The organism is Mesorhizobium sp. M8A.F.Ca.ET.208.01.1.1 (assembly GCF_004791315.1).
Lineage (GTDB): Bacteria > Pseudomonadota > Alphaproteobacteria > Rhizobiales > Rhizobiaceae > Mesorhizobium.
Genome location: NZ_SRUT01000002.1, coordinates 395,308 through 508,885, shown reverse-complemented (window position 1 = coordinate 508,885; position 113,578 = coordinate 395,308). Strand labels below are relative to the sequence as shown.

Below are 113,578 nucleotides of genomic sequence, written 5' to 3'. Positions count from 1 at the left end.
CTTGCCAGACAGACATTATGGAAAATTGCGGGGGATCGTTCGAATTTTAGCGGATCGGGGTTTTTGCCCCGGCGAAGACCGATTTGCCGCCCGATGTGGCAATTCCGTCCGGCCTGCGATCCCTCAGTCCGGTCACATGTCGACGACGACGCGACCGCGGATTTTGCCATCGACGATGTCGTGTGCCGCACCGATGATGCCGTCGAAGCCGATGGTCGTGGACAGGCTGGCGAGCTTGTCCACATCGAGATCGGAGCCGATGCGCCGCCAGGCTTCGAGGCGCACGGCCTTCGGCGCCATCACTGAATCGATGCCGAGCAGGGAGACGCCGCGCAGGATGAAGGGCGCCACGCTCGATGGCAGATCCATGCCACCGGCGAGGCCGCAGGCCGCGACCGCCCCGCCATAGGAGGTCATTGACAGCACGTTGGCCAATGTGTGGCTGCCGACCGAATCGATACCACCGGCCCAGCGCTCCTTGGCCAGCGGCTTGGCGGGCTGGTTGAGCTCGTCGCGCGATATCACTTCGGCCGCGCCAAGATTGATCAGGTAAGGGCTTTCGGCATTGCGGCCGGTCGAGGCGACGACATGGTAGCCGAGGCTGGACAGGATGGAGACCGCGACCGAACCGACGCCGCCGGCAGCGCCCGTCACCACGACAGGGCCGCGATCAGGCAGGATGCCGTGCCGTTCCAATGCCATGACGCAGAGCATGGCCGTGTAGCCGGCGGTGCCGACAGCCATGGCATCATGCGCGCTCATGCCCTCCGGCAACGGCACCAGCCAGTCACCCTTCACGCGGGCGCGCCCGGCATAGGCGCCGAAATGGGTTTCGCCAACGCCCCAGCCGTTCAGGATGACCTTGTCACCCTTGCGCCAGTCGGGATTGGAAGAGGAGATGACAGTGCCGGCAAGGTCGATGCCCGGCACCAGCGGCCATCGGCGGATCACCGGCGCCTTGCCCGATATGGCCAGTCCATCCTTGTAGTTCACCGTCGTCGCCTCGACCGCGATGGTGACGTCGCCCTCCATCAGATCGGCGTCGGTGAGATCAGTCACGGCGACCGACTGTTTTTTCTCGGCGTCGCGCGAAACGAGGATGGCTTTGAACGTTTCGGTCATCTTTCTCTCCGCGAACTTGCTTGGCGTCTGACTGTGCGGCGATGGCCGCGCGGGGTCAATCTTTGGAAGGCTTGGCGTTCGAAGGTTTGGGTTCACGCCGCCAGCCGATGAGTTCGTCGAACACGACCAGTGCCGCACCCACGGAAATGAAGGCGTCCGCAAGGTTGAAGACGGCGAAGGACCAGACCGGCGTGTGGAACAGGATGTAATCGATGACGTGGCCGTAGACGGCACGGTCGATCAGATTGCCCAGCGCGCCACCGATGATCAGGGCAAAGCCGGTACGGGCGATGACATGGCCCGATGGCGTGCGCGTGGCGAGGTAAAGCACGAAAGCGACGACCAGCACGGCGATGACCACAAGGCCGGTGTCGCCGAAGGAGGAGAACATCGAGAAGGCGATGCCGGTGTTGTAGGTGCGAAACAACGCCAGGAAGGGCAGCAGGTCGAGCTTCTCCTGGAAGGGCAGGCCGGCCTCGACCAGTGTCTTTATCCATTGGTCGAGCGCGATGGCCACGATGACGAGCAGCGCGTAGGGAGACCATGATTTCACGATTGGACAACCTTCATTGCTGGTCCGGGATTGGTTCGAGTTTCAGCGCGCCGCGCCTGATCTCGAACAGCATGATGCCGGTGGCGACCGCGAGATTGAGCGAATCGGCACGGCCTGCCTGCGGAATCCTGAGCAGCCTGTCGCAGCTCGCCGCCAGGCTTTCGGGCAGGCCCTGCTGCTCGTTGCCCATCATCAGCAACACCGGCCCGCGGGAAAAATCGACCGAGCGGTAGTCGACCGCGCCTTTCAGATGGGTGCCCGCGACGAGACCTGAAAAGCCGCCGCGCCAGGCAAGGAATGCCTCGGTCGTTGCCTTCGCCACTGGCACGGCGAAAATGGAACCCATGGTGGCGCGCACCGTTTCCACCGAAAACGGATCGGTTGTGTCGCCGACCAGAATGACGCCCTTGGCGCCGACGGCATCGACGGTGCGGATGACGGTGCCGAGATTGCCGGGATCGCGCACCCGGTCGAGCGCGACCCAGACATCGCCATTGTCGGCACTGATGTCCTTCAGGGCCAGGAATTTCTGCGAGAAGACGCCTACCACCATTTGCGGATTGTCACGGCGGGTGATGGCGACAAGCACTTTTTCCGATACTTCGAGCACGGTGCCGCCGGCGGCAACCGTGCGCGCCGCGACCTTTTCCACGGCCGCGTTGCCGCGTCCGGCCTTGGCGAAAACAAGCGTCCTGATCTGCCAGCCCAGATCGAGCGCATCGATGACCAGCTTCAGCCCTTCGGCCATGAAGGCGTTCTGCTGGTCGCGGAATTTCTTCAAGGCGAGTGCCTTGATGTCCTTGACCAGCGGATTGGCAAGACTGGTGACTTCCTTCACCTGGCCGGGTGCGCCGGCGTGCCGTTCGTTCATGTCAGGCCACCCAGCGCGAAAACAGTGAAGTCGAAAGCGCCCGGCCGGCGGACTTTTCACGGATGATCAACTCGCCCGATTCAACCTTGCCGCCCATGCCGGCGAAGGTGTCGCGCATCAGGGCGTGGATGGCGAAGAAGGAGGCACGGATCGAATAGGCGGTCAGCACCACGGCGAGCGGTTTTGGGGTCAGGATCGAGCGACAGAGGTCCGTCAAATCAGGCAGGTCCTCGAACAATTGCCAGACCTCGCCCTTGGGGCCGCGGCCATAGGCCGGCGGATCGAACAGGATGATGTCGTAGCGGCTGCCGCGACGCTCCTCGCGCTCGGCGAACTTCACCGCGTCATCGACGATCCAGCGGATCGGCTTGCCGCCAAGGCCGGCCATCTCCTGGTTTTCGCGCGCCCAGCCGATCGCCTTCTTCGAGGCGTCGACATGGGTGACCTCGGCGCCCGCGCGCGCCGCCACCAGCGAGGCAAGGCCGGTATAACCGAACAGGTTGAGCACCTTGACGGGGCGCCTGGCCGCAGCGATCAGCCCTGCCATATGATCCCAGTGCGAAGCCTGCTCGGGAAAGACGCCGACATGGCGAAACGAGGTGAAACGGCCGAGATAGTCGATGCCGTCATGCTTCATCGGCCAGGTTTCGCCGAGCGGCGTCTTGGGGAAGCGCCAGCGGCCGATGCCTTCCTCGTCGGTGTCGCCGGTGAAGATGGCGTCGGCGCGCTCCCAGTCCCTTGCCGGCAGGGCCTTCTGCCAGATCGCCTGGCCCTCGGGCCGGACGATGCGGTAGGGACCGTATTGTTCGAGTTTTTGTCCCGCGCCGCTGTCGAGCAACGCATAATCGGCATTCGGCGCCACTTCGAGAACCAACGGCAAATGTTCTGCGGGCAGGGCGCCTTCGCGACGGGCGAGGTTGCGCGGCGCGGATTTCGGCGCGGGCTGGCTGTCCGCTTTCACATTGTGCTGTTCGCGCGGCCTGGCATCTGGCTTGACCGCGGAACGATTCTCGGGCGGGCGCGGCTGTCCGGCCCCGCTCTTCGCTGGGTGTGGGCGGCCGTCGCGGCGTTTGTCGCGAAAAGACTTCAAGAGGCAGCTTCTCCGGCGGTTCGGCCCGCTTCTGCCACAGCTATGCCCTCCGGCGCAACAAACCCGCGCGACATTGCGATTGCCGATGGCTCAGCCGCGCCCGATCGAAAGCAGGGCGACAACCAACGAAACGAAGCCGGCAGCCTTGGCGGCCGTGACAGCCATGTGGCCGGTCTCCCAGCGCAGCCGCATGGCTTCGAAATCGTCCGGAATCGGGCCTGGCATCCAGGTGGCGAGAACATTGTTGGCCGGTTTGACGAGAACGAACCAAAGCACCAGGGATAGCGCATAGAGCAAGGTGGCGGCGAGTGCGAACCAGAACGCCGGCCGATCCTCGCGCAACAGCCATGCCAGCAGTCCCGGGCAGGCGACCGCGGCGACATCCAGCGGCGCGCCAATGATTGCGAAGAGCAGGAACTGGCCGTTGAAAACGGTGGCCTCGCGCCAAAGCGCCGGGGACCATCGGATGAGCCGGGGCACCGATTCCAGGACATGAGCGAAGGACGGTCCGAGGCTGAGCGCAGCGATCGTGGCGGTCAAGACAGACCAGAATAGCAGGAGGCCGTATATTCGCATGACGCAACAACGGTTCCGAACCGAAGCCGTTCCGAACAGGCGCGCCACTTGCCGTTGCCGCAGCCTTGACCCTATCGTCTACCACTCCCGGATAATCATCCATGTCCCGCTCCGAATGCCTGCTCGACCTCATCCAGTTGCTGCGCCGGCTCCACCGGCCGGTCAGAGGGCAAGCATTGGCCGATGGAGAACAGGCCAATGGGGAACAGAAATGAGCGCGTATTGGATCGCGGTGGCGTCGGCGCAGCATGTCCGGCGCGGCCGGCAGGGCGGCTTCATGCAGGTTAACCACGGCAAGGCTGCACCTCTGCGCCGCGTCAGGCCCGGCGACGGCATCGTCTATTACTCGCCAACCACCGTTTCGGGGGAGAAAGACGGTCTGCAGGCGTTCACGGCGATCGGCACGGTGCGGGAAGGAGAACCTTATCAAGGCGAGATGGGCGGCGGCTTCACGCCGTTCCGCCGTGATGTCGGCTGGGCGCAGGCCGGGGAAACGCCGATCAAGCCATTGCTTGAGAGGCTGGAATTCACCGCAGGCAAATCGAACTGGGGTTACCAGCTGCGCTTTGGCCTGTTTCCGATCAGCGCGGCCGATTTCGCCCTGATCGCACGGGCAATGGGCGCCAAACTGGCTTCGACTAGCCCCTGAGTGCCTTGTAGACGGCAATGCCGGCGGCAAGATCCTCGAGTGCTGCGCCAACCGATTTGAAAAGCGTAATCTCGTCGGGGCTGCCGCGGCCTTGCTTCTGGCCGCGCGCCAGTTCGTGCAGGTCGGCGACGATGGCTTCCGGCTTCAGCACGCCGGAGGCCAGTGGCTGGACGATGTCGCCGGCCTCCTTGGTGGCGCCGGCGCGGGTGTCGACATAGACGCGGGCGCGCATGATCGCGTCGTCATCGCTTTCGCGCATCGTCGGGGTGAAGCCGCCAACCAGATCGACATGGGTTCCCGGCCGCAGCAGCGTACCCTTGACCAGCGGCTTGGTGGTGATTGTCGCCGAGGAGACGATGTCGGCCTGGCCAAGCTCGGCATCGAGATCGGTCGCGGCGCTGGCCGCGAAGCCCTCGGCGCACAGATCGGCCGCGACTTTCTCGGCGTTGGCCGGGGTACGGTTCCAGATGCGGATTGTCTTGATTGGCCGCACGGCGCTGTGCGCCTTGGCGAGGAAGGGTGAGAGCGCGCCGGCGCCGACCACCAGCAGCCGCGAGGCGTCGTCGCGGGCGAGATAGGACGCCGCGAGCGCCGAGGCGCAGGCCGTTCGCCACTGCGTCAGCCGCTGGCCGTCGATCAGGGCTTCCGGTTCGCCGGTGCCGCCATCGAGCAGGAGATAGAGCCCCATCACGGCTGGCTTGCCGATGGCGTTGTTGTCGGGCGAGACGGTGACGATCTTGACGCCGATATGGCCGCCGGCCGAACCGCCGGCGGCGTGAAAATCGGTCCAGGCCGGCATCAGAAGCAGGGTCGACGCCGCGCCATCAGGCCTCTCGACCGCGTGATGATGCCTGACCGGCTGCACCGCGCCCTCGCGAAAAGCAGTGCGCAGCGTCTCGACCAGTCCAGGAAAGGTCAGCGCACGATCGACCTCCGCAGCCGAAATGGTCAGCATGAAAAGCTCCGTGAAAAGAAATGCGCCGGCCTGCGGTTCAAGTGGTCGGCTTCGGCAATGCCGGTCCTTGGGCCGGTCCTTGGGCCGGTCCTTGGGCCGACCCTTGGACCGACCCTTGGACTGGCCCCTGGGGCACTGAGGGCGCGCGGCTGACCGCCTGGCGCAGGTTTTCCGCCTCGGCGCCGCGCTGGCGCGCCAGCTTGCGGTAGCGGCCTTGCTTTACCCAGGTCGCCAGGCTGCCGACGATCATGCCGATGGCGAGCGCCAGGAACAGGAAGATGAACAGCGGCAAGGTCAGCGTCAGCTTGGGATTGCCGGGATTGAATGGATCCAGCGTGAAGGCGACGAGTTCGCGGTTTGCAACGGCCAAGGCGATCAAGATGATCGCCAGGGGCACGAAGACCACGATGAGCATGAAGCGATTGAGCATGATGTTTTCCGTTGCAAGCGGCCGGACAAGGCAGTCCGGCTACTTGCCGCCGTTCAGCCTTTCACGCAGTTCCTTGCCGGTCTTGAAGAACGGCACCCATTTCTCCTCGACCTCGACGGACTCGCCGGTGCGCGGGTTGCGGCCGGTGCGGGCGGGTCGATTCTTCACCGAAAAAGCGCCGAAGCCGCGCAATTCGACCCGGTTGCCCTCGGCAAGCGCGTCGGTGATTTCATCGAAGATCGCGCCGACGATGTTTTCGACGTCGCGCAGGAAAAGATGCGGATTGCGCGTGGCAATAATCTGCACAAGCTCGGACTTGATCATCAGACGGGTCCCCGTGAAAGCAGTTCGGCCAAAATTATCAGGATGATTTTATTTGCTTTTTCAGCTGTCCCAACGCGTCTCAAGGGTGCCAGACGGAAACGAGACCGTCAAGAAACAAGCGGTTGGCGCCAAGTTCATGGATGACGTCGCCGCCGGAATCCGGCAAGCCGAGCGCGCCGGCGATCGTGCGTGCCATCGCCTTCGAGAACAGGAAGCCGCCGCGCCGTTCCGTGTCCTTCCATTCGACCACCTTGAGCTTGGCATCGACACCCTTGGTCGCCAGCCAGTCGATGGCCACGGACTCGCCGCCGACGGCGTCGATCAACCCGTTGGCAACACCTTGGCGGCCGGTGAAGATCGAACCGTCGGCGAGCGCCAGTGCTTGTTCGTGCGTCATCTTGCGGCGTTCCGCGACGATGCCGACGAACCAGTCGTAGCTGTCGAGGATGAGCTTGCGGACCATGGCGCGTTCGTCGTCATTGGTCGGCTTGAAGGGCGAGGGCGAGGCTTTCAGAGGCGAGGATTTCACCTCCTCCAGCTTGACGCCGAGCTTGTCCATCAGGCCGCTGACGTCAGGATACTGGATCAGCACGCCGATGGAGCCGACGATCGAGGTCTTGCGGGCGACAATATGGTCGGCGGCGCTTGCGATCATGTAGCCCGCCGACGCGGCGAGCGTGCCGACCTCGGCCACGACCGGCTTGTCGGCGGCGAGCTTGCGCACCTCCTCGTAGATCGATTCCCCGCCGACGGTGGTGCCGCCGGGAGAATCGATCACCAGGATCACGCCTTTTACTTTCGACGACTGGCGGATGGTCTCCAGCCGCTTGATCAGTTCGTCGTCCTCGGTGATGGTGCCTTCGATCCTGACCTTGGCGATGTGGTCGACGGTGGAGCCGCCGAAATCGTCGCCATAGAACCAGGCCGACAGCGCAATCACCCCGAGCGCCACGATGCCAAAGGCCGCGACACGCCAGAAAGTCAGCTTGCGCCGCAAGCGGCGGCGGTCGATCAGGTCGTCGGCTCTCAATGCCATCGTCAGCCTCACAGTCAGCGGGAAGAGACGCTTTTAGACCATGATGTCTCCATCGGGAAGCAGTTCCATCCCGCACATGGCGCGGCAATCCGCGCGCGACGGTCCTTATGCTGTCTGTTTTGTGACTGGTCTGTGCGGGGGACGCAAGGTAAGTGGGAAGAACTTCGGTGATGAAAAAAGACGCAAGGGCGACTATTTCTGCTATGAAGCACTGGCTATTGCGCTGACCCGGGTTTCGTTTGTGCAATGGCAGCTGTCACATTTTTGCGGTTTTCGTCGGCTTGTGCTTGCGTGAGGACGCTGGCGTCCCACCTATAGGCGGTGCTCCCCGGGGGCGGGTTTTAGAAGAAAGCAGTCATGTTAGCGCGACCGAATGAACCGGCCAGCCCGGAGACGGAGTTGGCTCCCCCGGAGGATGGCTGGACGCGGGACGAGGCTTTCGACCGCGCTCAGCGTCACTCGCGCCGCGTGCGCGTGCTCAAATTCGCCGTGCCCTTGGCCGCGGCGCTGATCGCCGTCGCCTTCCCGATCTATTCGTATCTCGCCGCCCCCGTTTCCGTCGCGGTGCAGGCGGAAGGCACCGCCTTCTCCAACGGCAAGCTGGTGATGGCCAATCCCAAACTCAATGGCTTCACCAAGCAGAAGCAGCCCTACTCGATGACGGCGCTGCGGGCGATACAGGATGTGAGCACGCAAGGCATCATCGAGCTCGAGGGCATCGACGCCAAGGTGCCGATCGCTCCCGACAATGTCGCGGCGGTAAAAGCCTCGCGTGGCACCTATGATCGCGACGGCAATACGATGAAACTGGACAGCGACGTCACCATCACCACGACCGACGGCATGCAGGCCAAGTTCAAATCGGTCTTCCTCGACATGGGCAAAGGCACTATGAAGACGGATGATCCCGTCGATGTCAGCCGTGGCGGGTCGCAGATCACAGCGAATTCCCTGTCGGTCCAGGACAATGGCAAGATCCTGGTGTTCGAGAATAGGGTGCGCGTCAACATTGATGCCGCCAGTCTGAAGGCGGCTGAGGCAAAGGGCGAAGAAGCGAATGTGGCTCAATAGTTCGACACGGCTTGCGGCCGCAACTTCGGCGCTGCTCCTGCTCAGCCTGGCGCCGTCGCTGGCGCAGTCGTCTGCCGCCAGTCAGGTGTCAGGCCTCAAACTGGCCGGTGACAAGCCGATCCAGATCGAAAGCGACAAGCTGGAAGTGCGTCAAGCCGAGAATGTCGCCATCTTCACGGGCAATGTCACCGTCGTCCAGGGGCCGACGCTGATGAAGGCCGGCAAGATGATGGTCTATTACATCAAGGATGCCAATGCCGCGGCCAAGGGCACGGAAGCCGCGGGCGCTGCGATGACCGGCTCGGCCAACATCGACCATCTCGAAATCTCCGACAAGGTGTACATCAAGTCGGATCAGCAGGTCGCTACCGGCGATCAGGGCAGTTTCGACATGAAGAGCCAGGTGCTGGTGCTTTCGGGCAAAAAGGTCGTCCTGTCGCAAAACGACAATGTCCTGGTCGGCTGCAAGCTTACCGTGCAGATGAAAAGCGGACTGGCCCAGGTCGATCCATGCGCTGGGCAGCGCGTGCAGATGTCGATCACGCCGCCGCCGAAATCGGATGCGTCGAAATCGGGAGCGACGAACCCCTGATGGCCAGCCTGTCGTCGCTGACGGCGCGTCTTCCGGGACGGGCCGCAGGCAAGCTTTCGGCTCCGGCCACGGTCACCGCCGACAAGGCGAAGTTCAAGGGAACCTTGATCGCCAAGGGCCTGACCAAGAGCTACAAGGGCCGCAAGGTCGTCAGCGGCGTCACGCTGGGCGTACGCGCCGGCGAGGCCGTCGGGCTGCTCGGCCCCAACGGCGCCGGCAAGACGACCTGCTTCTACATGGTTACCGGCCTGGTGCCGGTGGATGAAGGCACGATCGAGATCGACGGCTTCGACGTCACCTCGATGCCGATGTATCGCCGCGCGCGCCTCGGCATCGGCTATCTGCCCCAGGAGGCCTCGATCTTCCGCGGCCTCAATGTCGAACAGAACATCCGCGCCGTGCTCGAAGTGGTGGAAAAAGACCGCAAGGTCCGCGAGCGCAACCTCGACGAACTGCTCGAGGAATTCCACATCAGCCATCTGCGCAAGGCGCCGTCCATGTCGCTCTCGGGCGGCGAAAGGCGGCGCCTGGAAATCGCGCGCGCGCTGGCGACGCGTCCGGCCTACATGTTGCTCGACGAACCCTTCGCCGGCATCGATCCGATCGCGGTCGCCGACATCCAGCAGTTGGTGCGTCACCTGACGGCGCGCGGCATCGGTGTCCTCATCACCGACCACAATGTGCGTGAGACGCTCGGCCTGATCGACCGTGCCTATATCATCCACGCCGGCCAGGTGCTGACCCATGGCCGCGCCGACGAAGTGGTGGCAAATCCCGACGTGCGGCGGCTTTATCTCGGCGAGGGTTTTACCCTCTGAGCAATTCCTTGTCCTACACGCCGCTTCGCTGCGTCTGTTTTTACGAAGTTCCGGCCAGGAAGCTGTTTTTTCCCCGGCTCTTGGAATTGCTCTGAGCGTGAAATTTGTTTCCTGACACGATTTTTTGGGCGGTGCGGCCTGTTTTTTCGCGGTTTTGCCGCAGGATAACGCTCCGGTAATCGGGTTTCGCTAGGCTTTGCCTTGACAAGCAAAAGCCGGGCCAGTTTCTATGCCCGCCGTGAAATTCATTCCGGAAGTCCGGACGCGTTCAGGAGGCGTTTGAAACCGAGCCATGGCGTTGGCGGCGAAACTACAGCTCCGACAGTCGCAGTCGCTGGTGATGACGCCGCAGCTGATGCAGTCGATTCGGCTGCTGCAGTTCACCCATGCCGAGCTCGAGCATTTCATCGACGAGGAGATCGAGCGCAATCCGCTCCTGGAGCGCGCCGAGCCGCAGGATGATGCCGCGAGCGATCAGGCGCAGAAGCTCGAGGCCGAGCCGCAGGCCGCCCCCGACGGCGACTGGTTCGAGAACGAGACGGCATGGAGCGCCGAGGCGATCTCGGAAAAGCTCGATACGTCCCTGGAAAACCTGTTTCCCGATGATCCCGGCACCAGCGAACGGCTCGGGCCCGACCTGACGGCGCAATGGAAATCGGCTTCGGGCAGCGGCGGCGGCTCCTCGTCCGAGGGGCTCGATGCCGGCGACATGGCGGCGAGCGCGATCACGCTGCGCGACCATGTCGGCGAGCAGATCGCACTTGCCTTCACCGATCCCGTAGCGCGGCTGATCGCCGGAGAACTTTCCGATGGGCTCGACGAGACCGGCTATGTCAGGCCCGATCTGGCGGAGATCGCCGCGCGGCTCGGCATCGACAGCCTGGCGGTGGGCAAGGTGCTGGCGGTATGCCAGACCTTCGAGCCGGCCGGCCTGTTCGCCCGCGATCTCGCGGAATGCCTTTCCCTGCAGCTTGCCGTGCGTGACCGGCTCGATCCGGCGATGAAGGCCCTGGTCGCCAATCTCGAACTGCTGGCACGGCGCGATTTCCAGACGCTGAAGCGGCTCTGCGGCGTCGACGAGGAGGATTTGCTGGACATGCTGGCCGAAATCCGGGCGCTCGACCCGCGGCCCGGCATGGCTTTTTCGGGCGGCGCCAGCGACGCCATCGTCGCCGATGTCGAGGTGCGGGCGGCCAATGACGGCAGCTGGACCGTCGAACTCAATGCCGAAACGCTGCCGCGCGTGCTGGTCGACCATATTTATTTCGCCCAGGTGTCGCCGCACGCGAAGAACCAGGCGGAGAAGGACTTCCTGGCCGAGTGCCTGCAGAACGCCAATTGGCTGACGCGCAGCCTCGACCAGCGGGCAAAGACGATCCTCAAAGTGGCCTCGGAAATCGTGCGCCAGCAGGACGCCTTCCTCGTCCATGGCGTACGCCATCTGAAGCCGCTCAACCTGCGCACGGTGGCCGACGCCATCGGCATGCACGAATCGACGGTCAGCCGGGTCACAGCGAACAAATACATGCTGACCCCGCGCGGCGTGTTCGAGCTGCGCTATTTCTTCACCGCCTCGATCGCGGCATCGGGCGGTGGCGAAGCGCATTCCTCCGAAGCGGTGCGTGATCGCATCAAGCAAATGATCGACGAGGAGAAGCCCGTCGATGTGCTGTCGGACGATGCTATCGTCGACATGCTCAGGGAAAGCGGCGTCGATATCGCCCGGCGCACGGTCGCCAAATACCGGGAAGGCATGAATATTCCCTCGTCGGTGCAGCGCCGGCGCGAGAAACGGGCGCTCGCCAGCGCCGGCCGCTAGAGCAAGTCCAGGAAAATTGTAAAGCGGTTTCCCGGGAAAAGCGCATAGCGCTTCCCTTGGCAATGCGCCAAGGCAAAGAGATGGAGCGGCGTTTCCGTGAAATGATGGACAGCTCCATGCGCTCACGATTTCCACAGTTTTCGAGTTTCATTGACAAGCCACGGTGAAGTGGCTAGAAGCCCGCCCGCATGAGACGGGCCTGATGCCCGCTAGCGGATGGTCCGTCACGACATGACCCCGGGACGGTCAAGAAGGCGGCTTGTGATCAACCGGAAAGTTCGGATTTAAATCGGCGCGAGTGACGCCGCAAAGCTTGTGCGCACGGATCACGAGTATAAACTCGGGCCAGTTTGAAGCCTGAGCAAGGAAGGTCAGTTTTCAGATGAATCTGCGCATATCGGGAAAGCACATGGATATCGGCGATGCGTTCCGCACACGCATCAACGATCGGGTCGGTGAAGCGATCGGCAAATATTTCGATCGCGGCTTCGCGGGACACGTCACCGTCATCAAATCGGGTTCGCGCTATTCGGCGGATTGCATGATCCGGCTGGATTCAGGCGCCTCGCTGCAAGCCACCGGCGATGCCCAGGATCCGACGCTGGCCTTCGAGGCCGCAGCCGATCGGCTGGAGACCCGGCTTCGGCGCTACAAGCGCCGTCTGAAATCGCACAATTCGGGCAATGGCAATGGCGAATTGACCGACATTGCCTATACCGTGATGGCACCGCTTGCCGATGACGATGAGGAAATCCCGGAGGATTTCGCACCGGCCATCGTCGCCGAATCAACCATGACGCTGAAGACCATGTCGGTGGCCTCGGCCGTCATCGAGCTCGATACCAAGGACAGTCCGGTGGTTGTTTTCCGCAATGCCGGAACCGACCATCTCAACATCGTCTATCGCCGGCCCGACGGAAACATCGGCTGGATCGATCCGTCCACGACCAAAGTCGCACAGGGATAAAAGCCAGCCGCACGAGGGGTGGGGACTGGCGCGGCAGGCGAACAAGGATTTTCAAGTATGGATCTGAGCGATCTTATCAGCGTTCCGGCGATTTTGCCGGCGTTGAAGGCGAACTCCAAGAAGCAGCTTCTGCAATTGCTGTCCGAGCGGGCGGCGGCGATTTCGGGCATTCCGGAACGGGAGGTGTTCGACACCATCCTGCAGCGTGAGCGCCTGGGTTCGACCGGCGTCGGCAACGGCATCGCCATCCCGCACGGCAAGCTTGCCGGCGTGAAGCGCATCGCCGGCGTTTTCGCCCGGCTGGAAACGCCCGTCGATTTCGAATCGCTGGATGACCAACCGGTCGATCTGGTGTTTCTGCTGCTGGCGCCTGAAGGGGCGGGTGCCGATCACCTCAAGGCGCTGTCGCGCATCGCGCGCGTGCTGCGCGATGCCGACACGGTGGCCAAGATCAGGGGAACGCGTGACGCCACGGCGATCCATGCGCTTTTGTCGGACACGCAGGCCTCGCACGCGGCCTGAAGTCATCTTCTTTAAGATATCACCCCAAGGGCCGCCGTGAGCGGCCCTTTCGTTTCCGTCCCGCCTTAATGAATGGCGACGGTGGTCAAATCGTTTTCCATGGCACCGGCCAGAGCACGGTCACGCGCATCGGAAAGCAGGATCGGCTGGCCGTTGGCGCCAAACAGGGCCCACAGCTCCATGCCGGGCGCGATTTCACCGATGTTGGGGAAGCGGCCGAGCAGTTCATCGCTCGAGACCTTGCGCAGATAGGCGACCGAGCCTTCGCCGAGATGGGCGAACTCGCCGCTGGTCATGGTGATGATTTCGTCAGTTCTGGTCATTTCAAGCCTCCTTGGCGCGAGGACGCCGCTCAAGGCCATCCCGCATGAGAGCCATCAGTGAAGATCAGTCTTTCACCGATATATTTATTTTCCGTACCAGCCGTTCGGACTCCGGCCGATCGAGGTCGATCGACAAAAGGCCGTTCTTCAGTTCCGCCGCGATCACCCGCATGCCGTCGGCCAGCACGAAACAGCGCTGGAACTGGCGCGCGGCAATGCCGCGATGAAGGAATTCGCGCTCGGTGTCGTCGGTTTGACGGCCGCGCACGACCAGCTGGTTTTCCTCCGTTGTCACATCGAGATCGCTTTCGGCGAAACCGGCGACGGCGAGTGTAATGCGCAGCCTTTCGGCCTTGCCGTCGGCACCGCTGAGGCGCTCGATATTGTAGGGAGGGTAGCTGTCGCCGGACTTCGCCAGGCGCTCCAGCGTCTTTTCCATGGCGTCGAAACCCAGGAGAAGCGGGCTGGAGAAAGGCGTCATTCGGCTCATGTTACACTGTCCTCTCAAGAGCGACATAAACTGGAAAAACCCGGATGGCATTTTTCCCGATTGTCTTGATATGGTCCGCCCCGCGGCCAAGTTCAAGCCACCAAAAGACCCGCCCAAAAAGAGCAGGTCGTGGACTCACAGGAATAATCGCCATGGCGCTTGAAACGACGCGCGGATGCAACGAGAAGCGCGCAGGCCGGGACCGTTCCCCGTCAAGCGGCTCGGCAGCTTGCAGCCGGTTGGCGTCTTTCGGGCGCACGATCGGCCCGGTGAGCTGATGGCCAGCTAAACAAGGAATTCAAATGCCCCAACCACGCAAGATCATCATCGACACCGATCCCGGCCAGGATGATGCCGTCGCCATTCTGCTGGCGCTCGGCAGTAGCGAACTGGACATCGTCGGCGTCACCGCCGTTGCCGGCAACGTCCCGCTGAAACTGACCGAAAAGAACGCCCGCAAGATCTGCGAACTGGCCGGTCGGCCGGACGTCAAGGTCTATGCCGGCGCCATCCGTCCGTTGGCGCGCGAACTGGTCACCGCCGAGGAAGTGCATGGCAAGACCGGCCTCAACGGGCCGCAGCTGCCCGAACCGACGATGCAACTGCAGGCGCAGTATGCCGTCGATTTCATCGTCGAGACGCTGATGCGGGAAGAGAGCGGCACCATCACGCTCTGCCCGCTCGGGCCGCTCACCAACATAGCGCTGGCATTGATCCGCGAACCGCGCATCGCACCGCGCATCAAGGAAATCGTGCTGATGGGCGGCGGCTTCTTCGAGGGCGGCAACGTTACGCCCGCGGCCGAATTCAACATCTATGTCGATCCGCAGGCCGCCGACCTGGTGTTCAAGTCCGGCATCCCGATCGTGATGATGCCGCTCGACGTCACCCACAAGGCGCTGACCACCACCAAGCGCATACAGGCTTTTCGCGCACTGGGCACCAAGGTCGGCACCGCGACCGCCGAGATGCTGGAGTTCTTCGAACGCTACGACGAGGGCAAATACGGCACTGACGGCGGGCCGCTGCACGACCCCTGCGTCATCGCCTATCTCTTGAAGCCGGAGCTGTTCAAGGGCCGCCACTGCAACGTCAGCGTGGAGACCGCCTCGGAACTGACCATGGGCATGACCGTGATCGACTGGTGGGGTGTCACCAAGCGGGAAAAGAACGCCATGGTCATGCGCGACATCGACCATGATGGGTTTTTCGCGCTGCTGGTGGAGAGGTTGGGGCGGCTTTAGGGCCCCATTTCTCGGCGATTGAGCAGTCTGACCTGATAGTTCATGGCGTGTCGGCACACGACGAACAGCCCCTCAATCGGCAAACCGGTAGAAGACGGAGCCATTGTCGCGGGTAACGCGCTCAATTTTGACACGGGAGCCAATCAGGCGGGGGCGATCGTCGTCAACGAAAACCAGAGCGTTGTTCTCCAGGAACAATCCATATTGAGACGTGCTGGTCCAGTGCCAGTAAACGCCTTCGATCGTCGCGTTGATCGGGTCAATTGATCGAATCGGCGTTGCGTCATTCTCCCACTTACTCTGGGCTAATATGAACATTATCGCAAAAAAACCGGAGAAGAAGACCACGCTGGGCGCGTTCCTCTTCAAACCCTCATAAGTCGACGGTGAAAACATGAATCCCTCAATGTCGATTCATGTGGTAGCTGGAAAGTAGACTTTCAATCAGCCGCCGACGCAGCTTTAACGCGGCGCCGGCCTCGGCTGCCGTTACTTCGACCTTGAAAACGCCAGCCACAGGCCGCCGCCGACCATGAAGCTGCCGCTGATCCTCGACAGGAGCTTGATGCGGCTGGCCGAGAGCATGCGCCCGGCGCGGCCGGCGGCCAGCGCATAGGTCGAATCCGACATGGCGGCGAAGATCATGGCGGTGAGGCCCATGATGACGATCTGCAGCGGGTAGTTGCCGGCGGGAGAGATGAACTGCGGAAAGAAGGCGCCGAAGAAGACCAGCGTCTTTGGATTGCTGAGCGCCACAGCCAAGCCCTGCAGGAAGAAGCCACCGCGGGGTTTCCGAGCGGTTCCGTCGGCGTTCAGCGTGCCCTTTGAGCGGAACATCTGCACGCCCATCCAGATCAGATAGGCCGCACCGATCAGCCTGACCCATTCGAACCAGTGGCCCATGCCCGCGATCAGCGTGTTGAGCCCAATGCCGACGATGGCGATCATGACGGCAAGGCCGGCCTGCGTGCCGGCGACGTTGGCGAGGCCGGCACGGGAACCATGGCGGATGCTGTTGGCGATGATCAGCGTGACCGTCGGCCCAGGCACCAGGATGATGACGATGCAAGCAAGAACATAGGCGGCGTAGAGTTCAAGCGACATGATTTTTCCTCGCAATGCCGCTGTCGCGGCCTGTTAGGCGACAATCAATGCATGACGGCGAGGGCGAAGCAAGCCGGCGCGCGTCGTACGTGGCTCAGGCGCCGGCCGGCCAGGGCAGGGTCGTCTCATAGGCGACCGCGGCCTTCAGCACGGCGAGGTCGCCGCGTGGCCGGCCGATCAGCTGCATGCCCATGGGCCGGCCCCTGTCGTCGAAGCCGACCGGGACATTGACCGCCGGGCAACCGCCCAAGGTGGCGAAGGCTGAAACCTGCATCCAGCGATGGTAGCTGTCCATTGCCCGCCCGGCGACCTCGCGCGGCCAATGGGTGCCGACATCGAAGGGAAAGACCTGCGCGGTCGGCAGCGCGATGAGGTCGAAGCGTTCGAAGATCGATAGTAGCATCCGGTGCCAGGACGTGCGCATGACCGAGGCCGCGCGAATCTGCGGCGCCGTCAGCCGCATGGCGTTTTCCACCTCCCAGACGGCTTCCGGCTTCAGCAGCCTGCGCCTGGCGGGATCGTCATAGTGCACTTTCAGCGCGCAGCCGCTGCTGGCCTGGCGCAGCGTCACGAAGGCCTGCCAGAGTGCCTCGAAATCGAAATCCGGACGCAAGGGCTCGGTCCGGAAGGATGCATCCGTGAACCGTGCCAGCGCTGCCTCGCACAGGTCGAGGATGCCGGGCTCGACCGGCAGATGGCCGCCGAGATCGCCGAGCCAGGCGACGCGGCCGCCGGTCGCCGGTGGCGCGAGCCCTTCGAGGAAGGATCCCGGCTTTTCATAGGAGAGAGGCGCTTGCGGATGGTAACCGGCCTGCACGTCGAGCAACAGCGCCATGTCGGCGACGTTGCGGCCCATCGGCCCCTCGACGCCCATCTGCGCGTGAAAAACCTCGAAGTCGGGACCGCCGGGCACGAGCCCCTGCGATGGCCGAAAGCCGTAGACATTGTTCCAGGCAGCCGGGTTGCGCAGCGAACCGCCGAAATCGCTGCCATCGGCGACCGGCACCATGTCCAGCGCCAGCGCCACCGCCGCGCCGCCGCTCGAGCCGCCGGCGGTCAGCGCCGGATCGAAGGCGTTCAGCGTTGGCCCGAAGACGTTGTTGTAGGTGTTGGAGCCGAGCCCGAATTCGGGAACATTGGTCTTGCCGATGATGATGGCGCCAGCGTCGCGGATGCGTTCGACGAAGAAATCGTCTTCTTGCGGCACGAAATCGGCGAAGATCGGCGAGCCGAACGAGGTTCTGAGGCCCGTTGTGGAGGCAAGGTCCTTGATGGCGATGGGAAGGCCAAAGAGCGCGCCGGTTCCATCCGTCCGCCTGACATCGGCGGCGTCGGCCTCGCGCAGGATATCGGCGCGGTCTCGCAGCGAGACGATGGCGTTGACCTGCGGGTTGACCGCATCGATGCGGTCCAGGAAAGCCGTCACCACCTCGCGCACGGAGAGTTTCTTTCGGCGGATCGCGTCGACGAGTTCGACAGCCGACAGGCGACAGATGTCGCTGGCCGCGGGTACGGCATGCTTCGTGCGGGGGCGCATCATCTCAACGGGCCTCTTGCAAGGCCTGCTCGACGTCTTTCGCCAGCGGGATCGCCGGCTGGGCGCCGGGCTTGAGGCAAGCGAGCGAGCCGGCGGCGCCGGCACGCGCAAGTGCCTGTTCGAGCGTGAGGCCCGACGACAGGCCGGCGGCGAAATAGCCGCAGAACGTGTCGCCGGCCCCAACCGTGTCGACCGGCGTGATCTTCAGCGCGGGAACAGTCAGGAAATCGCTCGGTGTCGCCGCCATCACGCCATCGCCGCCGAGGGTGACGACGATGGTGCGTCCGGTTTTCCCGGCAAAATCGCGCATGCGTGCAGCACGATCGCGACCCTTCAAGGCCAGCGCTTCACCATAGAGGTCGAACTCGGTCTCATTGGCGACCGCGTAGTCGGCCTTGCCGAGGAAGGCGGCTGCCTCGCCATGAAAAGGAGCGGTGTTGAGGACAGTGACCGCGCCGGCCGTCCTTGCCTGGTCGAGTGCCGCATCGATCGTCGCGAGCGGAATCTCATGCTGCAGCAGCACGACGTCGCCCTTCTTCAGAAAAGCCTTGGAGAGGTCGCCGGGCACCACGGAAGCATTGGCGCCGGGCACCACGGCGATGATGTTCTCGCCGTCGTCGCCGACCATGATCAGCGCCGTGCCGGTCGAGGCAAAGGTCTCTCCCACGCCAGACAGGTCGACCTTGGCCTCGCGCAGCAACGCCAGTGCTTCGGGTGCGAAATTGTCCTTGCCAACGGCGCCGACCATGCGCACCTGAGCGCCGGCACGCGCGGCGGCCAATGCCTGGTTGGCCCCTTTGCCGCCAGGCGCCGTCGAGAAACTGGAACCGCTTACCGTCTCACCGGGGCTCGGCAAGCGGTCGACGTTGGCGATAAGGTCGAGGTTGATCGAGCCGACAACGACTATCAAGAAAGTGCCTCCTGCTGAACGTACGGGAAGCTACCCTGCCAGGCCGTTCGATGCCAGACCACGCGAATGGTCCAGCGCGATTTGCTGCCTCACTCGCATCGCACGGTGACGATGCCCTGATAGTTGCCGGCGGGGAAGATACCGCTCGATTTGGTGGCGGTGAGGTCGATCTGCATGGCGTGGGTGCCGTTGACGACCCTTTGCGGCACGCCCCCATTGTTGTCGACCCCCGAGCCATCGAGGCGGTAGACCGAGGCGAAGGTCACGTTGGTGCCGCCGCCGCTCGGCGCCGACGAGAACGCGGCAGGCGCGGGCGCTGAAACAGAATAACAGTCAAGCAGGTTAAGTATCGAGCACAGCAGGGAGCTAGCCACCACGGTGGCATTGGCGCTCGATCCGCCTGCCTGCTTGGAGCCCAGTATGCCGATGGCCGGATTTGCGGTCATCGTGCCCGATGCCCCGACCATGATGGTGCAGGTGCCGATGATCGCCGCCTGCGCCGGAAGGCAGAAACCGGCGAGTGCGGCCATCGCAAGCAGCGCCCGGTTATTTCTTCTTCTTTTTCTTGCCATCGCTGTTTCCGGTCCTGATGCTCCAGCCTTCGTTGGCCCATCCAGGTGATGCGGCAGCGGTGGCGGGAGCGCTTGCGGCCACGCTCGCGGTCGTGCCGCCGTCGACATTGACGCCCATCTTCAACAGCTTTAGCTCCATCTGAAGGCGCTGCACCTCGAGTTCATAGAGCCGGCTGCAGTCGAGACGCTTCGGCGTCCGGCCGATCGGGATCACCACCCGGCCATAGGTGGCGACGCCATTGTTCGTCTGGCTGTTGCCTCTGATAACGCCGAGATCGACATAGGCACCGGAACCGGAAACGGCGGAACGGCAAGTGGTGCCATCCGCGGCGTGAACCTCGTCCTGGCCCTGGGGCAGAGTGACACCGGGCAAGTTGAAGCCGTTCTCGTTCTGGTTGAGATTGTAAATCTGTTCCTGGGCCTGGGTTGGAGCGGTGCTGGTCACAGCAACCGCGAGCGCCAGCGTCAGGACTTGCGGTGCCCAAAAAACTTTCCGCATATCTGTGCCCTTATCTGCGTCTGTTGATTGGGAAAGGGGATGCTCTCGGTACAGATACGCACTTTACGCTCGGCAGCGCCGCCGAAGGGCACGACCACAAGGACAGGGCGGGAAGCCTGCGAGCCCAATTGGAAGACACTTGGAGAGATCTTGGCGTCCACCGGCTGAAAATCCTGATCGTAGACGTGGATTTCGACCTTGATCTTCCGGTCGTAGGGATTGGCGGGGAACACGCGGACCGCGAAGGCGTCGGTGAAACTGTTGACCTCACCCCGCATCGGCGACATCGACTGGGCGCCCGCGGCAATGGGCATCAATCCGGCGGCCAATGCCGCCGCCAGGTTCAGAGCATGTTTCAAGGATCCCTCCTTCGCGACGGCCTATTCGCAGCGCAGTGTTACGGTTGCCTGATAGTTGCCGTTCGCGAAGCGGTTGCTGCCACCCTTGGTGCCGGCGAGATGGACCGAGACAAGGTCGGCGCCGGGGGCGGTCAGGGCGGTGGAGGAACCCGTTTCCGCGATCGTGTGGGCGCCGCTGGACAAATAGGTCGGTGTCCAGGTGGTGGCCGTGCTGTCGGCGGCCGGCACGGTGGTGAGGGTCACCGGATCGACGCTCAGCGAAACACCTCCGGTGGTGGTGAGCGTGACTGTTCCAGCCGAACCGCCGCTGTTGTGCGAGCTCAGCGACTGGAGGTCGGGGCTCACCGTCATCGTGCCGTTGGAGCCGACAACGAGCGTGCAGGTCGCGGTTACCGTGCCGTTGAAAATGACATTCTGAGTTGTGGCCATCGCGGCGTGGTCCAGGCACGCGACAAGCAAGGCTGCACCGACGGTGGTGCGAAACAACGGCATCGAGACCCTCCTATTAAGTCGGACCGCCCGAATTAATATGGGTCATCATCGCTTTTGCATGGTTAATTTAGCGTAAACTAAAATAAAGCGTCGAAACAACAGCCATGAGGAAACCGATGGTTGTCACCGGTTGTACCCAGAAATTCCGAAAAGAATTCGCACTAATACTTTAAAATCCGAATATTCATATATTCCTTGGATCTGGAATTAAAAATCGACATTTCAGGATGAGATCTGCCCTGCCTCCCAGCCCAGGATGGCGCGCTTGCGGGTCAGGCCCCAGTGATAGCCGGTAAGATCGCCTGATTTGCCGATGGCGCGGTGGCAAGGCACCACGAAAGAGAGCGGGTTGGCGCCGTTGGCGGCGCCGACCGCGCGGCTGGCGCTCGGCGCGCCGATGCTGGCGGCGATCGAGGAATAGGTGCGGGCCTTGCCCATCGGGATCCGCAGCAAGGCTTCCCAGACGCGGACCTGGAAGTCGGTGCCGATCATGACGACGTGCAGCGGCTGGTCGGCGCGCCACAGCGTCGGCTCGAAGATGCGCGCGGCATAAGGGCCTGTCGCTTCCCTGTCCTCGACATAGAAGGCGTTGGGCCAGCGCCCCGACATGTCGGCGAAGGCGGTGCGCTCCTCGCCGGCGTCGCAGAAGGCGAGGCCGGCAAGCCCGCGGTCCGTGGCCATGATCAAGGCGGTGCCGAATGGGGAGGGGTGATAGCCGTAGCGGATGGTGAGGCCGGCGCCGCGCGTCTTGTAGTCGCCAGGCGACATCGCCTCATGGGTGACGAACAGGTCGTGCAGCCGGCCGGGACCGGACATGCCCAGTTCAAAAGAGGTTTCGAGCAGCGGCATGCCGGAATCGAGCAGCTTGCGCGCATGGTCCAGCGTCACCGCCTGCAGAAAGGCCTTGGGCGACAGGCCGGCCCAGCGGGTGAAGAGTTTTTGCAAGCCGGTCGGCGTCTCGCCGACCTCCTCCGCAAGCTCCTCGAGCGAAGGCTGGTCGCGATAGTCCAAGCTGATCTTCTCGATGGCGCGGCGCACGATTTCGTAGTCGCTGCCCTCGGGCGTGATGTCCCTCTTGAGGACTGCCGTGTGTGTGCTCATGGACCTGTCTCCTTGGGCGGGAATATCGCCCCTTGGGGCGCCGATCGCCACCCGAAACTTGCCTTCTTGCAGCACCTGCCCAGATAGACTGGGGATTCGAGCCCGGGAGCCGCTCATGGTTGGCGAAAAAGTACATTTGACGGGAGCAAAAGAGACCTTGCTCATGACCCTGTACGGCAAGGCGCTGGAGAGCAGGATGCCCCAGTCGCTGCTCGGGGACCATTTCGCCGACGCGGCGCTGCGCAAGATCGACTATGATTTCGCCAGGCTCAAGGTCGACGAGAATCTCGGCATCGGCCTGGCGATCCGAGCCAAGACATTGGACGTCCGCGTCGAGGATTTTCTGGCCAGAAATCCTGGCGCCATCGTGCTGCATCTGGGTTGCGGGCTTGATACCCGCATCTTCCGGGTCGATCCTCCACCGTGGGTGGACTGGTTCGATATCGACTATCCCGAAGTGATCGAACTCAGGCGCAAGCTCTACCCGTCCCGCGACCATTACCACCTCATCGCTTCGTCGGTGACCGAGCCCGGCTGGTTGGCCGACGTGCCTCGCAACCGCCTGGCCATCGTGGTGGCGGAGGGATTGACGCCCTATCTCCCCGCCGACGAAGGGCTGCGCCTGCTTTCACGGCTTGTCTCGCATCTTGCCGGCGGCGAACTGATCTTCGACGCCTACAGCCGTTTCGGCCTGACGCTGCTTCGCCTCAATCCGACGATCAAGGCGACGGGCGCCGAGGTCCACTGGGCGATCGACGACCCGCACGAGCTGGAACTAGCGGTTCCGAAGCTGCGGTTCATCGAGGATATTTCGGCCTACAAGCCCGAGCACGCTGCCCGCATGGGCTGGTCCGCCAAGCTGTTCGTCCGCCTTTGGAAACACATTCCGGCGCTGCGCAAGGTCGGCAGGCTGCTGCGGTATCGCTTCTGAAGCACATTGTTTGCCGCAATTGCGGACGGAAAACCGCTTCACACTTTTCTGGGAATTGCTTAGCGCGCCTTGGCGGTCGCCAGAGCGCGCGCGAAGGCGGTGGCGAAGCTCTCGCGGGAATCGGGATCGAGGAAGCCGCCGATCGGCACGTTCTGGCCCTGTGCTTCCACGGTCATTCTGGTGATGCCGATCTCGGCGTGCCGGGCGATCGAAAACCGAGCCCAAAACGGATTGAAGCGGTGCGCTTCCGACTTTCCCGAGGGGGCCGTCTTGCGGATATCGAGGCTGGTTCGCGAGACCGACACTTCCTCGCGGGCGCGGGCGGCCCGATAGTTGACGCGGAAGGCGATGTAAACGGCGATCACGTCGAGGCCGAAGAAGCCGAACACCGGCCAGGCGCCGCGGGACAGGAAGAACGCGCCCGTCACCAGCCAGCCGAACGTCAGGGCGCCCATCAGGATCAGGAAGCCCGTCCTGCCCAGCGACCGGTGTGGGGTCAGCAATGCATGAAAGAAGGGCTCATCAGCCTGAAACGAGGCGTTTGTGTCGCTCATGACAGACTATTATAGGAGGGAAATGGCGCGCCCCAAGTCCAAAGATTCGTCCCTGCCCAAAAGTGAACTGTTGCCCGGACGGCGCGACGGCGCGAACGCCAAACTGCGCCTCAGGCCCGCGCGGTCCAGATCGATTTATAGCCCGACGGAAGTGCGCGAGATATTCAGGCGCTTTTCAGTGCAGCGGCCTGAGCCCAAGGGCGAGCTCGAACATGTCAATGCCTTCACGCTGCTGGTGGCCGTGGTGCTTTCGGCGCAAGCGACCGATGCGGGCGTCAACAAGGCGACGCGTGCCTTGTTCAAGGTTGCCGATACGCCACAAAAGATGCTGGCGCTCGGTGAAGCCAGGGTCGGCGACTTTATCAGGACCATCGGTCTCTGGCGCAACAAGGCCAAGAACGTCATCGCCCTGTCGGAGGCGCTGATCCGCGACCATGGCGGCGAGGTGCCTGACGACCGCGATGAGCTGGTCAAGCTGCCCGGTGTCGGGCGCAAGACCGCCAATGTCGTGCTCAACATGGCCTTCGGCCAACATACGATGGCGGTCGACACGCACATCCTGCGCATCGGCAACCGGCTTGGCCTGGCGCCCGGCAAGACCCCGGAACAGGTCGAACAGGGATTGTTGAGGATCATCCCGGACGAATATATGCGCCACGCCCATCACTGGCTGATCCTGCATGGCCGCTATGTCTGCAAGGCGCGCAAGCCGGATTGTCCGGCCTGCGTCATCGCCGATATCTGCAAGGCGGAGGTGAAGACGACCAGCATTCCGGCACCCCTGGTGCCGATCGCTCCACTTGAAACGGTTTCCGCCGACGATCAGTAGCCGTAGCCACGCGCCATCGCCGCCGCGAAGACCGGGATCAGCAGGAAGACGAACGCCTCGGCGCGGATATAGGTCTTCACCGAGGCCAGTTCGCCGACAGGCACGGCGAAGGAAGGATTGGTACTCGCCTGCCGGCTCCAGGAAATGAAACGCACGGTCGGGACGATCGACAGCAGGCCGACGATGCCGAACGCCGCCATCTTGGCCCAGAACACCCAATTGTGGACGTAGAACTCCCAGCCCTTGAGCCCCCAGACGACACGGCCGATGCCGACGATGATGATGAGCGCGGCGATGATGCCGTAGTGGCGGTCGATGCCGGCGAGCCGCTTGAGCGTCGCGGCGGGCAGGTCGCCACGGATCAGCACGAATTCGGCGCCGATGATCCCCGCCAGCGAGAACACCAGCAGATGGTGGATGATGGCGAGCACGAGGTCGGTGGTGTCCATGCTCGTTTCCCTCGGATCGGCGGCACTGGGCGCCTCAAAATTTGGGCTGCTGAATCAGCCCGCGTCGAAAATAACACCGCCGCGCAAAAATCCCAAAGCGCTGCCCGGATGTCGTGAAGGCAGCCGGACGTCGCGCTTTCGTCCTGGATGACGGTCCCTGGGTTCCCTGGCTCTTGCACGGCGCCGTCGATTTGCTAACCCGCAGGCCGTAACGCGAGGCAAATCCAATGAATCCGACGCAAGCGACTGTCGCCCCCGTCATCGAGACGCCACGAACCATCCTGCGGCCACACCAGCTCGGCGACTTCGATGCCTATGCCACGATGTGGGCCGATCCGGTCGTCACCCGTTTCATCGGCGGCAAGCCGCGTACGCGTGAGGAAAGCTGGATGCGCTTCCTGCGTCACGCCGGCCTGTGGTCGCTGTTGGGCTATGGGTTCTGGGCCATCGAGGAGAAAGCGACTGGCCGCTTCGTCGGGGAGGCCGGGTTCCACGATCTGAAGCGCGACATGGAGCCGTCGATCGAAGGCATCCCCGAGGCGGGGTGGGCGCTCGCTCCGGCCGCGCATGGCGCTGGCCTTGCCACGGAGATCGTCAGCCGTGTGCATGGCTGGGGCGACCAGACGTTCGGACGTGCCAGAACCGTCTGCATCATCGATCCCGAAAATACGGCCTCGTTGAACGTCGCCAGGAAGTGCGGCTATACCGAGCTGACGCAGACCCTCTATCACGATGCGCCGACCATCCTGCTGGAGCGGCTGCCCTGAGTGGCGTCATCGACTGGACATACCCGCTCTGCTAGCATCGATCATCAAGCGAGGGGATCGATCGATGCATGCATTAAAGTCGACAATCATGAGGTTTTTCTGGGCGGGGCTTGTTCTCGCGCTGACAGTGCGGCTCGCGGCAGCCGACGCGACGGTGCCGACCGCCGATATCGGGGGCGCCGCCGACAATCAACTGGCCAAGCGCTACGAAGGCTCTTTCATCGTGTCCTACGCAAAGCTTGCCTTTACCGACTTCAGCGTACCGCTGTCGCCCCTGAAGCCAAGCGCAGATCCGGACGCGCGCGACGCCATGAACAATCGCGTTTTCGCGCCGGACAAGAAGGCCGAGGTGGAGGGTGCCCTGACCCGTATCGCCTATGTGCTGCCGGCCGAGCGCTCGCCGCTCGAGGTGCTGCGCAATTATCAGGATGTGATCAAGGCAGCAGGCGGCGAAGTCCTGTTCGAATGCAAGAAGGAGGAATGTGGCGGCGCTGCCGACCGCTCGTCGAGCGGCGGCGGCGGCGACATGAGCCTGACGATGTATTCCTTCCACGAAAGCGATCTCAAGGACGCGGCATTCTCCAATGGCGCTTGCGCGTTGGCTTCCGGCATCAACGACCAGCGCTATTTCTCGGCCAAGGTGCCACAGGACGGCGGCGACGCCTATATCACGGTACAGACCTATTCGTTGACCGACGATCTCTACTGCAAGGAACTCAACGGCCGCACCGTTGCCGTTGTGCAGGTGCTGGAACCCAAGGCGCGCGACAAGAAAATGGTGGTCGTCGAGGCGGCCAAGATGGCGGATTCGATTTCCGCCACCGGCAGCATTTCACTCTACGGCATCTTCTTCGACACCGGCAAGGCGGTCATCAAGCCGGAATCGGAACCAACGCTTAAGGAGATTTCGACGCTGCTGGCAAACGAACCCGATATGGCGGTCATCGTCGTCGGTCACACCGACAATCAGGGCGCCTTCGACTATAATATCGATCTGTCGTCGCGGCGTGCGCAAGCGGTCAAGAAGGTGCTGGTGTCGAAATATGGCATCGACGGCAAGCGGCTGACCGCGGCCGGCGCCGGCATGATTGCGCCCGTCGCCAGCAATGATGACGAGGCGGGCCGTGCCAAGAACCGCCGGGTGGTTCTGGTGAAACTGAACTGATCGTTTAGCCGGCCTTGCGACCCAGTTTCCGAGCAAGGTCGGCCCATGGATCGGCGCTCGGCGCGGCCGGCGTGACGCTCCGGCCCAGCAGCACCGTCGAGGCATCGAACGGCGTCGGCCTGGCGATCCCGTAGCCCTGGGCATAGTCGACGCCGATGGTCTTCAGAGCGGCGGCGATGTCGTCGCTTTCGACGAATTCGGCGATGGTGCGCTTGCCCATGACCTTGCCGATATGGTGGATCATCTCGACCATGGCGCGGTCGATGCGGTCATCCAGCATGTCCTTGACGAAGCTGCCGTCGATCTTGAGGTAGTCGACCGGCAGGTGCTTCAGATAGGCGAAGGACGACATGCCGGAGCCGAAATCGTCGAGCGCGAAACGGCAGCCCAACCCGCGCAGGTCGGCCATGAAGCGCATGGCACTGGTAAGATTGGCGATGGCGCTGGTTTCGGTGATCTCCAGGCAGATCATGGCCGGCGAAATGCCATGGACGAGGAACTGCTCGCGCAGGAAGCCGAGAAACGTCTCGTCGCCGAACGTCGCTCCGGAAAGATTGATGGCGCATGTGGCAATCGGCGGCATGCGCTGATCGGCTTGCCGCGCCGCCAGGATGCGGAATGTATTGCGCACCACCCAACGGTCGATCGACGGCATCAGGCCGTAGCGCTCGGCGGCGGGAATGAAGCTCTGCGGGGTAACGAAGCCGCCGTCTTCATCGGTCAGCCGCAAGAGAATCTCGATATGCGCTCCAGCCTCGGCGACGTCGTCGTTGAGCGGCCAGATTTCCTGGGCATGAAGCCTGAAGCGATCTTCTTCGAGCGCGGCGTGCAGGCGCTGCACCCAGGCCATCTCGCCGAAGCGCTCGCGCAAGGCGACGTCGCCGTCGCTATGGATCTGGACGCGGTTGCGGCCTTTCTCCTTGGCCATGTAACAGGCGACGTCGGCGGCACGCAGTGCCTCCTCGATCGTCACATGCGTATTGGCGATCTGCACCATGCCGACACTGACGCTGGTGTTGAAAGGCCGGCCATCCCAGGCGAAATGCAGCTCCTGCACGGCGGCGCGCAGCCGTTCGGCGATGTCGGCCGCATTGTCCGCCTCGCAATCGATCAGCAGCACGCCGAATTCATCCCCGCCCAACCGGGCCAGCACGTCGCCCGGCCCCAGCTCGTTGATCAGCAGCGAGGAGATCTGGCGCAGCAACTGGTCGCCAGCGGCATGGCCGCACGTATCGTTGACCAGCTTGAACTGGTCGAGATCGAGATACATCAGCGCATGCTGGCGGGCCCCGTCCTGCAATTCGACGATCGTCCGTTCCAGCCGGCTTTCGAAATCACGCCGGTTGGCGAGCCCGGTCAGCGCGTCATGCGAAGCCTGCCAGGAAAGCCGCTCGATATAATCCTCTTCCCGGGTCATGTCGTGGAAGGCCAGCACGGCGCCGACGATCCCACCGGAAACGAGCAGCGGCGCGCCGGTCAGCGCGACCGGAACAACGGAGCCGTCCGGCCGCTGCAGCAATTGCGGACGGGCGCTGGAGCGGCGTGGCTCGCCGGCCAGCAGGCGTTCGATCAATTGAGGCTCTTCGACGCTGGTGTCCTTGTCCACCAGCCGAAACAGCGACGCCAACGGCTTGCCTCTGGCGGAGCCGAACGGGCATGCCAGCAATTTCTCGGCAACCGCGTTCATGTAGTCCAGCCGCCCATCGGGGCCGGTGCTGATGACGGCCTGGCCGATCGAAGCCAGCGTGACCTGGGCGCGCTCGCGCTCGGCGTTGAGCGCCAGCTGGAAGGCCTGGCGCTGCGCCAGAAGTTTGCGGGTGCGCCAGACGGCGAGCAGTATCAGCAAGGCGGCGGTGACGAGATTGGCAAAGGTGAGCAGCATCTTGATGAAGCGCGATCCTTCGCCGAGGCTGTCCGAGAAGGCCTTGGAGAGCGGGCTGATCTCTCGATCGAGTTGATGGATTTGCGTCTTCCAGGCGCTGATCTGGGCCAGGGATGCCGGGGCCTTGCTCAGTTTGTCGTGCATCTCGTCGCCGAGCTGCCGGATGGCGAGGATCATGACATCGGCCGCCGTCCAGTGCCGCACGGCGGCGTCGAGATAGCTGAAGCTACGGAAATTCTGGAACAGCCAGATCATCCCCGCAACGTCGTCCGGGTGGTTCCTGGCGTGCAGAAAGCCCGCGCGTGCAGCCTGGGTGTCGGGCTCGGACTGCTCGAGGGCCAGACGGGCCGAGCGATCGGCCAGTGGAACGGCGATCGCGGCACGATACTCGCTGAAGAATTCCTCATTGCCGGTATCGGCGTAGAGGCTGAGGAAATAGATGGCGTGCTTTTGCCCCTTGGACCACTGGCTTTCGCCGCCGACATAGGCGCGAACCGCCGAAAGCGTATAGAGGCTCAGGCTGGCGACCAGCGCCTGAATGAGAACGACGGCGACGAACGGCCACACAAGCCCGAGAAGGCGGGGGCTTGCGTCCATCGATGACAGCTTCATCGAATTCATGGACGTGCCATGATCCTGTCAGCGCGTCCGTCCGGCTGTTTCATCCGCCGGTTGAGACGATGTTGCTCCCTCATGTCGCTCAGATGGCGACACCAATCCGGGTATCATGAGGGGCTTAACAGCAAATAAATAGTTTCCGGCTGCCGGGAATGACCGAATATTACGCTGCGTCAAGTAACAGCTTCAAGTTGAATCAGTTTGTATTCGAAACCTGGCGGCCCTCTTCCGGCCGTAGCCGCGCGGCTACGGCAGAGCGTCCGCCGCTAGGCTCGCCTGCTCCAGCATGGAGGCATCCTCGCCGAAGGCACGGGTGGCACGGGCCGCCGCCTCGAGCAGCGGGCGCTTCATGCGCTGCAGGAAGGCTGCGTCGACGCGCGTGCTTGGACCAGCCAGCGTCAACGCGCCAAGCAGCACATGTCCCGGCCCGAAAACCGGCGCCGACACGCCAGCAGTCTCGGGGTCGCGATCGCCCACGGCGAGACAGTTGCAGGTTTTGCGGATGGTTTCGTAGGGTTCGCCCTGCTGGCCGGAAAACGCTGCCAGCACGCGGCCGCCGGAGCCGGCCAGCAGAGGCAATACGTCGCCTTCGCGTATCGTGTAGCGGATCGGATGCTTGGATTCGACCCGATAGAGACAGGTGCGCACGTCTCCCGAGCGGACGTAGAAGGCAACGCTCTCCCAGCTTCGTTCTGAGAGCTCGCGCATGATCGGCAACAGTATGTCGACCGCCACGACCGAGCGCTGGTAAAGCGCGCCCAGCCGAAAGGCGGCGGGTCCGACACGGTAGCGCCCATCGTCGAGGCGCTCGAGCAGTTGGCCGCGCAACAGCGAATTGGCGAGCCGCAGGATCGTGCTTTTGTAGAGGCCGGTGCGCGCCGCGATTTCAGCCAGGCTGAGCGAGCGGTCGGCCGCGGTGAAAGCATCGAGGATGGCGATCGCCCGGTCGAGTGCGGCAACACCGTCGGCGGACGCTCGCCGGATTTCCGCATCGCCTGAGTTGGCTGGTAAGTCCATTGCGGTTCCCAAATCGGAGAAGCCCGAGCGGAACCACTCTGTCGCGCCGCTGGGACGTTCTGTCCAGCAGAATTTCGTTCCTGTTGACGGAACGAGGTAAAATCTGCTTGAACTCGATCACGGGTCTGTGAACAGGCGCGTTTTGGCAGGCACCGGAGGAGGTGTCGTGATCTGGAGGAATCCCATGCTGAACAGACGCAGATTTTTGATGAGTACGGCGGCGGCAGGCGCGGCCGGGCTGGTGGCATCGCATTTCTCACCCGCCTTCGCAGAAGGTGCACCGCAGATCCAGGTCTTCGTGCCGGCGGCACCCGGCGGCGGCTGGGACCAGACGGCGCGCACGATGGACCAGGTGCTGCGCAGCGAGAAGCTCATCTCCGGCTCGCAGATCACCAATGTCGGCGGCGCCGGCGGCACGGTCGGGCTGCCGCAGTTCATCAATCAGTGGAGCGGCAAGGGCAATTCGCTGATGGTCGCGGGCATGGTCATGGTGGGCGCCATCATCGCCAACAAGGCAGCCAACAACCTGACCCAAGTCACCCCCATCGCCCGTCTCACCGGTGAGTTCGAGGCGCTGGTGGTGCCGGCGGACTCGCCGTTCAAGACGGCCGCCGATTTCGTCGCGGCACTCAAGGCCGATCCGACGAAGGTTCCAGTCGCGGGCGGTTCCGCCGGAGGCTCAGACCACATCCTGTTCGGCCTGATCGCCAAGACGGTCGGCGTTCCGGCCCCCAGCCTTTCCTACGTGCCGTTCGCGGGCGGTGGCGAGGCCTTGTCGGCGTTGCTCGGTAACCAGGTCGCGGCCGGCATTTCCGGCTTCGGCGAGTTCTCCGAGCAGGTCAAGGCGGGCGCGCTCAGGCTGCTCGCCATTTCGGCCGACAAGCGCCAGGACGGCATCGACGCGCCGACGCTGAAGGAAGCCGGCATTGATGTGGAACTGTTCAACTGGCGCGGCGTCTTCGCGCCACCCGGCGTTTCCGATGCCGACAAGGCGGCGATGATCACGCTGGTCGAGACCATGGCCAAGAGCGATGCATGGGCGAGCGAATGCAAGAACCGCAACTGGACGTCCATCCTGCTCACCGGCGACGATTATGCGAAATTCGTCGCCGAGGATTCGGCTCGCATCGAGGCCATCCTCAAGGATCTCGGTCTCGCCTGATTTTTCCCCAAGGGGCGGCTCGCTCCGCCCCTCATTTTTCAATCGCAGCCGACCGTAGGGAGGCGATCGGTCTAAAGGTGAAGGTACGGTGCAGGCTGGCTGCGGGCTGCCGCCGGTCTCGGCCATAACGGGGAGGACGTTCATGAGCACCATCAACCAGCCGGCGGCGCCCCCACGCCTTGCCGTACCGGAATTGTCGATCGGCATCGGCCTTCTGGCCTGCGCCGGGGCTGTCGCCTGGCAGACGCTGGCGATCCCGGTGTCGCCGCTCTATTCCAAGGTCGGTCCGACTGTCTTTCCCTATCTCACCATGGTCGGCCTCGTGGTGCTCTCCCTGCTGCTCATCCTCGCCGCACTTCGCGGCGGCTGGCAGCCGGAGGAGGAAAAGGAAACTTCGACCGACTGGAAGGCGATGGGCTTCGTCGTCATCGGTCTTCTGGCCAATCTGCTGCTCATCCAGCCGCTTGGCTTCACCGCCGCATCGGTCATCATGTTCGTTCTGGTCTGTTACGGCTTCGGCAGCAGGCACACGCTGCGCGATGTGCTTACCGGGCTGGTGCTGGCGCTGGCGGCTTATTTCGGCTTCGCCAAGGCGCTCGGCGTCAACATCGGCGCCGGCTTCATCGAGAACCAGTTGAATACGGTGATCGACGCCTTCACCAGCACGCCGGGAGGCTGAGACCGTGGAAACGCTCGGCCATCTCGCACACGGTTTTGCGGTCGCATTCTCGCCGACCAATCTTTTGTGGTGCCTGCTCGGCACCACGCTCGGCACGGCCATCGGCGTGTTGCCCGGCCTCGGGCCGGCACTGACCATCGCGCTCCTCTTGCCGATCACCTACCAGGTGGCGCCGGAGGCGTCCTTCATCCTGTTCGCCGGCATCTATTACGGCGCCATGTATGGCGGCTCGACGACGTCGATCCTGCTCAACACGCCAGGCGAGAGCGCAACCATCGTCACAGCGCTGGAGGGCAACAAGATGGCCCGCTCGGGCCGCGGGGGCGCCGCGCTCGCCACCTCGGCGATCGGCTCCTTCGTCGCCGGCACGCTCGGCACGCTGGGCGTCGCCTTCCTGGCGCCTGTCGTGGTCAAGTTCGCGCTGGCCTTCGGCCCGGCCGAATATTTCTCGCTGATGGTGCTGGCCTTCATCACCGTTTCGGCGGTGCTTGGTTCATCGTCGGTGCGGGGTCTGACCAGCCTGTTTGCCGGATTCGTAATCGGCATGATCGGCGTCGATCTGCAGACGGGCCAGCCGCGCTTCACCTTCGGCACGACCGAACTGCTCGACGGCGTCGACGTCATCATCGCCGCCGTCGGCCTGTTCGCGGTTGGCGAGACACTTTACATGGCCTCGCGCCGCTATGCCGGCAAGGACGAGATCGTGCCGCTGAAAGGCTCGCTCTACATGACGGCGGCCGAATGGGGGCGTTCGTGGAAAGCCTGGCTGCGCGGCGCCGCGATCGGCTTTCCGATCGGCGCCATGCCGGCCGGCGGCGCCGAGATCCCGACCTTCCTGTCCTATGCGATCGAAAAGAAACTGTCGAAGCACAAGGCGGAATTCGGAACGGTCGGCGCCATCGAAGGCGTTGCCGGTCCCGAGGCCGCCAACAACGCGTCCGCCGCCGGCGTGCTGGTGCCGATGCTGACACTTGGGCTGCCGACCTCGGCGACGGCGGCGATCATGCTGTCGGCCTTCCAGAGCTACGGCATCAATCCCGGGCCGCTGCTCCTGACGACACAGGCCGACCTTGTCTGGGGCCTGATCGCCAGCCTGTTCATCGCCAACGTCATCCTGGTCATCCTCAATTTGCCGCTGATCGGGCTGTGGGTGCGGCTGCTGAAAATCCCGGCACCGCAGCTTTATGCGGGGATTCTGGTGTTCGCCACTGTCGGCACCTATGGCATCTCGCAGTCGCCGATCGATCTCGTCATCCTCTATCTCCTGGGGGCCGCGGGCTTCCTGATGCGGCGCTTCGATTTCCCGACCGCGCCCGTCATCATCGGCATGATCCTGGGGCCGCTCGCCGAAACCCAGTTCCGCCGGGCGATGACCATATCGAACGGCGACTGGTCGGTGTTCTACAAGCATCCGCTGTCGCTGACCTTGCTGACGCTCGCCTTCATCGGCCTTGTCGGGCCGCATGTCTGGGCCTTCATCGAGGACCGGCGTCGTCGCGGGCCCGAACATGTGCCGGGCGATGCCTGAGCGATTTGCAAAGACATGACAGACCTGCTTTCCGGTATCCGCGTCCTCGACCTGACCAATGTGCTCGCCGGGCCTTACTGCGCCTATCAGCTGGCCTTGCTGGGAGCCGACGTGATCAAGGTCGAAGGGCCGCAAGGTGGTGACCTGGCGCGCCAGCTCGGCGGCTCGCCAAAGCTCAACAATGCCGGCATGGGCGCATCGTTCCTGGCGCAGAACGCCGGCAAACGGTCCGTCATGCTCGACCTCAAGCAAGAGGCGGATCGCGAGCGCTTCCTCGACCTGGTCGCCAGCGCCGACGCGCTGGTCGAGAATTTTCGCCCCGGCGTGATGAAGCGCCTCGGCCTCGGCTACGATGTGTTGAAGGCTGTGCGGCCCGGCCTCGTCTATTGCGCGATATCGGGTTTCGGACAGAGCGGGCCGATGCGCGACAACCCCGCCTATGACCAGATCGTCCAGGGCCTTTCCGGGATCATGAGCATAACCGGCACGCCGGAGACCGCGCCGCTGCGCGTCGGTTATCCCGTTGCCGACACGCTGGGAGGCTTGGTCGGGGCGTTCTCCATCGCCGCCGCACTGGTCCGGCAGAAGACATCGGGCGAGGGTGCGTTCCTCGACGTGTCGATGCTCGAATGCACGCTTTCCGCACTTGGCTGGCCTGTCTCCAACTATCTGACGGCAGGGGTCGATCCCAAGCCGATGGGCAACGAGAATATGACCGCGGCTCCCTCCGGCGCCTTCCGCACCAGCGACGGGCTCGTCAACATCGCCGCCAACAAGCAGGAACAGTTCGTGACGCTGTGCCGGCTGATCGGACGTCCGGACCTGGCGTCGAACCCGCGCTTTGCCGAGCGCGAGACGCGCAAGAAGAACCGCGCGGCGCTCAAGGCCGAGATCGAGGACGCTCTGGCAAGTGCGCCGGCGGCGGTTTGGGAAGAGGCGCTCAATCGAGCCGGCGTGCCGGCGGGCAGGGTCCTGACGATCCCGCAAGTGCTGACCGAACCACAAGTGCTCGAGCGCCAGATGACGGCTCGTTTCGAGGATGTGGCCGGCATGGACGGGCCGCTCACCGTCCTGCGCGGCGGGTTCATGGTCGACGGCACGGCACCGTTGCCGACACGGCCGCCGCCGGTGCTGGGCGAGCACATGGACGAGGTGTTCGCCGGCCTGCCGCCGCGCGCCAAGGCAAAGGCCAGGGCATGAGCGGCGTGGAGAAGAAAACGGGCCGCGAGCGCGGTGAGGAATGGTGGCGGACCGGCATCATCGAGATGAGCCCCGGCATGATCCGGCTGCGCGGCTACGAGATCCAGGACCTGATCGGCCGTGTCAGCTTCCCCGCCATGATCTGGCTGATGCTGCGTGGCGAACTGCCCAGCGAGGACCAGGCGGCACTGCTCGGCATCGCTTTGGGGGCGGCCGTCGACCACGGGCCGCAGGCGCCGTCGATCGCCATCGCCCGCATGGCGGCAACCTGCGGCGTCGGCATCAACAGCGCCATGGCCTCTGCCATCAATGTGCTTGGCGACGTGCATGGCGGAGCCGGCGAGCAGGCGCTTTCCATCTATGGCGATATTGCCGTGGCGCTCGAGGGCGGCATTGCCCTCAATAAGGCGGTCTCGGCACGCCTCGACCGGTTCTTCGCGGAGGAAGAGGGCTACGTGCCGGGGCTTGGCCATCGCTTCCATCCTGTCGATCCACGCGCGCCGCGCCTGCTGGAACTGGTCAGAGATTTTGCCGCGCATGGCGTCGTCAATGGACGGTACGCCGACATCGCCGAGGCGGTCGAGGCCGATGTCGCGCGGCGCAAGGGCAAAAAAATCCCGCTCAACATCGATGGCGCCACCGCCGTCATCTACGGCGAACTCGGCTTTCCGCCGCCGCTGACGCGTGGCCTCTTCGTGCTGTCGCGGTCTGTCGGCATCCTGGCGCATGCCTGGGAGCAATCGCAGCAGGCCGAGCGGAACAAGGGGCCGCTGCCGCGCGAATGGCTGTGGGCCTATAGTGGCCCGCCGGCGCGGCCGGTTCCTGGGGACGAGGGCATCGAGAATTGAGGCTTATGGCCGCACGAGCGTCGTGGGCTCGGGCAGCGTCAAGGTGCTCACCAGCGTCGAGAGATCGGGCTCGTCGATGAGCATCGCGGCGTCGGCCGGCGCCAGCCATGCCCGCTGCCGCCGTTTGGCTTCCTGCCAGTCGGCGAGCTCTTCCGTCACTTCCAGCAGAAACACGATGACGTCGACGCGGACAAAGCGGTTGGCCAGGCGTTTCCAGTAGGAATAGGTGCCCGCCGGCCGCTTCAGCGTCTTGCCACGCACGCCGGCTTCCTCCAGCGCCTCGATAGTGGCTGCCTTGCGCCCGCTCTTGCCTTTCATCGGCCACCCCTTGGGCACGATGAAGCGTCTCGTCGTTCTCGACGTGACCAGCATCACCTCGATGTCTCCGCGCGCGTTCAGCCGAAAGGGAATCGCCGCCACCTGGCGGATCCTTTCGCCTTTCTTGGCCTGGCGTACGGCCTTTTTCTTGGTGGCTGCCATCTTAACAATCCAGTCGCTGCAATGCCCCTTAGCGTGATGCGATGCCTTTGCAAAATCCAAACGACCGCGGGGGCACCCAAAGTGCCCTATCATGTAAGTCGGCTAAATAAAAGAAGGTGCCGTCTGTCAGCGGCAGGTGCTGACGGCGGTGTTGCCGATTATCTGCGTCTGGCAGCTCGGCCTGACCTGCGGAACGACAGGCGGCGGCTGCTGGACGATGACGCGATCCTGGGCACGATACTGCTGTTGCTGCTGCTGAAATTGCTGCCGCTGAACCTGGTTCTGCAAGGCCTGCAGATCATTCTGCTGGATGATCACATTGTTTCTGGCCGCTGGATTGATCACCTGCGCGGAAGCGGGCGATGCAAAGCCAGCGGAAGCTGCCCCAGCCAGCACCGCCAATGCGAAAATCATCGATGAACGACGCATGCACACCCGCCCATTCCTGCAAAAAATCTCATCACGCCGGATATATAGGGTGTTTGTCCGGCGATGCCATGGCGAGAATGGTGATCGCCCTCACACCAACCGCACCCGAGTACTGACTGCCGCCTAGTCCCGGGACGCAGATTGCCGTCATATGACGACTATGAAAAGCAGATGGCTTTGGTCAGTGTCCCCTACGTAAGTTTTCGGTTCCTTCTGGCGCAAGTTTATGTATTCTAATTGAGCCAGTACTTCACAAGCGGGACTGCGGACTGCTGGCCTCAATGCATTGAACCTTATTGCAAAGTGCCGGCATTTTATTGCGTGGACTGACCGTGGCGGGGGCGCCTAACTCAAGGAGGGATTGGGAGCGCCTGCTCTAAGGGGGCTAAGTGCATGGCGTTGTTCTCAAGGCGCTCTTTTGAGTGCGCGGACTTTGAGTGCGCGGATTTTGACGGCGAAGCGGTCGGACGCCGTTCCTTTATGCCGATCCTGGCGGGAAGCCGACTTCCCCTGGTTGCAGAATCTCCGGTGGCCGGAAACCCTCGTCTGGCAGTCATGGCAGCGCGGCTGACCCTGTTGCTTGGCGCCACGGCTCTGAGCGGTTTTGCCCTTCTCCACACAAGCCCGGTCCATGCGCAGGTCGTGATCAATCACGACGGTGCGCCCGGAGACAACGGCGCAAATGTGATCGGCGATGCCGATGCGGACGACGGCCATCCACCCACCGGACCGGTCAACTACACAAATAATGATCCGCAATCGAGCGTCGGCAGCGCCTTTGTCGGCAGCGCCGTTGGCGGCAGGGGCGGCGATGGGGGCTCGACCGTCGAGCCAACCATTGTCCCTCCCTTCTTCGAGGTCGATGGCGGCAATGGCGGCAACGGCGCCAAGGGTGGCGTCGTCGATATCACGAATACGGCCCAATTGCAGACCAGTGGCACCTCCGCGAGCGGCATCAGTGCAAATGCAAGCGGCGGCGATGGCGGCGATGGCGGATTTGCCTTCCATCTGCTGCTGATCAACGGTGGAACCGGTGGCAGGGGCGGCGACGGCGGCACCGCGACCGTGACGACCACATCGACCAGCAACATCACAACGACAGCGGACCTGGCGAACGGTATCACCGTCAACGCCAGTGGCGGCAATGGCGGCAATGGCGGCACCGCCGTCGGCGGCATCGGATCCGGCAAAGGTGGAGATGGCGGTTCCGGCGGCAATGGTGGCTCGGCGTCGGCGGACAATGCAGGCGACATTCACACGCAAGGTGCCTTTGCAAAGGGAATCCTGGTTCGTTCGGCCGGTGGCTCCGGCGGCGACGGAGCGCAGGGAACCGGAATTATCAACGGTGGCGGTGGCAATGGCGGCGTACCGACCATCGGCGGCTCGGCGGATGGCAAGAATTCCGGAAACATCACCACGATGGGCGACTTCGCCAGCGGTATGGTCATCCAGTCCGTCGGCGGCGGTGGCGGAGATGGCGGCGGAGCCTTCGGCTTCTTCGGCGGCGGCGGCTCGGGCCAAGACGGAAACAATGGCGGCACAGCGACCGGCACCAACACGGGTTCCATCACCACCAACGGCGTCGGCGCCATCGGCATGCTGGTTGAATCGGTCGGCGGTGGTGGCGGCGACGGCGGCGGCGCGATCGGATCGATCGCACTCGGCGGATCCGGCGGCGGCGGCGGCAAGGGCGGCAGTGTCTTCGGCAATCTCGGGGGCTCGATCAAGACCGGCGCCGACGGCAGCGGCGACGGCGCGATCGGCATCGTCATCCAGTCGATCGGCGGTGGTGGCGGCAATGGCGGTTTCGCCATCGCCGGCGGCCCGGTGGTCGCGGTCGGCGTCGGCGGTTCCGGCGGTGCGGCCAGCAATGGCGGCGACGTCAACGTCCAGCAGGCCGCCGGCGGTCCAACGGTCGAGACGAGCGGAATCTCTGCCATCGGCATACTGACGCAATCGGTGGGCGGCGGCGGCGGCAATGGGGGCGGCAGCTATGCGGTCAGCGGAGCGGTTTCGGCCTCGATCGGCGGCAAGGGTGGCGCGGGCGGCGCCGGCGGTAACGTCATCTACAATGTCGGCACCTCGCATGTGACGACGCATGGCACCGACTCGACCGGCATCCTGACCCAGTCGGTGGGTGGCGGCGGCGGCAATGGCGGGTTTGCGTTGTCGATCTCCGCGCTTATCTCGGTCGGCGTCGGAGGCGAAGGCGGCCCGGGCGGCAAGGGCGGCACGGTCAACATGACGACCGGCGGCAGCGTCGAAACATTCCAGGATCGCTCCGCCGGCATCATCGCGCAGTCGATCGGCGGCGGTGGCGGCAATGGCGGCGGCAGCGTCGCAGGCAGCGCCGGCGTCAGTGTCGGCATCGGCAGGAAAGGCGCCGGCGGCGGCACCGGCGATGCGGTCACCTTCAACGGCACCCAGTCCGATGTGACGACGCATGGCGCGGATTCGGCCGGCATCATCGTGCAGTCGGTTGGCGGCGGCGGCGGCAATGGCGGCTTTTCGATCGCCGTCTCGGCCATCGTTTCCGTGGGCGTTGGCGGCAGTGGCGGCGCCGCCGGCGATGGCGGCGTTGTCGATGCGCGTTCCAATGGCAGCGTGACAACGTCCAACGATCGGTCGGCCGGCATCATCGTGCAGTCCATTGGCGGCGGCGGCGGCAATGCCGGCGCGGTGATCAGCGGCAGCCTGGGCGTGAATGTCGGCGTGGGCGGCAGCGGCGCGGGCGGCGGCAAAGGCATGGCCGCCAGCTTCTTTACGGACAATTCCGTCGTCAAAACCGCGGGTGCCGATTCGATCGGTATCCTTGTCCAGTCGATCGGCGGCGGTGGCGGCAATGGCAGCTTCGTCGGTGGCCTCGGCTTGGCCGCGTCTGTCGGCATCGGCGGCAGCGGCGGCGTTGCGGGCGACGCCAGTGCGGTCAAGATCACCGACAATGGCGGCTCCGTCACCACGACACGCGAGCGGTCTTCGGCCATGGTGGCACAGTCGATCGGTGGTGGCGGCGGCAATGGTGGCGGCGTCGTCGCGCTCGGTGCCGGCGTCAACATCGGCATCGGCGGAAAGGGCGCAGGCGGCGGCGTTTCCAGCACGGTCGACGTCATCAACGCGGCCGCGCTCAGCACCGGGGGCTACCAGTCGCACGGTATCCTGGCACAATCGATCGGCGGCGGTGGGGGGTCTGGCGGCTTCAGCGTCACCTTGGGCGGCCCGTCCTTCTCGCTGGGCGGTACCGGCGCCTCGGCGGGCACGAGCGAAAAGGTGTTTGTCAACAACTCCGGCAAGATCGATACGGGTGGCGACCTGTCCAACGGCATCTTCGCGCAGTCGGTCGGTGGGTCCGGCGGCGACGGCGGCTTTGCCGTGGCCGGCGGGCTTTTCGCCGCCGTCGGCATCGGCGGCGCGGGCGGCGGTGGCGGCGCGGGTGGCGTCGTCGAGGTTATCAACAACGCCAACATCACAACCAAGGGCGCGCTCTCGAATGGCATACTGGCGCAGTCGGTCGGCGGCGGCGGCGGCAATGGCGGCAGCACCGGGGCCGTTGCCGTTGGCGCGTTCGGCGCGGCCGGCGTGGCGCTTGGCGGCGGTGGCGGCGACGCGAATCTAAGCAAGGAGGTCACGGTCACCCACAAGGGCGACATTCACGTGGCGGGAGCCGGCTCCAAGGGCATTCTTGCTCAGTCAGTCGGCGGTAGCGGCGGCAATGGCGGCAATGCCTATTCCGGCGCCTTCAGCGGCGGTCTTTATTTCTCCGCCGCCGTGGGTGTGTCGATTGGCGGCACCGGCGGCGACGGCGGCCCTGGCGGCAAGGTTACGGTCAAGGCGGACGGCAACATCATTGCCGATACCGATGCGGTCGGGTCGGGCGGCATCGTCGCGCAGTCGATCGGCGGCGGCGGCGGCAATGGCGGGCGGGCGACCACAATCACCGGTGCTGTCAGCACCGACGCCAGTGTCAGCCTGGGTGTTACGGTTGGCGGCTGGGGCGGCGATGGCGGCAGAAGCGACCTGGTGACGGTCGACACCGGCCTGAACGGTGGCGGCAGCATCGTCACCAGTGGCTATCAGGCGGTCGGCATTCTTGCCCAGTCGGTCGCCGGCAGCGGCGGCAATGGCGGCGATTCCTGGGGGGCGGCCGGCGGTTACGGCAACGATGTCGCCATCAATGCGACGGTCAGCATCGGCGGCGGTGGCGGCGACGGCAATGTCAGCGATGACGTGCTCGTCCACAACGCCTTGACGGTGCAAACCGCCGGCGACATGAGCGCGGCCATCATGGCTCAGTCGATCGGCGGCGGCGGCGGCAATGGCGGCTCGACCAATGGCGCGACCGCCGATCTCGGCGGCGGCGAGGGGGTCAACGTCGCGGTCAATGTCGGTGTCGGCGGCGGCGGCGGCACAGGCAATACTTCCGGCGCGGTCGACGTGATCAACAGCGGCAACCTGACGACCACGGGCGATTTCTCCTCGGGCATCGTCGCGGAGTCGCTGGGCGGCGGCGGCGGCATGGGCGGCGCGAGCAACGCCAAGGCATTCCATCTGGGCGGCACCAGCGAGACGAGCGTCACCGTCAATGTCGGCATCGGCGGCAAAGGCGGGTCCGGAAACGATGCGGCGATGTTCCGCCTTGATGGCGGCGGCAATGTCATCGGCGCCGGCGTGCATGTCGACAATTCCGGCGTGATCCGGACCCAGGGTTTCAATTCGATAGGCATACTAGCCATGTCGGTCGGCGGCGGCGGCGGCGGCGGCGGAGCGGCCTCGACCGACGAGGAGATCGTCGGCGGCGGCAGCGAGGGCGAGACATCCGTGGGCATCGGCGCGGCCATCGGCCTTGCTGCCGGCGGCGCCGGCAATGGCGGCACCGTGTCGGTCACCAACCGGAGCCTGATCGTCACAGACGGCGCCGATTCCTACGGCATCTCAGCCAACTCCATCGGCGGCGGTGGTGGCGTCGGCGGTTCGGCGACATCGGGCGTTCTCGGCAAATATGCCATCGGCGGCGCGCTCGGCGGGGCGGGCGGCGGCGGCGGCAGTGGCTTCGAGGTCGACGTTTTCAATCTTGGGACGGCCGAAATCTGGACCAAGCAGGAGCGCTCGATCGGCATCTTCGCGCAGTCCGTGGGTGGCGGCGGTGGCGCCGGCGGTGCCGGCGAGAGCACCGGAAAGACCGATGACTCGGAAGTCAGCGTCAATCTCTCGCTCGGCGGATCGGGCAAGGTCGGCGGCGACGGCGGCAGGATCGTCGTCGAGAACAGCGGCTACATCCACACCGAGGCGGCCTATTCGCACGGCATCATGGCGCAGTCGATCGGCGGCAGCGGCGGCGTCGGCGGCGCTTCCGGCACTTCGGCCAAGGACTCCAATGTGGCCATTACGCTCAGCCTCGGCGGAGCCGGTAGCGACGGCGGCAAGAGCGATTTCGTTCATGTCACGAACTTCGACACGGGCGAGATTCTGACCAAGGGCGACAATTCCTATGGCATCTTCGCGCAGTCGATTGGCGGCGGCGGCGGTGCCGCCGGTGCCGGTTCGACCGAGACGGGCAGCGCCGAGACGTCTGTGTCCCTGGCAATCGGCGGCCTGGGTGGAGTAGGCAGCCGCGGGGGTGACGTGACGGTCGACAACCACGGCAAGATCACCACCCTGGGCTACCTCTCGCACGGTATTTTTGCGCAGTCGGTCGGTGGCGGTGGCGGCGCATCGGGTGCCGCGGCCAACACCTCGAAGGCCGACATGACGATCGGCGGCGCGGCCTCGTTGCCAAGCGGCGACGGCTCCAATGGCGGCCATGTCATCGTCAACAATGACGGCGCCATCGAGACCTGGAAGGACGGCGCGCTCGGCATCTTCGCCCAGTCCATCGGCGGCGGCGGCGGTTATGGCGGCGTGGTGTCGGCAGACACGGCGGGGGATGAATCGGTCGCGCTGCAGCTTGGCGGCTTCGGCGGCAATGGCGGCAATGGCGGGCAAGTGGATGTCACCGTTTCCGGCACCATCATCACCCATGGCGAACGCGCGCATGGCGTGGTCGCGCAATCGGTCGGCGGCGGTGGCGGCTATGGCGGTGACGCCAAGGGCAAGAGTTCGAACGCGTTGGCCATTGGTGGTGTCGGCGGCAAAGGCGGCGATGGCGGCGACGTCACCGTCATCCGCACCGGCACGATCACCACCACCGGCAAGGATTCGATCGGCATCATCGCACAATCAGTGGGCGGCGGCGGCGGCATCGGTGGTGCGGGCTTCGGCCGCTTTGGCGCCGACGACGATGGCGGCGGGCCAAATGCCATCGGCTTCAACACGCCCGGCGGCACCAAGGGCACCGGCGGCAAGGTGACCATCATCCAGTCGGGCGCGATCGAGACCGATGGCGACCGTGGCCACGGCATCGTCGCCCAGGCGGTTGGTGGCGGCGGTGGCGCCGGCGGCACCGATTCGCTCGGCATGGGCCAGTCGGCCGCGGGCTCGCAAGGTGGTGTCGGCGACGCCGCGGCGGCATCCACCAGCACCGACAGCCGGGTCTGGGTGAAGGGCGCGAGTGCCTATGCCATGTTCGGGCAGAGCGCGACAGGCAATGGCGACGCCCATGCGGTCGACCTGACGGCGGGTGACAGCCTGTTCGCACAAGGCGCGGATTCGGTGGCCGTCTATGGCGAGAGCACGGCCAAGGGCGCCAAGGGCAACATCACCATCAACCTCAATGGCCAATATACGATCGGTGGGGCCGGAACCGGTGTCGCGGCGATGCTCGTCGGCGGCGCCGACAACACGCTGACCAACCACAGCCTGCTCTACGCGATGGGGGCGACGCCGACTTTCGAGATCCAGGCAGCGCAGTTCCAGGCGTTTCAGGCTTTCCTGCTGGCGCCCGGCCCGGTGGTGCCGACAAACGCGATCCTGGAATCGCTGCTGGACGATTTCAGTCCGCTCGCCATCACCGGCACATCGGGCGATGACCATGTCGACAATTCCAAGGCGGCCGACACGTTGGGACGCGTCATCGGCAACATCGATCTCGGCGGCGGCAACAACAGCTTCCACAATTTCGCCGATTCCTCGATGGTCGGCCTCAAGACCATCGATCTCGGCGGCGGGCTGTTCACCAATGATGGGCTCTATACCAACCAAGGCATCGGCGTAGTTGCGAAAGTGGATGTCGGCGGCGGCTTCAAGCAGGTTCTCTCCGGCGACTTCGTCACCGACGTGGACCTCAACAACCAGATCACCGATGCGCTGGCGCTGACAGGCGCGGGCGACTTCAACGGCGAGGCTCCGTTGAACTTCCTCACGATCGACAAGCTGTTCACCGAATATGTGGTGGCCAAAGGCTCGGCGATGACCGATTCCGGCATCGACGCGAAAACCCTGCATCCGGCGGTGGGCTTCAACTTCCAGTTCAAGGTGGATAACGGCACCGATCTCGTTCTCTACGCCGACAATCCGACCTTCCTCGAACTGGCGCAGGATCCCGGTTCCGGAACCACCGATCCGGGCGTGTTCCAATTGGCGCAGTATCTCGACGACGTCGAAGCGGCCTCGACCCCGGACAACCCGATGGCCCGGTTGATCAACATGCTGCGCTTCCTGCCCAACGAGCAGGAACTGGGTGCCGCGCTGACGCGACTGACGCCGCACTATGCGGTGCATGCCTTCGACATGATCAACCGCGAGGCCGACATCATGTTGGAAACGGCGCGCGAATGCACCGGCGTGCCGTTCTACAAGAACCTCGACGGCCCCTGCATCTGGGCGACGATCAGTCCGCAGGCCGAATACAGTCGCGACGCGGGTGCCGGGACCACCAGCCGCGACGACGTCCTGAAGACCATGTCGCTTGGCGGCATCGGCGAGGTCGGCCAGAACTGGTCGCTGGGCGCCACCATCGGCCGTACGGAATTCGACTCCAAGATCGACGCCAACGGCGAACTGCTGTCACAAACCACCGGTCAGGCCTGGCAGGCCTATGCGCTGGCGAAGTACGCCGACAAGAATTACTTCATCGACTTCGCGCTCGGCGGCGGCACCGGTTCCTTCAAGGGCGAGCGCGATACCCATATCGATCCGGCGTTCTTCATTCCCGGCGAAACGCTGATCGGCGATTATCTGGACGAGGAAATGCTGCCCGGGATCGGCAACAGCGTCACCTACACGCAGAAGACCGCTCAGTTCGGTGGCTCGGCACGGCTTGGCTTCACGCAACAGATGGGCGCGTTCTACCTGCAGCCGACCTTGCAGTTCGACGCGCGCTGGCTGCGTGTTTCGGGAAAGGAAGAGGGGTCGGCTGCCGGTTTCAACTTCGACGGATCGGCGGACACCTTCTATGCGGCGACGCCGGCGCTCGAAATTGGAACCGACATCGCACTCAGCGACATTGCCAGCCTTCGCCTCTATGGAAAGGCTGGGGTGGAGTTTTCAACCAAGGAGTGGGAGATCGAAGGACGCTTCGCGGCTGCGGAGAATCTGCCCGGCAACCCGGCATTGCACTTGACGGAGGCGATCGATTCGCCGCTCTATCGGGTCGGCGCCGGCCTCGAGTTGAATGGGGTCAATGGCGTCGGCATGTCCGTCAGGTATAGTGGCGCCTTCGGGGAAACGGTCAAACAGAATGCAGTCAGCGCGTCTCTCAAGGTCAGTTTCTAGGCTGGCTCGAGGCGGAGCCCGGCGGGAGAGATCTTGATGAGGAAATACGCGTATTTCGCAGCCGTGCTGGGTGCTGCCTGTATCGCAGGCCTGCCGGCCATGGCGGCGCAAACCAAGAGCGACAAGGTGACGGCAACGCCGCCCGCCGCGGCTGACGCGCCGCAGCTGCCCGGCGGCGCTTCGGCCTTGTCCGAAACCCATGGCGACTGGACGGTCAATTGCCAGATATCGGGCACCAACAAGGTCTGTAGCCTGTCGCACCAGCAGTTCAACAAGCAAAGCAACCAGCGGCTGCTGGCGATCGAGCTGTCGAGCAAGACCGGCGAGGATGCGACCGGAACCCTTGCGCTGCCGTTCGGCCTGGCGCTTGCCAAGGGCGTTACGCTGACCATCGACGACCAGAAGCTCGACGGCAGCCTGCCGTTCAACACCTGCCAGGTGGTCGGCTGCCTGGTGCCGGTGGCGTTCGATGCAAATGTCACGCCGCTGCTCAAGAACGGCACCACGCTCAAGATCGATGCGTTCGCGGCGGATACGGGGCAAGTCGTAAGCTTTTCCATTCCGCTCAACGGCTTCGGTGGGGCGCTTGCCCGCACCGCGGAGCTTTTGGCCAATTGACGGCTTGGACCGTCACCGCAAGCGACAGGGGTTGGCGGTAAATGCTTGCGCCGACACTTGTCAGACGACGATCGTTTTCAACCGCTCGGCGATGAGCGCGGCGAGCCGCGCCGCCACCTCGTCCTTGGTCATTTCAGGCCATTCCTCGACGCCGGCCTTCGACACGATCCGCACCCGGTTGCGATCGCCGCCCATCACGCCTGAAGGACCGATACCGCTGGCCTGCGACACATCGTTGGCGACGATGAGATCGGCGCCTTTCTTCCTGAGCTTGGCCTCGGCGTTGCGCAAGAGATCCTGCGTCTCGGCGGCAAAGCCGACGACCAGACCTGGTCGCTGCTTGTGGTGGCCGATGCCCGCCAAGATGTCGGGGTTCTCGACCATGCGCAGCACCGGCGGGCCTTCGCCCGCGACCTTCTTGATCTTCTCGCCGGCCGAATTCTCGGTGCGCCAGTCGGCAACTGCGGCGACGAACACCGCGGCGTCGGCGGGCAGAAGCTGTTCCACCGCGTCGCGCATCTCCTGCGCCCGTTCGACATGGACGGTCTTCACCTCGGCCGGATCGGCGATGCCTACGGGACCGGAGACGAGGCGCACGTCGGCGCCGAGCCTCGCCAATGCCGCGGCGATGGCGTGGCCCTGCTTGCCGGACGACCGGTTGGCGATATAGCGCACGGGATCGATCGGCTCGTGTGTCGGGCCTGACGTGACGATGATCTTGCGCCCCGCCAGCGGCTTGGGGCCGGCATCGAGCAGCGCCTCGACCGCGGCGACGATCTCCAGCGGTTCGGCCATGCGGCCTTCGCCGGCCTCGTTGCTCTCGGCCATCTCACCCTTGGCGGGGCCGACGAAGGCGATGCCGTCCTTGCCCAATGTCGCGCGGTTGCGGCGGGTGGCAGGATGCGACCACATCTTCGGGTTCATCGCCGGGGCCATCAGCACCGGCTTGTCGGTGGCGATGAGCACGGTCGAGGCCAGATCGTTGGCGTGGCCATTGGCGAGCTTGGCCATCAGGTCGGCGGTGGCGGGCGCCACCACCAGGAGGTCCGCTTCGCGCGACAGCCTGATGTGGCCGACATCGTGTTCATCGTTGCGGTCGAACAGGTCGGTGAAGACATGGTCGGCGGAGAGCGCACCGACCGACAGCGTCGTCACGAATTCCTGCGCCGCCGACGTCATGACCACCCGCACCGCCGCACCACGCTCGCGCAGCCTGCGGATCAGGTCGAGCGCCTTGTAGGCGGCGATGCCGCCGCCGATGATCAGCAGGATGCGTTTGTTGGAAAGCGTGCCTCGCGGCAAGCTCTTGCCTGCCAAGGCTGACGCCGGGGTGCCTTGCGAATTGGCCAGTTCGTGGAGGGCTTTCTCGATCTGGTCGAGACGGCCTACCGGGCCGATCTGGCCGTCGACAGCGGCCCGGATCATCACCCGCGCCTGTTCTTCCATGGAGCGATCGTTTTCCGCCGCCAGCCGGCGCAGCAGCTCCTTGACCTCATCGTCAAGGTTGCGGATGGTGATGCTGGCCATATGATTGCACTCTACTCATCTTGCCTGATAGCGATGATAGCAATGCAATCAAACTGCCGCAAGCCGCCGGCCCCCCCTCGGAGGCCTAAAGCAGCTTCCAGGCAATATAGACCAGCGTCAGCGCGATCACCCACAGCGCCACGCGCCCGGATCGGCTGTAGCGCGCCTCGGCCTTGCCGATGGCGCGGGCGGTGGTCTCGTCGAAGCGCAGCCCGTGCTCCGCCATCAGGTCGATTTCGCGTGACAGCCGGTCAGTGCGCGCCGCAAGCTCCGGTGCCTGGCGCACCAGCGCCAGCAGCGCCTTGGTTCCGTCGCGGGCATCCACCATAAGACCGCGCGGCCCGAGGTTACCGGCGATCCAGCCGCCGACAACCGGTTCGGCGGTCTTCCACATGTTGAAGGCCGGGTCGAGCGTGCGCGCCACGCCCTCGACCACCACCATGGTCTTCTGTAGCAGGATCAATTCAGGCCGCGTCGCCATGTCGAAGAGTTCGGTCACCTCGAACAGCAGCGTCAAAAGCTTGGCCATCGAAATCGTTTCGGCGGGCTGGCCGTGGATCGGCTCGCCGATCGCACGGATCGCCTGCGCGAAGGCAGAGACATTGTGCTGGCGCGGCACATAGCCGGCCTCGAAATGCACCTCGGCGACGCGCAGATAATCGCGTGTGATGAAGCCGTAGAGGATTTCGGCGAGGAAGCGGCGCTCCTTCTTCCCGAGGCGCCCGGCAATGCCGAGATCGACGGCGACGATGGTGCCGTTTGCCTCGACGAACAAATTGCCCGGATGCATGTCGGCGTGGAAGAAGCCGTCGCGCAGCGTATGGCGCAGGAAGGACTGGATGAGGTTGGCGGCGATCGCCTTCAGGTCGTGGCCGGCGGCTTCGAGGCCGGCGATGTTGTTCATCTTGATGCCGTCGACCCATTCCATGGTCAGCACGTCGCGGCCGGTGCGCTCCCAGTCGACGGTTGGGACACGGAAGCCGGGGTCATCCCTGGTGTTCTCGCCGAGTTCGGAGAGTGCCGCCGCCTCGAGGCGCAGGTCCATCTCGATCCTGGTGGTCTGGGCCAGCGTCTCGGTCACTTCGACCGGCCGCAGCCGGCGCGAGGAAGGGATGTATTTTTCCTGCAGGCGAGCAGCGAGAAAATAGCTTTCGAGATCGTGGAAGAAGCGGCGGCGAACGCCCGGCCGGATCACCTTCACCGCCACCTGGGTGGCCACGCCGTCATGCATGGTGTCGGCGGTATGCACCTGGGCGATGGATGCGGCCGCAACGGGATCGCCGAACCGCGCATAGAGATCGCCCACCTTGCGCCCGAGCGAGGCCTCGATGGCCGCGATCGCTTCGGCCTTCGGGAAGGTGTGCATTTTGTCCTGCAGCATGGCGAGATCGAGCGCCATGTCGTTGCCGACGACATCGGGCCGCGTCGCCAGGAACTGGCCAAGTTTGACGTAGGAAGGGCCGAGCCGGACCACCGCCTTCGCCAGCCGATCGCTGCGCTCATAGGCGAGCGCGCGGCGGCGGGTGAACAGCCGCGCCAGCCGCCAGCCGAATTTGGGCAGGCCGGACAGTTCCTCGCCGGGCAGAGCAGCGACGACGCCCTCGCGCACCAGCACCCAACCGGCCCGTATGAGCCGGAATCCCGCGCTGACGGTGCTCATGGCCGCGTCCGCCCCACCGGTTCATCGAACTGGAGCAAGGCGCGTCGCGTGCAGGAGATGGGCGACGGCTTCAAAGCTTCCAGCCCGAATGCAGGGCCGCTATGCCGCCGGAATAGTTGCGGAAGGAGACGCGCTCGAAGCCGGCGCGGGAAATCATCGCCGCGAAGTTTTGCTGATTGGGGAATTTCGCGATCGATTCGACCAGATAGGAATAGGGCTCGCCGTCGCCGGTGACCATCTTGCCGATCTTGGGAATGGCATTGAACGACCAGGCTTCGTAGACCTTGTCGAGCAGCGGCATCTCGATCTCGGAAAACTCCAGGCACAGGAGGCGGCCGCCGGGCTTCAGCACACGGAACGCCTCACCCAGGGCCACGTCGATATGCGGGACGTTGCGAATGCCGAACGCGATGGTGTAGGCGTCGAAACTGGCGTCAGGGAACGGCAGTTCCTCGGCGTTGGCCTCGACGAAGTCGGTGTTGCCGGACAATCTCTTCTTTTCAGCCCTGTCGCGGCCGACGGCGAGCATCGAGCCGTTGATGTCGAGCACGGTGGCATGCGCATGGCCATGGCTGGCATCGACGATGCGGAAGGCGATGTCTCCGGTGCCGCCGGCAACATCGAGCACGCGCCAGCCGGCGCGCTTGGGCGGATTGAGCCAGGCGACCATGGCGTCCTTCCACAGCCGGTGCAGGCCGCCTGACATCAGGTCGTTCATAAGGTCGTAGCGGTTGGCGACCTTGTGGAAAACATCGTTGACCAGGGACTGCTTCTCGCCTTCCCCTACACGCTTGAAACCATAGGAGGTTTCCATGCCGCCGGCGGCCGTGGTTCTCTCAACTGGCATTTTTTTGATCCGTCATAAAACCGGCGGGACCATAGCCGATCGATGATGCGGGCGCTATTGTTTAAGGCGCGGTGTTCAGCCGCGCTTCCAGGTGGTGGGTTTTCAAGACCTGGACTGACCGACGGGATGTTTGAATGCCTTTGAAAGCGGAACTGCACTGCCACATTGAAGGGGCAGCGGCGCCCGAGCTCGTCATCCGGCAGGCGCAGAAATACGGCAAGGATACCTCGCCTTATATCCAGAACGGTTCCTTCGTCTGGCACGATTTCACCTCCTTTCTGGCGGCCTACGACTTTTCCGCCGACCTGTTCCGGACCGAGGAGGATTATGCGCGGCTGGCCGACCATTATCTGACCAGCCTGGCCCGCGACGGGGCAATCTACTCCGAGGTGTTCACCTCGCCGGACCACGCGACGAAAGCCGGGCTGTCACCCAAGGCCTACACCGACGCGCTCGGCGAAGGCATGCTGCGCGCCAAGGCCAAGACCGGCATAGAGGGCCGCATGATCGTCACCGGCGTGCGCCATGTCGGCGTTGAATCGATAGAGCGGGCGGCACGCTTCGCGGCGCGCTGCGGCCATCCGCTGGTCACCGGCTTCGGCGTCGCCGGCGACGAGCGCATGGGCGACATGGAAGACTATGTCAGGGCGTTCGAGATCGCCCGCGAGGCGGGGCTCGGCATCACCATCCATGCCGGCGAACTGACGGGCTGGGAGACCGTCCAGGCGGCACTCGACCATATCCGCCCATCGCGCGTCGGCCATGGCGTGCGCGCCATCGAAAACCCCGACCTTGTCCGGCGCATCGCCGACGAGGGCGTCGTGCTGGAGTGCTGCCCCGGTTCCAACATCGCGCTCAAGGTGTTCGACAGTTTCGCCGATCATCCGTTTCCGGCCCTGCAGGCGGCCGGCTGCAAGGTGACGCTCAACTCCGACGACCCGCCCTATTTCTGGACCTCGCTGAAGCGCGAATACGACATCGCCGCCGAGCATTTCGCGATGAATGAGAAAGCGCTCGCCGCGGTCACCAGGACGGCTATCGAGGCGGCTTTCGTCGACCGCAAGACCAAAGCAGCGCTTCTTGGCCGGCTGAACAGCGCCGCTCGCTGATTTCTTCCGACAAAGCTGTGGTCGATGCGGGCCAAGCGGTTCCTTGGCCGGTCCAATACCGCTAGGGTTCGCCCAAGCAGCTTGAAGCGCGACAGGTCCGAAAGGGTCCATGCGCGCGGTTTCGGGCGACACCGCATCAGGAGAACATCATGAAGGGCGTCACCGTCGTCGACCATCCGCTTGTCCAGCACAAGCTGACCATCATGCGCAAGAAGGAGACATCGACCGCCGGCTTCCGGCGATTGCTGCGCGAGATTTCGCTGCTGCTCGGCTATGAGGTGACCCGCAACCTCGAACTGACCACCACCACCATCGAGACCCCGATCGAGGAGATGGAAGCGCCGACGCTGGAAGGCAAGAAGCTGGTGTTCGCTTCCGTGCTGCGCGCCGGCAACGGCCTGCTCGAAGGTCTGCTCGATCTGGTGCCGGCGGCCCGCGTCGCCCATATCGGCCTCTACCGCGATCACGAAACACTGGAGGCGGTGGAATATTTCTTCAAGGCGCCGAGCGATCTCGCCGACCGACTGGTGATCGTCGTGGACCCAATGCTGGCGACCGCCAATTCGGCGATCGCGGCGATCGATAAGCTGAAGGGGCGCGGCGCCACCAACATCCGCTTCCTGTGCCTGCTGGCGGCGCCCGAAGGCATCGAGCGCTTTACCAAGGCACATCCGGATGTCCCGGTCTTCACCGCGTCCATCGATCGCCAGCTCAACGAGAAGGGCTACATCATGCCTGGTCTCGGCGACGCCGGCGATCGCATGTACGGGACGAAGTAATACCAAGCAAAGTGCTTGGTATGATTTACCAAATGTTTACGCAAAGACGCGGTTTCGGCGAGCGTTAAAGCGGCAAACACCATCCAGCGCTAATGAATCGGCTCTCACTACAGCGCCGTGTCTCCATTCGGACGCACAAAAGGACGCTGTAGCACTTTGTTTTTGCGCATGAGCCTTTCCGAAAATCGATCTCGATTTTCGGGGTCATGCGGCGAGGCCGATCCATGCTGCGCAAGCTCCTTATCCTCAGCGTCTTTGCCGGTGCGTCGGCATCGATCCCGGTTGTCTACCAGTCGAATCCGCGAATATTCGAAAACCTGCTGAGATCGACGGTAACGGCCAAGCCTGGGGCCGAGACGCAACCCGAGGTCAGCCTGGCGTCCGTTCCCGACAAGCCGGTGGCGCCGCTGCCAACCGGCCGCAAGGTCGTGGTTGCGGCGGACGGGCGCGGACACTTTTCGTCCACCTTCAGGCTCAACGGCCGTCAGGTCGACGGCATGATCGACACCGGTGCGACGCTGGTGGCGGTCAATATGTCGACGGCACGCCGGATCGGGCTGTCGCTCAATCCCTCCGATTTCAGCCACGAGGTCAACACCGCCAACGGCACCATCAAGGCAGCCGTGGTGATGATCGACCGCCTGCAGATCGGCAGCATCAGCGTCGACGGAGTGCAGGCGATCGTGCTCGACGACAAGGCACTGGGCACCAACCTGATCGGTATGAGTTTTCTCAATCGGCTCGGCAAATACCAGGCCGAGAACGGCACGCTGCTGTTGGTTCAGTAGGGTGCAGTCAGCCGCGCGGCAGAATCCGCCGGATGACCGACTTGTCGGCGGACGGCTTCGAAGCACCGATCGCATAGGCTGAAAGCACCGCCGCGGCTGCCGCTTCGGCATCGGACGGTGAGCGGGCATGGATCAGCGCTAGCGCGTCTCCGGCTTTTACTTCCGCGCCTATGGGCAGCAGCCTGGTGATGCCGACGGCGGGATCTATCTTGTCGTCGGGCCGGGTGCGCCCGCCGCCCAGCCCGACCACGGCGAGGCCGATGTCGCGGGTGGCTATATTCGTGACGAAACCCTCTGTCGTCGCCTTGACGGCGAATTCCGTTGCCGCCTCGGGCAGGTATTTTTCCGGCTTCTCGATGAAATCGGCCGGACCGCCAAGCACGGTCACCATGCGCGCGAAGGTGGCGGCGGCACGGCCGCTGGCCAGCGTCTCGGTGGCGCGACGCATGCCGTCCTGGTTGGACGATACCAGCCCCGCCGACTGCAGCATTTCAGCGGCAAGCGCCAGCGTCACATCCTCCAGCCGCCGGTCACGCAAGCGGCCGGTCAGAAAATCGACGGCATTGCGCACCTCGACCGCATTGCCGGCGGCCGAGGCCAGCGGTTCGTTCATGCCGGTGATCAGCGCCGAGACCTTCAGCGCAGCCCCGCCGGCGACCTCGACCAGGCTGTTGGCGAGCGCGGTCGCATCACGGGATTTCTCCATGAAGGCGCCGTTGCCGACCTTGACGTCGAGCACCAGCGATTGCAGGCCCGCCGCGAGCTTCTTCGACAGGATCGATGCCGTGATCAGCGGCACCGATTCCACGGTTCCGGTCACGTCGCGGATGGCGTAGAGCCGGCGATCGGCGGGTGCCAGATCAGCGGTCTGGCCGATGATGGCGCAGCCCGTTTCCAGCACCGCCTTGCGGAACAGCGCGATGTCGGGCTGGCTGGTGTAGCCGGGAATGGCATCCATCTTGTCCAGCGTGCCGCCGGTATGGCCGAGGCCTCGGCCCGAGATCATCGGCACATAGGCGCCGCAGGCGGCGACGATCGGCGCCAGCATCAGCGAGACATTGTCGCCGACGCCGCCCGTCGAATGCTTGTCGGTGACGGGGCCTGGCAAATCCGACCAGTCGAGCACGTCGCCGGAATCGCGCATGGCAAGCGTCATCGCCACGGCCTCGTCGCGGTTCATGCCGTTGAAGAACACCGCCATGGCGAAGGCCGCGACCTGGCCGTCGGTTACGGTGCCCGACGTCACGCCGTCGATGAAGGCGGCGATCTCGTGAGGCGCCAGCCTGTGGCCGTCGCGTTTGTGACGGATGATTTCCTGTGGAAGCATCAGCTCTCCAGCAGCCCGTCACGGAACACGCGCTGCAGCACCGTTGCCAGCCGCGATCCGCCAACCGGCGCCATGTCCTTGGTTTCCTGGTGCGAAAGCTCGGCTCCGGTCATGCCGGCGGCCAAATTGGTGATGACCGAGCAGGCGGCGACGCGCAGACCGAGGAACCGGGCGAGAATGACTTCCGGCACGGTCGACATGCCGACGGCGTTGGCGCCCATGATGCGCGCCATGCGGATTTCGGCCGGCGTCTCGAAGCAGGGGCCTGAGAACCACATATAGACGCCCTTGTGCAGCGCTGTGCCCGTCGCCTTGGCCGCGCGTTCGATCGCGTCACGGATGCCGGCATCGTAGGCTTCGGTCAGGCCGACGAAGCGGCGGTCGCTCGGCTCGCCGATCAGCGGATTGGTGCCGGAGAAGTTGATGTGATCGGTGAGCAGCATCACCGAGCCCGGCGGCATGTCCGGATCGACCGAGCCGGCTGAGTTGGTGAGGATCAGTTTCGTGATGCCGATGCCGGCAAGCACTTCCAGCACCGGACGCATCGCCGCGGCGTTGCCATGCTCATAGTAGTGGGCGCGGCCGGACAACATCAGCACCGGAACGCCGGCAAACAGCCCGGCGACCACTTCGCCGGCATGGCCGCTGACACCGCTCCTGGGAAAGCCAGGCAGGTCGGCATAGGAGACGCGGATGGGATTCTCGATCCGGTCGACAAGGCCGCCCAGCCCCGAACCCAGCACCAGCGCGGTCGACGGCGCCAGGCCGTCCAGCCTTTCGATAAGATGGTCCAGCGCTTTTTCCGTCATCTCGGCCTACGCTTCATTTGAGCCAGCTTTGCATGTGAGCCAACGCGTCATTTGAGGATATCGCCGCGAAAGCCATAGGGCAGCATGTCGCCCATGGTCACGGTCTCGGCCACGCCGGTGTTGTCGCAGAGGTAGAGTTTCGTTTCCGGGCGGCAGAATTCGGCCAGCCGCTGACGGCAGCCGCCACACGGCGAGCATTTGGCCATGCGTTCGGCAAGGACGGCGATTTCCACGATCTTGCCGCCGCCGCCCATGATGTAGTGGCCAAGCGCGGTGGTCTCGGCGCACCAGCCCTCGGGATAAGAGGCGACCTCGATGTTGGCGCCGGTGAAGACGCGCCCGTCCTCGGTGCGCAAGGCGGCACCCACCGGGAATTTCGAATAGGGCGCATAGGCCTTGGCCATGGCGGCCTTGGCCGCTTCGAACAGATCATGCGACATTCAGGTGTTCTCTCCGATGATCGTGTCCAAAACCCGGCGTGGGGAGTCTTGTCCTAGCGTTCCTTGACGTAAGGCACGCCGCCAGCGCGCGGCGGGATGGCCTTGCCGATGAAGCCGGCGAGCAGGATGACGGTCAGCACATAAGGCAGCGCCTGCATGAACTGCACCGACACCTTGCCAACAATGGGCAGCGGTGTCCCCTGCAGGCGGATCGACGCCGCGTCGAGGAAGCCGAACAGCAGGCAGGCGAACATGGCGTTGACCGGCTTCCATTTGGCGAAGATCAGCGCGGCCAGCGCGATGTAGCCCTTGCCCGCCGTCATGTCCTTCACGAAGCCGCCATTCTGCACCATCGAAAGATAGGCGCCGGCGAACCCGGTCAGGATGCCGGTGCAGATCAGCGCCCGATAGCGCAGCCAGGCGACCGAGATGCCAGCCGTGTCGACCGCGGCCGGATTTTCGCCGACCGCGCGCAGCCTGAGGCCGAAGCGCGTGCGAAACAGCACCCACCAGGTGAACGGCACCATCGCAAAGGCGAAATAGACGAGGATCGAATGGCCGGAGATCAGTTCGGCGTAGATCGGACCGATGATCGGCACGTCCCTGGCCGCGTCGGCGCCAGGCCAGATGATCGCCTCGAACCGCTCGCCGGGTTGCAGCGCCGGCGTGCGGCCACCCTGCTGGAACCAGGCCTGGCCGAGGATGATGGTCGATCCGGCGGCGACGAAGTTGATCGCCACGCCCGAAACGATCTGGTTGCCGCGATGGGTGATCGAGGCAAAGCCGTGCACCAGCGCGAAAGCGACAGAGATCAGGACCGCCATGCCGAGACCGATAAGCGCCGAGTGGAACACGGAAGCCGCAGCAGCCCCCGCGAAGGCGCCGACCAGCATCTTGCCTTCGAGGCCGATGTCGAAAATGCCGGCCCGCTCCGAATAGAGGCCGGCGAGGCAGGCAAGCAGCAGCGGCACCGACAGGCGGATGGTCGAGTCCAGCACCTGGATGATTGCGTTGAAGATGTCCATCTCAGGCGCCCTTCCCGTTGACAGCCTGCATGCCCACCGATTTCGGGCTGAACGAGGCGAACAGAGCCTGGATATAGGGCCTGAACATGTGCTCCAGCGCGCCGGCGAAAAGGATGACCAGGCCTTGAATGATGACGATCATGTCGCGGCTGATCGCCGGCATCTCGAAGGCGAGTTCGGCGCCGCCCTGGTAGAGCATGCCGAACAGGATCGCCGCCAGCACGATGCCGACCGGATGCAGGCGGCCCATCAGCGCCACCGCGATGCCGACGAAGCCGGCGCCCGAGACGAAGTCGATCGCAACATTGTGCTGGTCGCCCATCACCGGGTTGAGCGCCATCATGCCGGCCAGCGCGCCCGAGATCATCATGGCGGTGATGATGATGCGCGTTTCCGAAATGCCGGCATAGCGGGCCGCCTTCGGGCTGTGGCCATAGGTGCGCATCTCGTAGCCGAGCCTCGTGCGCCAGATCAGCAGCCAGACCAGGAAGGCCATCGCCAGCGCCAGCAGGAAGCAGATGTTGAGCGGGGCCGAGCGGATCTTGGCGCCGAACAGTTCGATGATCCAGTTGAGCTTCGGCAGTTCGGCGCCGGCGAGGAAGTTGCGCGTCTGCGGCGCCTGCGACCCTGCCGGTTTCAGCGGACCGACCAGCAGGTAGACCATGATCGAGGCGGCGATGAAGTTGAACATGATCGTGGTGATGACGATGTGCGAGCCGCGCTTGGCCTGCAGGTAGGCGGGGATCAACGCCCACAACGCGCCCACGAGCGCCGAGGCCACGATGGCCAGCGGAAAAGTCAGCCACCAGGGCAGTGTACTGTCGAAGGAAAGACAGACGATGGCGATGCCGAGGCCGGCGATGTAGGCTTGGCCCTCGGTGCCGATGTTGAACAGGCCGCAATGTGCCGCCACCGCCACCGAAAGCCCGGTGAATATGAAGGTCGTGGCATAGAAGAGGGTGAAGGCGATGCCCGTTCCCTTGCCGAAGGCGCCTTCGACCAGGATGACGGCGGCGCGGAACGGGTTTTCGCCGACCAGCATGACGACGAAGCCGGCGACGATGAAGGCGACCGACAGGTTGATCAGCGGGATCAGCCCGTAGTCGGCCCAGGCCGGCAATTTGGCGTAAGGCGTGCTCATTGCGCGGCCTCCTGATGCTCGACACCGGCCATCAGCAGGCCAAGCTCGCCTTCGGTCGCCTCGGGGCCGCGCTCGCCGACGATGCGGCCGGCAAACATCACCAGGATGCGATCGGAGAGCGAACGGATCTCGTCGAGTTCGACCGAGACCACCAGCACCGCCTTGCCCTGGTCGCGCATGGCGATCAGGCGCTTGTGGATGAATTCGATGGCGCCGACATCGACGCCGCGCGTCGGCTGGCCGACGATCAGCACGCCGGGGTCCTGTTCGATTTCGCGCGCGAGCACGATCTTCTGCTGGTTGCCGCCGGAAAAATTGGCCGTCTTCAGGCGCGGGTTGCCGGGACGAATGTCGTATTTCTCGATCTTGTCCTTGGCATCGGCCATGATGGCGTCGATGTTGAGGAACGGTCCCCTGAGGTAGCGGGGATCGTCGTGGTAGCCGAGGATGGAATTCTCGTTTTCCTCGAAGGCCAGCACCAGACCGACATGGTGGCGGTCCTCCGGCACGTGGGCGAGCCCGCGGTCGCGCAATTCGCCGGGATCGGCCTTGCCGGTGAGATCGATCGGCTTGCCCTCGAGCATTACGGAACCGGAAACGGCGTGCCTGATGCCGGAAATCGCCTCGAGCAATTCGGATTGGCCGTTGCCGGCGACGCCGGCGATGCCGACGATCTCGCCGGCGCGCAAGTCGAAGGAGACGTCGTCGACCATGGTGACGCCGCGGGAATCCCTGACCGTCAGGTTCTTGACCGCGAGCTTGACGGCACCGGCCTCGGCGTCGCCCTTTTCGACCCGGAGCAAGACGCGCCGCCCGACCATCAGCTCGGCCAGCTCCTCGACGGTGGTTTTCCTGGTCTCCCGGGTCGCCACCATCGTGCCCTGACGCATGACCGACACGGTGTCGGTGATGGCCATGATCTCGCGCAGCTTGTGGGTGATCAATACCACCGTCTTTCCCTGTTCCTTCAACTGTCTGAGGATGCGGAACAGGTGGTCGGCCTCGGCCGGGGTCAAGACGCCCGTCGGCTCGTCGAGGATCAGGATTTCGGCGCCGCGATAAAGCGCCTTCAGGATTTCGACGCGCTGCTGCAGGCCGACCGGCAGTTCCTCGATGATCGCATCGGGATCGACTTCCAGCCCGTATTCGCGTTCCAGCCGGTCAAGCTCGGAGCGCGCCTTGGCGATGCTGCTCTTCAGAAGCGCATCGGTTTCGGCGCCGAGGATGATGTTCTCCAGCACCGAGAAATTGTCGACCAGCATGAAATGCTGGTGCACCATGCCGATGCCGAGCGCGATCGCGTCGTTGGGGGTCTTGATCGACGCCGGCTTGCCGCCGACACGGATCTCGCCGCTGTCGGCCTGGTAGAAACCGTAGAGGATCGACATCAGCGTCGACTTGCCGGCTCCGTTCTCGCCGACGATGCCGTGAATAGTGCCGCGCGCGATCTCCAGATTGATGTCGCGGTTGGCGCGCACCGCGCCAAAACTTTTGTTGATGCCTGTCAGTTCGATTGCGGCTTGCGCCATGCAGCCTGTCCCACTCTTATTTTTTTATCGCTTGGTCAAAATGCCTAGCATGACGCTCCGCCCATGCCAATTGTCCGGAGCAGCGTCCACTCTCGACAAATCCGCGCGCGCTTGTCAATTTCGAACGTGGCCGAAGCTCTCGCATTCGCTAATATGGCGAGGTCGATTTGACGTTGCGGCGCAAGGTGTCGCGGCACGAACTGGGGACTTTGCATGATCATGCCCGCCGACCGGCTGACGACGCTGGAAATCCGCGCCGCCGAGCAGGAGAAGACCATCGAGGAACTGTCGGGCCAGATTGCCGAGCAGTGGAAGGTGATCGAACGCATGCAGCGCAAGCTCGATGCGTTGACCGACCGCTTCCTGGCCCTTGAAGAGCAGGCGGCACCGGATGTGCCGGTGACCAAACCGCCACACTGGTGAGGAGAAGGGGAGGGTCCTGGCCATGGCCGGTGAAAGCGACCGCATCGCAAGGGCCGGCGATTATGTGCTGGGCCTGATGAACGATGCCGAGCGCGAGCGGGCCGAGCGCGATCTCGAGATCGACCCTGCCTTCCGCGACGCGGTGGTGCAACTCGCCGAACGCATGCATGTTTTCGACCGTGCCGAAAAACCAGCTGGCGCCAATCATTGGGCGCTGGTCACGCAACGCCTCGCCGAATTGCCGCAAATGCGCAGCGTTGGCCTGGGCGGCAACGATGCCAAACCGCCGACAGTGATCCGAAGCCTGTCCCGACAGCCGTACGGCGTTGGCGTGCACGCGCTGGGCGGCAAGCGTGGGTACGTGGTCGCTATGGCACTGATCGCGGCCTTCGCGCTGGGTTATCTCGCCGGCAAGCTGTAGGCCGACACAAAACCGCCGGGCGTTGCCCGGCGGTTCCAGTCATTGCCGTATGGTGCCGCCGATCAATAGGGGCAGGCGTTGTCGGCTGTGTAGTCGTGCACCTGGATCTTGCCGGCGATGATGTCGGCCTTGGCCTTTTCGACCGCCGCCTTCATTTCGTCGGTCACCAGCGCCTTGTTGTTGTCGTCCATGGCGTAGTCGACGCCGCCTTCCTTGAGGCCGAGATTTTGCACGCCACCTTTGAAGGTGCCGTTCTTGCCGTCCATGAAGGCATTGTAGACGGCGACGTCCACACGCTTCATCATCGAGGTCAGCACCTTGCCGGGCTGCAGGCCGTTCTGGTTGGAATCGACGCCGATGCCGAGCTTGCCGGCATCAGCCGCCGCCTGCAGCACGCCGACGCCGGTGCCGCCGGCCGCGGCGTAGACCACGTCGGAGCCCTGGTCGATCTGCGTCTTGGCGATCTCGCCGCCCTTGGCCGGGTCGTTCCAGGCAGCCGGCGTGTCGCCGGTCATGTTCTGGATGACATCGGTCGCGCCTGCCGCCTTGGCGCCGCCGACATAGCCGCATTCGAATTTGCGGATCAGCGGGATGTCCATGCCGCCGATGAAGGAGACCTTCTTGGATTTCGAGGCCATCCCCGCCAGGATGCCGACGAGATAGGAGCCTTCATTCTCCTTGAACACCAGCGAACGGACGTTGGGCAGGTCGACGGCATCGTCGATGATGGCGAAGTTCAGGTCGGGATAATCTTTTGCGACCGCTTTGAGGGCGTCCTCCCAGGCAAAGCCGGCCATGACGATCGGGTTGCGGCCGTCCTCGGCGAAGCGGCGCAGCGCCTGCTCGCGCTGCGAGGCGTTCGACACTTCGAACTCCACATATGCAACGCCGGTCTCGGTCTTGAATTTCTCGGCGCCGTGGTAGGCCGCCTCGTTGAAGGATTTGTCGAACTTGCCGCCCAGATCATAGAGGATGGCCGGCTGGACATCCGCGGCGAAAGCCGGAAGAACCATTGCGGTTGCGGCCAGGAGGCCGAGAACGATACGTTTCATGTGATCCACACCCTGTCGGTTATTTTTTCCGTTACGCACCGCCTGTCTGCCCGGTTCTCCGGCAGGCAAACGACGTTAGCCAGGAGTGTATTCCCCTCCCGCTCCCGGGCAATCTGGCACGGCCCGAAACAAAATTCACGCGGAATTTTGACCTTTTGGAAAAGCATGCCATGGGCACGCCGCGCCGCGATCCGATCCTTGCTCGCAAGCCGTCGGGAGGTGGCCGGAATGGCGCGGGCGATGCCGGTGGGTCAGTTCGCGGCGAACTGTCCCGTGCGCCGCTGCCGCCGGTAGCCGATGGCGTAAAGCAAGAAGGCCAGCACCGCGAACACGGCAAAGCCCGGCTGGTTGAGCACCCAGGCGATGGCGCCGTCCCACAGCAGCGGACTGGCCTTGGCGCGGACATAGGTTTCGAAGGCTGCCCGCGTGTCCGGCGAGACAGCCAGCCAGCTGGCGTTGAGCGGGGTCAGCACAAGGGCCGAAGCCGCCACCGTGCGCGTCGTGTCGAGCACCGCCATGATGACGGAAACCGATAGCGCGACCATGGCCGCAAGACGAAAGACGAAGCGAAACATCAAGGCTCTCCCCCGGTTCATCCTGGAGCTGACCAGGAGCCTCCGGCACATGTCCCGAACCAGAAATAGAATGCGTGCGGTTTGTCCGCAATCGCGATACGCGAATTTGAAGGCTGGCGCTTGCTGAACCCTATGCGACTGGCTTGCGTCCGCGGCGGTGAACGAGCCAGACGGCAAGAATGCCGCCGGCAATGGCGCCGACCACCAGCCCGGCCAAGCCGATGAAGGCGGCGAAGTAGCCGCAGCCGCCCTCGAAGCAACTGACCTCGGCGACATCGGCAATCACCGAGCCAGCCAGGAAGCCGCCAACGGCGCCGATGACCGCGCCCAGGATGATGCCGAGCAAGGCAGCGACGATGGAAACGAAGACCGACGGCGCTTCGGTCGGCGGCCTGGCATAGACGCCTTCGGCGCCGGAGCCGCGGCGCAGCAGATAGATGCAGAGCAGGCCGATGGCGATTTCGGAGCCGCCGATGAACTGGCTCCTGGCGGAGAAGACGAAATCGGGCACGGCAAGCACATAGGCCTGCCTCGCCAGCACCCAGACGATGGTCGCCGCCTGCCAGATGATGAACTGGCGCGGGAAGCGCGCCGAGCGGCCAAAGGCAAGGCCGAGCAGGTAAAGCCCCCACAGGATGGTGATGATGTCGACGGCAAGCCCGCCAAGGAGGAAATAGAAGATCCTGTCCGGCAGGCCGGAGTCGCCGGTCAGCCACCAGGCCGAGGCCAGGCCGTAGACCGACCACGCCATGACGAAGATGAGCCAACCCACCGGGACATAAGACAGGTCGTTGCCTGGCCGCCCGACTGGCGCCTGCCCGCTACCCGGTTGTTCACTGCTTGATGTCATGTCCGGACGATGCCCCCGCAAAGCCTCAGCGTCACTCGACAGGTGGCCGGCGGCGAAGTCAAGCGCGGCCGGTCTTGCGGCCTCGCCTATGCACATCATTCGGGACGTCGGTACCCTCGAAAAAGAATGCGGCGGCGGCCTCACGAAGCACTGTGTGGCCGGCAAAGCGAATAGACTGCCGTTATGGCTTGGCATTCGGCGCGGGATCGACTAGATGAGCCCCGCGCCTGTTGCTTTGACGGCTCAGGGGCGAAGGGAAGGTGTTTGCTGGTTGGCGGCACCCACGGCGCGGAAATAGCGTGCTGGCTCCCTGAAGGGACTGCATTGTCCCCAACCCGCGCGGCGAAACCGGCCGTCGCGAAAAATGCAAGGACGGAGAGGTGGCCGAGTGGTTGAAGGCGCACGCCTGGAAAGTGTGTTTACGGGAGACCGTAACGCGGGTTCGAATCCCGCTCTCTCCGCCATACAATCAACAAAAACAACAGCTTATAGTGAAATTCAGAATTTACCCGCCAAAGAGCCCATCATGCAGAATGCTATTGATTTAGGCAGCTGCGACGGCATGAGACATCCGGCCGGGGCGCCATTCCCATCATAAAACGATATCTTGGACTCATCGAGATCATGATGCGGAAGCGGCGCCCGTCGTGGGCTGGTCCGATACGAAGTCAGCGCTCGTCGGCACTCAGCGGCACCAGCAATCGGCGCTCTAGTCCCGATCGCCCGTTTGCGGCCGCCGCGGTGGCGCCTTGGGTAATGCGGGCACCTTCTTTCCGACACGAACTTTGTTCCAGTATCCTGCGGCGGGGACGCGATTCCGCATCGCTTCAGCAGCTTCTTTAGGCCGACATCTGGCCTACTGATTCAGTTTCGACAATCGAGATATAGCACTTCAAGGGGCGTACCCGCTTCGAGACGGAGACGGCACGCCAATACGGATTAGTCTTGAATAGTCTGGCGAAAGGCCTGACTTCCGCGCGCGGTCGTCGATGTGGGCTATCGCCCTTAAGTCTGACAATGGCATGCGGGTATCGAGTGCACCCCGTGCATAGGCATAATCGGGAAGATAGCCGTTGACGATGAGGCGCCAGTCGAGAGGGACCACGTCACCGACCGCTCGCATCATCTTGACGATCGTCGTCGTGCAGTTCGTCGTGATGGAATTGTAGAATTCTGGCGTCGCGGACAGCGCATTTGCGTCAGAGAGGTATTCCAGAAGGAGCGTCCGAGCCGCGTCCGGCGACGCCTTTAGTCGATAGATTTGGACGTCCTCTCCCCGGAAATTCGACCTGACGCCGATCACGTCTCGCTCGTCGGCCGCGATAATGACTAGGGGATTGCTTTTGAACAGGTCTGCTATGGGCGAAAACTCGCCACCGCGACGCCGCCGCACCTCGATGGACCAGGCAAGATAGTCACCTCCTGCAAAGCCGAAGCTCATGATGACATGGGCGATTTTGGTCCCAGACCAATAAGACATGAAGAGGTCGACGGTCTGGATGCTGGAGAGATCGTACGTCCGCGTTGTCCAGCGTTCGGTAAAATCGGTGTCGCTGCGCCATTCGAAGGCGCGCACGTCTTTTAACGTCAACCGATTTCCGTCGTAGGTGCCGGTTACCTGACGGGCGACATCGGGCGCCCAGTCGGCGTGGGCCAAAGGCTTGATGGTGCTCCACCAAACCAGAACCGCAGCAAACGCAGCCACAAACACTGCGAGCGCCCGGAAGCGGATCCGGCTGAAGAGCGCGATGATGATGGTGAAGCCGAACAAGATGAACAGGATGCAGGCCACTGCCCGTCCGGGCTCTGGGAAAGGCAGGCGATACCACATGGCAAATCCGGCCCAGGCGGTCAAGATTGTAACGACTAGTGAAAGGATGATGGCAATTGAGATTCGCGCGACGCCACGCATTCATTCCCCCTTTCAGCCGGATGGGATGCAGCACCGTTCCTGCGGATGCGCATGGTCTGCCTTCATCGGCTTCAGTACTGCACTTGGCTTCGACGAATGGTTATTTCCTGCAATCTTTCATAGTCGGAGAGGAGACACCGCAATTCTTGCCAGCCTTCGCTTTCTGGCTGTTCTGGGAACCTGCGAGAGCGTTGACCTGACGGCCGTAGTTCTCCCTGGTGTTCTGATCGATCACTGCCACGGGTGCCGCGATCACCAGCCCCGCCGCGCTGCCCGCCGCTGCTGCCGCTCCGGTCGTTGCCTGAATGATCGTGTCGCCCAGGCCAACCCTACTGTCGGTGAGATTCTGGCCGCCGGCAATTCGAGCCCCAATCAGTTGGACGGTCTGGGGTGACTCGGCGAACTTGCCATGGTTCAACTTGTCTCCGGATTTGACTTTGGTCAGGTCGATGACCACTACATTGTTTTTCGCGAATTCCTCTTTGTATGGGCTCTGCTCCGGGTTGATTGAACCGAGCCGCGGGATATCGCCCCAGACCCGTTTTGAAATCGCCAGCGCGCGGTCATCCTGCGAAACAAAAAGGGTGAACTGGGGGTGCTGTTTGCCCATGTCGGCAATTTGCGTGCGAAACACGTCGACATCGACGTCAGGGGCAGCCAGCATGACGTTCTTGAATTTCGCCGGCAGGCCGCCGTTGCGGATGGCCATCTGGCGCAAAGATTCCAACGCAAGCCAGTTGCCCATTGAATGGGCGAGGATCGAGACTTCCTTTATGTCAGGATCGCGCGCGAGAAACTGGAACAACAGTTCGAGGCCATCACGGGTGTAGTTGGTGCTTTCGCGGTCGTAGCCGTAAGCAAGTGCACTCCCACGGGAAGGCCAGGTGACCAGAATCGGAACGCTGTCCGTTCCCGTATCCTTGGCGATCTGCGCAAAACGATAAACCGAATCTTCGAATCGGTTATTGAAACCATGGATAAAGACCAAAACACTATGGTCCCGGCTTTTCCTGACAGATGCGTGGAGCCATCCCTTCGCTGTCTGGACGGTCAAATCGTCGGTCTGAACGACCGCGAAATCGGTTGCCGGGTTTGATGGAAGTTTCTTGGGCCACGCGACCTCGCCGACCTTGCGAACCGATGCCGGAGGGATCGACACTGTAATTTCCGCGAACGAGGGGGCCAATCCGCGCTCCCCAGTAAACATCTCAGCCGGATTGGAGGAACGACTGCGGGTCGTCGCCACCAACATCTCCACCTTGCTCGCCGAAGGGGACGTTTCGGCCACTGGCAACAGCACATTCGTCGGACGGGACGCGCACCCCCACAACAGGGCAGCCAAAGCCGACGCCAACAAAACGCTGCTGACATGCCTGACTTTGGATAGGCTCACAAAACAATTTCCCAAACTCCCCTCCCGTTTCGAAGTTGTCCCCAAGCGAATGCACGGCTCGAAAGCAGCCCCGCTTTGATACTTGATGCAAATGCATGGCGCTCGTAGCATCTGGTATTCTCTGCTGGTTGGCTTCGGACTTATTTCTTTGCGAGTAGGAGTGTAACGACGGTGCGGAAACTGAATCTGTCAGGGCTCGCTCCCGAGCGCTCAGCCCAATAGAGCACCACTCCCGGGCACAGGCTGATTGGCTTGACGCTCGCGCTCATAGCGACGCGCCGGCTCGGCCGGTACCAGGTCTTTCAGCCGTAACAGTCCGGCGTGTGCCAGCACTCGCCCCACCGTCGCTTCGGACACGCCGGTTTGCATAGCAATGTGCTTGCCGGTCAGGCGCTGCCCGCGCAGCGCACAATCGCATCTGCCACCGCGGCTACGGCTCGCCTTGGACTTGTCTTGGGCCGCGAGGAATGGTCGAGCATGCCGGCGCTTCCCCCGATCTGGAAGCGCTCCACCCAGCGCGCCACCACCTTCGCCGTCACCCCGTATGTCTGCGCCGCATCGGCTTTGGAAAGACGGCATTCAACAACGTCGCGGCCATCTCCTCTCGACGCAGCGGCGTCAGACGGGCATTCTTGTGGATGTTCATTCGTCCTTCGAGAATCACTGAAGCTTCGACAATCTCCGCTTTCTCGGTCGGGGCCGAATGAGCAACCTCCTGAAAGCTCACACCTAGCTAAAATGAAACTTCATCGCGAGGGAGTTTGTGGTGATCTTGCGCCCCGCATAGACGAGGAGCTTCCTTCCCACCGACCAGAACATTGCGTTCTCGGGTCGAGAAGGCCGCCCCTGCTACCGGGAGCGAAAACGATCAGCACGGAACCGCCATAGCGAACTTCGCGATGCTCTTGCTTCCTTACCTCAAATACGCGATCGCGATCTATTTGACCTGCCATCACCGATCCGATCAGAACCGAAATTTGGCGCCGATGATTGGTCCCTGCATTGCCACGTCAAATACAAATCCGTCGTTGTCGTAGTCTACGGCAAGGTAGCGATAGCCCGCTTCCAGCGTGACCGAATCGCTATACCGGTATTGAAGCGTGCCCAGCACCTGCCAATCGATGTCGGCGCCGACACCGAAGCCACCGACATCCGCCTCGCCATGGAGGCCGAATCCGTTGCCGAGAGCAACATTGCCGGCCACACCAATCAGAGGGTCGACCCAAGTCTTGCTACCGCTGGCCTCCCTCGTGGCGAGAGGGCCGGTAACGGTCAAATCCGTATCCAGGTACCAGAGCCGTCCGCCGGCCAGAACGTCCAAGGTCGCGGTGCCATTGTCGACGACCCGATAGGAGCCGCCGAAGGTCCACAGCACCATGTTCATCTTCGCTTCGGCCGAAAGAGCAGCCAACGGGCCGGGCGATGTGCCATCGGCCTCGAGTCCCAGGTATATGAAGTCGGTGAATAGAGCGTAGCGGCCATTGCGCGCCTCACCGGCAAGCATGACCGGCGGGGGAGACCAATCGATGTGGTTGAAAATCTGGCTGAAATCGACATTGACATCCGCCGGCGACAGGCCCCTGACGCCGACCCTGCCGTTCATGCCTGCCATCCAGAAATAGGGCTCTGCCGTGAAGGTCCAGACCGGCGCGGGTGCAGGTGTGGGTTCGGGAGGTGCAAGGTCCGCCGCGATCGCCGGCGCCGCAACCAGCACTGCCGCTATCCCCGCCAAAGCCGGCACGAGAGCTCGGATGATTCCCATATCGAAGTCCCCTCTAAAATCCGTCTTTTACTTCTTGTCCGATGCGAACGTCTTGCGCCGCAGTGACAACATATACGTATTCGCGCGGCTCAGCTAATGGATATCGGCTTCCGGTCGTTCTTCATTCGTAGCGGTCCATTGCTCGTGGCTGTCACGGACAGTGTTGAGCCTACTTCGGGAACAGCAGGGTAATTCCCGTGCGGAAGCCGAAGCCGTCGGGTCCGCTGTCGGGACTTTTAGCCCAGTAGGCAATCGGCGCAAGGGGATAAGCGGTAGCGTACGGCATGGCCGGTTCATACCGCGGGATATAGATCGTGTCCGTACTCGCGGACCGGATAACGACATTGTTGTTCTCTTCGACAACCGTGACCTTGTCGTCGGCCCTTGGCCTCCGCCTTGTCGCGCAACTGCTGAATCGCGACCAGTACGTCTTTTTGCTGATACGTTAACGCGTCGCCAAACGTCTGGGTCCAATCCAGATCGTCACTCATCATTTTAATGATCTCGGGATAGTTGAGCAGCGAGATTACACTGCCGTCCCAGCTTTCTTTGGGTTTCAGGTCCGATTTCTTGGCCACCTGATCCAGGAACCGGCTCGCCTCTACAATCTGCAGCCGGTACAGCGACGCCTCACAAATAAGTGCGACAAGTTCATCGGGGTAGAGTGCGATGCGCGCTACCAGGATTTCAAGTTCATCCTCGTCAAGCGGTTCGGGAGATTGGGCGCCCGTGCCGCTATCCGCGGCGACTGTCTTATTCTGGGCGGCCGCGAAGGAGGCGGGACTGGAGCAGACGAGAAGCGCAATAGCGGCCACAATGCCGGCGCCGGCGCGCCAGCGCGGAAACTTGCGTTCCATTATCGTCCTCCAAGCGATTTCAGGGTGGCTGCCAGCGAGTCGTGCTGCCAGTCCCGGCAAATACCTTCTGCCTTGGCACGATGCTGGAGCATTCCCCTCTTATGGGGAAGGTAGTTAACTGTATGCTACGTGCAGACTGGGCAGCTCGTGCCAGTGGATCAGTCGACGTGAAGCCGGCTTTCCTCAGCAACCGCTTGGTACGCGAGGCGTAAGCTGCGCGACCCCAGCGGCATTCAACGGTCTTGTGCCAGCCTCATCAAGGAGCTTCGGCGCCAGGCGGGGAACTCTCCCTGCGCGGCTTTTGACACTTAACGTGCTGGTGCGCGACCTTGTTTGCTTTCACGACAATCGACGCCTGTATGATCCCGTAAGATACATGCAGTACCTAGTTTCTCGATGCATGGTGCCGTAGCGTCAAACACACGTCAAAACTCGGAGTGCCAGCTATGAACATATCGCGTCGCGCCGTCTCGCTTGGCGGCTTAGGTCTGCTTGCTGCAACTTCGCAGAGGCCCACGAGTGGCCACGCAGAAGGTCTGGTTGGAGATCTGATGGAAGGATCGGATGATTTCGGCCTTGCGGTCGAGGCTTACACTTACGGCTATCCGCTGGTCACGATGGAGATGACTCGCCGGGTTATAACAAATGTTGCCAAACCCAAGGGAACCAAGGCTCCGATGGGGAATCTTATCAAGGTGCGCGAATATCCTAATGCACAGTTCCGGGATGTGACAGCTCCCAACGCCGACACGCTGTACACCACGGCCTTCTTGGACGTCGGCAAGGAGCCTTGGGTCGTCAGCCTGCCGGACTTGCAGGACCGCTACGCCTTGTTCCCCATGCTCGACGGCTGGACGACGGTCTTCGACGTGCCGGGAAAGCGGACCACCGGAACAGGCGCGCAGACCTTTGCCGTTACCGGCCCTGGCTGGGAAGGCACGCTGCCGGACGGGGTCAAGCAGTACAAATCGCCGACCAGCATCGTCTGGCTGCTCGGCCGCATCTATTGCACAGGCACGCCCGAGGACTATGCGGCAGTTCACAAGGTGCAGGACGAGGTAAAGCTCTATCCGCTGAGCGCCCACGGCAAGGAATGGACGCCGCCTCCCGGCAAGGTCGACCAGTCGATCGACATGAAAACGGCGGTCCGCGATCAAGTCAACAAGATGGATGCGGTCGAGTATTTCACGCTGCTCGCCGAACTGATGAAGACCAATCCGCCGACGGAGGCTGACGCACCGATGGTGGAAAAAATGGCACAAATCGGCATCGTGCCGGGGCAGGATTTCGACAAGACGAAGTTCAATCCTGCCTTCGCCACGCGCGTCCCGCAGATCGCCTTCGACCGCATCATGCTGCACTTCAAGTTCAGTGACGGCGACGTGAAGCAAATCAATGGCTGGGGCTTCACAACCAAGACCGGTATCTACGGCACGAACTATATCCAGCGCGCGCTCGTGACCGCCATTGGCCTTGGCGCCAATCGTCCGCAGGACGCGATCTACCCGACCTCCATGACGTCGCATGGCGACTTGATCAACAGGGCCTATTCGGGTTCGGACAAATACGTCCTGACCTTCAAGAAGGGTCTAACCCCTCCGGTAACAGGCTTCTGGTCAGTGACTATGTACGACGCGGATTACTTCTTCGTCGACAACCCGCTCAACCGTTATTCTATTAGCGCCCGCCAGCCGCTGAAAGCCAATGACGATGGTTCCATTGACATCCTGATCCAGAACGAGAGCCCTGGAGTAGACAAGGAGGCCAACTGGCTGCCTGCGCCCAAGGGCAAGTTCGTCCTGATGATGCGGACCTACTGGCCAAACGAGAGCGACCCTTCGATCATTGACGGTTCGTGGACCATCCCGCCTGTCAAGAAGGTGAGCTGAGTGACGTGGCGAGGCTGAGGGGGGTAGACTGTGCCCCCGAGGCCTCCTTAAACCGCTTGGCCGGCTTGACCGTGGCGCGGGAACACTCCATGTCCTCAACGATCTGGTTCCAACTTTGCCCAGCGCATAGCATGTCATGATCGCCCTGTTCCGCTCTCATGACCGGCGCTTCAGTCGCAAGCTCCATCCCGCCTGCATCGACCTAAGACAAGCGAATGATTGCGGGGCGGCGTTCGAGAAACACACCCATCGACAAAAGTGTGGACCATACCCAGCATTGACGGTGTACTGTCTATCCGGGGTCGGTCCCCTTAGGCTGGTCGGCATGCGAAGAGGGGGTTGCCGATGTCAATGAAGTCCGAATGGGCCATTCGGCTGGCGGCTACGCTCGCCTCAGGCTTGCTCGTCTGCAGTGCCGCTTGGGCCGAGGATACCCAGGATCTCGCCAAGAAGCTGTCTAACCCGATCGCCTCGCTGATCAGCGTGCCGTTCCAATTCAATTGGGACCAGGGCTATGGTCCCAACGATGGCGACAAGGGCTATGTCAACATCCAGCCGGTCATTCCGTTCTCGCTCAACGACGATTGGAACGTCATCTCCCGCACCATCCTGCCCGTCGCCTACCAGCACGATATTGCCGGGCCTTCCGGCAATCAGTTCGGGCTCGGCGACATCAGCCAGAGCCTGTTCTTCTCGCCCAAGAAGCCGACCGCAAATGGGATCATCTGGGGTGTCGGCCCGGTGTTCCTCTTTCCGACGGCGACCGACGAATTGCTTGGTGGACAAAAATGGGGAGCTGGTCCGACAGCCGTCGTGTTGAAACAAAAGGACGGATGGACGGTGGGTATGTTGGCGAACCACATCTGGTCGTTTGCCGGCGACGGCGACCGCAGCGACATCAACGCCACCTACTTGCAGCCTTTCGTCTCCTACACGACGAAGGACGCTTGGACGTTCAGCTTGAACACCGAGAGCACCTACAATTGGGAGGCGCAGCAATGGTCGGTCCCGATCAACTTCCAAGTCTCGAAGCTGGTGGTGATGGACAAGCAGCCGATCAGCCTGTTCGCCGGTGTGCGCTACTGGGCGGAAAGCCCCGACAATGGGCCAGATGGTTTCGGCTTCCGCACGGGTATTACACTACTGTTTCCAAATAAATAGGCCGGGCAGTGCTTCGGCCGGGGCGCAGGCCGGTCCTGCGTCCGCTTGTCGTGTGAGGGTAGCAGCGATCTGGCTGAGGCTCTGCCCGGCTGCCTTCAGCGGATGGACTCTCGCTCCTGGCCGAGCGCGAACGAGCTTCCGTTTAGGGTCGAACTCGGTAGTCCAGGTGATTGGGTTTTGACCCCAAACGCCATCCGATTTGGTCGCCCGCAACGGTCCAGCGTTCGCCTGACCTGCATAGACGTCCATTTCCCACCTCGGGGCGGAGTCATCTGCGTTTGGGCAGCCACATAGAGCAACGTCCGCATGAAGCCCATTCAACTTGTTTCTGTTTCATTCTGTTCTCCAATTGCTGCGTTCCGTTTGGAATTCTCGACTGGGGTTCTCAGCGGTGCCGACATGGAGTGGCCGCCATCTCATTCTGATCCGGGAAATCCGCAGGACGACCGAGACGCGACATCGCCATGACCAAGATCGCTCCGATCCTCGAGGGCTCGCGACGTTTCTCGCCAATCAACGCGACGCTTAACCCGAGTTCGGAACCAGTTCCAGTTATCCGATCTAGACCACAAAGCCGGCAAGTCGTGTGATGAGCCAGCCTGCAGCCATTGTGCCGATCAGATAGGCGGCAGTGCTCCGCGCAGCTACAATCGGAATGGTGATCAGGGTGGTAACAATTCTGAAGGCGATTAGTACCGCCGCTACAAAAAGCATTTGCCCTGCTTCGACGCCCAGATTGAAGGTGAGAAGAGCAAGCGGCACATCCACCTGTGGAAGTCCGATCTCCTTGAGCGCACCAGCAAAGCCAAAGCCATGAAGAAGACCGAAAGCGAAGGCCACCATCCAGGGATAGGTCTCGGACAGCCGCCTTTCTGCTGGCTTGATCTTGGTGAGTTCGCTGGCCACGAAGGCAATGCTAAGCGCAATGGTGGCTTCCACGGGTTTCTGCGGTAGGCTGAAGTAACCCAAAGCCGCCCCTGCAAGCGTGATACTGTGGGCAATCGTAAAGGCAGTAATTGTCTTCACGAGCGTCCATCGATTGTGGATCAGCAGCATGAGAGCCAGCACGAATAGAAGGTGGTCGATGCCGGACAGGATGTGATCAACACCCAACCGGAAATAGGTTTCCGCCACCTCAAAGCTGGCCTGAGCGCCCTTGATGACAGTGCTCGGCATATCTGGTTTGAGGCGGGCAATCTCCGTCGTCCCATCGCGGTAGGTAATATGGATCAGCGCGTCGGTCAGGGTTGAGCGCAAGCCGTCGATGGTGATCTCACGGCCCTTCAGACCGCCGTCGCATGCGGCGGTCCATCGCTCAATGTAGGCACCGCCATCGATGGATCTCGTCGGCTCGTTCTCCGCCCTGCATGTTTCCGGCAAACGCGCGTAGAGGCTGAGCCGCCTGTCGCCCAGGGCCGGCACTTTCCATACCGCCACAAATACATCGGGTTCCGTCTCCCGCATCTCGAGATAAGCGGGGCGCATCTCGTGTGCTGCTGCGGGTGCGGATTGGAACAGCTGCAGAAGAACCGTCAATAGCGCTGCGAAGCGAATCATCGGATGGCGCTCGTTTTTGCGGGGTACTCGATCACTACCGCATATCGCTTCAGCAATTCCTCAAGTCGGCGCTCTTCGAATTCCTTGCGCTTGTCATTCGCCCACTCGCGCACCACGTCATCGCGCACCTCGTTGAGCGCGGGCAAGCGGCCCGGTCTACGCTCTGACAGCTTGATCAAATGAAGTCCGAAACTTGATGTGACGGGACCCGTCCACTGGCCTAGCGTTGCCTTGTCGAGCGCTTCGGCGAAATCCGTCCCAAAAGTCTGGCCTATCGATGATTTGCCTGTCAGGGGCAGCTCCACGGGAAGCAACGACACGTCACCCAACATCGTCGGATCGGTCGCGGGATTTGTCGCCAATGTCTTCAATATGGAGGCCGCGTCCTGCCCGGTCTTGTCGCCGTGCTGGTCCGGGTTGAGGAAAACCTGTTGGAAGGCCAGCATCGGTTCGATCTCGAATACGGTGGGGTGAGCCTTCAGATAGGCATCAAGCTCACCACTAGTCGGCGTTTGTGCATCGACGATGGAGTCGTTCATAAACCCCATCTTCAGGCTTAGGCGGCGGCGAATGACAGCGTCATCCTTGTCGAGCCCCAAGGCTAATGCCTCGCGGACGTAGATCTCTTCCTTGACGTAGTCGTCGACCAGTCCCTTAAATTCCTCGGCCGTCGGAGGTCGCTGCCAGGTCTTGCCGAAGATTGCAGTCAGTTGTTCGATCTTGGGCGCCGTGACGATGATGCGATCCGGCGCTTGCGCTCCCCCGCGGTTGAGCAGGCCATACACCGAGAAGATGGCCAGAGCCAAAATGATGAAGTGCGCTAATGGCTCTCTCAGCAGACGTTTCAGCAAGATGATTGGCTCCGCTGGCAAAGGACAAGCAAGGTGGTGCGGTGGTAGGCGGCCGCACCGAACTTTCAGGTCAACTCCAGAGTGACATTCAAGGCGTGTACCAGATCGGCGACGTGTAGGCGCGCTCCGTCACAGTCATCTGTGTCCCCTCCAGTGGCTTCGTGCCAAAGCGCTTGGCGTCGTAGGCGGTCCAGCGCGGCGTCGGGATCTCGATGACTCGACCGTAGTAGAAAGCCTTCTGCTTTGGATCAAATGCTGGGTCCTTCCAGACCGCAATCAGTTCCGAGGCGCCTATGGTGTTCTTCCACGTAGCGTTTTCGACATCCACCGTGCTGCCAACCGATGGGAGCTTGCCATCTGCGCCTAACTTGCGGTCGCCACCCCAAGCTACGTCATAGACCTGCTCATGAGTTTGATCCTTGTCATCGAGCCATCCCTTGACGATCTGGTAACGATCGAGATTGGCGCCGATCGGATCCTTAAGTGCAGCGACGAGGAACGTCGGCACCTTGCCCTCTGGCGCTGCCGTCAAGTCGCCGCCCATGGGCACGCCTTTTGCATAGCCGATAGCGCCCGGATTGCGGGTCTCTGCATCTGCCTGCTCGAAATCCCAGCCGCCGAAGAAGCGCACAGCCATGCGCGGTCCCGTGGTGCCATAGGTTTCCTTGCGCTGCATGGCGTCCCAAAGAGCTTCACGGGTATTTTCCGTCGCCCAGACCGCGGCATAACCCGAGGCGCTGACCTGCCAGTCCATGACCTTTATCTTCGTTTTTGGATTAGTGAAGAATGTACTCAACATGCGCTCCGGGCTCGGCTCCTGTGGCGTGGTCTTGCCGAAGAAGTTTTCCTCTTCCAGTGCGGAGAGGCCGGTGTGAGCATCGGAACTGCCGACCATGCCGAACTTGTAGGGGTTGGTGCCAAGCTCGGCCTCGAGCTTCAGACCATTCCGCAGTGCCGAGCGCGCATATTCGAACTCCAGCATGTCAGGTGTCTTCGCCACGCTGCCATCAAGGTTGCCAAAGTCCCACCGTTCGAAATTGGCAAATTCGTCATTGGGGGAAAGCGTCGGGTGGGTTTCGCCGTCGCCCTTGGTCTGGGTTGCCTCATAGAGCCGCTCCCATTTGGCACGCTGCTCCACATACTCCTTGTCCACCGGCTTGTTGGTGAAGGACTCGATCATCGGGAACATACGGCCATTGGAAAGGTTGCCGTTGTGGGCGATGGCCAGCACGCTACCGCCCGTCTTGTCCTCATAGGCCTGCATCCATTTCCACAGATCGCGCGGATTATCGCTGCCGAGGGGCTTCAAAGTCGTGTAGGGCACGATCTGGTCGGCCTTGTCTCCGTTATCCCGGAAGATCACGTTGCGGTGCAGATTGTTGCCCGCCGTGTTGGACGTCCATTCATAGCCGATGACAGCAGTGAAACGGCCCGGATCGTTGTATTCCTCCGCCGCTTTTATCGTATCCTGCCATGCATTTTTGTAGGGGCGGGTTTCAGGTCCATACATCATGCTCTTCGGAATCGTTCCCGCGCTGAAGGCCTGGATGATCTGGATCGCAGCGTCGCCGCCTTGTCCTGACTTGATCATATCGTACCAGGTCTTGGCTTGCGGGTCGGCAATAACGTCCGGCTTACCGGCAAACAGGTCGGGGAACATGCCCATGTTGTCTGAGTGGTCGGTAACGACCAGGAAGTCTAGCGGTCGCGACAGCTTGGCCGGCTGACCGCTCGACGCCGTAATTTCCTCGCCTCGCGCAAAGCGATAGGCATCACGCGGTGTCAGCCGCGCGCCGAACGCACCCGCATCGAAAGATGCTCCGGTGTGAAGGTGCGTGTCGCCGAAGAACGGCCGGGTAGGGAAATTTCGGCCAGCATAGGGCGAATAGATCGGCTTCGCGGCAAAGACCTTCGCTGCCTTCTCCGGTGATAGCGCACCAATGTCATCATCAGCAAATGCCGGTGCCGCCAGGCCGAGGATGGTCGCACTCAGAAGAATGGACCTGAAAGCAGAACTGCGCATATTGTGGTTCCTCCGGTTAAAGCTCGTCACCACATCGTAGTCTGTAAGTGGAAACACACCCGTAGCATCGGGTATGTTCTGTGAGGGAAGCATGCCCAAGCGACCTGCGGCACGCGAGGGTTGGTGCCTCGTCCTTCATCTCGAACTCTGATCGATGCAGGGTTGATCTGCCACCGGCGGACGTCATAAACCTGTTCCGCCCTTGTGCGCGGACTCGCCCTTATGAGACCAGCTTGGAAATCTGTGCCTCAGGTTGCGCAGCAGGCGCGACTTAACAGTAATACATACCAACCGCGCAGCGCCGCACCGTACGCCTCGCAACCCCGGCAACACTGACCGGCGTGAGCGGACGCCCGACGATGGCTTCGGCCGTCGACATAAGGGTGTGGGAACCGGTGACTGTCATCCGTTCCGAGGCTCCGAGCCCGATCAGCCCGAAGGTGGCGGCGAGCAGGATGTTTTTCAGTTTCGCTGTCATGATTATTTGGTCCCTTCTGGTGAAAACTGTGTGGGCAGTTCCTCGGTGTCGGTCAGTTCCTTCGCATCGACCTTCTTGGCGTTGGTCCCGTTCTTGAAGCCGAAGTCATCGGCCGCGACATCGCTGCCGGTCTTCCAGTCTCTGATCTGAACACTGTATTGCGGCCCCTGATCGACTTTCTTGCTGGTAATGACATATCGGCAGGGATAGGGATGCTCGCCCTGGGCGATCCAGATCTGCCAGTCTACTTCCTTGGTCCGAAACGCCAGATGATCGCATTCGGTGCCGCCGATCACGCCGCTGCCGAGGTCCTTGACGTCGGTCACGTCGCGCATCAGCTCCTCGTAGACGTTCGACATAAGCAGGTCTGCGCCGGGAACAGGCCGGTGGAACTTGTCCCGCAACTCATCGACCAGATGATCCAGGGTGCCAGGCACCTCGGCCTGCGTGTAAAGGTTGGCGTTCTTGCCCAGCAGCGTCAGCGTCTTGCCGTCGAAGATCATCTCGACATTGGCGAAACCGCCACTGCGGGTGGCGCGGATCCTGTCGGGCCGGCTGAGGTCGACCATCCCCGAACTCGCGAACAGAAGCTTCTGGTGGTCCTTGGTGACGACCTCGAAGTTGGTGTCGTATCCAAAGGAAATGGAACTCACGCTCGCCATGTAATCGGACATCGCCTTGAGCAAGCTCTTGGCCTCTGCGTCGTCCGCTGTCGCGGGCGCTCCCCACCCAATCGCCAAGATCATCGCCGCTGTAGATGCGGCGGCGAGTCGCCTTGATTTTCGTGGTATTCTTTTCATGTGAGTGCCTCCTTCCAGGTGCCTCAGTATTAGTTGAGGAAGCGGAGGAGCACCCGTAACATCGGGTAGGTTCTGTTATGGTCGCTACTTTTGTGCCGCGGCGGCCTACCAGCGCGAGAACGCAGATCGACGCTCAGCCCGCACTTACTCGCTCGAGGGCATATCAGATGTTGTGGCAGGCACTGAGGAGCCTGACGGCGCGTCCGACGGCACGGGCAAGCCTGCCTTGCGAAGGCTCGCGATCATGCGCGCCCGATCCGCTGCCTGGATGTTGCGCTTCATGAGTTCGGCCTCGATGTTGGGGATGAACGCTGGGCTCATCTTCATAAATATTTCTCCCTCCCGGGTTGCTTCCGCCATCATCCCCGCCTGTGCATAGATGGCGGTCGCTACCACATGGAAGATTGGGAGTTTCTGGAGATCGGCCTGCCGGATCTCGGCCACGGCTTTTTGGTCGTCATGCTGCATATAGGCTGTGAGCGCGAGCACCGTGTGGTAGTACCCGCCGGCCCCCGGATTGCGGTCAAGAGCTAGCTGCACAAGCTCCGCCCCACGCTGCCATTGCCCTCCAAGTGCCAGTCGTGTGCCGAATTCGCCGAGGAACTCGGTATCGTTGGGATTGAGTGCCAGTGCCCGTTCCCCGATCTCCATCGACTCAGCCCATTGCTGATTGAAGAACAACGCCGTCATCAACGCCTGAAGTGCGCGCATATTGTCCGAGTTCAGCTCGACCGCCCGACGCGCTGCAGCGAGTGCACGTTCAGCCGATGTGGGCGCGCCCTTTCGTGCATTGAAGCCAAACCGGTCCTCGTCGACGTAAGCAATCGACAGCATCGCCCAGGCGGTAGCGTAGGATGGAAAGCGTGCGACGGCGCTCTCAAGGCAGTCGCGGACGGCCGCATGCCGTTCGACACTCAACTCGGTGCGATAGGCGTAAAATTGAAGCGTGCAACGGTAGGCATCGAGATCATCGGGCGGGCCGTTCGCGATGTCGGCCTGATAGATGACGCCGTAGGGTTGAGCTACTACTGTTGCAACCTGGGCGGCGACATCGGATTGAATGGCGAAGATATCGCGGGAACGAAAATCGTCGTCGTAGGTTTGAGACCACAGGATCGCGCCGTTTTCGGTTTCGATCAGACGGGCTGTGACGCGGATTCGCGCGCCGGAGATTTGCACCCCGCCGGTCAGAAGGTAACTGGCTCCGAGTTGCTGGATGTGCGAGGGGGCGACTTGCGGTGGCAAAGCCTCTGAGGTCTCGCGGCCATACACCGTCAGTTCTTTGAAGTGCGGCAGGATGCTCAGCAATTCCTCGGTAAGCCCCATCGCATATAGCTTGGCTTCCGGTCCTCCGCCGAGATCGGCGAATGGCGCGACCACCAGCGTTGGTCCCTCGGGATCGGCCGCCCGCGTCGAGGGCAGGGAGGTCTGCGACACCAGCGGGCTGGAGGCCCAATATGCAAAGGTGAGGCAGACGACGACTGCGAGCGTTGCCGTGGCGAGCCAATGCACGCGTTCCCATGAAAACGAAGCCGCTTTCGAAATCTCGGGAGCCGCTGCAGGCCCGACGGGCGTGAGTTCGACTGCGTTCGAGACGTTCCAACTGAAAACGGGAACGTACCCGCCCTTGGGGATTTCGATGCGGATCGGATCGGTGCATCCGGACAGCAGGTAATACCGCTCAAGCGCGCGGCGCAACCGACCCGCCTCGATCCGCACCACCGGATCGTCCTGCGAGAAGTTTTCGTCCCGGTCGAAAACCTCGATGGCGATCGAATAACCTTTGAGCCGCGTAGCGCGCCCAGAGAGCGTTTCTTCCACGACGTAGCGTAGGAAAGCACAAGCGCGCGCCGGCACCGAAAACTCAGGACTTGAGAGAATGCGCTCAAGCTCGGCGCGGACCTCCTCCGGAGAGGGTGGCAGTCGGAGTGCCGAAGTCAGGGCTAGCGCTGCAACCCCAGGATTAAAGACGTTCATTCCAGAACCCCTCTTGCCCCACCTTGAAGGCCGTCCCGACCTGCCGTAGGGCATCGGCTTTGGAGGTAAATTAGAAACTGCTTAAGTAGAGTACTCCCCGCATTCCATTCCGTCCAAGACTATGTACGATTCCATATGGTCCGGCGTCGGCTACAGTAACCTACGCCCGCAACTGCTGCGGCACGCCTATACTCCATTGCACCGACGGCGGAATGGGCGTCATTGATATGGATCAAAAAATCGAGGCGGCCCAACGGCGCTTTCCCTTGCGAAAGCGCGCGATCGAGGACCTCGCCGTCCGCGATGAGGATTTCCGCTCGCTGTGTATCGATTTTGCTGACGCCGAAAGAGCGGCCCTGCGTTGGGAGAATTCCGACACACCAAAGCGTGATGAGCGTCGCGCCGAATACCTAGCGCTGGTCAACGACCTGGCCAAGGAGATCGAAGCAATATTGGATACAGCCGCCAGTATCCCGCTCCCGGCCCAGCGGCCGAAAAGTCAGTAGTGAACGAAAGCTGCTCAATGGCTGGCTGGGGCCTCGCAAAGCGGAGCAGCCCTTGGCCGCACCGAATATACCAGATGCTACATCGCGCGGCGATCCAAAGTATCACGCCGCCGCCTCCTTCCGTTGCGCGATGACGGTCTGTTGCGTCGCAGCCGCACTGACCACTGCTTCCTGTTGCGGTCCGGCAGAGCTCTGAGCCAGTACGGATTTCGCGAGTTTGATACCGTTTTCATCAAACGCTGTCGTCGCCTGACGCCAGCACTCGCAAAGACTGTTATTCGGCCCGGCAGACAAGTCTTGCAGTATGTCGATGGAACTCGTCTGATCACCGGCAAGTCTCAAGGCACCATGGTGCATGGTGTGGCTGTTCCGGGAGTAGGTTACCAGATGCTACGCGCGTGCACGCGCCACGTCCGCTAACCTTCGCGTCAATCAGTGCAGAGGAGCGACAAACAATGTGCCAACTCAGCGCGTCCCGCATGATCGATGACTAGGAGAAGGTCTACGCTTCGATAGTCGAGGACAGGCGATCATGCTCAACCGGGGTTGCTCAGCGCAGGACCAAAATGGACCACGATCTAAGCCAACGAGCTAACGGGCCTGTCCAACTAGTGGTCCGCTAATCTACATGCTTGCCCACGTAACTTACCGACTGCCTCTGGGCTCACGCGATATACAAGCCCTTTGAGACACCCGCCGAATTGCAGTCCGCGAGGGAAAAGCCCCATGCTGAGACGCCAGCGCGGACGTTCATGAGCAGAGAACGGCAGATAAAGGCAGATAAAGGCAGATAAAGGCAGATAAAGGAAAGGCACTTCCATGCGAAATTTAATGACACTTATCACGGCAACTTCAGTAGCACTTTTGTCTGCGATGGCAGCCTACGCACAAACACAAAATCCCCTTCCCAAGGCCAGCGATGTGCTTGTCCGATACGGGGACGACGTGGAGGGCTGGACGGTCTATGCAAATCAAACCCGCGGAGATTGCTTGATCGTGCGCCAGGATGGGCCAAGTTCGGTGCAAATGGGCGTTACCGCAAATCAGGAGGTCGGGTATCTCGGCGTGTTCACGAAGGCGGATATCGGCCTTCAGAACGGGGCCCAGTCGGAAATCTTCGTCTCCATCGCTGGCCATCTTTATAGTGGTGTGGCCATCACCACGAGCGGCGAACTCAAGGGCGGATATTCTGGTGGCTACATCTTGACAGACGACCCGAATTTCAAGCGCGACGTAGCGAAGCAATATGAAATGATCGTGTTTCCGGAAACCAAGGGGACCTTCGTTGTCGATCTGAAGGGGACTTACAAGGCAATGGCAATGGGCCGTAAATGCCTCGCGCAGTGACCGCCCGCTGGGCAATATTCCCCATCTCGGCCATTGGCTGCAGCCACAGAGTTTTAACGCAGAGCGCCAGCGTGTGAAATCGCTGCCGCCGGAGCGGCCAATGCCAGTCGGCGCCCACAAGCCAAGATCGTAACAGAAGTTCGGGCTTTTCAACGACCGCGGGGCTGATGACCAACAGCGAAAATACTAAATTAGAGCATTCCCAATAATGACGTAGAAAAAGAGACCTGACGTCTTTGCAGATAGCGCGACGCGTCCACCATTTTGACGCCGCCGGAGTGGATAACGGCAATTGACGATGTTGTAATATATTGGCGAGATCAATGCGGCTTCCGGTATACTCACCTTGATTGCAAGCGTCATCTGGCACCGGATCAATCCTCGAACAACCGAACTATCCACCGAGTTGATATACTGCAGAAACGCAGCAACGCTGTCGAAAAATGAAGTGCGCCTCACACTGGACGAGCTGATTGCGGCGATCCGTCGTGATCTTGATGCGAAGAAACCCAGGCAGGTTAAACAGGGACAAGGACGGCGTGCATCCGCTTGTGTTTCCGTGTGAGAAGGGGTGGAGGAATGTGGTGACCGGAGCTCGCGTCGAGATTCGTCCTGCTCACTGGCTTGCCTGGAGCCCGGGCAAAGATGAACCGGCCTCGTTTCGGGATCCGACTTAACCCTCAGGATCGACAGTCAATGCCGTGCGTGGTCTAGGCCTGACAGGCCGCTGCTTCAGCCTGGCTCATTTTGGCGATCTGCTGCTGTGCGGCGGCAGCGGTGGCGGCATCGCCGCCCTCGACGTGCACCGTCGGGAACGCGATCTTGATGTTGTTGTCCTCGAAGGCCTTCTTAATCATCATGAAGGCCCGGCGCTTGATCGGGAACTGCGTTCCCGGTTTGGTCGTCATCTTCATACTGAGCTGGACGGCGAAATCGCCGAACGCGTCGATGCCCTGCATTTTCAGCGGCTCGATCGTGTCGGCCGCGAATTCGGGGTCCTGCGCCAGCTCTTGTCCGATCTTCTTGACCAGCTTGCGCGCGAGTTCGACGTCGGAATCGTAGGTCACGCCGATCGTTATCTTGTCGATCACCCAGTCGCGACTCATGTTCTGGATCGCGCCGAGCTGGCCGAACGGAACGGTATAGACGGGGCCGCGGTGGTGGCGCAGCCTGACCGAGCGCAGGCTGAAGGACTCGACCGTCCCCTTGTATGACCCGCTCTGGATGTACTCCCCCACCCGGAACGCATCGTCCATCAGGTAGAACACTCCGCTCAGCATGTCCTTCACAAGCGTCTGCGAGCCGAAGCCGATGGCCACGCCGAACACACCTGCGCCAGCGATCAGAGGCATGATCTGCACGCCTAACCCGGCCAGGATGCTTAGTACTGCCACGACGCCGATGAGGACGGCGAGCGCGTTGCGAAAGATCGGCAAGAGAGTTCGCAGGCGGGCTGCACGTGCTGCATCGTACGGATCCGCCTGGGGTGCCGCATGATGGGGATCCGTACTGGCCAGACTCGATGCCTCAATTCTATAGGCGATTAGGGCCTTGGCGAGCTGCCAGAACAGATCCGCGACCATCAATATGACAATGGCGTTAAGCGATCCGGATATGATGCGAGCGCCCATCTCGTCGTGAGCAAAGGCCGCTGCTCTAAGACGCCAGACGTAGGCGAGCCAAACGATCGCCGCTGCAATGACCCCCGCCCTAGCGCCTCTGACGATAAATACGTTGAGCGCCACGCCGACGGCGCCACTGCGCTTGGCGGTGCCGGCGACCGCTTGCGAGACATTACCGACGCCGCGCACCACGCTAGGCAGGAGCAGCGCGTACAAACCGATCCACAGCAATGCGAGCAGCCCCGCGACCCAGACTAGCCAAAGTACAACCAGATAGAGCGTAAGCAGACAATTCTTGATCGGTGAGGCTGGCGTGCTAGGCCGCCGCCAAACGGTGTCGCAGCCGACGGCCAGCAGGCCAAGCCCGAACGAGAGCGCGACGAGCCGCAGCATGTCGGGCGAGAAGCCAAGGGCCGGCATGATGCTGACAATCGCCCAGCCGAAGAAAAAAAACCCGGCGACCGCGCTCACGCGTTGCTGCCAGAAGCGTTGACCCGCCTCGCGGCTGCCGCCCCGCTGATCGCTAGGGTCACCCTCAATGGGAGACCCCAACGCCAGCAGAGACTTGGTTATCGCGCGGATAGCGCGAAAGATGATGAAGGCGAGCAGCAGCGTCAGCACGATCTTGCGCAGAAGCGGCGGCCATTCGAACGCGAGGAACGAGCCGATGCTGGCTAGGGCAAATGTCAGCAAGGCAGCGACCTCGGACAGAACCGCCTTTCCGGGGTCAATCGTTGCCTCGGAAGCGCCCGACGCCAAAGCCCGGCGGACCAGCCACTCGGCGCCGAAGCCGACGACAATCAGAACTGCCAGGATCAGGACCACCAGGCCGGGCCTGCCTGAATTCGCGTCGCGCGAGACGAAGCCGGCGGCGTTGGACAACTCCTGCGGGATGCGGGGAATGGCATCCGCGAGCGCGGCGAGACGTGCGCGAACGGCTCCCTCCCAACTCGCGATCGTGTCTTCCAGCGATGCGGCAGGCGGTTCCTCGGCGGCTGCCGGTATCTTTCCTTCGAGCCATTGCTTCACCTCAGGGTCGGACAGCAGGTTGAGGAACTGCCGTGCCTTTTCAGGCGGCAAGCCGGCCGGAGACTGCTGTGCCAAGGAGGTTCCAAGCAGTGCCCAAAAGAAAATCGCAATGCCGGCCGACAGCAGAATACAAATTCGAGTGCGCAGTGCTTTGCTCATCGGACGCTCCGGCTGCCCGTGGGAAGCCAGCCGGGAGCGAGCCTGTCCGCTTGCGCCGGCAGACGACAGGCGGCGCTGGGAAGGTCGTCAGGGCCAAGTTGCCCATTTCTGTACGAAGGCGATGAAGGCCTGGCGGTCAAAGATACGTCCTTTGCGCAAAGTCGATAGCCGGACGATTGTATTAGGTATGGCTTAAGCGCAAATTGCGCGAGATCAATCGGCGTTCGATCGCGTCGCCCTCGATGGGTCTTTCAAGGAACGCTTCGACCTTGCCGTCGATGCGACTTATCCGGTCGGCTGCACCGGCGGCTGTAGGTCAGTTGCGGGACAGGCCCTTGCGGCCCACAGCCATCGCCTTGAAGGTCCCTTCCAGGTCGACCACAAATTCCCCTTTGGTCTGTGGGAAAACCGTCGTGGTGTATTTCGCTTGAAATTTGGGTCGTCCGTCAAGATGTAGCCGCCCGGATGCGGAGGGCGGCTTCACCTGCGACATGCCGAATGGGCTCTCCTACACGGCGCGCTCAGACGTGCTTCATATGGTGCTTCGCCAATAAGTTCACTATGCGTTCGGTTTGTGCTGCGGAGCACCAGCCGATGGCCAGGCTAACTAGATCATCGATTCAATTCCGGCTGTGCGCTGGAATGTCCGGTTTGCGAGGGATGATTGCCGTCGACCCACTGGACGATCATCCGGAATTGCACTTTCGCTTGCCAATACGCGCGATAGAAGTCGAGAAGTTCCCCCGTGGGTTCCGACAAGCGTTGGAAGCCCGAAATGAAGGCGACGACGGTGCCGATCGTCGTCTGCCCGCGGATGACAAGATAGCCGCCAACGATCAGGACCATCAGGGACCCAGACGCGTTGGCTATGTTCAGCAACGTCTTCAGCCCGAATCTCAACAAATAGAATTCAAGGCGGTTGCTGAAGATGGTGCGTATGGTGCGAAAGGCTGCCCGGCGCTTCGTCGAGTGGCTGGCGAAGGAATTGACTGCCTGGTTGCCAAGCCTTCGGACCAGCACGACCTGCCGTTCCACGAGTGTGTTCAGGTCCTTCTGCATGTAAAGCGCAAGCAGGATCTGCGGCAGGAGTGATACGCCGCTGACCAGAGCAATCACCGGCTGCATGTAGATCATGTAAGATACGACGGAGATCATCATCGTGACGTTGACCACGCATTCAGAGATGCTGGTGCCGACAAATCCGCCAACATAGTCGATCTCGTTGCCGATGATGCTGGCGGTCTGACCGCTCCTTGCGTGCTCGCGCGCTGACCTTTGCGTGGCGACGAGAGCGAGTTGATCGCGCGCCGTCTTCACCACGCTCTCTCCGAGCCAGCCCTGATAGACGATCAGTGCGTATTTCAACCCCGCATGCAGGAGTATAGCCGCTAGATACAGGCCGCCGAGCATCAGGAGCGCCCGTACGTTCTTGTCGGCAATCGCCCCATCGACGACCCGTCTCTGCAGGTCGATGGGGATAAAGTTAGCCAAGGCAACCGAGATTGCGATCACGCTAACATAGACCTGATGCATGCCGCTGGCGCGCCGGACAAAACTGGGAAACTTCTCGCCAGCGCGTATCGCGTCGGCCATCGGCTTAAACGGGGTGAAGCGCCGCGCAATTGTCGTGAAAATGCCGCTCACCTTCGGTGCGCCTCCGTCGCCTCCATCTCCGGCCCAGCCGATAAGGCCGACGCACCCTGTCGGTGAGCAACCGAGCGGGCATCCTCGTTGCGCGGCTCGGTCGAAGTCAGCCCGGCAGGCCGAGAGCGGCATTCCTGCAGCGCCTCGATAGCCGGTCGCGACCAGTAGGGCTGGCCCCGGCCACGCCACGTTGGAGAGGTTGAGTTCTCGATCATCACGGTCTGATAGCGGAGAAGGCCGCGAGCCCCCTTGATCGGCATCAAGGCTGGGAGAATTTACGATCCGAGCTGAAACAGGAAGCCACGGTGTTGTTGGCAAAAGCACTGACCGGCGGCCATGACTGGTGGACCGGGAACCTGATGTGGGCCGGTCAGGAGTTCCAACAAACAAGGGCAAGCTTTCCGGGCGCGCCGTGGTCGCGGGGCGCCTGCTCTCGCTGAGGCCGCCCACTGCCGACAGACCCCGGCCGGGCAATCGAGCCCGCGCGGGAAACCTTTATAAAATTCCTATTTCTTTGCGCCCCGCGCCGTCTCGAACCTTTATGGCGATCGGGTCCATATTCGCACGACCAAGATTTGGTGCCACGTCAATGAACATGCGGCGGGGGTTGTCATAGTATTGCGAGCCTTTCCAGGAAGGCACGAAGTACAAAGCACAAGGAACAGGCAAAATGGACATTATCATGCTCGGGATCGGAGTTTTGTTCTTCGCCGTGTCCCTCGCCTACGTCAGAGCCTGCGACAGAATTTAAGCGGAAGGATCGAACCATGCTTGTCGACTACATCCTCGGTGGCGGCGTCACCTTGTTCCTGCTCGCTTACCTGACCTACGCCCTCATTCGCCCAGAGCGTTTCTAGTCCACCGGTGCACGGAAGCTACATCATGACCATAAACGGATGGATACAGATCCTCATCTTCTGCGGGATCCTCGTTTTGCTGGTGAAGCCGCTCGGCGGCTACATGCACCGCGTCTTCAACGGCGATCGCACGCCGCTTTCGTCGGTCCTCGGCCCGCTCGAGCGCGGACTCTACCGCATTTGCGGAACCAGCGATCGTGAGGAACAGCACTGGACCACATATGCGGTGTCCCTGCTGCTGTTCAACCTGGCGGGCTTCCTGGTGCTCTACTTCCTGCAGCGCATGCAAGGCAGCCTGCCCTACAATCCGGCCGGCATGAGCGCGGTCGACCCGGCGCTCGCCTTCAACACCGCCGCCAGCTTCATGACCAACACCAACTGGCAGAACTACGGCGGCGAAAGCACGATGTCCTACCTCGTGCAGATGGCCGGCCTGACGGTCCAGAATTTCGTTTCGGCGGCCACCGGCATCGCCATCGCGATCGCGCTGATCCGTGGATTTGCCCGCGCTTCGGGAAAATCGATCGGCAATTTCTGGGTCGATATGACGCGCGCCACGCTCTACGTGCTTTTGCCGCTCTGCATCGTGCTCACCCTTGTCTATGTCTGGCTCGGCATGCCGCAGACGCTCGGGCCTTATGTCGATGCCACCACGCTCGAAGGCGCCAGGCAGACGATCGCGCTCGGCCCGGTCGCCTCGCAGGTCGCCATCAAGATGCTCGGCACCAATGGCGGCGGGTTCTTCAATGCCAACGCGGCACATCCCTTCGAGAACCCCGACGCCATCTCCAACCTGATCCAGATGCTGTCGATCTTCGTCGTCGGCGCTGCCTTGACCAACGTCTTCGGCCGTATGGTCGGTAACCAGCGCCAGGGCTGGGCGATCCTTGCCTCGATGGGCGTGCTGTTCATCGCCGGCGTCGCCGTCTGCTACTGGGCGGAAGCCGCGGGCAATCCGCTGGTCCATGCGCTCGGCATCGACGGCGGCAACATGGAAGGCAAGGAGACCCGTTTCGGCATCGCGCTGTCGGCTTTGTTCGCGGTCATCACCACGGCGGCCTCCTGCGGCGCGGTCAACGCCATGCATGACTCGTTCACCGCGCTTGGCGGCATGATCCCGCTCATCAACATGCAACTCGGCGAGGTCATCGTCGGCGGTGTCGGCGCCGGCTTCTACGGCATGCTGATGTTCATTCTGATTGCCGTCTTCGTCGCCGGCCTGATGGTCGGCCGCACGCCCGAATATCTCGGCAAGAAGATCGAGGCCAAGGAGGTCAAGATGGCGATGCTGGCCATTCTGTGCCTGCCGCTGGCGATGCTGGTCTTCACGGCCATCGCGGTGGTTCTGCCGAGCGCGGTGGCGTCGATCGCCAATGGCGGGCCGCACGGCTTCTCCGAAATTCTCTACGCCTACACCTCGGCGGCGGCCAATAACGGCTCGGCCTTCGGCGGCCTCACCGGCAACACGGCCTGGTACAACATCACCATCGGCATCGGCATGCTGATGGGCCGTTTCCTGGTCATCATCCCGGCGCTCGCCATCGCCGGCGCGTTGGCGGCGAAGAAGACCGTGCCCGCCTCGGCCGGCACCTTCCCGACCGATAGTCCGCTGTTTGTCGGGCTGCTGGTCGGCGTCATCGTCATCGTCGGCGGACTGACTTTCTTCCCGGCCCTTGCCGTCGGACCTGTTGTCGAGCACCTGGCGATGATCCATGGACAGGCATTCTGAGGTGGCCATGTCCTGGTTCAGCAACATGCGCCGCCATGTCAGGCATCGGCCCGAACCGGGGAAGGAGGGGCTGCCGCCTCCTTTCCCGACCATGTCGACCTTTCTCGGACTTGCCGGCGCCATGATCGCGCTTTGGCTGCTGGCCTACGGGCTTCCCCATCTTTTTTCGGCATCCGACCAATCGGCGCCGCACACCAACACTGAAGCCGGAGCTTCAAAATGAGCCAGTCAAAATCAGCGAGCATCATGGATGCCCGCATCCTGTGGCCTGCCATTGGCGGTGCCTTCCGCAAACTCGATCCGCGCACGCTGGCCCGCAATCCGGTGATGTTCGTCGTCGCCGTCGTGTCGGCGCTGACATCGGTGCTGTTCGTCAAGGACCTCGTCACCGGCGGCGGCGATCTGCGCTTCACGCTGCAGATCATCATCTGGCTGTGGTTCACGGTGCTGTTCGCCAATTTCGCCGAAGCCGTCGCCGAAGGGCGCGGCAAGGCGCAGGCGGATTCGCTGCGCAAGGCGCGCACGGAAACCCAGGCAAAGCTCCTGGCCGGCGAGGACCGGACAAAGTTCAAGCTGGTGCCCGGCACCAGCCTGAAGGTCGGCGACATCGTGCTGGTCGAGGCCGGCGACATCATCCCGTCCGACGGCGAGGTGGTGGAAGGCGTCGCGTCGGTCAACGAGGCGGCGATCACAGGCGAATCCGCGCCGGTGATCCGCGAATCCGGTGGCGACCGCTCGGCGGTCACCGGCGGCACGCAGGTGCTGTCCGACTGGATCCGCGTGCGCATCACCGCCGCCGCCGGCCATACTTTCCTCGATCGCATGATCTCGCTGGTCGAAGGCGCCGAGCGTCAGAAGACGCCGAACGAGATCGCGCTCAACATCCTGCTCGTCGGCATGACGCTGATCTTCGTGCTGGCCACCGCAACGATCCCGAGCTTTGCCTCCTACTCGGGTGGCTACATTTCGGTGACCGTGCTCGTCGCCCTGTTCGTGACGCTGATCCCTACCACGATCGGCGCGCTGCTGTCGGCCATCGGCATTGCCGGCATGGACCGCCTGGTGCGCTTCAATGTGCTGGCCATGTCGGGCCGCGCCGTGGAAGCCGCCGGTGATGTCGATACGCTGCTGCTCGACAAGACCGGCACGATCACGCTCGGCAATCGCCAGGCGACGGAATTCCGCCCGGTCAAGGGCGTCAGCGAGCAGGAACTGGCCGACGCGGCACAGCTTGCCTCGCTCGCCGACGAGACGCCGGAAGGCCGCTCGATCGTGGTGCTGGCCAAGGAGAAATATGCCATCAGGGCCCGCGACATGGCGACGTTGCATGCCACGTTCGTGCCCTTCACGGCACAGACCCGCATGAGTGGCGTCGACATAGACGGCTCCTCGGTGCGCAAGGGCGCGGTCGATTCGATCCTGACCTATGTCAGCCAGCCGACATCGGCCACGCACGGCATACGGCCCGGAGGCGATACCGTGCGCAACCTGCAGGCGATCGCCGACGAGGTCGCCAAATCGGGCGGTACGCCGCTGGCGGTCGAGCGGGACGGGCGCCTGCTCGGCGTCGTCCACCTGAAGGATATCGTCAAGGGCGGTATCCGCGAGCGCTTCGCCGAACTGCGCAGCATGGGCATCCGCACGGTGATGATCACCGGCGACAATCCGATGACGGCGGCAGCCATCGCGGCGGAAGCCGGCGTCGACGACTTCCTCGCCCAGGCGACGCCCGAGGACAAGCTGAAGCTGATCCGTGACGAGCAGGCCAAGGGCAAGCTGGTCGCCATGTGCGGTGACGGCACCAACGACGCGCCAGCACTCGCGCAGGCCGATGTCGGAGTGGCCATGAACACCGGCACGGTCGCCGCCCGCGAGGCCGGCAACATGGTCGATCTGGACAGCGATCCGACCAAGCTGATCGAGATCGTCGAAATCGGCAAGGCGCTGTTGATGACGCGTGGTTCGCTGACGACCTTCTCCATCGCCAATGATGTCGCCAAGTACTTCGCCATCATCCCGGCCATGTTCGCCGTCTTCTACGTCGCGCCGGGACAGACGACCGGCCCGCTGCAGGCGCTCAACATCATGCATCTGGCAACGCCGCAGAGCGCCATCCTGTCGGCCATCATCTTCAACGCGCTGATCATCATCGCGCTGATCCCGCTGTCGCTGCGCGGCGTGAAGTACCGGGCGATCGGCGCGGGTGCGCTGCTCAGCCGCAATCTTCTCGTCTACGGCCTCGGCGGCATCGTCGTGCCGTTCGCCGGCATCAAGATAATCGACATGGCGGTCACCGCCCTTGGCCTTGCATAAGGATCGTTCCGATGCTCAAGCAAATCAGACCCGCGATCATCATGATCGTTTTCTTCACCGTGCTGACCGGGCTCGTCTATCCCATCGGCATGACCGGTATCGCCCAGGCGCTGTTCCCGCGCCAGGCCAATGGCAGCCTGGTCGAGAAGGACGGCAAGGTAATCGGCTCCGACCTGATCGGCCAGGCCTTCGCCAGCGACAAATATTTCCGCGGACGGCCTTCGGCCGCGGGCAATGGCTATGATGCCGGCGCCTCAGGCGGTTCCAATCTCGGCCCGACCAACCCGAAGCTCATCGAGCGCATCAAGGGCGAAGCCGAGAAGCTGAAGGCGGAAAATCCGAACGCGCCGGTGCCGATGGACCTGGTGACCGCATCCGGCAGCGGCCTTGATCCGCAGATCAGCCCGCAGGCCGCTTATTTCCAGGTTCCGCGCGTGGCCAAGGCCAGGGGCATCGACGAGGCCAAGGTCAAGGCGCTCGTCGACGGCCAGGTCGAGGACCGGGAATTGGGCGTGCTCGGCGAGCCGGCGGTCAATGTGCTGGCTCTCAACCTGGCGCTGGATGCAGCGAAATAGTTGATGGCAGGCGCCGGGGATCGACACGGTCCCCGGCGCCATTCATGATCGGGTCCGATGCCGGACGACAGAAGCAACGTCGAAAACAGACCATCCCCCGACGCGCTGCTCGAGCATGCCGAGCGGGAAGGGCGCGGCCGTCTGCGCATATTCCTGGGCGCGGCACCGGGTGTCGGCAAGACTTACGAGATGCTGATGTCGGGCCGTGCCAGGCTGGCCGACGGCGTCGACGTGGTGATCGGCGTGGTCGAGACGCATGGCCGCAAGGAAACCCAGACCCTGGTCGAGGGATATGAAGTCATTGCCCGCCGCAAGGTCGACTACAAGGGGCGTGTCCTCGACGAGATGGACATCGACGCCATCCTTGCCCGGCGCCCGGCGCTGGTCCTGGTCGACGAACTCGCCCACACCAATGCGCCCGGCAGCCGCCACCCCAAGCGCTACCTCGACGTCCAGGAAATCCTGGCGCGGGGCATAGACGTCTATACGACGCTCAACATCCAGCATGTCGAAAGCCTGAACGACGTCGTCGCCCAGATCACCCGGGTCCGGGTGCGCGAGACCGTTCCCGATTCCATCATCGACCGGGCCGACGATGTCGAAATCATCGATCTGACGCCCGACGACCTGATCAAGCGGCTCGAGGAGGGGAAGGTTTATTTCCCCAACACGGCGCAGCGTGCCGTCGAGAACTATTTTTCGCCAGGCAATCTGACGGCGTTGCGGGAACTGGCGCTGCGCCGTACCGCCCAGCGCGTCGACGAACAGTTGCTCAACCACATGCAGTCCCACGCCATCCAGGGTCCGTGGGCGGCGGGCGAAAGGGTGCTCGTCTGCGTCGATGCGCGTCCAGGCGGGGCAGCCCGCATTCGCTATGCACGCAGGCTGGCCGACAGGCTTCGTGCGCCATGGACGGCGCTTCATGTCGACACGCCGCGCTCGGCCGGCATGTCCGAGGACGACAAGGACAGGCTCGCCACGCTCCTGCGCCTCGCCGAGCAGCTCGGCGCCGAGGTGACGACCATTCCAGGCCAGAGCGTCGCGCAGGACATCGTGCGCCATGCGACGGCGAACAATTTCACCCACATCGTGGTCGGCAGGCCGACCCGGTCGCGCTGGCGGGAACTTATCGAGGGGTCGCTCACCTATGATCTGATCCGCAACGCCGGCGACATCAGCGTCCATGTCATCTCGGGCACCGAGCGCGAAACCGAGGCGTCGGCAAGGCGGGTCAAGGCGGCGGCCGAGCAGAGGCAGTTCCAGGTCTGGCCCTATCTGCTCGCCACCGCCTATGTCGCCGGTTCATTGGCGGTCACCACGGCGCTCGACCAGTTTCTCGATGTCCGCAACCTGGCGATCGTCTTCCTGCTCGGAGTGCTGACGTCGGCGGTGGCGGGCGGCCTGTGGCCGGCGCTCTATGCCTGCTTCCTGAGCGCGCTGGCCTTCAACTATTTCTTCCTCGAGCCCCGCTACACGCTGACGATCCGGGATCCGGAGAGCATCGTCGCGCTCGCCGTCTTCCTTGCCGTCGCGGTGATCGCCAGCAATCTCACCGCGCGCGTGCAGCGTCAGGCCGCCGCCGCCCGCTCGCGAGCGCGGGCAACCGAGGACATCTATCTCTTCTCCAAGAAGCTCGCCGGCGCCGGCACGCTCGACGACGTGCTCTGGGCCACCGCCTTCCAGATCGCCTCGATGCTGAAGCTGCGCGTGGTGCTGCTGCTGCCGGAAGACGGCACGATCACGGTCAAGGCAGGCTATCCGCCCGACGACACGCTGGCCGAGGCCGACATCGCCGCCGCCCGCTGGGCCTGGGAGCACAACCGTGCCGCGGGACGCGGCGCCGACACGCTGCCCGGCGCCAAGCGCCTCTATCTCCCCTTGCGCACGGGGCGCACGGCAATCGGTGTCGTCGGCCTCGACAATGACAAGCAAGGTCCGCTTTTGACGCCCGAACAGCAGCGGCTGCTCGACGCGCTGGCCGATCAGGCGGCGGTGGCGATCGAACGTGTCCAGCTCGTCGCCGATGTCGACCGCGCCAAGCTCGCCGCCGAAGCCGACCGGTTGCGTTCGGCCCTGCTGACCTCGATTTCGCATGACCTGAAGACGCCGCTCGCGGCCATTATGGGGGCGGCCGGCACACTCAAGGAGTTCGCGCCTGATCTGCCCGAGCAGGACAGGGTGGAGCTTCTGTCGGCGGTGATCGACGAATCGGAACGGCTGAACCGCTTCATCGCCAACCTGCTCGACATGACCAAGATCGAGTCCGGTGCGATGGAGCCGAACTACGCCCTCCACTATCTCGGCGATATCGTCGGCACGGCGCTCGACCGCGCCCGCAAGATCACCAGCGAACACAAGATCGAGGTCGATATTCCGCCCGACTTGCCGATGCTTAGGCTTGATCCCGTGCTGTTCGAACAGGTCCTGTTCAACCTTCTCGACAATGCCTCGAAATATTCCCCGCCCGGCTCGACGATCCGCGTCCAGGGATGGACCGACAATGGCTCCGTCGTCGTGCAGATCATGGATGAGGGGCCGGGCATTCCGGCGCAGGATCTGGAACGCGTGTTCGACACTTTCTACCGGGTGCGCAAGGGTGATCAGGTGCGCGCCGGCACCGGGCTCGGCCTGTCGATCTGCCGTGGCTTCGTCGAGGCGATGGGCGGCACGATCACGGCCGCCAACCGGACCGACCGCTCCGGTGGCGCCTTCACCATCCGGATGCCGGTGCCGGCGGAATTGCCCGATGTCGGCAATGGCGGCGACGAGCCCGGCGAGGATCAACCCCGATGACCAATTCCAATGTCAGGATACTGGTTGTCGATGACGAGCCGCCGATCCGCAAGCTGCTGCGGGTCGGCCTCGCCAGCCAGGGTTACGCAGTCAGCGAGGCGCCGAACGCCAAGGTGGCGATCGAGCTGATCGAACAGGACAAGCCCGACCTGGTGTTGCTCGATCTCGGCCTGCCCGGCATGGGGGGCCATGACCTCCTGCGCCAATGGCGTGACGGGGGCATCGACATTCCTGTCGTCATCCTCTCCAGCCGCACCGACGAGGCCGGCATCGTCAGCGCGCTCGAACTCGGCGCCGACGACTATGTCACCAAGCCGTTCGGCATGAACGAACTGGTGGCCCGCATCCGCGTGGCGTTGCGGCACAAGTTCCAGCAACAGGGCGAGAAGCCGGTTTTCCAGAGTGGAGACCTCAGCGTCGATCTGGTCAAGCGCATCGTCAAGGTCGAGGACAGGGAGGTGAAGCTCTCGCCGAAGGAGTACGACATACTGCGCATCCTGGTGCAGCATGCCGGCAAGGTGCTCACCCACCACTTCATCCTGAAGCAGATCTGGGACGATTCGACCGACGTGCAGTATCTCAGGGTCTATGTGCGCCAGCTCAGGCAGAAGATCGAAAAAACCCCCGACCAGCCGCGCTACATCACCACCGAAACCGGTGTCGGCTATCGGCTGCGTGTCGAGTGAAATAACCCGTCCGCCGGAACCTGCGTCAGCCGATGACCGCGAGCGGCCGATTTGCCGCCGCCGATGTCCGCAAGGCGGCGAGACAGCCAAGAATGCCGAGCGGCACGAAGGCAAGGAACAGCCAGCTCGCGACATCAGCGGCCGCGTCGTGGCTCAGGCCTTGCGAAAAACCGCTGGCATTGGCGACGATGCCGGCAAGGGCTGCACCCACGGCATAGCCGATGCGCTGCATGGTCGGCACCGCGGCCGAGGCGATGGTCTGCTCGTCGTTCGGGGCGGAGGCGACGATGACGCGGGTCAGGAACGGCCAGGAAATGCCGAAGCCGCCGCCCTGCAACAGGGCGCAGACCAGGATCAGCGGGATCGAGCCCAGCGGTATCGTGTAGGCGAAGCCGGCGATGCCCGCCGCGATCATCAGTGCGCCGCAGACGATGATCAGCCTTTCGCGCCGCGGCGGTGCGTTGGCGACGAGGATCGACAGGATCGACCAGGCGATCGATTCGGCGGCGATGATGTAGCCGGTGGTCAGCAGCGGAATGTCGTGCAGGCTGGTCAGCAGCAGCGGTCCGTAGACGCCGAAGGAGCAGGTCGCGATGGAAAAGGCGGCGACCATGGTCATGCCGGCGCCCACTGGCGTGCGCCACGAGAACAGCCGCGCCGGGAAAAGCCGGGAGCGCGGCTTCAGCGCGTCGATGTAGAAGAACAACGCCAGCCCGGCGAGGCCCAGCACGATCAGCAGCGAGGAACGCAACAGGGCGATGTCGACGCCGGCCGAGGCAATCAGCACCACGGCGATGGCAAGGCAGCCAAGCGCCATGAACGGGAAGGGCGGCGCCTTGCCGGCTCCGGTGCTGGGCCTTGTCGCTTCCGGTGTGTCGAGCACGAGGAAGCTTGCCAGCGCCATGGCGGTGCCGCCGAGAGTGAAGACGCCGAAGGCCCAGCGCCACGACAGCAATTCGGTCATAACAGCGCCGAGCAGGGGACCGCTGAAGGCAGCGACGCCCCAGATCGCCGACATGATGCCGAAAAGCTGCGGCCAGATGGCACGCGAAAACAGCCGCTCGACCGAGACGAAGGCCAGCGACACCAGCGCGCCGCCGCCCAGCCCCTCGATCAGACGGCCGGCCAGGAACAATTGCATCGAAGGCGAGGCGGCGCAGATCAGCGCCCCGGCAGCATAAAGAAGCGCCGCGACCACCATGTTGGTGCGCAGCGCCACATAGCTCACCAGCCGTCCGGCCGCGGCACCGGCGACGATGGCGCCGAGTTCGTAGATCGCCAGCGACCAGCCGACGAGTTGCACGCCGGCCAGTTCACCGACCATGGCCGGCATGACCGTCGCCACCATCGTCTCATTGGTGGCGTGCAGCAGGATGCCGAGGCTGATGAAGCAGAAGCGCGCGAGGTCGCCGCTCGCCCACAAGGCGCGCCAATCGACCTTCTTTGTGCTGATTTCAGTCATATCCATCCCTGCTTTGCATATCTTGCTGCAGCCGCATGGCACCAGAGGCCAGGGCGAGGCTTCCGGCAGGACCATGCGCGCCGCGTCGAGACGCGGCCTTGCTCGGGGCGGGTTTGTAGAACCTCAACCTCGGTTGAGCTCAAGCGATTTTTTCGAGACATGTTTGGGCCAGTGTCGTCCTGAACGGACCGCTGGCGATTAGTTCTCGGTGCTGCGCAGCTGGAACTGGCTGACGCCGATGGCGAGGTTGATGCCGGTCTGCGTCTGCAGGCTGAGCGGCTGCAGGGTGAAGGCCTGCGAGGAGCCGCCGACCAGCAGATTGGCGCCGGCGCCGACGGCGGCGGTCACTTCGGCGCTGGCGCCGACATAGTCACCCGCCAATGCGCCCGGCGCGTAGATGTTCTTCAGCGGCGTCAGCACCAGCCAGCGCATCACCGCCTGCTTGGTCGTGCCGATGTCGAGGCCATATTTGTTGACGGCGCCGAAATAGGCTTCCGGCGCGAAGCTCTTGTCGGCCGGGGTGAAGGTGCAGCTCAGATCCTTGCTCGAGCCGAAGATGAAGCCGGTGCCGCCTGATATGGCGCATTCAAGCGTGCCGAGCTCCACGCCCTGGTCTTGCGCCTGTGCCGTGCCGGCAAGCATGGTTGCGATCATGGCAGCGGCGATGGCTGTCCTCGGCATGGCGTCCCCCAAAAATCAAACGGCGCGGAACCATCCTATCCGGTTCCGCGCCGTAGAGTGAAGGGTCTGGAGCCGAGGCTCCAAACCTCTTATTTGAGCGAGTGGATCAGTTCCAGCGAGGTCACCGCCACGGCGAGGTTGACGCCGGTCTGCGCCTGGACGCTGAGCGGCTCCAGCATGAAGGCGCTGTCGAAGCCGCCGACCAGCAGGTTGGCGCCGCCGCCGGTCACGACGCTCGCCTCGGCGTTGACGCCGTAGTAGCTACCGGCAAGGTCGCCCGCGTCACGGTCGCGCGTCGCGGCAAAAACCGCCCAGACGAGCTGGCCCTGGTGCGTCTTGCCGACATCGACACCGAGCTTCGAGATGACGCCGGTATAAATTTCCGACGGCCCGTGATGATGGGGCCGGAAGACGCAGGACACGCCCTTGTTGGACGCAACGATATAGCCGGTGCCGCCATCGATGGTGCAGTCGAGCGTGCCGAGTTGCAGCCTGCCGGCGCTGGCCGGGGCGGCGGCGAATACGGTCGTTGCAAGGGCGGCGGCGCAGACGAGTTTCTTGATCATGGGAGGGTCCTTTCGCAGTCAGTCTTCAATAACGTCTCGGGTCCCGCGACCGTTCCGCTGAAAACTTGGCGCGAACAAGGCAAAGGTTAACGGCTTGCCACCGCGGTTAACACAGGGTTGCCGGTTTGATGGCGATCCGACGCGCCGCGTGTCCTTTCGGACACGCATATGATGCAGTGGGGCGCTTGGCGCGGGCCTGCGGAGTGTCAGCTGACGCGGGCGAGGCCGTCCTTGGCCGGCTGGTAGCTGGGGTTGAGGCGCACGGCCTCGCGATAGGCCTTCGCCGCCTTGGCCTTGTCGCCGCGCCGTTCGTAGATCAGCGCCTGGTTGGCCCAGGCCTCGGCGTTCTGGCCATCGAGCTTGATGGCCATATTGAAGTCGGAGAAGGCATTGTCCTCGTCGCCGGTCGCCAGATAGGAGAGGCCACGGCCGTTGTAGGGCTCGGCGGCATCCGGCGCCAGCGAGATGGCGGTCGAGAAATCCTCGATGGCGAATTTGTGCTGGCCCTGGCTCTGATAGATCAGGCCGCGATTGTGGTAGGCACGGGCGTCCGTCGTGTCGAGCTGGATCGCTTTCTGGAAGTCGTTGAAGGCATCCTGGGTGCGGCCCGCCTTGCGGTAGAGATTGCCGCGGCCGATATAGGCGGCGTCGTAATTGCCGTTGATCTGGATCGAGCGGTTGTAGTCCGCCAGCGCCGCTTCCTGGTTGCCGAGGAAGCGCTGGATCAGCGCGCGGTTCGAATAGGCCTGATAGAAATTCGGATTGAGCTGGATGGCCTGGTTGAAGTCCTTGAGCGCCGCCTGGTACTGGCCGCCGCGACCATAGGCCGAACCACGAACATTGTAGCCTTCGGGATCCTGGGGATTGCGCTGGATGACAGCGGACAGCGAGGAGATGTTCTCGCTCGACCCTTGCGCCTTGTCGATGTTGTTGAATTCGCCGGCCGGGCCCGATGTCTGGCAGCCGGCAAGTACCAGTCCGGAAAGCAGGGCCGCTGTCAGGGCGAAACCACGCAATGCGGTTCCGCGCTCCACGCTTGTTGCGTTCATGTCTGCCCTGTCCTCACTTGCGCCGTCGTTCAGGTCCGGTTCCCCCTCCGGGCCGGGTCACAATCAAAATAAAAGGGTGGCGGCGATTCCGCATCGCGCCACCCTGGTATCCTTCGAAAAGGACGAAATATTGGCGATAATCAGCGCGGCGGACGCGCTGCGCCGGCGGCACCGCCAGCAGCAACCGGACGCGGGGTCATCGGCAGCAGGCCTTCGCGCTGTGCGCGCTTGCGGGCCAGCTTGCGGGCGCGGCGAACAGCTTCGGCCTTTTCACGGGCGCGCTTCTCGGAAGGCTTCTCGTAGTGGCCGCGCATCTTCATTTCGCGGAAAATGCCTTCGCGCTGCATCTTCTTCTTCAGCGCGCGAAGCGCCTGATCAACGTTATTGTCGCGGACGAGTACCTGCACGGGCAATCCTGTCTTTCGGGTTTGATATCAACAGGCAAGCAGCCATAGCCACAAGCCTCCGCGGCGCTCGACACCACGAATTGTGGCGGCTGATAGCAGAATCAAGCCTCGCTGTCCACAGTCGAAATGACGGACGGCAGCCAAATTGCCACGGTCGCCTGGAGATAGGGCGCCGTTACGCCGTGGCCAGGTGCAACCGCTCGAAATCCTCGAAGAACTCACCGTAATCACAGGTGATCTCCTCGCCGACGGCGATATCCCGAGTCGCGGTGGCGCCGCCATAGCGCGAAAAATCGGTGTTCGGGGTCGCCGAATGGTTCATGAAGCGGCCATTGTCGACCTCATAGACCATGAAGCCGGGCTTGTCCGGGCTCGGATAGGCGTAACGGTCGAGCAGTTCCTTCAGGGGCGGCGAGGCCGCCTCGTATTTTTCCATCGGGATCAGCCGATCGAAATCCGGATCGAGGCGCCAGATCGAGGCGCCCTTGCGGATCGGCTCGGCGGCGAACATGCCGACGCCTTCGATTGCGCTCTGCGCGACATAGGTTCGGATCAGCATCATGGTTCCAGGACCCGTCTTGGCAAGAAGACCCGTTTCGACAGGAAACGGAATCGCCAAATCGCGCCGAAAAAGCAAGACCGGCGGCCTGCGTCACAACGACGAACAGGCCTGTTCGCCGTAAAAATCCTTCACGTCCGGTTGATCGACACGCCGCCATCGGCAAAAAGCGCGGTTCCCGTGGTGAAACTCGAGGCGTCGGAGGCCAGGTAAAGCGCGGAGCGGGCGATCTCTTGCGGTTGCGCCATGCGCTTCAGGGCATGGAGGCCCTCGACGAAGGCGCGTGCCTCGGGCGTGGTCGTCGTCGCGCCTGGTGTGTCGGTGCCGCCCGGCAGCAGCGCGTTGACGCGCAGTCCTTGCGGTCCGTATTCGGCGGCCAACACCTGCGTCAATCCGATCAGACCTGCCTTGGCGGCGGCGTAGGCGGCCATGCCCGGCATGCCGGCGGTGTAACCGACAAAGCTCGACGTGAAGATCAGTGAGCCGCCGCCGCGCTCCAGCATGGCTGGTATCTGATACTTCGCGCCGAGAAAGGCGCTGGTCAGATTGGTGTCCATCGTCCCGTGCCATGTCTGTGCCGACATGTCGGGGACTGGTCCCATCAGTCCGACAGAGCCGGCATTGTTCAACGCGATGTCGAGTCCACCGAAGCTGCCGACCGCCAGCTCGACGAGGGCTTTCGCGTAGGTCTCGTCGGTGACATCCCCGGCGAGAGCGACGGCCGTGCCGCCGGCATCCTCGATTTCGGCGGCGATCGCATCAAGCTCGGTTTGGCGGCGGGCGGAAATGACGAGCCTGGCGCCCTCCTCGGCGAACAGCTTGGCGGTGGCGCGGCCGATGCCGGAACTGGCACCGGTGACGATGGCGATCTTGTTGGAAAGTGCGAGCATGTCTGGGCATCCCTGTCCTTCGCGCCAGCCTTGCCGGCGATCGGATGCTTGATCGCAGGTTGGCGGGACAGCAGCCACCCGATACCTGCAGAGGTTGGTACCAACTATTGCCGCAGCAGCCATGCCAGACGGTCTAGCGAGAACGCGTAGCTGATGACGATCAGCACGGCCATGATGATGCCCGTGGCGGCATGGCCTGCCAGATGGAAACCCGCCGCGCCGCCGAACAGGACGACGAATTCCAGCGCCAGCCTGACTGCGCCCGGCACAGGCACCGGTGCCCGGCCTGAACGGCTCGGATCATTGAGGACCGCGAAGGTACCCCATGCCGCGGCCGCGGCGAGCGGCAGGGCAATAGCGAGGACCCAACGCCACGCTCCGTCCGAGAGACTCCAGCCTGCCATGCCGAGGCCAAGCAAAGCGGCAAGCTCCAGCAGGAAGCGCAATGTGAGATTCCACCAGGCGTTGCCCATCATCATCCTCCGAAATCCCCGGCAGGGAGAAGTGTGACTGAAGGCAATCAACAGAGCCAGGCGGGATACCTCTTTTTCAGCGCGGCGCAAAACGGCAAGCGCCGTCGCAAACAGCGCAAGGATAGCAGCGCTGTTTCGCTAGTGATACACCTCGCGCGCCGGGGCTTGATGATGAACGCCCGGCTGCCATTTGCGAGGCTGGACCGTGAAGAAATACTCTGTATTCGCCATCGCCCGCGAGGCCATGCGCGGCCACAAGGGCTGGGAGGAACAATGGTCCTCGCCTGAGCCTAAAAAGGAATACGACGTCATCATCGTCGGCGCCGGCGGCCATGGCCTGGCCACCGCCTATTATCTTGCCACGGTACATGGCATCACCAATGTCGCGGTGCTGGAAAAGGGTTGGCTGGGCGGCGGCAACACCGGGCGCAACACCACCATCATCCGTTCCAACTATCTCTATGACGAGAGCGCCGGCATTTACGACCATGCGCTGAAGCTGTGGGACGGGCTCTCCCAGGAGCTCAACTACAACGTCATGTATTCGGCGCGCGGCGTCATGATGCTGGCGCACAATGTGCACGACATTCAGGTGCTGAAGCGCCATGTCCACGCCAACCGGCTGAACGGCATCGACAATGAATGGCTGACGCCGGAGCAGGCCAAGGAATTCTGCCCGCCGCTCAACACCTCGAAGGACGCGCGCTATCCGGTCGTCGGGGCCGCCTTGCAGCGCCGCGGCGGCACGGCGCGCCACGACGCGGTCGCCTGGGGCTATGCGCGCGGCGCTTCGGCTCGCGGCGTCCATATCATCCAGAACTGCGAGGTCACCGGCGTCAAGCGGGCCGCCAATGGCGCGGTCATGGGCGTCGATACGACGCGCGGCTTCATCGGCGCCAAGAAAGTCGGCGTGGTCGCCGCCGGCCATTCCTCCGTCATCATGAACATGGCTGGCGTGCGCATGCCGCTGGAAAGCTATCCGCTGCAGGCGCTGGTATCGGAGCCGATCAAGCCGGTCGTGCCTTGCGTGGTGATGTCGAACACGGTGCACGCCTATATCTCGCAGTCCGACAAGGGCGAACTGGTGATCGGCGCCGGCACCGACCAGTATGTCTCCTATTCGCAGACCGGCGGGCTTCACATTCTCCAGCACACGCTCGACGCCATCTGCGAGATGTTCCCGATCTTCACGCGCATGAAGATGCTGCGCTCGTGGGGCGGCATCGTCGACGTCACGCCCGACCGCTCGCCGATCCTGGCCAAGACGCCGGTGCCGGGCCTCTATGTCAATTGCGGCTGGGGCACGGGCGGCTTCAAGGCGACGCCGGGCTCGGGCCATGTCTTTGCCCACACCATCGCCAAGGACGATCCGCATCCGATCAATGCGCCCTTCACCATCGAACGCTTCCGCACCGGCCGCCTCATCGACGAGGCGGCGGCGGCGGCGGTGGCGCACTGATGATGGCGCAGATGGCTGTCGCTATGCCGCTGATGCTGGCGGGGGAACAAGGCATGTTCCATTTTCCGACAGTGGCGGAGGTGCGGCTGCAGCCGATTGCGCGCGCCGGCAACGAAGCCGGATGGCCGTTTTCGGTCGATGAGGGGACGCTCACCTGCGTCTGGAGTGGCGGCCAGAAAGTGGTGATGTTCTTCGAAGGCCGGCCGCCCGAGCTGGATGAGGACGAGGACTTCACGCCGCGTGGCGTGATCGTCACCACCGACCCGCTGCAATTGACGCTCGGCAACATGGCCAACCGCGATCTGTTTCGTGCCGCGGCAAGCGTCGAGGAGCGGCTGCGGCTCGTCGCCCCGTTCATGGCCATGGGCCAAAAGCTTTGCGATCAACCCGCCGGCGCGCGCGTCGGCCACGACGAATTGTAGGATCAAACACGATGCTTCTCATCCGCTGCCCCTATTGCGAGGAAGAGCGCCCGGAGCTCGAATTCCGCAACGCCGGCGAGGCGCATATAGCGCGCTCGGCCAACATATCAGGCGAGAGTGATGACGACTTCGAGAAGTTCTTCTTCATCCGGTCGAACCCAAAGGGCATCATCTATGAGCGCTGGCGGCACATGCACGGCTGCGCGCGCTTCTTCAACGCGGTGCGTGACACCGTCACCGACAAGTTCGTCATGACCTACAAGGCCGGCGAGCCCAAGCCTTCCAAGCTGCCGGGAGTTGCGAAATGAGCGGCGCGTTGCGCATTTCCGGCGCCGGGCGCCTCAGCCAGGCCAAGACCGCCCGCTTCAGCTTCGACGGCCAGTCCTACACCGGCATCGAGGGCGACACGCTGGCCTCGGCGTTGCTGGCCAACGGCGTGCATCTGGTCGGCCGTTCGTTCAAGTATCACCGCCCGCGCGGCATCCTGTCGGCCGGCGCGGAAGAGCCCAACGCGCTGGTGCAGATCGTGCGTGATGACGCGCGCAAGACGCCGAACGTGCGCGCCACGGTGCAGGAGCTCTATGACGGGCTCGCCGCCAATTCGCAAAACCGCTGGCCGTCGCTGTCCTTCGACGTCAGCGCCGTCAACGACCTGGCGTCGCCGCTGTTTTCGGCCGGCTTCTACTACAAGACCTTCATGTGGCCGAAGGCCGCCTGGAAGAGCCTTTACGAGCCGAAGATCCGCGAAGCCGCCGGCCTTGGCGTTTCGCCCGACAAGCCCGATCCCGACCATTATTCCTCGCGCTACGCGCATTGTGACGTGCTGGTGCTGGGCGGCGGTGCGGCCGGTATCGCGGCGGCACTTGCCGCGGCAGAGACCGGCGCGCGCGTCATCCTCGCCGACGAACAGGCCGAATTCGGCGGCAGCCTGCGCTTCGAGAGCGGCGCCAAGATCGACGGCCAGGACGGCTTTGCCTGGGCGCAAGCGGCGATCGCCAGGCTGAGGGCGATGGACAATGTCCGCGTGCTGCCGCGCACGACGGCGTTCGGCTATTACGCGCAGAATTTCGTCGGCCTGGTCGAGCGCGTCAGCGATCATTTGAAGGCCCCCGGCCACGACCTGCCGCGCGAGCGGCTCTGGCAGGTCCGCGCCAAGCGCGTGGTGCTGGCCTCCGGCGCCATCGAGCGCCACATGGTGTTTGCCAACAACGACCGGCCCGGCATCATGCTGGCGGGCGCGGCGCGCACCTTCCTAAACCACTACGGTGTCGCGGTAGGACGGAATGTCGGCGTCTACACCGCCAATGATTCGGCCTATGCGGCCGCGATCGACCTGAAGAAGGCCGGCGTCAACGTGGCGGCGATCGTCGATTTGCGCGACAACCCGACCGGCCCGGTGATCGACGAGGCGAGGGCGCTCGGCATCGAGATTAATTTCGGTCGCGCGGTGATCCGCGCCGGCGGCAAGTTGCGCGTGTCGTCGATGACGGTGCAGCCGAAGAATGGCGGCGGCGAACGCACTGTTCCCGTCGATGCGATCCTGATGTCGGCGGGCTGGACGCCGTCTGTGCATCTGTTCTCGCAGTCGCGCGGCAAGGTCGCCTTCAATGACGAGACCAAGCGCTTCGTGCCGGGCACTTACGCGCAGGACTGCATTTCGGTCGGCGCCTGCAACGGCACCGACGGGCTGTCGGCAACGGTCGACGAGGCCTATGCGGCTGGCGCCAAGGCGGCCAAGGATGCCGGCGCCAAGACAGCCAAGGGCACCAAGCCGAAGGTGGATGCCTCGGAGAGCTGGTCGCGCGGCATGCTGGGTGCGGCACCCGGCGCCGGGCCGGACACGACGGTCAAGGCCTTCGTCGATTTCCAGAACGACGTCACCGCCAAGGACATCCGCCAGGCGGTGCATGAGGGCATGCGCTCGATCGAGCACGTCAAGCGCTTCACCACCAACGGCATGGCGACCGACCAGGGCAAGACTTCCAACATGCACGGCCTGGCGATCGCCGCCGAGACGCTGGGCAAGCCAATCCCCGAGGTTGGGCTGACCACGTTCCGCGCGCCCTACACACCTGTCACCTTCGGCGCGATCGTCAGCCATGCGCGCGGCCCGCTGTTCGACCCGACCCGCAAGACCGCGATCCATCCCTGGGCCGAGGCGCAAGGCGCGGTGTTCGAGGATGTCGGCCAGTGGAAGCGCGCCTGGTACTTCCCGAAAGCCGGCGAGGACATGCATGCGGCGGTCGACCGCGAATGCGTCGCCGTCCGCAACCAGGCCGGGCTGTTCGATGCATCGACGCTCGGCAAGATCGAAGTGGTCGGCCCGGATGCGGCCAAGTTCATGGAACTGCTCTACACCAACCCGTGGGAGAAGCTGGAGCTAGGCCGCTGCCGCTATGGCATCATGCTGCGCGAGGACGGCTTCATCTATGATGACGGTGTCGTCGGCCGGCTGGCGCCGGACCGCTTCCATGTGACGACGACGACCGGCGGCGCGCCGCGTGTCATGAACCACATGGAAGATTACCTCCAGACCGAGTTCCCGCATCTCAATGTCTGGCTGACCTCGATCACCGAACAGTGGGCGGTGATTGCGGTGCAAGGGCCGAAGTCGCGCGACATCATCGCGCCTTTGGTCGAAGGCATCGACATGTCTGACGAGGCGCTGCCGCATATGTCGGTGCGCGAAGGCAAGATCTGCGGCGTGCCGACACGGCTGTTCCGCATGTCGTTCACCGGCGAGCGCGGTTTCGAGGTCAACGTGCCGGCCGACTATGGCCAGGCGGTCTGGGAAGCGTTGTGGGCCGAGGGCCAGAAGCATGACGCCACCGCTTACGGCACTGAGGCGATGCATGTGCTGCGCGCCGAGAAGGGCTACATCATCGTCGGCCAGGACACGGACGGCACGGTCACGCCAAACGATGCCGGTCTCGACTGGGCGGTCGGCAAGAAGAAGGTCGACTTCGTCGGCATCAGGGGCATGGCGCGGCCGGATCTGGTGGCCAAGGGCCGCAAGCAACTGGTCGGCCTCAAGACCAAGGACCCCAAGGTGGTGCTGGAAGAGGGTGCCCAGATCGTCGAGGACCCGAAGCAGGCGATTCCGATGAAGATGATCGGCCACGTCACCTCGAGCTATTGGTCGCAGAATTGCGGCCGTTCCATCGCACTGGCGCTGGTCGCCGGCGGACGTGACCGGATGGGCGATACGCTCTACGTGCCGATGCCGAACGGGGTGATCGAAGTGGAGGTTACCGGGATGGTGTTCTTTGACGAGACGGGAGGGCGCCTCAATGGCTAAGGCTGCTGCAAGGACGGCCGCGACGGCTTCGCCCTCGGCAGAGCGGCGTTCGGCATTGGCCGGGCGCACCGTCTCCGCAACAGGTGCCAAGGTCGAAGTGCTGCCACCGGCCGAGCGCATTTCGCTGCGTGCGCCGGAGGCTTCGGTCGCCGCCCTGTCGAAGGCGCTCGGCGTGACCTTGCCGAAGCAGCCGAAAACCTCGGCGTCGAAAGGCGGGCGTACGGCGCTGTGGCTTGGGCCGGACGAGTGGCTTGTCATCGACGAGGCCGGCAAGGACCCGCTCGCCGATTGCGCGGAGGTTTCCGCCTTGCACTCGTCTGTCGGTATCTCGCATCGCAACATCGCGATATCCGTCACCGGTCCGGCGGCGGAAGCCGCGATCAATTCGGGCTGCCCGCAGGATCTGTCGCTCGAGGCCTTCCCGGTGGGCGCCGCTTCGCGCACCATCCTGGGCAAGGCCGAGATCGTGCTGTTGCGCACGGCCGAGGACGCCTTCAGGGTCGAGTGCTGGCGTTCCTTCTCGGACTATGTCTTTACTTTCCTGTCCGAGGGAGCCCGCGACGCCGCCGGCTGACCTCGGAACGTTTGCCGCCCACGTCCGTTGTGCGGCGACAAGTCGAGGGAGAAATGCCGATGCCGTCGAAGTCCGCGCCGAAATCTCCGAAAACCGCGGCGGTCCGTTCGCTCGAACATGAGCGGCATCAAGAGGCCGACACCGAAGAGGAACTCGAGGAAGGCCTCGAGGATACGTTCCCTGCCAGCGATCCGGTGTCCATCACCAGTTCGGCGATCCCCGGTGCACCCGCCAAGCCCGGCAAGGCCAAGACGGTGGCCGGACGCAAAACCCGCAAGCCCTGATTTTAGCAGATTCCGGTTGAAGGCATCTTCCCAACACCTCCGAAGATGCGATATTCAAAGCGCTTTGGAGAGGAAAAATGCCGATAAAAGCTGTTGTCTGGGGCGAGAATGTCCATGAACAGACCAATGCCGCCGTGCGCGACCTCTATCCGCTGGGCATGCACGGCACGATCGCCGCGGCGCTGAACCAGGACAAGCGCATCGAGGCGACCACCGCCACCTTGCAGGAACCCGAACATGGCCTGAGCGAGCCGCGCCTGGCTGCCACCGACGTGCTGATATGGTGGGGCCATGCCGCCCATGGCGAGGTCAAGGACGAGATCGTCGAACGCGTGCAGAAGCGGGTCTGGGAAGGGATGGGGCTGATCGTGCTTCATTCCGGCCACTACTCGAAGATCTTCAAGCGGCTGATGGGCACGCCCTGTTCGCTGAAATGGCGAGAGGCGGGCGAGCGCGAGCGGGTCTGGGCGATCAATCGCGGCCATCCGATCGCGCAAGGCATCGGCGAGTGCCTGGAGATCGGCGAGACGGAAATGTATGGCGAGCCGTTCGCGGTGCCCGAGCCGCTGGAGACGGTGTTCATCTCCTGGTACGAGGGCGGCGAGGTGTTTCGCTCCGGCCTGACCTATCAGCGCGGCGCCGGAAAGATCTTCTACTTCTCGCCGGGCCACGAGACCTATCCGATCTATCACAATGAAGGCGTTCAGCAGGTGCTGCGCAACGCCGTGCATTGGGCACACAATTCGGCCCCGGCTTGGGCCGGCATCACCAACGCGCCGAATGTGCCGACGGACAAGGCCAAGGAGAAGATCGTCCAAAAAGGCCTGCGCCTGCATGCCGACGGTGACAAGGGGTTGAGCTGATGCACCGCCTGCTTTTGCTCGGCACCGGCTGGATCGCGGCACACCATATCGAGGAGTTCGGTCAGGTTCCTGGCTGCACCATCGTCGCTTGCGTCGATCGTCTGCCGGGCCGCGCTGCGGCGTTCGCCGCCGCCAACAAAATAGGCACCTTCTTCGAGAGCCTCGAAGCGGCGATCGCCTGGGGCGAGTTCGATGCCGCCATCAACGCGACGCCGGACCAGGTCCACAAGGCGACGACACTGGCCCTGCTGGCCGCCGGGAAACATGTCTTCTGCGAGAAGCCGCTGGCGCCGAACCATGCCGATGCGCTTGCGATGAGCGAAGCCGCCGAGGCGGCCGGGCTCGTCAACATGGTCAACCTGACCTATCGCAACACGCCGGTGATCCAGGAGGCGCGGCGCATGGTGCGGGCCGGTGAGATCGGCGAGCTGCGCCACGTCGAGGCCAGCTACAGGCAAAGCTGGCTGGTCAGCAAGTTCTGGGGCGACTGGCGGGTCGACGACAAATGGCTGTGGCGCCTGTCGAGCCGGCACGGTTCGACAGGCGTGCTGGGCGATGTCGGCATCCATATCCTCGACTTCGCGACCTATGGGGCGGCCGAGGATATCGTCTCCCTGCATGCCGATCTGGTGACGTTTCCGAAGGTCGAGGGCGACCGCGTCGGCGACTATGTGCTCGACGTCAATGACAGCTTGGCGATAACGGCGCGGCTCAGCTCAGGCGCGCTGGCCACGATCATGGCCAGCCGCTACACGACAGGCCATGGCAATGATTTGTCGCTGGCCCTGCACGGCACCAAGGGCGCGATCAAGGTCGAGACCGACGGCAAGGTTTCGCGGCTGTCCGCTTGCCTGGGTGATGACGTCGATCTGCACCGTTGGCGGACGTTGACGCCGCCTGACGTCAAGCACAATGCCCAGCGCTTCGCCGATGCGCTGGACACGGGACGGAACGGTGATCCGTCTTTCCGGCGCGCCGCCGAGATGCAGAAGCTGATCGATGCGGCCTTCGAAAGTTCAGCGACCAAGCTGCCGGTCTCGATCGCCTGAATCACCGTCTGGCCGGCTGAGCCGGCCAGAACCGACTTCCGAAATCTTGGTAGGCCGAAATCTCAGTAGGCGCTCGGCATGATCCACGGGTTCACCGTGATCCCGAGCCGCGGGCCCTTGCCGCTTGTCGTGGCTTCCGTGGAAGCTTTCTTGTCGACCGAACCGGTCGAAGCGCAATCGAGCTTCACATTGGTCTTGGTGTCGACGCAGGTCGCCGCAGTCGGGTGCTTGACCGGCTGGCTGGTGCCGGCGGCGAAAGCCGAACCCGAAAGTGCCAGCACGGCGGCGAGGGTGAGGAGTGTCTTTTTCATGGTCAGTCTCCGTGTTCGACGGGCGAATTTGTTCCGTACATGTACGTTACTTCGTACAAATACGTCCGTCGATCGCGAAGTTCAAGGGAGAATCGTACACGTACGGTAGTTTTTTGTTAACCAAGAAATTCGATCCCGATTTGGGTGCCAGGTCGGCGCGGAAATCTGCGAAACCGAAAGGGCGGGCGCTCAGCAGTTGACCGGTTTTTCGGTCAACGGCGGCACGTCTTGCGTGCTGAGCGTGGCAAGGGTGAAGTCGCACATCCGCTTCACGAAAGCCTGCGCGTCGCCGAAGGGATAGAAGGGGAAAGTGATCAACAGCGAGATCGTGCCATGGCCGACCGCCCACAGCATGGTGGCAATGGCGCGCGGATCGCCGTGCAATTTGCCGGCGGCGACACAGGCCTCGACCCTGCTGATCAGCACCTTCATCGCCGGATTGCCTTCCTCCATGTCCTCGTAGCTCCTGCCTTCCGGCAGCTTGGTCTTTTCGGTCATGAAGACGGTGCGGTACTCATTGGGATTGCCGAGCCCGAAGGCAGCGTATTCGGTCATCACCGCCTGCAAGGCCTCGATCGGATCGTCGGACGGGTGCTCCTCGATGCGCCGGGCGAGCGTTTCGAACGCGTCCTCGGCCAGCGCGAAGAGGATGTCCTGCTTGTCGGCGAAGTAGGAATAGACAGACATCGGCGCATAGCCGACCCGCTTGGCCAGCTTGCGGATGGTCAAGCCTTCATAGCCTTCTTCCTGGACGAGCTTGTGTGCCGCCTCGACAAGCTCCGAGCGCAGTTCGGCCTTTTGTTTCTCGCGGCGCTTCTGGACGCTCAGCGGCAAGTCTGTTGCCCTTGTCTGGTTGGTGCCTGGCTAAATTATATACGCTGTACGGAAACGAACAAGGGCGCCACGGGTTCCCAAGCGGCAGGCGTCATGCCGGTCATGAGGGAGTGGCCGGGTCGGCGGCACCCGTGATCAGCACCGTTCCTCCTTCGAAGCGGCCCATCCCGTCTCCCTCTTACGCCTGCTTGTGGATCAGTTTGGCGGCGAGATGCGAGAGCAATTTCACCGCCTCGCCGTAGGTTCTGGCCTTCTCCGGATTGGAAGCATTGCCGTCGAGCGCGCGCTTGTAGACACCCTGGCAGATTGCCGCCAGCCGGAAGAAAGAGAAGGCGAGGAAGAACGTCCAGTTGCCGATGCCGGTCAGCCCACGCCGCCGGCAATAGGCGGCGACATAGTCCTTCTCGGAGGGCAGGCCGAGTGCCGAGCGATCGATGCCGCCCAGGCCGCGAAAACCCGAGGCATGCGGCAGGCGCCATTGCATGCATTGATAGGCGATGTCGGCGAAGGGGTGGCCTGACGTCGACAGTTCCCAGTCGAGCACCGCCAGCACCTTAGGCTGGTCCGGCGCGAAGATCAGATTGTCCAGCCGGTAATCGCCATGCACCAGCGCAGCCCTGACATCATCGGCTGGCACATGGGTTTCCAACCAGGCAATCAGCCGGTCCATGTCGCCGATCGCGCTGGTTTCCGAGGCGCGATACTGGCTGGTCCAGCGTGCCAGCTGGCGCTTGAAGTAATTGCCGGGGCGGCCGAAATCGCCGAGACCCACGGCCTCGACGTCGACGTCGTGCAGGGCGGCAAGCGTGGCGTTCATGGCATCGTAGATCGCGGCGCGCTCATCGTTGCCGCGCGCCTCGGGCAGCGCCGGATCCCAGAAGATGCGGCCCTCAAGGAAATCCATCACGTAGAACATGCGGCCGATCGGCGAGGCTTCGGCCGACAGATGCAGCATTTCGGGTACCGGCACGGCGGTGCCCGAAAGCGCCTTCATCACCCGGAATTCGCGGTCGACCTGGTGCGCCGATTTCAAGAGTTGGCCTGGCGGCTTGGCGCGCAGCACGTAACGGCCGCTTTCAGCCGTCAGGAGATAGGTCGGGTTGGATTGGCCGGATTTGAATTTCTCGATTGCCGCGAGCCCGGAAAAGCCCGGGATGTGCGCCTCGAGGTAGGGCGCAAGCGCCGCCTGGTCGAGCGCGTTCGGGTCGCTCATGCCGTCTCGGGCTGGCGTTCAATCAAGGTCAGCGTCAGCCAGCGGGCGGTCAGCGCCGGTTTCTTCGAACCTTCGATCTCGATGGTCACGTCGTGCGCCGTTTGCACCCAGCCCGACGGCCTGACCTTGACGTCGGCCAGCACGAAACGGGTGCGGATGCGCGCGCCGGTCTTCACCGGCGCCAGGAAGCGCAGCGAATCGAAGCCATGGTTGACGCCCATCTTGCCGTTTTCCAGCGGCGGCATGGTCTCGAACGTCATCGCCGAAAGCAGCGACAGCGACAGGAAGCCATGCGCGATGGTGCCGCCGAACGGCGTTTCGCGCTTGGCCCGCTCCGGATCGCAGTGGATGAACTGATGGTCGTCGGTGGCGTCGGCGAACTGGTCGATCATGCGCTGCGTGACCACGCGCCACGGCGAAACGCCGACCTCCTTGCCGACACTGGCCAGAAGCACATCGAGACTGATCGGTTCCACGCTCATGTCCTCCAGTTCACCTCCGGCTTCTGCGGCCGGAAAATGTCATTCCTTGAACAAGGTCAGCCCATGCTGCACCGACTGTCCGCCGTCAATCGGCAGAATGGCGCCGGTGACATAGCTGCCTGCACGGCTGCACAAATAGAGCGTTGCGCCGGCAATGTCATCCGGTGTGCCGATGCGGCCGATCGGGACATGGCTGCCGACATGCCTGGCCTGTTCGTCCGTGCCGGTGGCGAATGCCGTCATGCGGCTCTGGAAGGGGCCTGGGGCAAAGGCGTTGACGGTGATGCGGCGGCCGGCGAATTCGAGTGCCAGCGTGCGCGTCAGGTGATGCACGGCAGCCTTGGAGGCGGTGTAGGAATAGGCGTCGTCGGCCAGCGGCTGCGTGCCCATCACCGAGCCCAGATTGATCACCCGGGCCGGATCGGCGTCGCTTGCACCGGCATCGAGCAGCGGCAGCAATTCGCGGGTCAGATGGAAGACCGCGGTGACATTGACGCCAAACACCTTGGCCCAGGCGTGGTAGGGAAAGCTTTCCAGCGGCGCGCCCCAGGACACGCCGGCATTGTTGATCAGAATATGCAGTCTTTCGGTCCGCGCCCTGACCTCACCGACCAGGGCGGCAATGCCAGCCTCGCTGGAAACGTCGCCGGCAAAGCCTTCCGCCCGGCCCGGGGCGCCAAGTCCGTTCAATTCGCCGGCCACCTTGATGCAGTCCTCGCCCTTGCGCGAGGCGATCATCACGCTGGCGCCGGCCTTGACCAGCGCTGTTGCCGCCATGCGGCCGATGCCGGTCGCCGCTCCCGTTACCAGCGCGGTCTTGCCGGCAACCGAAAACAGCTCGTCCAGGTAGCTCATCCGAATTCTCCGCGCCGTTGCCCCGCCCGCGGGCAAAACAGTTCGCGTTGACAAGGCTATCCGAAGTACGGTCATCCTTGCCACGGATAAAATGCCTGGCGTGCATGAAGGGTTAGCGACCGATGACGCAGATGAATCTCGGCATGACCGAGCGGCTGAAGCCGATCCACGCACGCGTCGCGGCCATGGTGCGCGACGAGATCATGCCGCTTGACAAGGAGTTCCTCGGCGAAGTCGGCAAGGCGGGCGACCGCTGGGTCTACAGCAAGCGCCAGAGCGAGATTCTCGAAGGGTTGAAGAAGACCGCCCGGGAACGCGGCCTGTGGAACTTCTGGCTGACCGGCTCGGAACGCGGCTACGGCCTGTCCACCGTCGAATACGCCTATCTGGCCGAGGAGATGGGCAAGGCACATCTCGGCGCCGAAACCTTCAACTGCTCCGCGCCCGACACCGGCAATATGGAGGTTCTGGAACGCTACGGTTCGGCCGAGCACAAGCGGGAATGGCTCGAGCCGCTGCTGGACGGAAAAATCCGCTCGGCCTATCTGATGACGGAGCCGGATGTCGCCTCCTCCGACGCCACCAACATTTCCATGCGCTGCGAGCGGCAGGGCGGTGACTATGTGCTCAACGGCGAGAAATGGTGGGCGTCGGGCGCCGGCGATCCGCGCTGCGCCATCTATATCGTCATGGTGCGGACCGGCGGCGATGAAGAGCCGCGGCATCGCCGCCATTCGATGATCCTGGTACCCTCGGCCACGAAAGGCGTGACCAAGGTCCGCGCCATGCAGGTCTATGGCGACGATGACGCGCCGCACGGCCACATGCATCTTCGCTTCGACAATGTGCGGGTATCGGCGTCGAATCTGATCCTCGGGGAGGGCAGGGGTTTCGAGATCGCGCAAGGCCGGCTCGGGCCGGGCCGGATCCATCATTGCATGCGCGCCATCGGCCAGGCCGAGATGGCGCTGGAAATGCTGTGCCAGCGTTCCGTGCGCCGCGAGGCCTTCGGCCAGAAGCTGGCGAAACTCGGCGCCAATTTCGACATCATCGCCGAATGCCGGATGGAGATCGAAATGGCCCGGCTGCTCTGCCTCAAGGCGGCGTGGATGATCGACCAGGGCGACGCGCGGGCCGCGGCCCCCTGGATCAGCCAGATCAAGGTCATCGCGCCGCGCGTGGCGCTCAAGGTCACCGACGAGGCGGTGCAGATGTTCGGCGCAAAAGGCATCAGCCAGGACACGCCGCTCGCGCGCTCGTGGACGCATCTGAGGACGCTGCGCCTCGCCGACGGGCCTGACGCAGTCCATCGCCGCCAGGTGGCGCGGACGGAGCTGAAGAAATACACGCAGGAGAAGGTCTGAGCGGCAGTTAGGCTGGCCACATACGGTTCTTCCCGCGGCAACCAAGGAGTGTCACTGATGACAATCCCCTCCGAAATGAAGGCGCTGCTCCTGGTGGGCGACGGTTATACCAGGACACCGAGCGGCAGTGCGCTCGAGGCGATGGAGCCGTATCTCGAGCCGGGAAGCATCGCCGTGCCGGCGCCCGGACCGAGCCAGGTGCTGATCAAGGTCAGTCTGGCTTCGATCAATCCATCGGATGTCGCCTTCATCAAGGGCCAGTACGGGCAGCCGCGCGCCAAGGGCCAGCCGGCGGGCTTCGAAGGTGTCGGCACAGTCGTCGCGGGCGGGGAGGAGCCCTATCCCAGGAGCCTCATCGGCAAGCGGGTCGCCTTCGCCACCGGTCTCAGCAATTGGGGCTCGTGGGCTGAATATGCGGTCGCCGAGGCGGCGG

109 protein-coding genes, 1 tRNA gene and 2 pseudogenes (1 of these 112 cut by a window edge) are annotated in these 113,578 nt (G+C 63.2%); 46 read left to right on the top strand and 66 right to left on the bottom strand.

Going from position 1 to position 113,578, the window contains the following annotated elements:
• Positions 1–132: 132 nt before the first annotated feature.
• The 5 genes from EN851_RS12975 to EN851_RS12955 form a co-directional block, all read right to left on the bottom strand.
• A complete protein-coding gene (locus EN851_RS12975) occupies positions 133–1,122 on the bottom strand; it encodes an MDR family oxidoreductase (protein ID WP_135914988.1) in 990 nt (329 codons plus the stop codon).
• Between the two features lie 55 nt (positions 1,123–1,177).
• Complete coding sequence (gene lspA / locus EN851_RS12970; RefSeq protein ID WP_135929366.1) at positions 1,178–1,675, bottom strand: signal peptidase II; 498 nt, start codon at positions 1,673–1,675, stop codon at positions 1,178–1,180.
• Between the two features lie 13 nt (positions 1,676–1,688).
• Positions 1,689–2,546, bottom strand: coding sequence for an RNA methyltransferase (locus tag EN851_RS12965; protein WP_127869998.1), 858 nt, complete (start codon positions 2,544–2,546; stop codon positions 1,689–1,691).
• 1 nt (position 2,547) lies between these two features.
• Positions 2,548–3,636 carry a class I SAM-dependent rRNA methyltransferase gene (locus EN851_RS12960; RefSeq protein WP_135914990.1) on the bottom strand — a complete coding sequence of 363 codons (1,089 nt, stop codon included), beginning with the start codon at positions 3,634–3,636 and terminating at the stop codon, positions 2,548–2,550.
• A 90-nt stretch (positions 3,637–3,726) separates the two neighbouring features.
• The gene (locus EN851_RS12955) at positions 3,727–4,212 is read right to left on the bottom strand and encodes a DUF1772 domain-containing protein (protein ID WP_127279746.1); all 486 of its coding nucleotides are present in this window, start codon (positions 4,210–4,212) and stop codon (positions 3,727–3,729) included.
• Positions 4,213–4,423: 211 nt separating this feature from the next.
• Here EN851_RS12955 and EN851_RS12945 point away from each other — a divergent pair, with 211 nt between their 5' ends.
• Positions 4,424–4,861: an EVE domain-containing protein gene (locus EN851_RS12945; RefSeq protein ID WP_127279747.1), complete on the top strand. Its 438-nt coding sequence runs from the start codon at positions 4,424–4,426 to the stop codon at positions 4,859–4,861.
• On the opposite strand, the gene EN851_RS12940 is transcribed toward EN851_RS12945, so the two are convergent.
• From EN851_RS12940 to sppA, 4 genes are all read right to left on the bottom strand, one after another.
• Positions 4,851–5,816, bottom strand: coding sequence for an ornithine cyclodeaminase family protein (locus tag EN851_RS12940; protein WP_127279748.1), 966 nt, complete (start codon positions 5,814–5,816; stop codon positions 4,851–4,853). The two genes, EN851_RS12945 and EN851_RS12940, sit on opposite strands and share 11 nt — an antisense overlap.
• A gap of 37 nt (positions 5,817–5,853) precedes the next feature.
• Positions 5,854–6,246 carry a LapA family protein gene (locus tag EN851_RS12935; RefSeq protein ID WP_135929365.1) on the bottom strand — a complete coding sequence of 131 codons (393 nt, stop codon included), beginning with the start codon at positions 6,244–6,246 and terminating at the stop codon, positions 5,854–5,856.
• Positions 6,247–6,285: 39 nt separating this feature from the next.
• Complete coding sequence (locus tag EN851_RS12930) at positions 6,286–6,570, bottom strand: integration host factor subunit beta (RefSeq protein WP_006200394.1); 285 nt, start codon at positions 6,568–6,570, stop codon at positions 6,286–6,288.
• Positions 6,571–6,649: 79 nt separating this feature from the next.
• Positions 6,650–7,606 carry a signal peptide peptidase SppA gene (gene sppA, locus EN851_RS12925; protein ID WP_127869992.1) on the bottom strand — a complete coding sequence of 319 codons (957 nt, stop codon included), beginning with the start codon at positions 7,604–7,606 and terminating at the stop codon, positions 6,650–6,652.
• Between the two features lie 357 nt (positions 7,607–7,963).
• Between sppA and lptC the strand changes: the two genes are divergently transcribed.
• The 6 genes from lptC (at position 7,964) to ptsN (ending at position 13,395) form a co-directional block, all read left to right on the top strand.
• Complete coding sequence (gene lptC / locus EN851_RS12920) at positions 7,964–8,677, top strand: LPS export ABC transporter periplasmic protein LptC (protein WP_127279797.1); 714 nt, start codon at positions 7,964–7,966, stop codon at positions 8,675–8,677.
• Positions 8,664–9,269 (top strand): LptA/OstA family protein, encoded by a 606-nt coding sequence (locus tag EN851_RS12915; RefSeq protein WP_127279798.1) that lies wholly within the window; start codon positions 8,664–8,666, stop codon positions 9,267–9,269. The genes lptC and EN851_RS12915 overlap by 14 nt, the downstream gene beginning before the upstream one ends.
• Positions 9,269–10,087, top strand: coding sequence for an LPS export ABC transporter ATP-binding protein (lptB, locus tag EN851_RS12910; protein ID WP_127279799.1), 819 nt, complete (start codon positions 9,269–9,271; stop codon positions 10,085–10,087). Before EN851_RS12915 ends, lptB begins: the two co-directional genes overlap by 1 nt.
• Before the next feature lie 292 nt (positions 10,088–10,379).
• A complete protein-coding gene (gene rpoN / locus EN851_RS12905) occupies positions 10,380–11,906 on the top strand; it encodes an RNA polymerase factor sigma-54 (RefSeq protein ID WP_135929364.1) in 1,527 nt (508 codons plus the stop codon).
• Between the two features lie 382 nt (positions 11,907–12,288).
• Positions 12,289–12,873 (top strand): ribosome-associated translation inhibitor RaiA, encoded by a 585-nt coding sequence (gene raiA / locus EN851_RS12900; RefSeq protein WP_127279801.1) that lies wholly within the window; start codon positions 12,289–12,291, stop codon positions 12,871–12,873.
• 57 nt (positions 12,874–12,930) lie between these two features.
• A complete protein-coding gene (gene ptsN / locus EN851_RS12895; RefSeq protein WP_010911486.1) occupies positions 12,931–13,395 on the top strand; it encodes a PTS IIA-like nitrogen regulatory protein PtsN in 465 nt (154 codons plus the stop codon).
• Positions 13,396–13,460: 65 nt separating this feature from the next.
• Here ptsN and EN851_RS12890 read toward each other — a convergent pair whose 3' ends face one another.
• Both EN851_RS12890 and EN851_RS12885 read right to left on the bottom strand, forming a co-directional pair.
• Positions 13,461–13,718: a DUF1150 family protein gene (locus EN851_RS12890; RefSeq protein WP_127869990.1), complete on the bottom strand. Its 258-nt coding sequence runs from the start codon at positions 13,716–13,718 to the stop codon at positions 13,461–13,463.
• Positions 13,719–13,782: 64 nt separating this feature from the next.
• On the bottom strand, positions 13,783–14,208 hold the full coding sequence (locus EN851_RS12885; protein WP_013893014.1) for an Hsp20 family protein: 426 nt from the start codon (positions 14,206–14,208) through the stop codon (positions 13,783–13,785).
• Between the two features lie 302 nt (positions 14,209–14,510).
• Here EN851_RS12885 and EN851_RS12880 point away from each other — a divergent pair, with 302 nt between their 5' ends.
• Complete coding sequence (locus EN851_RS12880; RefSeq protein ID WP_135929363.1) at positions 14,511–15,452, top strand: nucleoside hydrolase; 942 nt, start codon at positions 14,511–14,513, stop codon at positions 15,450–15,452.
• A 72-nt stretch (positions 15,453–15,524) separates the two neighbouring features.
• On the opposite strand, the gene EN851_RS12875 is transcribed toward EN851_RS12880, so the two are convergent.
• The 9 genes from EN851_RS12875 to EN851_RS12835 form a co-directional block, all read right to left on the bottom strand.
• Positions 15,525–15,848: a hypothetical protein gene (locus tag EN851_RS12875; RefSeq protein WP_127869988.1), complete on the bottom strand. Its 324-nt coding sequence runs from the start codon at positions 15,846–15,848 to the stop codon at positions 15,525–15,527.
• A gap of 93 nt (positions 15,849–15,941) precedes the next feature.
• Positions 15,942–16,556, bottom strand: a complete 615-nt coding sequence (locus EN851_RS12870) for a LysE family translocator (protein ID WP_135929362.1) — start codon at positions 16,554–16,556, stop codon at positions 15,942–15,944.
• 94 nt (positions 16,557–16,650) lie between these two features.
• Entirely contained in the window at positions 16,651–18,096 is a 1,446-nt protein-coding gene (locus tag EN851_RS12865; RefSeq protein ID WP_135929361.1) for an amidase, read from the bottom strand.
• A 1-nt stretch (position 18,097) separates the two neighbouring features.
• The gene (locus tag EN851_RS12860; RefSeq protein WP_135865732.1) at positions 18,098–19,003 is read right to left on the bottom strand and encodes a ribokinase; all 906 of its coding nucleotides are present in this window, start codon (positions 19,001–19,003) and stop codon (positions 18,098–18,100) included.
• Between the two features lie 89 nt (positions 19,004–19,092).
• Positions 19,093–19,575, bottom strand: coding sequence for a hypothetical protein (locus tag EN851_RS12855; RefSeq protein ID WP_127277096.1), 483 nt, complete (start codon positions 19,573–19,575; stop codon positions 19,093–19,095).
• The gene (locus EN851_RS12850; RefSeq protein ID WP_127277098.1) at positions 19,550–20,074 is read right to left on the bottom strand and encodes a hypothetical protein; all 525 of its coding nucleotides are present in this window, start codon (positions 20,072–20,074) and stop codon (positions 19,550–19,552) included. The genes EN851_RS12855 and EN851_RS12850 overlap by 26 nt, the downstream gene beginning before the upstream one ends.
• Positions 20,041–20,433, bottom strand: coding sequence for a hypothetical protein (locus EN851_RS12845; RefSeq protein ID WP_127277100.1), 393 nt, complete (start codon positions 20,431–20,433; stop codon positions 20,041–20,043). Before EN851_RS12845 ends, EN851_RS12850 begins: the two co-directional genes overlap by 34 nt.
• A 21-nt stretch (positions 20,434–20,454) precedes the next feature.
• Positions 20,455–20,925 carry a hypothetical protein gene (locus tag EN851_RS12840; protein WP_135919045.1) on the bottom strand — a complete coding sequence of 157 codons (471 nt, stop codon included), beginning with the start codon at positions 20,923–20,925 and terminating at the stop codon, positions 20,455–20,457.
• Positions 20,926–21,147: 222 nt separating this feature from the next.
• Positions 21,148–22,026, bottom strand: a complete 879-nt coding sequence (locus tag EN851_RS12835; RefSeq protein WP_135929360.1) for a bifunctional helix-turn-helix domain-containing protein/methylated-DNA--[protein]-cysteine S-methyltransferase — start codon at positions 22,024–22,026, stop codon at positions 21,148–21,150.
• Between the two features lie 115 nt (positions 22,027–22,141).
• On the opposite strand from EN851_RS12835, the gene EN851_RS12830 reads away from it, so the two are divergent.
• Positions 22,142–22,957 (top strand): class I SAM-dependent methyltransferase, encoded by an 816-nt coding sequence (locus EN851_RS12830; RefSeq protein WP_127869982.1) that lies wholly within the window; start codon positions 22,142–22,144, stop codon positions 22,955–22,957.
• Positions 22,958–23,016: 59 nt separating this feature from the next.
• Here the strand turns inward: EN851_RS12830 and EN851_RS12825 are convergent, their stop codons facing one another.
• Complete coding sequence (locus tag EN851_RS12825) at positions 23,017–23,511, bottom strand: DUF2244 domain-containing protein (protein WP_127277108.1); 495 nt, start codon at positions 23,509–23,511, stop codon at positions 23,017–23,019.
• Between the two features lie 22 nt (positions 23,512–23,533).
• Between EN851_RS12825 and nth the strand changes: the two genes are divergently transcribed.
• The gene (gene nth / locus EN851_RS12820; RefSeq protein ID WP_135929359.1) at positions 23,534–24,340 is read left to right on the top strand and encodes an endonuclease III; all 807 of its coding nucleotides are present in this window, start codon (positions 23,534–23,536) and stop codon (positions 24,338–24,340) included.
• On the opposite strand, the gene EN851_RS12815 is transcribed toward nth, so the two are convergent.
• Positions 24,334–24,789: a DUF2214 family protein gene (locus tag EN851_RS12815; protein WP_127277113.1), complete on the bottom strand. Its 456-nt coding sequence runs from the start codon at positions 24,787–24,789 to the stop codon at positions 24,334–24,336. The genes nth and EN851_RS12815 overlap by 7 nt on opposite strands.
• Before the next feature lie 227 nt (positions 24,790–25,016).
• Here EN851_RS12815 and EN851_RS12810 point away from each other — a divergent pair, with 227 nt between their 5' ends.
• Together EN851_RS12810 and EN851_RS12805 are read left to right on the top strand one after the other, a co-directional pair.
• Entirely contained in the window at positions 25,017–25,556 is a 540-nt protein-coding gene (locus tag EN851_RS12810) for a GNAT family N-acetyltransferase (RefSeq protein WP_127277115.1), read from the top strand.
• Positions 25,557–25,644: 88 nt separating this feature from the next.
• Positions 25,645–26,721, top strand: coding sequence for an OmpA family protein (locus EN851_RS12805; protein WP_135929358.1), 1,077 nt, complete (start codon positions 25,645–25,647; stop codon positions 26,719–26,721).
• 4 nt (positions 26,722–26,725) lie between these two features.
• On the opposite strand, the gene EN851_RS12800 is transcribed toward EN851_RS12805, so the two are convergent.
• Together EN851_RS12800 and EN851_RS12795 are read right to left on the bottom strand one after the other, a co-directional pair.
• A complete protein-coding gene (locus tag EN851_RS12800) occupies positions 26,726–29,224 on the bottom strand; it encodes an EAL domain-containing protein (RefSeq protein ID WP_135929357.1) in 2,499 nt (832 codons plus the stop codon).
• Positions 29,225–29,467: 243 nt separating this feature from the next.
• Positions 29,468–30,238 carry an IclR family transcriptional regulator gene (locus tag EN851_RS12795; protein ID WP_135929356.1) on the bottom strand — a complete coding sequence of 257 codons (771 nt, stop codon included), beginning with the start codon at positions 30,236–30,238 and terminating at the stop codon, positions 29,468–29,470.
• Positions 30,239–30,422: 184 nt separating this feature from the next.
• On the opposite strand from EN851_RS12795, the gene EN851_RS12790 reads away from it, so the two are divergent.
• From EN851_RS12790 to EN851_RS12770, 5 genes are all read left to right on the top strand, one after another.
• Positions 30,423–31,400: a tripartite tricarboxylate transporter substrate-binding protein gene (locus tag EN851_RS12790; RefSeq protein ID WP_135929355.1), complete on the top strand. Its 978-nt coding sequence runs from the start codon at positions 30,423–30,425 to the stop codon at positions 31,398–31,400.
• Positions 31,401–31,542: 142 nt separating this feature from the next.
• Entirely contained in the window at positions 31,543–32,079 is a 537-nt protein-coding gene (locus EN851_RS12785; protein WP_127277130.1) for a tripartite tricarboxylate transporter TctB family protein, read from the top strand.
• Between the two features lie 4 nt (positions 32,080–32,083).
• Entirely contained in the window at positions 32,084–33,607 is a 1,524-nt protein-coding gene (locus EN851_RS12780; protein ID WP_135929354.1) for a tripartite tricarboxylate transporter permease, read from the top strand.
• Positions 33,608–33,622: 15 nt separating this feature from the next.
• Entirely contained in the window at positions 33,623–34,807 is a 1,185-nt protein-coding gene (locus tag EN851_RS12775) for a CoA transferase (RefSeq protein WP_135929353.1), read from the top strand.
• Entirely contained in the window at positions 34,804–35,655 is an 852-nt protein-coding gene (locus tag EN851_RS12770) for a citryl-CoA lyase (RefSeq protein ID WP_127281283.1), read from the top strand. The genes EN851_RS12775 and EN851_RS12770 overlap by 4 nt, the downstream gene beginning before the upstream one ends.
• Before the next feature lie 3 nt (positions 35,656–35,658).
• Here EN851_RS12770 and EN851_RS12765 read toward each other — a convergent pair whose 3' ends face one another.
• Complete coding sequence (locus EN851_RS12765; protein WP_127869974.1) at positions 35,659–36,135, bottom strand: NUDIX hydrolase; 477 nt, start codon at positions 36,133–36,135, stop codon at positions 35,659–35,661.
• Positions 36,136–36,261: 126 nt separating this feature from the next.
• The gene (locus tag EN851_RS12760; protein ID WP_245511698.1) at positions 36,262–36,549 is read right to left on the bottom strand and encodes a hypothetical protein; all 288 of its coding nucleotides are present in this window, start codon (positions 36,547–36,549) and stop codon (positions 36,262–36,264) included.
• A 570-nt stretch (positions 36,550–37,119) separates the two neighbouring features.
• Between EN851_RS12760 and EN851_RS12755 the strand changes: the two genes are divergently transcribed.
• Entirely contained in the window at positions 37,120–45,210 is an 8,091-nt protein-coding gene (locus tag EN851_RS12755; RefSeq protein WP_281041084.1) for an autotransporter outer membrane beta-barrel domain-containing protein, read from the top strand.
• 36 nt (positions 45,211–45,246) lie between these two features.
• A complete protein-coding gene (locus EN851_RS12750) occupies positions 45,247–45,828 on the top strand; it encodes an invasion associated locus B family protein (RefSeq protein WP_127869972.1) in 582 nt (193 codons plus the stop codon).
• A 60-nt stretch (positions 45,829–45,888) separates the two neighbouring features.
• On the opposite strand, the gene coaBC is transcribed toward EN851_RS12750, so the two are convergent.
• The 3 genes from coaBC to ubiE all read right to left on the bottom strand — a co-directional run bounded on the left by coaBC (position 45,889) and on the right by ubiE (position 49,862).
• Complete coding sequence (gene coaBC / locus EN851_RS12745) at positions 45,889–47,355, bottom strand: bifunctional phosphopantothenoylcysteine decarboxylase/phosphopantothenate--cysteine ligase CoaBC (protein ID WP_210234924.1); 1,467 nt, start codon at positions 47,353–47,355, stop codon at positions 45,889–45,891.
• Between the two features lie 85 nt (positions 47,356–47,440).
• The gene (gene ubiB, locus EN851_RS12740; RefSeq protein ID WP_135865708.1) at positions 47,441–49,015 is read right to left on the bottom strand and encodes a 2-polyprenylphenol 6-hydroxylase; all 1,575 of its coding nucleotides are present in this window, start codon (positions 49,013–49,015) and stop codon (positions 47,441–47,443) included.
• Between the two features lie 70 nt (positions 49,016–49,085).
• Entirely contained in the window at positions 49,086–49,862 is a 777-nt protein-coding gene (gene ubiE / locus EN851_RS12735; RefSeq protein ID WP_135929352.1) for a bifunctional demethylmenaquinone methyltransferase/2-methoxy-6-polyprenyl-1,4-benzoquinol methylase UbiE, read from the bottom strand.
• Positions 49,863–49,996: 134 nt separating this feature from the next.
• Between ubiE and EN851_RS12730 the strand changes: the two genes are divergently transcribed.
• From EN851_RS12730 to EN851_RS12715, 3 genes are all read left to right on the top strand, one after another.
• Positions 49,997–50,971 (top strand): adenosine deaminase, encoded by a 975-nt coding sequence (locus EN851_RS12730; RefSeq protein WP_135865706.1) that lies wholly within the window; start codon positions 49,997–49,999, stop codon positions 50,969–50,971.
• Between the two features lie 149 nt (positions 50,972–51,120).
• Complete coding sequence (upp, locus tag EN851_RS12725; protein WP_095199484.1) at positions 51,121–51,750, top strand: uracil phosphoribosyltransferase; 630 nt, start codon at positions 51,121–51,123, stop codon at positions 51,748–51,750.
• A gap of 224 nt (positions 51,751–51,974) precedes the next feature.
• Complete coding sequence (locus tag EN851_RS12715) at positions 51,975–52,538, top strand: TIGR02281 family clan AA aspartic protease (protein WP_135929351.1); 564 nt, start codon at positions 51,975–51,977, stop codon at positions 52,536–52,538.
• A gap of 7 nt (positions 52,539–52,545) precedes the next feature.
• Here EN851_RS12715 and deoA read toward each other — a convergent pair whose 3' ends face one another.
• Genes deoA through EN851_RS12685 form a run of 6 tightly spaced genes read right to left on the bottom strand, consistent with a single transcriptional unit; the run spans position 52,546 to position 58,809 of the window.
• A complete protein-coding gene (deoA, locus tag EN851_RS12710) occupies positions 52,546–53,865 on the bottom strand; it encodes a thymidine phosphorylase (protein WP_135929350.1) in 1,320 nt (439 codons plus the stop codon).
• Entirely contained in the window at positions 53,865–54,674 is an 810-nt protein-coding gene (locus EN851_RS12705) for a purine-nucleoside phosphorylase (RefSeq protein ID WP_135914999.1), read from the bottom strand. The genes deoA and EN851_RS12705 overlap by 1 nt, the downstream gene beginning before the upstream one ends.
• Positions 54,675–54,721: 47 nt before the next feature.
• Positions 54,722–55,114, bottom strand: coding sequence for a cytidine deaminase (gene cdd, locus EN851_RS12700; protein ID WP_127280033.1), 393 nt, complete (start codon positions 55,112–55,114; stop codon positions 54,722–54,724).
• Positions 55,115–55,167: 53 nt separating this feature from the next.
• Entirely contained in the window at positions 55,168–56,139 is a 972-nt protein-coding gene (locus EN851_RS12695; protein WP_127280034.1) for an ABC transporter permease, read from the bottom strand.
• A gap of 1 nt (position 56,140) precedes the next feature.
• The gene (locus EN851_RS12690) at positions 56,141–57,280 is read right to left on the bottom strand and encodes an ABC transporter permease (protein WP_127280035.1); all 1,140 of its coding nucleotides are present in this window, start codon (positions 57,278–57,280) and stop codon (positions 56,141–56,143) included.
• Positions 57,277–58,809: an ABC transporter ATP-binding protein gene (locus tag EN851_RS12685; protein ID WP_127869965.1), complete on the bottom strand. Its 1,533-nt coding sequence runs from the start codon at positions 58,807–58,809 to the stop codon at positions 57,277–57,279. The genes EN851_RS12690 and EN851_RS12685 overlap by 4 nt, the downstream gene beginning before the upstream one ends.
• Positions 58,810–59,025: 216 nt before the next feature.
• On the opposite strand from EN851_RS12685, the gene EN851_RS12680 reads away from it, so the two are divergent.
• Together EN851_RS12680 and EN851_RS12675 are read left to right on the top strand one after the other, a co-directional pair.
• Positions 59,026–59,232, top strand: coding sequence for a SlyX family protein (locus tag EN851_RS12680; protein WP_123151274.1), 207 nt, complete (start codon positions 59,026–59,028; stop codon positions 59,230–59,232).
• Between the two features lie 22 nt (positions 59,233–59,254).
• Positions 59,255–59,653 carry a hypothetical protein gene (locus EN851_RS12675; RefSeq protein ID WP_135919035.1) on the top strand — a complete coding sequence of 133 codons (399 nt, stop codon included), beginning with the start codon at positions 59,255–59,257 and terminating at the stop codon, positions 59,651–59,653.
• A gap of 62 nt (positions 59,654–59,715) precedes the next feature.
• Here EN851_RS12675 and EN851_RS12670 read toward each other — a convergent pair whose 3' ends face one another.
• From EN851_RS12670 to EN851_RS12660, 3 genes are all read right to left on the bottom strand, one after another.
• On the bottom strand, positions 59,716–60,705 hold the full coding sequence (locus tag EN851_RS12670) for a BMP family ABC transporter substrate-binding protein (protein WP_127280664.1): 990 nt from the start codon (positions 60,703–60,705) through the stop codon (positions 59,716–59,718).
• 251 nt (positions 60,706–60,956) lie between these two features.
• On the bottom strand, positions 60,957–61,280 hold the full coding sequence (locus tag EN851_RS12665) for a hypothetical protein (RefSeq protein ID WP_127869964.1): 324 nt from the start codon (positions 61,278–61,280) through the stop codon (positions 60,957–60,959).
• 130 nt (positions 61,281–61,410) lie between these two features.
• A complete protein-coding gene (locus EN851_RS12660) occupies positions 61,411–62,130 on the bottom strand; it encodes a DUF2569 domain-containing protein (RefSeq protein WP_245520735.1) in 720 nt (239 codons plus the stop codon).
• Between the two features lie 374 nt (positions 62,131–62,504).
• Between EN851_RS12660 and EN851_RS12655 the strand changes: the two genes are divergently transcribed.
• A tRNA-Ser gene (locus EN851_RS12655) sits at positions 62,505–62,594 on the top strand.
• Between the two features lie 428 nt (positions 62,595–63,022).
• Here the strand turns inward: EN851_RS12655 and EN851_RS12650 are convergent.
• From EN851_RS12650 to EN851_RS12630, 5 genes and pseudogenes are all read right to left on the bottom strand, one after another.
• On the bottom strand, positions 63,023–64,042 hold the full coding sequence (locus tag EN851_RS12650) for a DUF4105 domain-containing protein (RefSeq protein ID WP_135929348.1): 1,020 nt from the start codon (positions 64,040–64,042) through the stop codon (positions 63,023–63,025).
• A 100-nt stretch (positions 64,043–64,142) separates the two neighbouring features.
• Entirely contained in the window at positions 64,143–65,396 is a 1,254-nt protein-coding gene (locus EN851_RS12645) for an alpha/beta hydrolase (protein ID WP_245520752.1), read from the bottom strand.
• Positions 65,397–65,693: 297 nt separating this feature from the next.
• Positions 65,694–66,081 (bottom strand): annotated as a pseudogene (locus EN851_RS12640) (leucine zipper domain-containing protein); the annotation flags it as partial.
• A gap of 318 nt (positions 66,082–66,399) precedes the next feature.
• Positions 66,400–67,149, bottom strand: coding sequence for a hypothetical protein (locus EN851_RS12635; protein ID WP_127278206.1), 750 nt, complete (start codon positions 67,147–67,149; stop codon positions 66,400–66,402).
• A 289-nt stretch (positions 67,150–67,438) separates the two neighbouring features.
• Positions 67,439–68,054: pseudogene (locus tag EN851_RS12630) on the bottom strand (DUF3300 domain-containing protein); the annotation flags it as partial.
• Positions 68,055–68,500: 446 nt separating this feature from the next.
• On the opposite strand from EN851_RS12630, the gene EN851_RS12625 reads away from it, so the two are divergent.
• On the top strand, positions 68,501–69,943 hold the full coding sequence (locus EN851_RS12625) for a DUF1254 domain-containing protein (RefSeq protein ID WP_135929346.1): 1,443 nt from the start codon (positions 68,501–68,503) through the stop codon (positions 69,941–69,943).
• 345 nt (positions 69,944–70,288) lie between these two features.
• On the top strand, positions 70,289–71,104 hold the full coding sequence (locus tag EN851_RS12620; RefSeq protein WP_127278204.1) for a transporter: 816 nt from the start codon (positions 70,289–70,291) through the stop codon (positions 71,102–71,104).
• A 561-nt stretch (positions 71,105–71,665) separates the two neighbouring features.
• On the opposite strand, the gene EN851_RS12615 is transcribed toward EN851_RS12620, so the two are convergent.
• From EN851_RS12615 to EN851_RS12590, 6 genes are all read right to left on the bottom strand, one after another.
• The gene (locus EN851_RS12615) at positions 71,666–72,661 is read right to left on the bottom strand and encodes a HupE/UreJ family protein (protein ID WP_127278203.1); all 996 of its coding nucleotides are present in this window, start codon (positions 72,659–72,661) and stop codon (positions 71,666–71,668) included.
• Positions 72,658–73,512 carry a peptidylprolyl isomerase gene (locus EN851_RS12610; RefSeq protein ID WP_245511687.1) on the bottom strand — a complete coding sequence of 285 codons (855 nt, stop codon included), beginning with the start codon at positions 73,510–73,512 and terminating at the stop codon, positions 72,658–72,660. The genes EN851_RS12615 and EN851_RS12610 overlap by 4 nt, the downstream gene beginning before the upstream one ends.
• An 88-nt stretch (positions 73,513–73,600) precedes the next feature.
• Positions 73,601–75,535 (bottom strand): DUF3604 domain-containing protein, encoded by a 1,935-nt coding sequence (locus tag EN851_RS12605; protein ID WP_127275478.1) that lies wholly within the window; start codon positions 75,533–75,535, stop codon positions 73,601–73,603.
• Between the two features lie 271 nt (positions 75,536–75,806).
• On the bottom strand, positions 75,807–76,013 hold the full coding sequence (locus EN851_RS12600; RefSeq protein WP_127275477.1) for a hypothetical protein: 207 nt from the start codon (positions 76,011–76,013) through the stop codon (positions 75,807–75,809).
• Positions 76,014–76,015: 2 nt separating this feature from the next.
• Positions 76,016–76,813 (bottom strand): DUF2092 domain-containing protein, encoded by a 798-nt coding sequence (locus tag EN851_RS12595; RefSeq protein ID WP_135929345.1) that lies wholly within the window; start codon positions 76,811–76,813, stop codon positions 76,016–76,018.
• Between the two features lie 144 nt (positions 76,814–76,957).
• A complete protein-coding gene (locus tag EN851_RS12590) occupies positions 76,958–78,790 on the bottom strand; it encodes an adenylate cyclase (protein WP_127275475.1) in 1,833 nt (610 codons plus the stop codon).
• A gap of 212 nt (positions 78,791–79,002) precedes the next feature.
• Between EN851_RS12590 and EN851_RS12585 the strand changes: the two genes are divergently transcribed.
• Complete coding sequence (locus tag EN851_RS12585; RefSeq protein WP_335930832.1) at positions 79,003–79,296, top strand: hypothetical protein; 294 nt, start codon at positions 79,003–79,005, stop codon at positions 79,294–79,296.
• Positions 79,297–79,398: 102 nt separating this feature from the next.
• On the opposite strand, the gene EN851_RS12580 is transcribed toward EN851_RS12585, so the two are convergent.
• Positions 79,399–79,653, bottom strand: coding sequence for a hypothetical protein (locus tag EN851_RS12580; RefSeq protein WP_127275474.1), 255 nt, complete (start codon positions 79,651–79,653; stop codon positions 79,399–79,401).
• 462 nt (positions 79,654–80,115) lie between these two features.
• Here EN851_RS12580 and EN851_RS12575 point away from each other — a divergent pair, with 462 nt between their 5' ends.
• Positions 80,116–80,643 (top strand): hypothetical protein, encoded by a 528-nt coding sequence (locus EN851_RS12575; protein ID WP_127275473.1) that lies wholly within the window; start codon positions 80,116–80,118, stop codon positions 80,641–80,643.
• A 710-nt stretch (positions 80,644–81,353) separates the two neighbouring features.
• Here EN851_RS12575 and EN851_RS12565 read toward each other — a convergent pair.
• The 3 genes from EN851_RS12565 to EN851_RS12560 form a co-directional block, all read right to left on the bottom strand.
• The gene (locus EN851_RS12565) at positions 81,354–83,453 is read right to left on the bottom strand and encodes a mechanosensitive ion channel family protein (protein WP_135929344.1); all 2,100 of its coding nucleotides are present in this window, start codon (positions 83,451–83,453) and stop codon (positions 81,354–81,356) included.
• Between the two features lie 316 nt (positions 83,454–83,769).
• Complete coding sequence (locus tag EN851_RS36285; RefSeq protein WP_167531294.1) at positions 83,770–83,946, bottom strand: hypothetical protein; 177 nt, start codon at positions 83,944–83,946, stop codon at positions 83,770–83,772.
• Between the two features lie 119 nt (positions 83,947–84,065).
• Entirely contained in the window at positions 84,066–85,097 is a 1,032-nt protein-coding gene (locus EN851_RS12560; protein WP_189521840.1) for an ABC transporter ATP-binding protein, read from the bottom strand.
• 767 nt (positions 85,098–85,864) lie between these two features.
• Between EN851_RS12560 and kdpF the strand changes: the two genes are divergently transcribed.
• The 7 genes from kdpF to EN851_RS12525 are packed head-to-tail and all read left to right on the top strand — an operon-like array spanning position 85,865 to position 94,050.
• Positions 85,865–85,954 carry a K(+)-transporting ATPase subunit F gene (gene kdpF, locus EN851_RS12555; RefSeq protein WP_015315765.1) on the top strand — a complete coding sequence of 30 codons (90 nt, stop codon included), beginning with the start codon at positions 85,865–85,867 and terminating at the stop codon, positions 85,952–85,954.
• A gap of 25 nt (positions 85,955–85,979) precedes the next feature.
• Positions 85,980–87,683, top strand: coding sequence for a potassium-transporting ATPase subunit KdpA (gene kdpA / locus EN851_RS12550; protein ID WP_135929342.1), 1,704 nt, complete (start codon positions 85,980–85,982; stop codon positions 87,681–87,683).
• Positions 87,667–87,906, top strand: coding sequence for a hypothetical protein (locus tag EN851_RS12545; RefSeq protein WP_245464232.1), 240 nt, complete (start codon positions 87,667–87,669; stop codon positions 87,904–87,906). Before kdpA ends, EN851_RS12545 begins: the two co-directional genes overlap by 17 nt.
• Complete coding sequence (kdpB, locus tag EN851_RS12540; RefSeq protein WP_127275468.1) at positions 87,903–89,996, top strand: potassium-transporting ATPase subunit KdpB; 2,094 nt, start codon at positions 87,903–87,905, stop codon at positions 89,994–89,996. The genes EN851_RS12545 and kdpB overlap by 4 nt, the downstream gene beginning before the upstream one ends.
• An 11-nt stretch (positions 89,997–90,007) precedes the next feature.
• On the top strand, positions 90,008–90,571 hold the full coding sequence (kdpC, locus tag EN851_RS12535) for a potassium-transporting ATPase subunit KdpC (protein ID WP_135929341.1): 564 nt from the start codon (positions 90,008–90,010) through the stop codon (positions 90,569–90,571).
• Between the two features lie 57 nt (positions 90,572–90,628).
• A complete protein-coding gene (locus EN851_RS12530; RefSeq protein ID WP_135929340.1) occupies positions 90,629–93,364 on the top strand; it encodes a sensor histidine kinase KdpD in 2,736 nt (911 codons plus the stop codon).
• Positions 93,361–94,050 (top strand): response regulator transcription factor, encoded by a 690-nt coding sequence (locus tag EN851_RS12525; RefSeq protein ID WP_127275465.1) that lies wholly within the window; start codon positions 93,361–93,363, stop codon positions 94,048–94,050. The genes EN851_RS12530 and EN851_RS12525 overlap by 4 nt, the downstream gene beginning before the upstream one ends.
• Positions 94,051–94,075: 25 nt before the next feature.
• Here the strand turns inward: EN851_RS12525 and EN851_RS12520 are convergent, their stop codons facing one another.
• The 8 genes from EN851_RS12520 to EN851_RS12485 all read right to left on the bottom strand — a co-directional run bounded on the left by EN851_RS12520 (position 94,076) and on the right by EN851_RS12485 (position 100,143).
• Positions 94,076–95,512, bottom strand: a complete 1,437-nt coding sequence (locus EN851_RS12520; protein ID WP_127275464.1) for an MFS transporter — start codon at positions 95,510–95,512, stop codon at positions 94,076–94,078.
• A gap of 198 nt (positions 95,513–95,710) precedes the next feature.
• Positions 95,711–96,193 carry a DUF992 domain-containing protein gene (locus EN851_RS12515; protein ID WP_127275463.1) on the bottom strand — a complete coding sequence of 161 codons (483 nt, stop codon included), beginning with the start codon at positions 96,191–96,193 and terminating at the stop codon, positions 95,711–95,713.
• A gap of 89 nt (positions 96,194–96,282) precedes the next feature.
• Positions 96,283–96,759 (bottom strand): DUF992 domain-containing protein, encoded by a 477-nt coding sequence (locus tag EN851_RS12510; protein WP_127275462.1) that lies wholly within the window; start codon positions 96,757–96,759, stop codon positions 96,283–96,285.
• A gap of 206 nt (positions 96,760–96,965) precedes the next feature.
• Positions 96,966–97,808, bottom strand: coding sequence for a tetratricopeptide repeat protein (locus EN851_RS12505; protein WP_127275461.1), 843 nt, complete (start codon positions 97,806–97,808; stop codon positions 96,966–96,968).
• Positions 97,809–97,948: 140 nt separating this feature from the next.
• On the bottom strand, positions 97,949–98,215 hold the full coding sequence (rpsU, locus tag EN851_RS12500) for a 30S ribosomal protein S21 (protein ID WP_010911429.1): 267 nt from the start codon (positions 98,213–98,215) through the stop codon (positions 97,949–97,951).
• 175 nt (positions 98,216–98,390) lie between these two features.
• Positions 98,391–98,777: an SET domain-containing protein-lysine N-methyltransferase gene (locus EN851_RS12495; protein ID WP_127275460.1), complete on the bottom strand. Its 387-nt coding sequence runs from the start codon at positions 98,775–98,777 to the stop codon at positions 98,391–98,393.
• Between the two features lie 128 nt (positions 98,778–98,905).
• Positions 98,906–99,664, bottom strand: a complete 759-nt coding sequence (locus EN851_RS12490) for an SDR family oxidoreductase (protein ID WP_127275459.1) — start codon at positions 99,662–99,664, stop codon at positions 98,906–98,908.
• Between the two features lie 104 nt (positions 99,665–99,768).
• Positions 99,769–100,143: a DUF2568 domain-containing protein gene (locus EN851_RS12485; protein WP_245464231.1), complete on the bottom strand. Its 375-nt coding sequence runs from the start codon at positions 100,141–100,143 to the stop codon at positions 99,769–99,771.
• Between the two features lie 199 nt (positions 100,144–100,342).
• On the opposite strand from EN851_RS12485, the gene EN851_RS12480 reads away from it, so the two are divergent.
• From EN851_RS12480 to EN851_RS12445, 8 genes are all read left to right on the top strand, one after another.
• The gene (locus EN851_RS12480; RefSeq protein WP_127869944.1) at positions 100,343–101,596 is read left to right on the top strand and encodes a sarcosine oxidase subunit beta; all 1,254 of its coding nucleotides are present in this window, start codon (positions 100,343–100,345) and stop codon (positions 101,594–101,596) included.
• Entirely contained in the window at positions 101,596–102,018 is a 423-nt protein-coding gene (locus EN851_RS12475; protein WP_135929339.1) for a hypothetical protein, read from the top strand. The genes EN851_RS12480 and EN851_RS12475 overlap by 1 nt, the downstream gene beginning before the upstream one ends.
• Positions 102,019–102,029: 11 nt before the next feature.
• Entirely contained in the window at positions 102,030–102,326 is a 297-nt protein-coding gene (locus EN851_RS12470) for a sarcosine oxidase subunit delta (protein ID WP_015315781.1), read from the top strand.
• Entirely contained in the window at positions 102,323–105,316 is a 2,994-nt protein-coding gene (locus EN851_RS12465; protein WP_135865671.1) for a sarcosine oxidase subunit alpha, read from the top strand. The genes EN851_RS12470 and EN851_RS12465 overlap by 4 nt, the downstream gene beginning before the upstream one ends.
• On the top strand, positions 105,309–105,890 hold the full coding sequence (locus tag EN851_RS12460; protein ID WP_135929338.1) for a sarcosine oxidase subunit gamma: 582 nt from the start codon (positions 105,309–105,311) through the stop codon (positions 105,888–105,890). The genes EN851_RS12465 and EN851_RS12460 overlap by 8 nt, the downstream gene beginning before the upstream one ends.
• 59 nt (positions 105,891–105,949) lie before the next feature.
• The gene (locus EN851_RS12455; protein ID WP_127279071.1) at positions 105,950–106,174 is read left to right on the top strand and encodes a hypothetical protein; all 225 of its coding nucleotides are present in this window, start codon (positions 105,950–105,952) and stop codon (positions 106,172–106,174) included.
• A gap of 77 nt (positions 106,175–106,251) precedes the next feature.
• Positions 106,252–107,037 (top strand): ThuA domain-containing protein, encoded by a 786-nt coding sequence (locus EN851_RS12450; RefSeq protein WP_135865669.1) that lies wholly within the window; start codon positions 106,252–106,254, stop codon positions 107,035–107,037.
• Positions 107,037–108,086: a Gfo/Idh/MocA family oxidoreductase gene (locus tag EN851_RS12445; protein ID WP_135865667.1), complete on the top strand. Its 1,050-nt coding sequence runs from the start codon at positions 107,037–107,039 to the stop codon at positions 108,084–108,086. The genes EN851_RS12450 and EN851_RS12445 overlap by 1 nt, the downstream gene beginning before the upstream one ends.
• Positions 108,087–108,148: 62 nt before the next feature.
• Here the strand turns inward: EN851_RS12445 and EN851_RS12440 are convergent, their stop codons facing one another.
• The 5 genes from EN851_RS12440 to EN851_RS12420 form a co-directional block, all read right to left on the bottom strand.
• Positions 108,149–108,397 carry a DUF680 domain-containing protein gene (locus EN851_RS12440; protein ID WP_127869940.1) on the bottom strand — a complete coding sequence of 83 codons (249 nt, stop codon included), beginning with the start codon at positions 108,395–108,397 and terminating at the stop codon, positions 108,149–108,151.
• A 189-nt stretch (positions 108,398–108,586) separates the two neighbouring features.
• The gene (locus tag EN851_RS12435; RefSeq protein ID WP_127869939.1) at positions 108,587–109,231 is read right to left on the bottom strand and encodes a TetR/AcrR family transcriptional regulator; all 645 of its coding nucleotides are present in this window, start codon (positions 109,229–109,231) and stop codon (positions 108,587–108,589) included.
• Positions 109,232–109,409: 178 nt separating this feature from the next.
• Entirely contained in the window at positions 109,410–110,444 is a 1,035-nt protein-coding gene (locus EN851_RS12430; protein ID WP_135929337.1) for a phosphotransferase, read from the bottom strand.
• Positions 110,441–110,926, bottom strand: a complete 486-nt coding sequence (locus tag EN851_RS12425; protein ID WP_019861112.1) for a MaoC family dehydratase — start codon at positions 110,924–110,926, stop codon at positions 110,441–110,443. Before EN851_RS12425 ends, EN851_RS12430 begins: the two co-directional genes overlap by 4 nt.
• Positions 110,927–110,965: 39 nt before the next feature.
• Positions 110,966–111,781, bottom strand: a complete 816-nt coding sequence (locus EN851_RS12420) for an SDR family oxidoreductase (RefSeq protein WP_135929336.1) — start codon at positions 111,779–111,781, stop codon at positions 110,966–110,968.
• A gap of 122 nt (positions 111,782–111,903) precedes the next feature.
• On the opposite strand from EN851_RS12420, the gene EN851_RS12415 reads away from it, so the two are divergent.
• Together EN851_RS12415 and EN851_RS12410 are read left to right on the top strand one after the other, a co-directional pair.
• Positions 111,904–113,145, top strand: a complete 1,242-nt coding sequence (locus EN851_RS12415; RefSeq protein WP_135929335.1) for an acyl-CoA dehydrogenase family protein — start codon at positions 111,904–111,906, stop codon at positions 113,143–113,145.
• A 57-nt stretch (positions 113,146–113,202) separates the two neighbouring features.
• Positions 113,203–113,578, top strand: the start of a protein-coding gene (locus EN851_RS12410; RefSeq protein WP_135929334.1) for a zinc-binding dehydrogenase. The gene runs 662 nt beyond the window's last position; the window shows 376 of its 1,038 coding nt (coding positions 1–376); it begins with the start codon at positions 113,203–113,205; its stop codon lies off the right edge, out of view.

Bases quoted from the DNA above. Each gene is read 5' to 3' on its own strand.
- EN851_RS12815 (WP_127277113.1), bottom strand. From the start codon at position 24,789: ATGGACACCACCGACCTCGTGCTCGCCATCATCCACCATCTGCTGGTG.
- EN851_RS12650 (WP_135929348.1), bottom strand. From the start codon at position 64,042: ATGCGTGGCGTCGCGCGAATCTCAATTGCCATCATCCTTTCACTAGTC.
- rpoN (WP_135929364.1), top strand. From the start codon at position 10,380: ATGGCGTTGGCGGCGAAACTACAGCTCCGACAGTCGCAGTCGCTGGTG.
- EN851_RS12515 (WP_127275463.1), bottom strand. From the start codon at position 96,193: ATGCCGAGGACAGCCATCGCCGCTGCCATGATCGCAACCATGCTTGCC.
- EN851_RS12485 (WP_245464231.1), bottom strand. From the start codon at position 100,143: ATGATGATGGGCAACGCCTGGTGGAATCTCACATTGCGCTTCCTGCTG.
- EN851_RS12810 (WP_127277115.1), top strand. From the start codon at position 25,017: ATGAATCCGACGCAAGCGACTGTCGCCCCCGTCATCGAGACGCCACGA.
- EN851_RS12840 (WP_135919045.1), bottom strand. From the start codon at position 20,925: ATGCCGTTGTTTCGCACCACCGTCGGTGCAGCCTTGCTTGTCGCGTGC.
- EN851_RS12530 (WP_135929340.1), top strand. From the start codon at position 90,629: ATGCCGGACGACAGAAGCAACGTCGAAAACAGACCATCCCCCGACGCG.
- kdpC (WP_135929341.1), top strand. From the start codon at position 90,008: ATGCTCAAGCAAATCAGACCCGCGATCATCATGATCGTTTTCTTCACC.
- EN851_RS12510 (WP_127275462.1), bottom strand. From the start codon at position 96,759: ATGATCAAGAAACTCGTCTGCGCCGCCGCCCTTGCAACGACCGTATTC.
- EN851_RS12830 (WP_127869982.1), top strand. From the start codon at position 22,142: ATGGTTGGCGAAAAAGTACATTTGACGGGAGCAAAAGAGACCTTGCTC.
- EN851_RS12475 (WP_135929339.1), top strand. From the start codon at position 101,596: ATGATGGCGCAGATGGCTGTCGCTATGCCGCTGATGCTGGCGGGGGAA.
- EN851_RS12455 (WP_127279071.1), top strand. From the start codon at position 105,950: ATGCCGTCGAAGTCCGCGCCGAAATCTCCGAAAACCGCGGCGGTCCGT.
- kdpF (WP_015315765.1), top strand. From the start codon at position 85,865: ATGCTTGTCGACTACATCCTCGGTGGCGGCGTCACCTTGTTCCTGCTC.
- EN851_RS12625 (WP_135929346.1), top strand. From the start codon at position 68,501: ATGAACATATCGCGTCGCGCCGTCTCGCTTGGCGGCTTAGGTCTGCTT.
- EN851_RS12755 (WP_281041084.1), top strand. From the start codon at position 37,120: ATGGCAGCGCGGCTGACCCTGTTGCTTGGCGCCACGGCTCTGAGCGGT.
- EN851_RS12465 (WP_135865671.1), top strand. From the start codon at position 102,323: ATGAGCGGCGCGTTGCGCATTTCCGGCGCCGGGCGCCTCAGCCAGGCC.
- EN851_RS12790 (WP_135929355.1), top strand. From the start codon at position 30,423: ATGCTGAACAGACGCAGATTTTTGATGAGTACGGCGGCGGCAGGCGCG.
- EN851_RS12775 (WP_135929353.1), top strand. From the start codon at position 33,623: ATGACAGACCTGCTTTCCGGTATCCGCGTCCTCGACCTGACCAATGTG.
- EN851_RS12785 (WP_127277130.1), top strand. From the start codon at position 31,543: ATGAGCACCATCAACCAGCCGGCGGCGCCCCCACGCCTTGCCGTACCG.
- EN851_RS12565 (WP_135929344.1), bottom strand. From the start codon at position 83,453: ATGAGCAAAGCACTGCGCACTCGAATTTGTATTCTGCTGTCGGCCGGC.
- deoA (WP_135929350.1), bottom strand. From the start codon at position 53,865: ATGCTTCCACAGGAAATCATCCGTCACAAACGCGACGGCCACAGGCTG.
- EN851_RS12505 (WP_127275461.1), bottom strand. From the start codon at position 97,808: ATGAACGCAACAAGCGTGGAGCGCGGAACCGCATTGCGTGGTTTCGCC.
- EN851_RS36285 (WP_167531294.1), bottom strand. From the start codon at position 83,946: ATGTCGCAGGTGAAGCCGCCCTCCGCATCCGGGCGGCTACATCTTGAC.
- nth (WP_135929359.1), top strand. From the start codon at position 23,534: ATGGCGCGCCCCAAGTCCAAAGATTCGTCCCTGCCCAAAAGTGAACTG.
- EN851_RS12660 (WP_245520735.1), bottom strand. From the start codon at position 62,130: ATGACATCAAGCAGTGAACAACCGGGTAGCGGGCAGGCGCCAGTCGGG.
- EN851_RS12855 (WP_127277096.1), bottom strand. From the start codon at position 19,575: ATGGCAAGAAAAAGAAGAAGAAATAACCGGGCGCTGCTTGCGATGGCC.
- EN851_RS12430 (WP_135929337.1), bottom strand. From the start codon at position 110,444: ATGAGCGACCCGAACGCGCTCGACCAGGCGGCGCTTGCGCCCTACCTC.
- ptsN (WP_010911486.1), top strand. From the start codon at position 12,931: ATGGATCTGAGCGATCTTATCAGCGTTCCGGCGATTTTGCCGGCGTTG.
- EN851_RS12955 (WP_127279746.1), bottom strand. From the start codon at position 4,212: ATGCGAATATACGGCCTCCTGCTATTCTGGTCTGTCTTGACCGCCACG.
- EN851_RS12545 (WP_245464232.1), top strand. From the start codon at position 87,667: ATGGACAGGCATTCTGAGGTGGCCATGTCCTGGTTCAGCAACATGCGC.
- EN851_RS12850 (WP_127277098.1), bottom strand. From the start codon at position 20,074: ATGCGGAAAGTTTTTTGGGCACCGCAAGTCCTGACGCTGGCGCTCGCG.
- EN851_RS12935 (WP_135929365.1), bottom strand. From the start codon at position 6,246: ATGCTCAATCGCTTCATGCTCATCGTGGTCTTCGTGCCCCTGGCGATC.
- EN851_RS12525 (WP_127275465.1), top strand. From the start codon at position 93,361: ATGACCAATTCCAATGTCAGGATACTGGTTGTCGATGACGAGCCGCCG.
- EN851_RS12805 (WP_135929358.1), top strand. From the start codon at position 25,645: ATGAGGTTTTTCTGGGCGGGGCTTGTTCTCGCGCTGACAGTGCGGCTC.
- EN851_RS12765 (WP_127869974.1), bottom strand. From the start codon at position 36,135: ATGGCAGCCACCAAGAAAAAGGCCGTACGCCAGGCCAAGAAAGGCGAA.
- sppA (WP_127869992.1), bottom strand. From the start codon at position 7,606: ATGGCATTGAGAGCCGACGACCTGATCGACCGCCGCCGCTTGCGGCGC.
- EN851_RS12760 (WP_245511698.1), bottom strand. From the start codon at position 36,549: ATGATTTTCGCATTGGCGGTGCTGGCTGGGGCAGCTTCCGCTGGCTTT.
- upp (WP_095199484.1), top strand. From the start codon at position 51,121: ATGAAGGGCGTCACCGTCGTCGACCATCCGCTTGTCCAGCACAAGCTG.
- EN851_RS12420 (WP_135929336.1), bottom strand. From the start codon at position 111,781: ATGAGCTACCTGGACGAGCTGTTTTCGGTTGCCGGCAAGACCGCGCTG.
- EN851_RS12670 (WP_127280664.1), bottom strand. From the start codon at position 60,705: ATGAAACGTATCGTTCTCGGCCTCCTGGCCGCAACCGCAATGGTTCTT.
- EN851_RS12605 (WP_127275478.1), bottom strand. From the start codon at position 75,535: ATGCGCAGTTCTGCTTTCAGGTCCATTCTTCTGAGTGCGACCATCCTC.
- EN851_RS12425 (WP_019861112.1), bottom strand. From the start codon at position 110,926: ATGAGCGTGGAACCGATCAGTCTCGATGTGCTTCTGGCCAGTGTCGGC.
- EN851_RS12770 (WP_127281283.1), top strand. From the start codon at position 34,804: ATGAGCGGCGTGGAGAAGAAAACGGGCCGCGAGCGCGGTGAGGAATGG.
- EN851_RS12470 (WP_015315781.1), top strand. From the start codon at position 102,030: ATGCTTCTCATCCGCTGCCCCTATTGCGAGGAAGAGCGCCCGGAGCTC.
- EN851_RS12835 (WP_135929360.1), bottom strand. From the start codon at position 22,026: ATGAGCACACACACGGCAGTCCTCAAGAGGGACATCACGCCCGAGGGC.
- EN851_RS12595 (WP_135929345.1), bottom strand. From the start codon at position 76,813: ATGAAAAGAATACCACGAAAATCAAGGCGACTCGCCGCCGCATCTACA.
- lptB (WP_127279799.1), top strand. From the start codon at position 9,269: ATGGCCAGCCTGTCGTCGCTGACGGCGCGTCTTCCGGGACGGGCCGCA.
- cdd (WP_127280033.1), bottom strand. From the start codon at position 55,114: ATGTCGCATGATCTGTTCGAAGCGGCCAAGGCCGCCATGGCCAAGGCC.
- EN851_RS12615 (WP_127278203.1), bottom strand. From the start codon at position 72,661: ATGATTCGCTTCGCAGCGCTATTGACGGTTCTTCTGCAGCTGTTCCAA.
- EN851_RS12865 (WP_135929361.1), bottom strand. From the start codon at position 18,096: ATGATGCGCCCCCGCACGAAGCATGCCGTACCCGCGGCCAGCGACATC.
- EN851_RS12885 (WP_013893014.1), bottom strand. From the start codon at position 14,208: ATGAGCCGAATGACGCCTTTCTCCAGCCCGCTTCTCCTGGGTTTCGAC.
- EN851_RS12490 (WP_127275459.1), bottom strand. From the start codon at position 99,664: ATGCTCGCACTTTCCAACAAGATCGCCATCGTCACCGGTGCCAGTTCC.
- EN851_RS12620 (WP_127278204.1), top strand. From the start codon at position 70,289: ATGTCAATGAAGTCCGAATGGGCCATTCGGCTGGCGGCTACGCTCGCC.
- EN851_RS12415 (WP_135929335.1), top strand. From the start codon at position 111,904: ATGACGCAGATGAATCTCGGCATGACCGAGCGGCTGAAGCCGATCCAC.
- EN851_RS12690 (WP_127280035.1), bottom strand. From the start codon at position 57,280: ATGAGCACGCCTTACGCCAAATTGCCGGCCTGGGCCGACTACGGGCTG.
- EN851_RS12585 (WP_335930832.1), top strand. From the start codon at position 79,003: ATGGGCGTCATTGATATGGATCAAAAAATCGAGGCGGCCCAACGGCGC.
- coaBC (WP_210234924.1), bottom strand. From the start codon at position 47,355: ATGGCCAGCATCACCATCCGCAACCTTGACGATGAGGTCAAGGAGCTG.
- ubiB (WP_135865708.1), bottom strand. From the start codon at position 49,015: ATGAGCACCGTCAGCGCGGGATTCCGGCTCATACGGGCCGGTTGGGTG.
- EN851_RS12440 (WP_127869940.1), bottom strand. From the start codon at position 108,397: ATGAAAAAGACACTCCTCACCCTCGCCGCCGTGCTGGCACTTTCGGGT.
- EN851_RS12965 (WP_127869998.1), bottom strand. From the start codon at position 2,546: ATGAACGAACGGCACGCCGGCGCACCCGGCCAGGTGAAGGAAGTCACC.
- EN851_RS12575 (WP_127275473.1), top strand. From the start codon at position 80,116: ATGCGAAATTTAATGACACTTATCACGGCAACTTCAGTAGCACTTTTG.
- EN851_RS12880 (WP_135929363.1), top strand. From the start codon at position 14,511: ATGCCCCAACCACGCAAGATCATCATCGACACCGATCCCGGCCAGGAT.
- kdpB (WP_127275468.1), top strand. From the start codon at position 87,903: ATGAGCCAGTCAAAATCAGCGAGCATCATGGATGCCCGCATCCTGTGG.
- EN851_RS12665 (WP_127869964.1), bottom strand. From the start codon at position 61,280: ATGTTTCGCTTCGTCTTTCGTCTTGCGGCCATGGTCGCGCTATCGGTT.
- EN851_RS12705 (WP_135914999.1), bottom strand. From the start codon at position 54,674: ATGACGGAAAAAGCGCTGGACCATCTTATCGAAAGGCTGGACGGCCTG.
- EN851_RS12890 (WP_127869990.1), bottom strand. From the start codon at position 13,718: ATGACCAGAACTGACGAAATCATCACCATGACCAGCGGCGAGTTCGCC.
- EN851_RS12445 (WP_135865667.1), top strand. From the start codon at position 107,037: ATGCACCGCCTGCTTTTGCTCGGCACCGGCTGGATCGCGGCACACCAT.
- EN851_RS12915 (WP_127279798.1), top strand. From the start codon at position 8,664: ATGTGGCTCAATAGTTCGACACGGCTTGCGGCCGCAACTTCGGCGCTG.
- raiA (WP_127279801.1), top strand. From the start codon at position 12,289: ATGAATCTGCGCATATCGGGAAAGCACATGGATATCGGCGATGCGTTC.
- EN851_RS12945 (WP_127279747.1), top strand. From the start codon at position 4,424: ATGAGCGCGTATTGGATCGCGGTGGCGTCGGCGCAGCATGTCCGGCGC.
- EN851_RS12580 (WP_127275474.1), bottom strand. From the start codon at position 79,653: ATGCACCATGGTGCCTTGAGACTTGCCGGTGATCAGACGAGTTCCATC.
- EN851_RS12695 (WP_127280034.1), bottom strand. From the start codon at position 56,139: ATGGACATCTTCAACGCAATCATCCAGGTGCTGGACTCGACCATCCGC.
- EN851_RS12930 (WP_006200394.1), bottom strand. From the start codon at position 6,570: ATGATCAAGTCCGAGCTTGTGCAGATTATTGCCACGCGCAATCCGCAT.
- EN851_RS12730 (WP_135865706.1), top strand. From the start codon at position 49,997: ATGCCTTTGAAAGCGGAACTGCACTGCCACATTGAAGGGGCAGCGGCG.
- EN851_RS12460 (WP_135929338.1), top strand. From the start codon at position 105,309: ATGGCTAAGGCTGCTGCAAGGACGGCCGCGACGGCTTCGCCCTCGGCA.
- lptC (WP_127279797.1), top strand. From the start codon at position 7,964: ATGTTAGCGCGACCGAATGAACCGGCCAGCCCGGAGACGGAGTTGGCT.
- EN851_RS12600 (WP_127275477.1), bottom strand. From the start codon at position 76,013: ATGACAGCGAAACTGAAAAACATCCTGCTCGCCGCCACCTTCGGGCTG.
- ubiE (WP_135929352.1), bottom strand. From the start codon at position 49,862: ATGCCAGTTGAGAGAACCACGGCCGCCGGCGGCATGGAAACCTCCTAT.
- EN851_RS12495 (WP_127275460.1), bottom strand. From the start codon at position 98,777: ATGATGCTGATCCGAACCTATGTCGCGCAGAGCGCAATCGAAGGCGTC.
- EN851_RS12715 (WP_135929351.1), top strand. From the start codon at position 51,975: ATGCTGCGCAAGCTCCTTATCCTCAGCGTCTTTGCCGGTGCGTCGGCA.
- EN851_RS12870 (WP_135929362.1), bottom strand. From the start codon at position 16,556: ATGTCGCTTGAACTCTACGCCGCCTATGTTCTTGCTTGCATCGTCATC.
- EN851_RS12825 (WP_127277108.1), bottom strand. From the start codon at position 23,511: ATGAGCGACACAAACGCCTCGTTTCAGGCTGATGAGCCCTTCTTTCAT.
- EN851_RS12450 (WP_135865669.1), top strand. From the start codon at position 106,252: ATGCCGATAAAAGCTGTTGTCTGGGGCGAGAATGTCCATGAACAGACC.
- EN851_RS12800 (WP_135929357.1), bottom strand. From the start codon at position 29,224: ATGAATTCGATGAAGCTGTCATCGATGGACGCAAGCCCCCGCCTTCTC.
- EN851_RS12675 (WP_135919035.1), top strand. From the start codon at position 59,255: ATGGCCGGTGAAAGCGACCGCATCGCAAGGGCCGGCGATTATGTGCTG.
- EN851_RS12685 (WP_127869965.1), bottom strand. From the start codon at position 58,809: ATGGCGCAAGCCGCAATCGAACTGACAGGCATCAACAAAAGTTTTGGC.
- EN851_RS12520 (WP_127275464.1), bottom strand. From the start codon at position 95,512: ATGACTGAAATCAGCACAAAGAAGGTCGATTGGCGCGCCTTGTGGGCG.
- EN851_RS12940 (WP_127279748.1), bottom strand. From the start codon at position 5,816: ATGCTGACCATTTCGGCTGCGGAGGTCGATCGTGCGCTGACCTTTCCT.
- EN851_RS12795 (WP_135929356.1), bottom strand. From the start codon at position 30,238: ATGGACTTACCAGCCAACTCAGGCGATGCGGAAATCCGGCGAGCGTCC.
- EN851_RS12750 (WP_127869972.1), top strand. From the start codon at position 45,247: ATGAGGAAATACGCGTATTTCGCAGCCGTGCTGGGTGCTGCCTGTATC.
- EN851_RS12875 (WP_127869988.1), bottom strand. From the start codon at position 15,848: ATGTTTTCACCGTCGACTTATGAGGGTTTGAAGAGGAACGCGCCCAGC.
- EN851_RS12590 (WP_127275475.1), bottom strand. From the start codon at position 78,790: ATGAACGTCTTTAATCCTGGGGTTGCAGCGCTAGCCCTGACTTCGGCA.
- EN851_RS12975 (WP_135914988.1), bottom strand. From the start codon at position 1,122: ATGACCGAAACGTTCAAAGCCATCCTCGTTTCGCGCGACGCCGAGAAA.
- kdpA (WP_135929342.1), top strand. From the start codon at position 85,980: ATGACCATAAACGGATGGATACAGATCCTCATCTTCTGCGGGATCCTC.